The 115343-nt window shown below is 51.8% G+C and carries 102 protein-coding genes (1 of these 102 running past the window's edge); 84 read left to right on the top strand and 18 right to left on the bottom strand.

From position 1 onward, the window contains the following. Positions 1-343: 343 nt before the first annotated feature. Together msrB and PRIO_RS23375 are read right to left on the bottom strand one after the other, a co-directional pair. Positions 344-1330 carry a peptide-methionine (R)-S-oxide reductase MsrB gene (gene msrB / locus PRIO_RS23380; protein WP_020429145.1) on the bottom strand — a complete coding sequence of 329 codons (987 nt, stop codon included), beginning with the start codon at positions 1328-1330 and terminating at the stop codon, positions 344-346. 101 nt (positions 1331-1431) lie between these two features. Next, the gene (locus PRIO_RS23375; protein WP_020429146.1) at positions 1432-2046 is read right to left on the bottom strand and encodes a TVP38/TMEM64 family protein; all 615 of its coding nucleotides are present in this window, start codon (positions 2044-2046) and stop codon (positions 1432-1434) included. Positions 2047-2194: 148 nt separating this feature from the next. Between PRIO_RS23375 and PRIO_RS23370 the strand changes: the two genes are divergently transcribed. The 4 genes from PRIO_RS23370 to PRIO_RS23355 all read left to right on the top strand — a co-directional run bounded on the left by PRIO_RS23370 (position 2195) and on the right by PRIO_RS23355 (position 4935). Next, positions 2195-3130 (top strand): Gfo/Idh/MocA family protein, encoded by a 936-nt coding sequence (locus PRIO_RS23370; protein ID WP_020429147.1) that lies wholly within the window; start codon positions 2195-2197, stop codon positions 3128-3130. A gap of 26 nt (positions 3131-3156) precedes the next feature. Continuing rightward, positions 3157-3480: a hypothetical protein gene (locus PRIO_RS23365; RefSeq protein WP_020429148.1), complete on the top strand. Its 324-nt coding sequence runs from the start codon at positions 3157-3159 to the stop codon at positions 3478-3480. 95 nt (positions 3481-3575) lie between these two features. Beyond that, the gene (locus tag PRIO_RS23360) at positions 3576-3893 is read left to right on the top strand and encodes a winged helix-turn-helix transcriptional regulator (RefSeq protein WP_020429149.1); all 318 of its coding nucleotides are present in this window, start codon (positions 3576-3578) and stop codon (positions 3891-3893) included. Positions 3894-4212: 319 nt separating this feature from the next. Next, entirely contained in the window at positions 4213-4935 is a 723-nt protein-coding gene (locus tag PRIO_RS23355) for a hypothetical protein (RefSeq protein WP_020429150.1), read from the top strand. A gap of 203 nt (positions 4936-5138) precedes the next feature. Here the strand turns inward: PRIO_RS23355 and PRIO_RS23350 are convergent, their stop codons facing one another. Both PRIO_RS23350 and PRIO_RS23345 read right to left on the bottom strand, forming a co-directional pair. Further along, positions 5139-5582: a DUF6773 family protein gene (locus tag PRIO_RS23350; protein WP_020429151.1), complete on the bottom strand. Its 444-nt coding sequence runs from the start codon at positions 5580-5582 to the stop codon at positions 5139-5141. Continuing rightward, on the bottom strand, positions 5569-5784 hold the full coding sequence (locus PRIO_RS23345) for a helix-turn-helix transcriptional regulator (RefSeq protein WP_020429152.1): 216 nt from the start codon (positions 5782-5784) through the stop codon (positions 5569-5571). Before PRIO_RS23345 ends, PRIO_RS23350 begins: the two co-directional genes overlap by 14 nt. A 250-nt stretch (positions 5785-6034) precedes the next feature. On the opposite strand from PRIO_RS23345, the gene ric reads away from it, so the two are divergent. The 5 genes from ric (at position 6035) to PRIO_RS23320 (ending at position 11476) form a co-directional block, all read left to right on the top strand. Further along, entirely contained in the window at positions 6035-6751 is a 717-nt protein-coding gene (gene ric, locus PRIO_RS23340) for an iron-sulfur cluster repair di-iron protein (protein WP_039788817.1), read from the top strand. 170 nt (positions 6752-6921) lie between these two features. Then, on the top strand, positions 6922-7623 hold the full coding sequence (locus PRIO_RS23335) for a hypothetical protein (RefSeq protein WP_020429154.1): 702 nt from the start codon (positions 6922-6924) through the stop codon (positions 7621-7623). Positions 7624-7837: 214 nt separating this feature from the next. Further along, positions 7838-10264 carry a nitrite reductase large subunit NirB gene (nirB, locus tag PRIO_RS23330; protein WP_020429155.1) on the top strand — a complete coding sequence of 809 codons (2427 nt, stop codon included), beginning with the start codon at positions 7838-7840 and terminating at the stop codon, positions 10262-10264. A gap of 30 nt (positions 10265-10294) precedes the next feature. Continuing rightward, on the top strand, positions 10295-10615 hold the full coding sequence (nirD, locus tag PRIO_RS23325) for a nitrite reductase small subunit NirD (RefSeq protein WP_020429156.1): 321 nt from the start codon (positions 10295-10297) through the stop codon (positions 10613-10615). 42 nt (positions 10616-10657) lie between these two features. Beyond that, positions 10658-11476, top strand: coding sequence for a formate/nitrite transporter family protein (locus PRIO_RS23320; protein ID WP_020429157.1), 819 nt, complete (start codon positions 10658-10660; stop codon positions 11474-11476). A 222-nt stretch (positions 11477-11698) separates the two neighbouring features. Here PRIO_RS23320 and PRIO_RS23315 read toward each other — a convergent pair whose 3' ends face one another. Continuing rightward, on the bottom strand, positions 11699-12418 hold the full coding sequence (locus PRIO_RS23315) for a Crp/Fnr family transcriptional regulator (protein ID WP_269847273.1): 720 nt from the start codon (positions 12416-12418) through the stop codon (positions 11699-11701). Positions 12419-12771: 353 nt separating this feature from the next. Here PRIO_RS23315 and PRIO_RS23310 point away from each other — a divergent pair, with 353 nt between their 5' ends. The 29 genes from PRIO_RS23310 to PRIO_RS23165 all read left to right on the top strand — a co-directional run bounded on the left by PRIO_RS23310 (position 12772) and on the right by PRIO_RS23165 (position 54194). Next, positions 12772-15075 (top strand): glycoside hydrolase family 65 protein, encoded by a 2304-nt coding sequence (locus PRIO_RS23310; protein WP_046504920.1) that lies wholly within the window; start codon positions 12772-12774, stop codon positions 15073-15075. Then, positions 15072-17369 carry a glycosyl hydrolase family 65 domain-containing protein gene (locus PRIO_RS23305; protein ID WP_231869740.1) on the top strand — a complete coding sequence of 766 codons (2298 nt, stop codon included), beginning with the start codon at positions 15072-15074 and terminating at the stop codon, positions 17367-17369. The genes PRIO_RS23310 and PRIO_RS23305 overlap by 4 nt, the downstream gene beginning before the upstream one ends. A gap of 43 nt (positions 17370-17412) precedes the next feature. Further along, positions 17413-18042: a beta-phosphoglucomutase gene (pgmB, locus tag PRIO_RS23300; protein WP_020429161.1), complete on the top strand. Its 630-nt coding sequence runs from the start codon at positions 17413-17415 to the stop codon at positions 18040-18042. Positions 18043-18128: 86 nt separating this feature from the next. After that, positions 18129-18926, top strand: a complete 798-nt coding sequence (locus tag PRIO_RS23295) for an alpha/beta hydrolase (protein ID WP_039788828.1) — start codon at positions 18129-18131, stop codon at positions 18924-18926. 309 nt (positions 18927-19235) lie between these two features. Beyond that, the gene (locus PRIO_RS23290; RefSeq protein ID WP_046504917.1) at positions 19236-21029 is read left to right on the top strand and encodes a cache domain-containing sensor histidine kinase; all 1794 of its coding nucleotides are present in this window, start codon (positions 19236-19238) and stop codon (positions 21027-21029) included. Between the two features lie 16 nt (positions 21030-21045). Then, positions 21046-22374 carry a response regulator gene (locus tag PRIO_RS23285; protein ID WP_020429165.1) on the top strand — a complete coding sequence of 443 codons (1329 nt, stop codon included), beginning with the start codon at positions 21046-21048 and terminating at the stop codon, positions 22372-22374. 145 nt (positions 22375-22519) lie between these two features. Then, positions 22520-23413 carry a carbohydrate ABC transporter permease gene (locus PRIO_RS23280; protein WP_231869739.1) on the top strand — a complete coding sequence of 298 codons (894 nt, stop codon included), beginning with the start codon at positions 22520-22522 and terminating at the stop codon, positions 23411-23413. A gap of 1 nt (position 23414) precedes the next feature. Then, positions 23415-24287: a carbohydrate ABC transporter permease gene (locus tag PRIO_RS23275; RefSeq protein WP_020429167.1), complete on the top strand. Its 873-nt coding sequence runs from the start codon at positions 23415-23417 to the stop codon at positions 24285-24287. Positions 24288-24418: 131 nt separating this feature from the next. Then, positions 24419-25882: an ABC transporter substrate-binding protein gene (locus PRIO_RS23270; RefSeq protein ID WP_046504912.1), complete on the top strand. Its 1464-nt coding sequence runs from the start codon at positions 24419-24421 to the stop codon at positions 25880-25882. Positions 25883-26253: 371 nt separating this feature from the next. Next, a complete protein-coding gene (gene adhE, locus PRIO_RS23260; protein ID WP_020429170.1) occupies positions 26254-28875 on the top strand; it encodes a bifunctional acetaldehyde-CoA/alcohol dehydrogenase in 2622 nt (873 codons plus the stop codon). 263 nt (positions 28876-29138) lie between these two features. Then, positions 29139-31400, top strand: a complete 2262-nt coding sequence (gene pflB / locus PRIO_RS23255) for a formate C-acetyltransferase (protein ID WP_039788857.1) — start codon at positions 29139-29141, stop codon at positions 31398-31400. Positions 31401-31531: 131 nt separating this feature from the next. Then, positions 31532-32269: a pyruvate formate-lyase-activating protein gene (pflA, locus tag PRIO_RS23250; protein WP_020429172.1), complete on the top strand. Its 738-nt coding sequence runs from the start codon at positions 31532-31534 to the stop codon at positions 32267-32269. A gap of 230 nt (positions 32270-32499) precedes the next feature. Further along, positions 32500-33909 (top strand): extracellular solute-binding protein, encoded by a 1410-nt coding sequence (locus PRIO_RS23245; RefSeq protein WP_020429173.1) that lies wholly within the window; start codon positions 32500-32502, stop codon positions 33907-33909. A gap of 96 nt (positions 33910-34005) precedes the next feature. Then, a complete protein-coding gene (locus PRIO_RS23240) occupies positions 34006-34890 on the top strand; it encodes a carbohydrate ABC transporter permease (RefSeq protein ID WP_020429174.1) in 885 nt (294 codons plus the stop codon). After that, positions 34890-35720 carry a carbohydrate ABC transporter permease gene (locus tag PRIO_RS23235; RefSeq protein ID WP_020429175.1) on the top strand — a complete coding sequence of 277 codons (831 nt, stop codon included), beginning with the start codon at positions 34890-34892 and terminating at the stop codon, positions 35718-35720. The genes PRIO_RS23240 and PRIO_RS23235 overlap by 1 nt, the downstream gene beginning before the upstream one ends. Positions 35721-35748: 28 nt before the next feature. Further along, positions 35749-37611, top strand: coding sequence for a cache domain-containing sensor histidine kinase (locus PRIO_RS23230; RefSeq protein WP_020429176.1), 1863 nt, complete (start codon positions 35749-35751; stop codon positions 37609-37611). Next, positions 37589-38380, top strand: a complete 792-nt coding sequence (locus PRIO_RS23225; protein ID WP_020429177.1) for a response regulator transcription factor — start codon at positions 37589-37591, stop codon at positions 38378-38380. Before PRIO_RS23230 ends, PRIO_RS23225 begins: the two co-directional genes overlap by 23 nt. Positions 38381-38551: 171 nt before the next feature. Then, positions 38552-39550, top strand: coding sequence for a substrate-binding domain-containing protein (locus PRIO_RS23220; protein ID WP_020429178.1), 999 nt, complete (start codon positions 38552-38554; stop codon positions 39548-39550). Further along, a complete protein-coding gene (locus PRIO_RS23215; protein ID WP_020429179.1) occupies positions 39547-40962 on the top strand; it encodes a sensor histidine kinase in 1416 nt (471 codons plus the stop codon). Before PRIO_RS23220 ends, PRIO_RS23215 begins: the two co-directional genes overlap by 4 nt. A 5-nt stretch (positions 40963-40967) precedes the next feature. Continuing rightward, positions 40968-42296 (top strand): response regulator, encoded by a 1329-nt coding sequence (locus PRIO_RS23210; RefSeq protein WP_046504905.1) that lies wholly within the window; start codon positions 40968-40970, stop codon positions 42294-42296. A gap of 237 nt (positions 42297-42533) precedes the next feature. Further along, the gene (locus tag PRIO_RS23205) at positions 42534-43952 is read left to right on the top strand and encodes a sugar porter family MFS transporter (RefSeq protein ID WP_046504902.1); all 1419 of its coding nucleotides are present in this window, start codon (positions 42534-42536) and stop codon (positions 43950-43952) included. 395 nt (positions 43953-44347) lie between these two features. Further along, positions 44348-46645 (top strand): stalk domain-containing protein, encoded by a 2298-nt coding sequence (locus tag PRIO_RS23200; RefSeq protein WP_046504899.1) that lies wholly within the window; start codon positions 44348-44350, stop codon positions 46643-46645. Positions 46646-46802: 157 nt separating this feature from the next. Next, a complete protein-coding gene (locus PRIO_RS23195) occupies positions 46803-47264 on the top strand; it encodes a Fur family transcriptional regulator (protein WP_020429184.1) in 462 nt (153 codons plus the stop codon). 1 nt (position 47265) lies between these two features. Beyond that, the gene (yidD, locus tag PRIO_RS23190) at positions 47266-47529 is read left to right on the top strand and encodes a membrane protein insertion efficiency factor YidD (RefSeq protein ID WP_020429185.1); all 264 of its coding nucleotides are present in this window, start codon (positions 47266-47268) and stop codon (positions 47527-47529) included. A 347-nt stretch (positions 47530-47876) separates the two neighbouring features. Next, the gene (gene metG, locus PRIO_RS23185) at positions 47877-49901 is read left to right on the top strand and encodes a methionine--tRNA ligase (RefSeq protein WP_046504895.1); all 2025 of its coding nucleotides are present in this window, start codon (positions 47877-47879) and stop codon (positions 49899-49901) included. 165 nt (positions 49902-50066) lie between these two features. Further along, a complete protein-coding gene (locus PRIO_RS23180) occupies positions 50067-51047 on the top strand; it encodes a metal ABC transporter solute-binding protein, Zn/Mn family (protein WP_020429187.1) in 981 nt (326 codons plus the stop codon). Positions 51048-51092: 45 nt separating this feature from the next. Further along, positions 51093-51842 carry a metal ABC transporter ATP-binding protein gene (locus PRIO_RS23175; protein WP_020429188.1) on the top strand — a complete coding sequence of 250 codons (750 nt, stop codon included), beginning with the start codon at positions 51093-51095 and terminating at the stop codon, positions 51840-51842. 746 nt (positions 51843-52588) lie between these two features. Next, entirely contained in the window at positions 52589-53392 is an 804-nt protein-coding gene (locus tag PRIO_RS23170; RefSeq protein ID WP_020429189.1) for a metal ABC transporter permease, read from the top strand. Positions 53393-53480: 88 nt separating this feature from the next. Beyond that, positions 53481-54194, top strand: a complete 714-nt coding sequence (locus PRIO_RS23165) for a cytochrome c biogenesis CcdA family protein (RefSeq protein WP_020429190.1) — start codon at positions 53481-53483, stop codon at positions 54192-54194. A gap of 27 nt (positions 54195-54221) precedes the next feature. Here PRIO_RS23165 and splB read toward each other — a convergent pair whose 3' ends face one another. Beyond that, positions 54222-55298, bottom strand: a complete 1077-nt coding sequence (splB, locus tag PRIO_RS23160; RefSeq protein WP_020429191.1) for a spore photoproduct lyase — start codon at positions 55296-55298, stop codon at positions 54222-54224. Positions 55299-55490: 192 nt separating this feature from the next. Here splB and mntR point away from each other — a divergent pair, with 192 nt between their 5' ends. From mntR to PRIO_RS23145, 3 genes are all read left to right on the top strand, one after another. Beyond that, positions 55491-55916 carry a transcriptional regulator MntR gene (gene mntR, locus PRIO_RS23155; RefSeq protein ID WP_019909637.1) on the top strand — a complete coding sequence of 142 codons (426 nt, stop codon included), beginning with the start codon at positions 55491-55493 and terminating at the stop codon, positions 55914-55916. A 180-nt stretch (positions 55917-56096) separates the two neighbouring features. After that, positions 56097-57815 carry a family 10 glycosylhydrolase gene (locus PRIO_RS23150; protein WP_046507318.1) on the top strand — a complete coding sequence of 573 codons (1719 nt, stop codon included), beginning with the start codon at positions 56097-56099 and terminating at the stop codon, positions 57813-57815. 57 nt (positions 57816-57872) lie between these two features. Next, entirely contained in the window at positions 57873-58820 is a 948-nt protein-coding gene (locus PRIO_RS23145) for a patatin-like phospholipase family protein (RefSeq protein ID WP_020429193.1), read from the top strand. Between the two features lie 53 nt (positions 58821-58873). On the opposite strand, the gene PRIO_RS23140 is transcribed toward PRIO_RS23145, so the two are convergent. Further along, complete coding sequence (locus PRIO_RS23140) at positions 58874-59215, bottom strand: hypothetical protein (protein ID WP_020429194.1); 342 nt, start codon at positions 59213-59215, stop codon at positions 58874-58876. A gap of 7 nt (positions 59216-59222) precedes the next feature. Beyond that, positions 59223-60170 (bottom strand): DUF1385 domain-containing protein, encoded by a 948-nt coding sequence (locus PRIO_RS23135; RefSeq protein ID WP_051010649.1) that lies wholly within the window; start codon positions 60168-60170, stop codon positions 59223-59225. Between the two features lie 207 nt (positions 60171-60377). On the opposite strand from PRIO_RS23135, the gene PRIO_RS23130 reads away from it, so the two are divergent. The 4 genes from PRIO_RS23130 to PRIO_RS23115 all read left to right on the top strand — a co-directional run bounded on the left by PRIO_RS23130 (position 60378) and on the right by PRIO_RS23115 (position 64492). Further along, on the top strand, positions 60378-60869 hold the full coding sequence (locus PRIO_RS23130; RefSeq protein ID WP_020429196.1) for a YqhR family membrane protein: 492 nt from the start codon (positions 60378-60380) through the stop codon (positions 60867-60869). A gap of 74 nt (positions 60870-60943) precedes the next feature. Further along, a complete protein-coding gene (locus PRIO_RS23125) occupies positions 60944-62011 on the top strand; it encodes a M24 family metallopeptidase (protein WP_020429197.1) in 1068 nt (355 codons plus the stop codon). A 50-nt stretch (positions 62012-62061) separates the two neighbouring features. Next, the gene (gene efp / locus PRIO_RS23120) at positions 62062-62619 is read left to right on the top strand and encodes an elongation factor P (protein WP_020429198.1); all 558 of its coding nucleotides are present in this window, start codon (positions 62062-62064) and stop codon (positions 62617-62619) included. A gap of 619 nt (positions 62620-63238) precedes the next feature. Then, positions 63239-64492, top strand: coding sequence for an aspartate kinase (locus PRIO_RS23115; protein WP_020426544.1), 1254 nt, complete (start codon positions 63239-63241; stop codon positions 64490-64492). 364 nt (positions 64493-64856) lie between these two features. Here PRIO_RS23115 and PRIO_RS23110 read toward each other — a convergent pair whose 3' ends face one another. After that, positions 64857-65723, bottom strand: coding sequence for a YitT family protein (locus PRIO_RS23110; RefSeq protein WP_020426545.1), 867 nt, complete (start codon positions 65721-65723; stop codon positions 64857-64859). A 313-nt stretch (positions 65724-66036) separates the two neighbouring features. Here PRIO_RS23110 and PRIO_RS23105 point away from each other — a divergent pair, with 313 nt between their 5' ends. The 26 genes from PRIO_RS23105 to spo0A all read left to right on the top strand — a co-directional run bounded on the left by PRIO_RS23105 (position 66037) and on the right by spo0A (position 88650). Beyond that, the gene (locus tag PRIO_RS23105) at positions 66037-66300 is read left to right on the top strand and encodes a YqhV family protein (protein WP_025705504.1); all 264 of its coding nucleotides are present in this window, start codon (positions 66037-66039) and stop codon (positions 66298-66300) included. A gap of 84 nt (positions 66301-66384) precedes the next feature. Continuing rightward, complete coding sequence (gene spoIIIAA / locus PRIO_RS23100; protein ID WP_020426547.1) at positions 66385-67389, top strand: stage III sporulation protein AA; 1005 nt, start codon at positions 66385-66387, stop codon at positions 67387-67389. After that, positions 67382-67900, top strand: coding sequence for a stage III sporulation protein SpoIIIAB (gene spoIIIAB / locus PRIO_RS23095; RefSeq protein WP_020426548.1), 519 nt, complete (start codon positions 67382-67384; stop codon positions 67898-67900). The genes spoIIIAA and spoIIIAB overlap by 8 nt, the downstream gene beginning before the upstream one ends. Before the next feature lie 13 nt (positions 67901-67913). Further along, positions 67914-68117, top strand: a complete 204-nt coding sequence (spoIIIAC, locus tag PRIO_RS23090; protein WP_020426549.1) for a stage III sporulation protein AC — start codon at positions 67914-67916, stop codon at positions 68115-68117. Positions 68118-68126: 9 nt separating this feature from the next. Further along, positions 68127-68516, top strand: a complete 390-nt coding sequence (gene spoIIIAD / locus PRIO_RS23085; RefSeq protein WP_025703761.1) for a stage III sporulation protein AD — start codon at positions 68127-68129, stop codon at positions 68514-68516. A 48-nt stretch (positions 68517-68564) separates the two neighbouring features. Then, a complete protein-coding gene (gene spoIIIAE, locus PRIO_RS23080; RefSeq protein WP_082118139.1) occupies positions 68565-69821 on the top strand; it encodes a stage III sporulation protein AE in 1257 nt (418 codons plus the stop codon). Between the two features lie 78 nt (positions 69822-69899). Next, complete coding sequence (locus PRIO_RS34050) at positions 69900-70703, top strand: stage III sporulation protein AF (RefSeq protein WP_020426552.1); 804 nt, start codon at positions 69900-69902, stop codon at positions 70701-70703. A gap of 43 nt (positions 70704-70746) precedes the next feature. Beyond that, positions 70747-71391, top strand: a complete 645-nt coding sequence (spoIIIAG, locus tag PRIO_RS23070; RefSeq protein WP_020426553.1) for a stage III sporulation protein AG — start codon at positions 70747-70749, stop codon at positions 71389-71391. 59 nt (positions 71392-71450) lie between these two features. Then, positions 71451-72374 (top strand): SpoIIIAH-like family protein, encoded by a 924-nt coding sequence (locus tag PRIO_RS23065; RefSeq protein ID WP_020426554.1) that lies wholly within the window; start codon positions 71451-71453, stop codon positions 72372-72374. A 178-nt stretch (positions 72375-72552) separates the two neighbouring features. Beyond that, on the top strand, positions 72553-73062 hold the full coding sequence (accB, locus tag PRIO_RS23060; protein WP_020426555.1) for an acetyl-CoA carboxylase biotin carboxyl carrier protein: 510 nt from the start codon (positions 72553-72555) through the stop codon (positions 73060-73062). 61 nt (positions 73063-73123) lie between these two features. Further along, on the top strand, positions 73124-74467 hold the full coding sequence (gene accC / locus PRIO_RS23055) for an acetyl-CoA carboxylase biotin carboxylase subunit (RefSeq protein WP_046504879.1): 1344 nt from the start codon (positions 73124-73126) through the stop codon (positions 74465-74467). Positions 74468-74584: 117 nt separating this feature from the next. Beyond that, positions 74585-75001, top strand: a complete 417-nt coding sequence (locus PRIO_RS23050) for an Asp23/Gls24 family envelope stress response protein (protein ID WP_020426558.1) — start codon at positions 74585-74587, stop codon at positions 74999-75001. A 73-nt stretch (positions 75002-75074) separates the two neighbouring features. Then, complete coding sequence (gene amaP, locus PRIO_RS23045) at positions 75075-75614, top strand: alkaline shock response membrane anchor protein AmaP (protein WP_020426559.1); 540 nt, start codon at positions 75075-75077, stop codon at positions 75612-75614. Between the two features lie 15 nt (positions 75615-75629). After that, positions 75630-75863, top strand: a complete 234-nt coding sequence (locus PRIO_RS23040) for a DUF2273 domain-containing protein (RefSeq protein ID WP_020426560.1) — start codon at positions 75630-75632, stop codon at positions 75861-75863. A gap of 515 nt (positions 75864-76378) precedes the next feature. After that, positions 76379-76828 carry a transcription antitermination factor NusB gene (nusB, locus tag PRIO_RS23035; protein ID WP_020426561.1) on the top strand — a complete coding sequence of 150 codons (450 nt, stop codon included), beginning with the start codon at positions 76379-76381 and terminating at the stop codon, positions 76826-76828. A gap of 90 nt (positions 76829-76918) precedes the next feature. Continuing rightward, positions 76919-77782 carry a bifunctional methylenetetrahydrofolate dehydrogenase/methenyltetrahydrofolate cyclohydrolase FolD gene (folD, locus tag PRIO_RS23030; RefSeq protein ID WP_020426562.1) on the top strand — a complete coding sequence of 288 codons (864 nt, stop codon included), beginning with the start codon at positions 76919-76921 and terminating at the stop codon, positions 77780-77782. 9 nt (positions 77783-77791) lie between these two features. Beyond that, positions 77792-79165: an exodeoxyribonuclease VII large subunit gene (gene xseA / locus PRIO_RS23025; RefSeq protein WP_046504874.1), complete on the top strand. Its 1374-nt coding sequence runs from the start codon at positions 77792-77794 to the stop codon at positions 79163-79165. After that, complete coding sequence (gene xseB, locus PRIO_RS23020; protein ID WP_020428430.1) at positions 79149-79412, top strand: exodeoxyribonuclease VII small subunit; 264 nt, start codon at positions 79149-79151, stop codon at positions 79410-79412. The genes xseA and xseB overlap by 17 nt, the downstream gene beginning before the upstream one ends. Continuing rightward, the gene (locus PRIO_RS23015; RefSeq protein ID WP_046504871.1) at positions 79399-80346 is read left to right on the top strand and encodes a polyprenyl synthetase family protein; all 948 of its coding nucleotides are present in this window, start codon (positions 79399-79401) and stop codon (positions 80344-80346) included. Before xseB ends, PRIO_RS23015 begins: the two co-directional genes overlap by 14 nt. 98 nt (positions 80347-80444) lie before the next feature. Further along, positions 80445-82349, top strand: coding sequence for a 1-deoxy-D-xylulose-5-phosphate synthase (gene dxs, locus PRIO_RS23010; RefSeq protein WP_020428432.1), 1905 nt, complete (start codon positions 80445-80447; stop codon positions 82347-82349). 46 nt (positions 82350-82395) lie between these two features. Further along, positions 82396-83283, top strand: coding sequence for a TlyA family RNA methyltransferase (locus PRIO_RS23005; RefSeq protein WP_020428433.1), 888 nt, complete (start codon positions 82396-82398; stop codon positions 83281-83283). Between the two features lie 379 nt (positions 83284-83662). After that, entirely contained in the window at positions 83663-84133 is a 471-nt protein-coding gene (locus tag PRIO_RS23000) for a hypothetical protein (protein WP_141639095.1), read from the top strand. 32 nt (positions 84134-84165) lie between these two features. Continuing rightward, positions 84166-84615, top strand: coding sequence for a transcriptional regulator AhrC/ArgR (gene ahrC, locus PRIO_RS22995; protein WP_020428435.1), 450 nt, complete (start codon positions 84166-84168; stop codon positions 84613-84615). Between the two features lie 45 nt (positions 84616-84660). Next, positions 84661-86388: a DNA repair protein RecN gene (gene recN / locus PRIO_RS22990; RefSeq protein ID WP_020428436.1), complete on the top strand. Its 1728-nt coding sequence runs from the start codon at positions 84661-84663 to the stop codon at positions 86386-86388. A gap of 138 nt (positions 86389-86526) precedes the next feature. Continuing rightward, on the top strand, positions 86527-87636 hold the full coding sequence (spoIVB, locus tag PRIO_RS22985) for a SpoIVB peptidase (RefSeq protein ID WP_020428437.1): 1110 nt from the start codon (positions 86527-86529) through the stop codon (positions 87634-87636). Between the two features lie 198 nt (positions 87637-87834). Beyond that, positions 87835-88650, top strand: coding sequence for a sporulation transcription factor Spo0A (gene spo0A / locus PRIO_RS22980; protein ID WP_020428438.1), 816 nt, complete (start codon positions 87835-87837; stop codon positions 88648-88650). A 592-nt stretch (positions 88651-89242) separates the two neighbouring features. Here the strand turns inward: spo0A and PRIO_RS37500 are convergent. Next, complete coding sequence (locus PRIO_RS37500) at positions 89243-89332, bottom strand: putative holin-like toxin (protein ID WP_407944469.1); 90 nt, start codon at positions 89330-89332, stop codon at positions 89243-89245. 558 nt (positions 89333-89890) lie between these two features. After that, on the bottom strand, positions 89891-89974 hold the full coding sequence (locus tag PRIO_RS37495; protein ID WP_353953970.1) for a putative holin-like toxin: 84 nt from the start codon (positions 89972-89974) through the stop codon (positions 89891-89893). A gap of 437 nt (positions 89975-90411) precedes the next feature. Here PRIO_RS37495 and PRIO_RS22975 point away from each other — a divergent pair, with 437 nt between their 5' ends. Then, the gene (locus tag PRIO_RS22975) at positions 90412-96852 is read left to right on the top strand and encodes a phosphodiester glycosidase family protein (protein ID WP_167345657.1); all 6441 of its coding nucleotides are present in this window, start codon (positions 90412-90414) and stop codon (positions 96850-96852) included. Positions 96853-96973: 121 nt separating this feature from the next. On the opposite strand, the gene PRIO_RS22970 is transcribed toward PRIO_RS22975, so the two are convergent. After that, positions 96974-97783, bottom strand: a complete 810-nt coding sequence (locus tag PRIO_RS22970) for a FlxA-like family protein (protein WP_020428442.1) — start codon at positions 97781-97783, stop codon at positions 96974-96976. A gap of 364 nt (positions 97784-98147) precedes the next feature. On the opposite strand from PRIO_RS22970, the gene PRIO_RS22965 reads away from it, so the two are divergent. Beyond that, entirely contained in the window at positions 98148-98456 is a 309-nt protein-coding gene (locus PRIO_RS22965) for a hypothetical protein (RefSeq protein WP_020428443.1), read from the top strand. A 39-nt stretch (positions 98457-98495) separates the two neighbouring features. Continuing rightward, the gene (locus tag PRIO_RS22960) at positions 98496-99581 is read left to right on the top strand and encodes a hypothetical protein (protein ID WP_020428444.1); all 1086 of its coding nucleotides are present in this window, start codon (positions 98496-98498) and stop codon (positions 99579-99581) included. 143 nt (positions 99582-99724) lie between these two features. Here PRIO_RS22960 and sda read toward each other — a convergent pair whose 3' ends face one another. The 4 genes from sda to PRIO_RS22935 form a co-directional block, all read right to left on the bottom strand. Continuing rightward, a complete protein-coding gene (sda, locus tag PRIO_RS22955) occupies positions 99725-99904 on the bottom strand; it encodes a sporulation histidine kinase inhibitor Sda (RefSeq protein ID WP_020428445.1) in 180 nt (59 codons plus the stop codon). Positions 99905-100125: 221 nt separating this feature from the next. Beyond that, positions 100126-100461 carry a LytTR family DNA-binding domain-containing protein gene (locus tag PRIO_RS22950; RefSeq protein ID WP_020428446.1) on the bottom strand — a complete coding sequence of 112 codons (336 nt, stop codon included), beginning with the start codon at positions 100459-100461 and terminating at the stop codon, positions 100126-100128. 134 nt (positions 100462-100595) lie between these two features. Further along, on the bottom strand, positions 100596-101120 hold the full coding sequence (locus tag PRIO_RS35025; RefSeq protein WP_082118138.1) for an accessory gene regulator B family protein: 525 nt from the start codon (positions 101118-101120) through the stop codon (positions 100596-100598). After that, entirely contained in the window at positions 101101-101766 is a 666-nt protein-coding gene (locus PRIO_RS22935) for a hypothetical protein (protein ID WP_046504858.1), read from the bottom strand. Before PRIO_RS22935 ends, PRIO_RS35025 begins: the two co-directional genes overlap by 20 nt. A gap of 134 nt (positions 101767-101900) precedes the next feature. Between PRIO_RS22935 and PRIO_RS22930 the strand changes: the two genes are divergently transcribed. After that, positions 101901-102419 (top strand): DinB family protein, encoded by a 519-nt coding sequence (locus tag PRIO_RS22930; protein WP_020426436.1) that lies wholly within the window; start codon positions 101901-101903, stop codon positions 102417-102419. Between the two features lie 56 nt (positions 102420-102475). After that, positions 102476-102730: a hypothetical protein gene (locus PRIO_RS22925; RefSeq protein ID WP_020426437.1), complete on the top strand. Its 255-nt coding sequence runs from the start codon at positions 102476-102478 to the stop codon at positions 102728-102730. A 146-nt stretch (positions 102731-102876) separates the two neighbouring features. On the opposite strand, the gene PRIO_RS22920 is transcribed toward PRIO_RS22925, so the two are convergent. Next, the gene (locus tag PRIO_RS22920) at positions 102877-103446 is read right to left on the bottom strand and encodes a thymidine kinase (RefSeq protein WP_020426438.1); all 570 of its coding nucleotides are present in this window, start codon (positions 103444-103446) and stop codon (positions 102877-102879) included. 197 nt (positions 103447-103643) lie between these two features. Between PRIO_RS22920 and PRIO_RS22915 the strand changes: the two genes are divergently transcribed. The 3 genes from PRIO_RS22915 to PRIO_RS22905 are packed head-to-tail and all read left to right on the top strand — an operon-like array spanning position 103644 to position 107427. Further along, positions 103644-103835 (top strand): hypothetical protein, encoded by a 192-nt coding sequence (locus tag PRIO_RS22915; protein WP_167345656.1) that lies wholly within the window; start codon positions 103644-103646, stop codon positions 103833-103835. 18 nt (positions 103836-103853) lie between these two features. Further along, positions 103854-105599: an ABC transporter ATP-binding protein gene (locus tag PRIO_RS22910; RefSeq protein WP_020426440.1), complete on the top strand. Its 1746-nt coding sequence runs from the start codon at positions 103854-103856 to the stop codon at positions 105597-105599. After that, a complete protein-coding gene (locus PRIO_RS22905; protein WP_020426441.1) occupies positions 105580-107427 on the top strand; it encodes an ABC transporter ATP-binding protein in 1848 nt (615 codons plus the stop codon). Before PRIO_RS22910 ends, PRIO_RS22905 begins: the two co-directional genes overlap by 20 nt. Positions 107428-108128: 701 nt before the next feature. Here PRIO_RS22905 and PRIO_RS22900 read toward each other — a convergent pair. Further along, the gene (locus PRIO_RS22900) at positions 108129-108434 is read right to left on the bottom strand and encodes a DUF2627 domain-containing protein (protein ID WP_020429632.1); all 306 of its coding nucleotides are present in this window, start codon (positions 108432-108434) and stop codon (positions 108129-108131) included. Positions 108435-108600: 166 nt separating this feature from the next. Between PRIO_RS22900 and lpdA the strand changes: the two genes are divergently transcribed. From lpdA to lipB, 5 genes are all read left to right on the top strand, one after another. Then, positions 108601-110022: a dihydrolipoyl dehydrogenase gene (gene lpdA / locus PRIO_RS22895; protein WP_046504852.1), complete on the top strand. Its 1422-nt coding sequence runs from the start codon at positions 108601-108603 to the stop codon at positions 110020-110022. Between the two features lie 316 nt (positions 110023-110338). Then, a complete protein-coding gene (locus PRIO_RS22890) occupies positions 110339-111370 on the top strand; it encodes a thiamine pyrophosphate-dependent dehydrogenase E1 component subunit alpha (RefSeq protein WP_020429635.1) in 1032 nt (343 codons plus the stop codon). Between the two features lie 3 nt (positions 111371-111373). Continuing rightward, positions 111374-112360 carry an alpha-ketoacid dehydrogenase subunit beta gene (locus PRIO_RS22885; protein WP_025706662.1) on the top strand — a complete coding sequence of 329 codons (987 nt, stop codon included), beginning with the start codon at positions 111374-111376 and terminating at the stop codon, positions 112358-112360. A 963-nt stretch (positions 112361-113323) separates the two neighbouring features. Next, entirely contained in the window at positions 113324-114811 is a 1488-nt protein-coding gene (locus PRIO_RS22880; RefSeq protein ID WP_046504847.1) for a dihydrolipoamide acetyltransferase family protein, read from the top strand. A 53-nt stretch (positions 114812-114864) separates the two neighbouring features. Continuing rightward, positions 114865-115343, top strand: the 5' portion of a protein-coding gene (gene lipB / locus PRIO_RS22875) for a lipoyl(octanoyl) transferase LipB (protein ID WP_020429639.1). The gene runs 244 nt beyond the window's last position; only the first 479 of its 723 coding nucleotides appear in the window; the start codon lies at positions 114865-114867; its stop codon lies off the right edge, out of view.

The raw sequence follows: 115343 nt of genomic DNA, 5'->3' as shown, positions 1-115343 counted from the left end.
GGGGGGCGGGCGGCCTTGGGGGCACCGGGAAGAGGCTAATCTTAAAATCAAAACCGGCTGCACTGTCCACTTTTGGACGGCGTAGCCGGTTTGTTCTTGAATAGGAAATTTTGAGTTTTCCTGTTGTGGATAAGGGGTGTAAAAGAGATGGGGCTTTTAGTTTGGTTCGTCTAAAGAACAAATGTGGGCCTGAACATCGTTTTGCCCCGAAACAACGGCAAAAATGCCGTTGTTAAAGCACCGCGAAGGCTGGTTTGCCCGGAAACAAAAGCAAAAATGCCGTTGTTAAAGCACCGAAGGCTGGTTTGCCCGGAAACAACGGCATTTCTCCCAGCCACTCCGGTTAAGCATGCTGGAACAGCGCGCGGTACTCGCCGTATCCTTCCTTTTCCAGATCTTCCTTTGGTACAAAACGCAATGCCGCTGAATTAATGCAGTAACGCAGGCCGTTCGGGCCGGGACCGTCGTTGAAGACATGCCCGAGATGGGAATCGGCTGTTTTGCTGCGGACTTCGGTGCGGATCATCAGATGGCTGAGATCCGTTTTTTCTTTGACCGAATAGTCGCGGATCGGGCGGGTGAAGCTGGGCCAGCCGCAGCCGGAATCGAATTTGTCCTGTGAGCTGAACAGAGGCTCTCCGGATACAATATCCACATAGATGCCTTCCCCGTGATGATCCCAGAATTCGTTGCGGAAAGGGGATTCGGTCGCATTGTTTTGCGTGACTTCATATTGCAGCGGCGTCAGGCGCTCCTTCAGACTTGCTTTATCCTCTTTGTGCTTCCAGTGACTCTCAATAAATGCGTCCCGGCCGGAGCCTTGGCGGTAGCGTTTATAGTGGCCGGGATTCTTGTGATGGTAACCCTGGTGGTACTCTTCCGCACGGTAAAACGGCTTGGCCGGCAGAATAGGCGTCACAATCGGAGCGGAGAAACGTCCGCTGGCCTGCAGCGCCGCCTTAGAGGCTTCCGCCTGCTGCCGCTGCTCTTCGGAGTGGGTAAAGATAGCGGTGCCGTATGAAGTTCCGCGGTCATAGAATTGCCCGCCGGCGTCGGTAGGGTCAATCTGCTGCCAGAACAGCTCCAGCAGCTTGGTATATGGGAAAATATCGGGTTGAAAGGTGATCTGCACCGCTTCCACATGACCCGTAGTTTCTGAGCAGACTTCCTCATAGGTCGGGTTAACGGTATGTCCGCCGGTATACCCGGATACAACCTCCACAATCCCCGGCAGTTCTTCAAAAGGAGATACCATGCACCAGAAGCAGCCCCCGGCAAATGTGGCTTTTTCTGTTTTACCGCTTATATTGTCAGCTTGAATATCACTCATGAATATCCCTCCATTCATAGATTGCAATTAAATAGATCACAATGTAATTATAAAACAAAAAGGCACAGCCTGCCAGCGGACCGCCATTCCTGCCTGCTCAGTCATTCCTTGGTCCAAAGCGACCGCGGGCGGAGCGCCAATACAGCCAGAGCGAGCACAACCACATAGACCAGGACCGCTATCAGCCCGTTCCGTGGATGGTCGAAGAGCTGGCCTCCAAGAAAAGCATATAAGGCGATGCCGGGGATTTTGCCGAGTCCGGATGCGGCGAGATAGCTCCAAAAGGGTAAACCGGCAGCCCCCGCGTAGATGTTAACCCCCATCTGCGGGATGACAGGAACCAGCCGGGCCAGCACCACGGCGGCAAACGGCCTCCGCTGCACGGCGGAAGTGAATTTGCCCAGGGCAGACACAGAAGTCAGATACTTCCCGGCTTTTTCCTTGAACATGTATTTAACAACAGCATAGATAACCGCCCCGGCCAGGGTGGAGGCACTCCAGCAGATCAGCGCAGCGGTCAGACTTCCATAGGCATAACCGTATATCCCGATGATCAGCTTGTAAGGAACCACAGGGAACAGCGCCAGTAGAGCGGCGGCACTGAGACCCAGAAACGCATTGTGGTCCTGGCGCAGCCAGGCCAGGATGTCATACCTGTAGATAAACGCGAGGAAAATCCCCGAAACATACAGCAGTACCGTCAGCCATTTTCTCATTCTACTATGCCCTTTCTATCCCTCATTCATCTCATCATACTGAAAAAAAAGCTTTTAATGAAGCAAAGATCATTTGTTGCCGCGACTTGTCACGGTATAATACGTCTAAAAGGAAAAGGAACTGCACACAGTCAAGGGAGATATGCTAATGAAAATTACCGGACGCACAAAGGTGGCGATAGTCGGCCTAGGCGACATTGCCCGCAAAGTTTATCTGCCGCTCCTTTCCCGCCATGATCAGGTAGAGGTGGTGGGGGTGCTCAGCCATTCGCCATCCACTGTGCAGGGGGTTGTCCATTCTTACCGTTTTCCCAGAGGCACTACAGATCTGAAGGAGCTGCTGTCCTGGGGGCCGGATGCAGTATTTGTGCATAGCCCAACCCCCACACATTATGATATTGTTATGAAATGTCTAAATCATGGAATACCGGTATATGTGGATAAGCCGCTGTCCTATGATCTGGAAGAATCCCGCCGGATGGCCGGCTTTGCTGAAGAGAAGGGGCTGCTGCTGGGTGTGGGCTTCAACCGCCGCTTCGCGCCCATGTATACGGCTGCCAAAGCCTGGCTGGACACAACAGGCGGCATCAGCGCCTGCCAGGCGTTCAAGCACCGGACCAGGCTGCAATCCGGCAGCAGCCGTGAGACTGTCCATGACGACCTGATCCATATCCTGGATCTGCTGCTCTGGTTATGCGGGGAAGATGCCGAGCTGCTGCACAGCAGTCTGAAAGCTGACGATGCAGGCCGGATGCTGCAATCTTCCGGGATGCTGGGCTGGAGCCAGGGGGCGACCGGTATGTACAGCATGGTACGGGATGCGGGTGCGGACCTGGAGAAGCTGGAGCTGCACGGCAATGGCAGGTCTGCAGAGGTTGCGGATATGGAACAGGCAACGCTGTACGAGACAGGTTCACTGCCGCGCATACAGCATTTCGGGAGCTGGGATACCGTGCTTGAACGCAGGGGCTTCAGCGGCGCGGTGAATCATTTTTTGAACAGTATAGACACACCTTTACAGTGCGGCATATCCGCTTCAGCCGTCCTGTCCAGCCATGAGCTGGCGGCGAAATTAGCCGATTGATGAAGGAGCAGAAAGGAGGAAACAACATGGATGATTACCGCAAATCAACGGAAGAACAAATTATCGAGAGCTACAAGCGGGATGAGGAAATGATGATCCTGGTTTTTGCCCAGTGGTGTGTGAACAACAAGCTGGACCCGCATGCGCTGTATCTTGAGGCCTATCCGCAGCAGGAAGGAAATGCGGCGCTGAGCCATGCGCTGTCACTGACTGTCCCTATTGATGAAGCGGGGTTTATTTCCGACGATACCGTGCTTGGGGTATTGTCCCTGTACAGCAATGATGACCTCGCATACGTTGTGTCTGAGGCAATAGCGGGGAGGAAAACGCGGCAAGACTCAGAGGGTTGAACTTTTTTTTGCCAAACGATGTTCATTGTGTTATAAATGTGTTAAAATTATATATACTAACTTATAGTAAGTTTCGAAAGTGAGAGGTGAGAATAATGGAAGAACATCAATTGACGATGTGCCCTCGATTCGAATCGGCCTTCTCCTTCTTAGGTAAACGTTGGAATGGACTTATTATTCAGACATTGATGAGCGGACCCAAACGGTTTAAGGATATTTCGGGTCTAATCCCGTCGATGAGCGATAAGATGTTGTCCGAACGAATGAAGGACCTGGAGTGTGAAGGAATTCTGGTACGCCATGTGTACCCGGAAACCCCCGTACGCATCGAGTATGAACTGACAGCCAAAGGCCGTGCGCTTGAGCCGGTTATGCAGCAGATTCAGTCTTGGGCGGAGAGCTGGGTCGAATAGCACCCGCTTAAATGTCCTGTGGATAGCCCCCTTTCCGGATGGAAAGCGGGGCTTTTTGCAAACAGCCGTAAAATAAAAATGCACATAACATGTCAGAATATAATATAATAGAAAAAAGTTGCTGCCTAACTCTGTCGTATGGCACATAGCCGTGTGATAATGGGGTATAGGTTTAATATGGCAACACCAACAGAAAAAGTATATGTTTACTGGGCGAAGTGAATTTAGCCAACAAAACTAAGCATATACTTTCGAAAATAGTTTTGTACGAAGCTAAATCAGGGAGTAATGCCAACCAAACTTTTAGGAGGCGAGGAAGATGACAACCACCTTGTTTTCCCGGGAAATAACCTATGGAAAAAAAGACGTTGCCGAACTGGAGAGTGCTTCAATCAGGGTGCAGCTAATTTATGACAAAGTGCTGTTCATGCTTCACAGCCACCTTCCTGATTCCTTGTGGAACGACTGGATCGGGGTACCTTATGAGATTATCTCTTCCTTATATAAAGGCGATAACGATAGCGGCAGTGTTTTTCAAAAATGGATTCAGAGCGAGGCGGGCTGGAAATGCATCGGTTGTGAGCGCCATTGCCTGGAGCCTTCGGCAGGTCCGGCGTTTCCATCCTCCAGACAGCAGCGCAGATTCACCTATCATAATGGCATCCGGCAGAGCATGGTGCTGCAGGCAGTGATTTGGTCGATGTATGAAAATACAGTGCTTTTCCAGCCCTATTTGGGTGAGGAAGCTTTTCTGAATGAAGCCGATCTGGACACGATTTCCACATATTTCGTACCTACCTACCTGAGCAAACAGCGTCTGACTGAAAACGGCAAGCGCTGCAAAGAATATCAGGAATCGAACATCCGGGTATATCAGGAGTGGATCGCTGCTCCCGATCTGGTGCTGCAGTGGAACGGAGGCCTGACCGAAGGCCGCTGGATGACTGGCGTCTATGTCGACCACTCGCGTTTTGCCGGGCTGGGACCATATTTGAAGGATGCACAGGGCAAGCGGACGTATATGCGGGCAAATGTGAAATAGTGTCATGAATAAGGGGATATCGTAATAAAAACACCTCGATTAAGGGGTGTTTTTTTGAAAATATAAGAATTTATATTTTTCACGCTATAAATTATCATTCTATTTCTCGCTGAACCCCCCCGTCCTTTAAAAGGACGGCGTAGCCGTTTCCACTTGTATGCATCTCGTGTGTATTTGTTGTGTTTAGGAACACAATCGTAAAACTATGCTTCATCCCGGTTGTTTCTTCTTCTGATCCAGAACACCGTACCCAGGATGATCAGTCCGACAGCTGTGGAAATCATCAGAATGGCCGGTCCGGTACCGGTGCCATGAGAGGATTTTCCGGTTGAGCCCATCCAGGCGGCGGTGATGACGCATAACGCGACAAGAATGGCCAGAACTGCACCCAATATGCTTCGGCCATTAGCCGTCAGATTCCCGCTGCCCGGCCCTGCATAGGAACCGTTCCAGATAATCCGTACCAGGTAAGAACCCACACCGATAAGAAAAATAACGTAGTTGCTCATGGGATATTCAAGCCAGTGAATTCCGTAATTTTGCAGACCCATATCCGCGAGCAGCAGGAAGGCCAGCAGGATAAACGCCTGATTCCCCGCCTTGTGCTTGTTTTGCAATTGTCTTTCGTCCAGATTAGTTCTCCCCATGCTTATCACCCTCCCAAAAAAGTTCATCCAGCGTCTTCCCTAAGGTCAAGCAAATCTCAATACACAACCTGATCGTGGGATTGTAATCACCGTTCTCGATGGCGATAATCGTCTGTCTGGTCACTCCCACAGCGTCTGCCAGCTGCTTCTGCGACATATCTTTTGCCGCTCTGGAGGCCTTCAGCCTTAAATTTTTCCCCATTCCATCACCTCGTCTAAAATGTAATATATATCATTCTTAATGTCAAATATATTTTACATATGCAGAGTTAGAGAGGGTCATCGTTGAACTTATCTTCCTAAACTATGTTTGAGATCCTGACGTTCATTAAAATTTTTTATATTTAGTGCGTACAATCACAAGCCGCCACACCTGCCCGCGTTAAGGTAAGAGGGTAAAAGAAAACCTAAACCAACAACGTAAGGGAGGGGCCAGCATGACGGCCAAACAATTGAACAATACAGTGACGGAAGGTTCCGTCCATTTTTCCGGTGAAGCGATGGTAAGGGATATCGTCCTTCAATTCCCCAAAGCGGCGGATTATTTCAAGGCACAGCGGATTGATTTCTGCTGCGGAGGCGCAAAACCTCTGGTAGAGGCTGCAGCAGAAAAAGGGCTTGATACAGGAGCAGTGCTCCAGGATCTGAACAAGCTGCTGGCCGAGCATCCGGTGCTGGAAGAAGATTCGGCTTGGAACGAAGCTTCATCAGAAGAGCTGGCCGACTACATTATCAATAAGCATCACAGATATTTGCGCGAGGAGCTGCCGCTGATTGCCCAGAATGTGACCAAGGTCTTCCGGGTACACGGCGAGGACTCCCCGCATTTGGCGGAAGTGTACCGGCTGTTCCATACGCTGCGGGAGGAATTGCTGGAGCATACGGCCAAGGAAGAAGAAAGCGAGTTTCCCAAAATGCTTGCTTATGAAAAAAATCCTACAGAGGACGGCTTGACCGAGCTGCGCGGACTTCTGCGTACGCTGGAAGCGGAGCATGACGGGGCGGGCGATATTTTGCGCGAGCTGCGGAGAGTTACCAATGATTACACACCGCCGGAGCACGCCTGCACAACCTACCGTCTCACCTATGCCCGGCTTGAAGAGCTGGAGGGAATGACCTTTGAGCATGTCCATCTGGAGAATAATATCCTGTTCCTGCGTTACCAATAGAAGCTTGAGCAGTTTCACGAGTCCCTTCGGGGACTTTTTTTTAGCAATGGGGCAGGAAGAATTGAGAATGGCATCCGATTACGTTATTCTTAAAAAGACTATGTATTTCATCAAGACATGCCTGAGCAGCAGCGGAGACTGAGAGCGGGCGGAAGAAGGCGGTGCCGGAAATGTCCGCGAAATGGGTGTGGCGCATTTGGCTGGGAATATTAATAATCGCAGTAACGGGCGGCTGCTCTTCGGTGCTTGACGCCCAGAACGAAGGGAACAACGGCGGAGCCGGGAATGCAGGACCTGCGTTTTCGGTGCGTGTCGGTGACAGCGAGCTGGCCGGAAGCTCGGGGGGACAGATAAGCGAGGCTTATAAGGATGGCATGCCGCTGATTGAACTGCTCAAGAGGAGTGGGGTAGCCACATTGGCGGAAGATGGGAACAGCCTCTTGACAGTCAACAAAGTATCTCTGAGTCCCGAGTGGATTTGGGGAATACAATTGAACGGCAAAAAAATATTGGATTGGAACAGCAGCGTTGACCGCAGCGACAGCATCCTTATTGCGGCAGAACCCAAGGCAGCCGGGGCCGAGCAGCAGCCGGTCATTTTTACTGTGAATGGCGGAAGCGAGCAGCCGGAAATGACTCATTCGTATGTGCTGCCGTATTCTGAGGATCTGTCCGTCCGGGGTGTGCTGAAGAGCAGCGGTATGGTTCTATTGGCCGAAGACAATAAGACAGTGATCAGCATAATGGATTATAAGCCGCTCAGCAATGAGGCATGGACACTGAAGGTCAACGGCAAGCAGCTGCTGGACAGTGGAATCGATATGAAGCTTAGGCCCCAGGATACCTTGGAGGTAGCACTTGTGCTGCGTTAGTGGAAGAGTATAACACCAGATTTCTTTTGCTTATATGCTCGGGAATCTGGTATTTTTTTGTCCAAAAAGGCAAATGGTTAACTCACTGAAATTATGTGAAAATCTTCACATTTAATGTGATTGCAATCACAAAGCCTGTTCGAAAATCACCAGTATAATTTCACTATCAGATGTATTGTGATGAAATGCAGATGGTTTGAGGAGGGGCACAACAATGACAGTGGAGAGAGAAAAGCTAGTACTCATTGGTAACGGTATGGCAGGTGTCGGGACGGTAGAGCAGATTTTGAAGCTTGGCGGCGCTTATGATATTACTGTATTCGGCAGCGAGCCGCATCCCAATTACAATCGGATAATGCTGTCCTACGTGCTTGAAGGAAGTAAAACCATAGAAGAAATCGTGCTGAATGACCGCCAGTGGTATGCGGATCACAATATTACGCTGCACACAGGAACGACCGTGGTCCGAATCGATGAAGCGGCACGGCAGATTATCACAGATAACGGGATGTCGGTTCCTTTTGACAAGGCCATCATTGCTACAGGGTCCAATTCGTTCATTCTGCCTGTACCGGGCAGCGACAAGGAAGGGGTAGTGGGCTTCCGCGATATTGCCGATTGCGATGCAATGATTGCCGCAGCCAAGACGTACCGCACGGCGGCAGTGATCGGCGGCGGACTGCTCGGACTGGAAGCAGCCAAAGGGCTTGTGAACCTCGGCATGGATGTTACAGTCGTACATCTGCTGGAGGATCTGATGGAACGGCAGCTGGATCACAATGCTTCAGCTATGCTTCAGGCGGAGCTTGCGCGCCAGGGCGTGAAATTTGCCATGGGCAAACAGACGGTTGAACTGACCGGGGACGAACGTGTCAACGGACTGCGTTTCAGTGACGGAACGGAGCTGGCAGCGGATTTTGTCGTTATGGCTGTTGGGATTAAGCCGAATACGCAGCTGGCCAGAGAGAGCGGCATTACGGTTAACCGCGGGATTGTCGTTGATGATTATCTGCAAACCTCGATCCCGGGTGTATATTCCGTCGGCGAATGTACAGAACACAGAGGAACCTGCTACGGTCTGGTAGCACCGCTGTTCGAGCAGGGAAGTGTGCTTGCGAAGCACCTCTGCGGCGTACCGACTCAGCCTTATGAAGGATCGGTTGTAGCCACCAAGCTGAAAATCTCCGGAGTGGATGTTTTCTCTGCCGGTGAATTCACGGAAACCGCTGAGCATACGGTCATTTCGGCCAAGGATGAATGGAAGCGGACCTACAAGAAGATTTTGCTCAAAAATAACATTATCGTCGGTGCAGTGCTGTTCGGTGATGTTACGGAATCGGCAAATCTGCAAAAGCTGGTGAAGCAGGGTGCAGAGATGACCGACGAGATTTACAGCGAGGTTATGGGCACCGGCTGCTGCGGCGGAGGCGGAGCCAAGAAGGGCTTGTCGGTAGAGACGATGGCGGATGAAGAGATTGTCTGCGGCTGCAACGGCGTGACCAAAAAGGCCATTGTAGATGCCGTTACGGAGAATGGCTTCACGACTGTGGATGAGATCAAGGCCTGCACCGGAGCTACCCGTTCCTGCGGCGGCTGCAAGCCGGTCGTTGAGCAGATCCTGCAGTTTGTCCTTGGGGACAGCTTCCAGCAGGGCGCCAAGCAGGGAATCTGCGGCTGCACCACCTTGAGCCGGGATGAAATTGTGGCCGAAATCACCGCGAAAGGCCTGAAAACGACCAAAGAAGTCATGAATGTGCTGGGCTGGAAGCAAGCTGAGGGCTGCTCGAAATGCCGTCCGGCTGTGAACTATTATCTGGGTATGCTTTACCCGGATACGCATGAGGATGAGAAGGAATCGCGCTTTGTCAATGAACGGATGAGTGCGAATATTCAGAAGGATGGCACCTTTACGGTTGTGCCGCGCATGTACGGCGGGGTTACCACACCGGAGGATTTGAAGCGGATTGCCGATGTCTCCTTGAAATATGATGTAAAAGTGGTGAAGGTAACCGGCGGACAGCGCCTGGACCTGATTGGGGTCAAAAAAGAGGATGTGCCTAAAGTATGGGAAGAGCTTGATATGCCATCGGGTTATGCCTATGCGAAATCGCTCCGTACCGTAAAAACCTGTGTAGGTTCCCAGTTCTGCCGGTTCGGCACTCAGGATTCTATGGGTATGGGGGCATTGCTTGAGCGCAAATACGAGCGTCTTGATTTTCCGGCCAAGTTCAAGATGGCGGTTAACGGCTGCCCGCGCAACTGTGCGGAATCCTGCACCAAGGATATCGGCATCGTCGGCAACGATGGCGGCTGGGAGATTTTTATTGGCGGTAACGGCGGAATCAAGCCGCGGATCGCTGACTCCTTCTGCAAAGTGAAAACCGATGAAGAGCTGATTGAGGTCTGCTCCGCAGTCATGCAGTATTACCGGGAGACCGGCAATTATCTGGAGCGGACCTCCGAGTGGGTGGAACGCATCGGGCTTGAGCAGATCCAGCGGGTGATTCTGGACAACGAAGACAACCGCAAGGAGCTGGCGGCCCGGATTGATTTTGCCCTGGCACAGGTTTCAGATCCGTGGAAAAAAATGCTGGATGACCAAGAGACGCGTACCGCATTGTTTGAACAGACCAGAGTCTGACCTATACCGACTTGAGGAGGAGAGAGCACGATGAAAACTGCGACACAAGAATATGCTGTAGGCAAGACGCAGGACTTCCTGCTGCAGATTGGGCGGGTTGTCGTTGCAGGCGGGGTGGAGCTGGCAATATTCCGCACCTCTGACGGAGAGATTCATGCCATAGAGAACCGCAGTCCGCATCCAAAAGGCGGTCCGCTGGCTGAGGGTATCGTCTCCGGCAGCTATCTGTATGATCCGCTGTATGACTGGAAGATCGATCTGCGCAGCGGCGAAGTGCAGGCCCCGGATCACGGCAAGGTGAAGGTATACCCGGTAGAGCTGGACGGAGATCGTGTAAAGGTCTGCTTGTAGGCTGGCATCAACTATTTTAATGAGGAATGGCGGGGTGGACGGGTGTTTACGCAAAGTGTGGAAAATATCGTAGAGACGGCAGCAGCCAAACGTGACAAAATGAATGAAAGTCTGCCGAAATATTTTCTTGCCGCATTGTTGGCCGGAGCATATGTAGGTATTGGTATTATTCTGATTTTTTCGCTGGGAGCACCGCTGGCGGCGGTCAAATCGCCTTTTCAGCCGCTGATTATGGGGACGTCCTTCGGGATTGCCCTGACGCTGGTGGTCTTCGCCGGCTCGGAGCTGTTCACCGGGAACAATATGTTTTTCACCGTAAGCACCCTTGCCGGCCGGACCAGCGTGTGGGATACAGTGAAGAACTGGATCATCGTCTTTATCGGGAATGTAGCCGGTGCTGTGGTTCTGGCTCTGCTGATCCGGGGCACAGGATTGTTCAGCGCTGCTCCGGCAGAACATCTGATCTTCACCGCAGCCGCCAAAAAAATGAGTCTGCCCTTCTCTGAGCTGTTCTTCCGCGGTATTCTCTGTAACTGGCTGGTCTGCCTGGCACTATGGATGGCCTCGCGCGCCAAAAGTGAAACCGCTAAGCTGGTGCTGATCTGGTGGTGTCTGTTCGCCTTCATCGCGAGCGGCTATGAGCACAGTGTGGCCAATATGACGCTGCTGAGCGTAGCGGTGCTGCTGCCTAACCACCCGGAAACGGTCAGCCTGGCCGGATGGTTTCATAATATGATTCCTGTGACCTTAGGCAATATTGTTGGCGGCGGCGTATTTGTCGGCATGGCCTATTGGCTGATTTCCCCGGTGCGGGCCGCACGGCCAGGCGTTGTCAGCGGGACCAAAAAACAAGTAAGCTAGCACTTTAGCAGAGCCCTGTGGTCGAATGACCGCAGGGCTTTTTTGGTATGAGCGCTGTTGAAAACTTGTCCAGTCACTGAATGAAGGACAGGGGCAGCTCCGTGGTAATTACATAAAAAAAGACGCCGGACAAGGCGCCTTTGACCACTCTATTAGTTTATGCAATAATTCCGGGTCATATATGATTCATTGAGGAGAATAGAGGGTATTAGTATTAGGAAATTAAATGCGGCAAATTTCGTTCGGACATAATTCACAGTGGCAGATGTCCTGAAGCATCGAAAGATCCTTGATGACGATCATGCCGTTCTCATATTCCACAGCATCTTTTTTACGCAGATCGCTCAGCATCCGGTTGACGCTCTCACGGGTAGCACCGATCATGTTGGAGAGATCCGTATGCGTAATTTTTTTGTTGATCAGAATGCTGTCCCCGGACTTCTCCCCATAGGTATTGCCCAGCCGGATCAGCGTGGAGCAGAGTGCGCCTGGCTTGCCGTACATCATCAGATCACGGAATTTGGTCTGGGTGAGACGGTGATGGATACCCATCCATTTCATAAAGTCTATCGCAAAATCACAATGCTGGCAGATCAGAATCTCCAGATCCTTCTGCTCGATAACGCCAACTTCACTTTCCTCAATCACTTCGGCGGTAAAGCTGTGCTTGGTGCTGAAGAACGGGTCTGCCTGACCTACCATGTCGCCTGCCTGATACATATACAGAATGAGTTCCTTGCCTTCGTCGGTAGATTTGGTTAATTTCACACGTCCACGTTTGATATAAAACAATTTATCCGAGTAGTCGCCCTCCCAAAACAGGTGAGAGCCCTCCGGCACCATACGCTCTTTCATTGTGACCAGAAGCCGGTTAAAGTTCTGTTCGGAGAAACAGTTTGTATTTCCGTGGGCTTCGATAACATTATAATGTTCCTTTATCATAATCGACATCCCCTTTATTCCCTCAGTTTTTCAGTAAATTTTAAATTAATTATACATTGAAATTCCTCTTTATGGGTGAATATTTTCCCGAAAAAGTGTCGAATTTTTAACATTGTGATAATTTTCACTTCAAAGGTGTGAGATTTAATATGATTTTGGCCTTAATCGGGGACAAAGTCTTTTCTAGCATAACGCAATCTGTTGATTTCTTTCAACTCCGTAAAAATGCACATAACTCTGTTATCGGCTGACATTGGCCTTCTTTCTTCTGAGAGCTACGCTGGAAGTGAGCGTCCTACGGTTTCTAATTCATGAAGCCGGAGGACACAACTCGGGAGAAGGAGCGTTCATTCATGGCAAAAGTAGCAGACAAATATCTGAAGGTTGATCCCTGGGCGGTTATCGAGGAAGGCTTCGATCCATTGCGGAACCGGACCTCGGAGTCGATTTTTTCGGTAGGCAACGAGTATATGGGAGTGCGCGGCTATGCCGAGGAGGGCTACAGCGGTGATTCCCTGCCGGGCAGCTACTTCAATGGCCTTCATGAGCAGTTGGAGATCGGCAATCATTACAAGGGAATGATCCGTTCGCTGCGCTACATGGTAAATGCGGTGGACTGGCTGCATACGCGCCTTACGGTAGAGGGGGAGCAGCTGGATCTGGCCCACAGCCGGATATCGGATTACAGCCGCAGGCTGGATTTCCGCACAGGCACCTATAGCCGCCAATTCATTTGGCTGCTGGGGAGCGGCAAGAAGCTGAAGCTCACGTTTACACGGCTGGTCAGCATGACGGATTCCCATCTGGGCCTGCAGCAGGTTGTGTTCGAGCCGCTGAATTTCTCAGGAGCTGTGGAGGTATGCACCGGACTTGATTTTGGCAGCATCCATGAGGAACGCGGACAGAGCATGTGGAGAAGTCTGCGCAGCGGCGTACAAGGCGGTGTTACCGCCATTATGGCGAGCACCTTGAACACAGGCAATAAGCTGTTTTCCGGTTTTGTTCTGCAATCCTCCCAGGAGCTGCAGCCCGCAAAGGTAGAACGCGACCGTTTTATCGGGCAGGCCTTTAGGCTGCAATTAACCCAAGGCACAAAAGATTCTTATACAAAGCTTGCTGTCCATTGCCGGGATCATGAGGCTCCCCTTCATGAGGATGCGCTCTGGACTAAAGGGCTGGAGCTGGCGGCAGCTGCCTCCAAACGCAATGATGCTGAGGTGTTCGCGGATCAATCCGCCTATTGGAGCGGAATATGGGAGACGAGCGACATCCGTATTGAAGGTGATCCCGAGAATCAGCAGGGCATCCGTTTCTGTATTTTTCAGCTCTATCAGACATATCATGGCGATCATCCCGGCTATAATATCGGAGCCAAAGGGCTGACAGGTGAAGCCTACCGGGGGCTGGCTTTCTGGGACACGGAATCATATTGTCTGCCGTTCTATATGTTCAACAACCCCAAAGCGGCTAAAAACCTGCTGGAATTCCGCTACAAAACGCTGCCGGAGGCGGTGGACCGCGCGAAGGAGGTGGACTGCGAGGGGGCTTGCTACCCGATTGCCACGATAGACGGAACCGAAAGCTGCGACCTGTGGCAGCACTCCAACCTCCAGCTTCATGTCGGCACGGCGGTCTCCTACGGCATCTGGCACTATGTGAAGAACACAGGCGACAGGGATTTCCTGTACAGCAAAGGTGCTGAGATGCTGATTCAGATCAGCCGTTTCTACGCCACCCGCGGACAGTGGGGGCAGCGCAGCGGGGAATATGGTTATTTTGGCGTGATGGGTCCTGACGAATTCCAGCTGATGGTGAATAATAACTGCTACATTAATTTTATGGCGAAGAAGATGTTCGAGTTTACGCTGGAGACGCTTGCCGGGATGGAGGTACAGGTGCCGGATGCCTACGCTGAACTTATCAGGAAGACAGGGCTCCGGGCAGAAGAATTAACCGATTGGAGCAGCAAGGCGGAGCATATGCGGATACCGCTTGACCCGGACAGCGGGGTGTACGAGGAGCATGACGGTTATTTTGAGCTGCCGCACATCGATATTCATTCCATACCTGTGACGGATTTCCCGCTGTATTCCAACTGGTCCTACGACCGGCTGTACCGCTATGACATGATCAAGCAGCCCGATGTGCTGATGTTTATGTTCTTATATAATGGAGAATTCTCCAGGGAAGCCAAACGGGCCAATTACGAATATTACGAGCCGAGATGCATTCATGAATCCTCGCTTTCACCGTCGATCCACTCTATTCTGGCCTGTGAGATCGGCAAAGAAGAGGAGGCTTATCAATTTTTCGAGTTCGCGACCCGGCTTGATCTGGACAATTACAACCGGAACACCCGCGAAGGCCTGCATACCACATCGATTGCTGCGGCCTGGATGAATATTGTGTACGGCTTCGGAGGCATGCGTTCAGACGGCGAACGTCTCTCCTTCCGTCCGACGCTGCCGCAGCGCTGGACCTCTTACAGCTTCCAGGTGATGTATGAAGGGGTGCTGCTGGGCATTACAGTGGACAGTGAGCGTGTAAGGTTCAAAGCTCTACGAGGCGGAACAGCCAGCATTCTGGTATATGGACAGCAGATTATGGTGGATGCCGCAGGCACAGTGCTTCCGCTGGGCGAAGGGATGCTGGCATGATGAGCTGGACCGTTCGCGATTCAAGTTTTGACAAGGCCCGGATCATAACCAACGGCAACAAATACATGACGGGAAATGGCTATATGGGCTATCGCGGCACCCTGGAGGAGTTCGGCAGGAATCAACTGGCTGCGGTGACGCTCGCGGGGGTGTACGATCAGGCCGGAGAGCGGTGGCGGGAGCCGGTTAATGCTCCTAACGGGTTGTACACGGCATTGGTCTGCAACGGGCAGCGCCTCAGTGTTCTGGAGACTGAACCACTGGATCACAAGCAGGAGCTTGATATTCGCAGTGCGGTTCACCGGAGAGAGACGGTTTACCGCATCCCGGAGGGCGGCGAGCTGATCTACACGGCTGAACGTTTTGCCAGTATGGCTGAGCTGCATGTGCTGGCCAGCAGGCAGACTGTGAAGTGTACAGCGGACTGCCGGATCACGATTGAGACGGGCATCGACAGTGAAGTGTGGGATATTAACGGCCCCCATCTGCAGGATAAGCAGGAAATATTCAAGAATGGGGTGCTGCTGACTTCTGCGGTCACGGGGGAGCTGCAGCTCCCGGTTGCTGTAGCTGAACTGTCAGTGTTCGGATTTGGCGGGCTGAAGCTCTCCAAGGCGGGAGCCCTGCGGAAGGTTACTTTTGATGCCAAGGCTGGAGAGATCTATGAATGGTTCAAATATGCAGCTGTATATACCGGTCTGGACATGGAAGGTGCTCCAGAGGAATTGGCAGAGCAAGCGGTTCAGGCAGCGGCAGAGAAAGGATACCGGGAACTGCTGCAGGCTCACCGCAGAGTGTGGGAGGAACGCTGGTCCCGCTGCGATTGCCTCATTGAAGGTGACGCTGCCGCACAGTTAGCGCTCAGATACAGCATGTATCAGCTGATGATTATCGCGCCTACGGCGTCGGAGAAGGTATCCATCCCGGCACGGGGCTTATCCGGCCAGGTCTACAAAGGCGCGGTATTCTGGGATACAGAAATGTTCATGCTGCCTTTTTTTCTGCACAGCGATCCCGGAGTTGCCCGCAATCTGATGATGTACCGGATTCACACGCTGGATGGCGCGCGGCGCAAAGCGGCTGAATACGGATATCTTGGGGCGTTCTATGCCTGGGAGAGTCAGGATTCGGGCGATGATGCCTGCACTCTTTTCAATGTGAATGATGTCTTTACGGGCCGCCCTATGCGGACGTATTTCCGTGATAAGCAGGTCCATATCAGTGCGGATGTGGTGCATGGAATTTGGCAGTACATTCAGTTTACAGGTGACGACAGCCTGCTGCTGGACGGCGGGGCCGAGGTTATTTGGGAATGTGCGCGGTTCTTCTATTCCTATGCCTATTATAATCCGGTAAAAGAGCGCTATGAGATTCTGGATGTTACCGGTCCGGATGAATATCACGAGCGCGTGAACAATAACGCTTTTACCAATGCCTTGGTGAAAGAAACCCTGGAAATTGCCCTGCGCAGTGCAGAATTGCTGGAGAGCAGGTACCCGGAAGCTTACCGCGAATTGCATAGGGAATTTACAGGTGGCCCGTTCCTGACAGAATTCCAGACGCTGCTGGAGGGGCTGTATCTTCCCCGGCCGGACCCGGATACGCTCCTGATTGAACAATTTGACCGTTATTTCCAGCTCGAAGAGGTCACTTTGCCGGAGCTGAGGTCACGGGTGATTAACAAAAACGAATATTGGGGCGGCGGCAACGGGCTCGCCACCACCACCAGAATCCTGAAGCAGGCGGATGTTGTGCTGATGCTGAACCTGTTCAAATCAGCTTTTACTAAGGAAGTGAAGCAGGCGAACTGGGAGTTCTATGAACCGCGCACCGAGCATGGCTCCAGCCTTAGCCCATGCATCTACGCGCTGGTGGCGGCTGAGATCGGCTCGCCGGATTGGGGTTATCCATATTTTATGCGGACGGCTACAGTTGATCTTACCGGTGAATCGAAGCAATATGTGGGGGATCTCTATATCGGAGGCACGCATCCGGCAGCGAATGGCGGGGCGTGGATGGCCGCGGTGCTTGGCTTCGCGGGGGTGCAGTTCGACGGAGCTGCCGTCTGCCTGAAGCCGGCGCTGCCCAAGCATTGGCAGTCGGTCGAACTGCCGATTACGCTGCGCGGAGGTCAGTACAGGCTGCGTGTCACTCGTGATGAAATCGTGATTACAGCGGCAGCGGGCAACCGTGAGGCTTTGGCTTTTGCCGGATTCGGCGGCCCGGCTGAGCTGTGCGGACCGGGTGCAGAGCTGCGGCTGCGCATGGCGGAGTCGGCAGCGGCAGAAAATTGATAAAAGCCAGAAAGTTTATCTAAATGGAGAGGACAGAATATACATGCTGGAGCATATGAAGGGTGCAATCTTTGATTTGGACGGTGTGATTGTAGACACGGCCAAATATCATTATCTGGCCTGGCGCTCGCTTGCCGCAGACCTTGGGTTCGAATTCACGGAGGCGCATAACGAAAGGCTGAAAGGGGTCAGCCGTATGCGATCACTTGATATTCTGCTGGAGATCGGCGGCCTGGAATTCGATGAAGCGGAGAAGGCGGCAATGGCCGAACGTAAGAATCGGCGATATGTAGACTATATCTCGCGCTTGGATGATTCGGAGCTGCTGCCGGGTGTCCGCGAATATCTCGGCAGGCTTAAGGAGCGGGGGATAGGCATTGCTCTGGGCTCTGCCAGCAAAAACGCCGTATTCATCCTGGATAAGCTGAAGATAACCGGGCTGTTCGATGCGGTTGTTGACGGCAACACCGTATCCCGCGCCAAACCGGACCCCGAGGTCTTTCAGACCGCCTGCCGCAGACTCGGGCTGCAGCCAACGGATTGTGTGGTTTTTGAGGATGCGGAAGCGGGGGTTACCGCCGCCAAAGCGGCAGGGATGCGGGTGGTTGGCATCGGCAAGCGGGAAAAGCTGGCGGCAGCCGACGTCGTCATAACCGGATTGCATGAATTGTAGGACCTTGGTAGACTTATTGCAGGGAAAGAAAGCGATTTCCTGTATGAAATAATTCTATCCAATGGAAGAAAGCTTGAGGGATGAACATGAAGACAATGTTGTTATGGCCGGAAGGGGCGCCTGGCGCACTGGGAACAAGCGATGAGGATTGCCCGGCGATTACGCCTTATCTGGTGGAAGGTGACAAGAACGCCGCTGTGCTTGTCTGTCCGGGCGGCGGGTATGGCATGCGTGCAGACCACGAAGGAGGACCGGTGGCTGAATGGCTGAATACACTGGGAATCTCGGCTTTTGTGCTGCGATACCGCGTAGCGCCTTATGGATACCCCCATGCGCTGCGGGATGCTCAGCGTGCGCTCCGCACGATCCGTTACCGCGCTGAAGAGTATGGGATAGATCCTGACAGACTGGGAATCCTGGGATTTTCGGCAGGCGGACATTTAGCTTCTGCTGCCGGTGTTCTGTTCGATGCGGGTGATGAAGAAGCTTCAGAGCCTTTGGAACGGAAGTCCTCACGTCCGGATTTGTTGATTCTATGTTATCCGGTAATATCCATGGCTGAAGGAGTGACCCATCAGGGTTCCAAGGAGAATCAGCTGGGGACAGACCCCGATCCGGAGCTGGTGAAGCGTCTCAGCAGCGAGCTTCAGGTTACGGCAGCTACCCCGCCTGCCTTCCTGTGGCATACTTCGGATGACGGAGCGGTGCCTGTGGAGAACAGCCTGCAATTTGCTGCTGCGTTAAGCCGTCACCGCATTCCGTTTGATCTTCACGTGTATGCTCATGGCCAGCATGGGCTTGGCCTGGCCGACGGGGAGCCGCACACCCGGAGCTGGACTGAGGCCTGCGCTTCCTGGCTGGCGTTGAACGGCTACACGAAGTAGGTAAAAGTCTTTTCTAAAGAATATTCGAAACATCATCGTTCCTAGATGATCATGCAAAGGAACTGTCTAATGACAGTTCCTTTTTTTGTCAGTGGAATTTAATAGTTTTTTTCCAAGTAGCGCCTGTTGAAGAAGTAGCTGAGCAGTGCTATATAAAGCGGACTTGAAATAGCAACTAGTGACTCCCCCTTGCCTCTCCAATCCGCTGCTAACTGAAAAATACATATAATTGAACATCATTTCCATTAAAATAAACCTATGTAAGCGCTTATCCGTTTGCTATATTATTAAAACTGGAGGTGTATCCAGATGTTGTCTGCTTTTATCAAGCCCATCGTCAGACTGAGCGTCAAGCAGCAGCTGATTCTGCTGTTTCTGATAATGATCTCGCCCATACTGATCCTGAACAGCTATGGCAACTACAAAGCGGAGGAAATTCTGAAGCGCCATGTCACCAATGCCTATGTGGAGTTGAACAAGCAGAACTTTGCGATTATCAATCGAGACATTGATACAGTGAACAAGATTACCACCACCGTGATTCAGAATCCGGTTCTGCAGCAGCTGCATGTCAGCGGCAGCGAGCCTGTGATGGAGCGGGTGGAACGTTATGAAACCATAGAAAAACTGCTGGGCAGCTACTCGCAGGGTGCCGGACGGGGCGACGGGATTTATTACTCGCTGTATGTGTACGACCCGGACAATTATTATTTTTTTGCTCCCAATTTTCCGCAGGTGAAGAAGGCGGGCGTGTATTTTTTCTCCACAGGTGAGAAGCCCTACTGGTTTGACCAGGTCGTGCAGCAGAAGGGGAGGGGATATTTAATGTTCGCAGAGAAGCTTAGCCCGCAGGCCGAGAATCTCAAGACACTGACTTACGTCCGGGCGGTCAACAGCATTTACAGGGGGGCAGGAACCATCGGCGTGCTGGTGGTCACCAAGATGGAGTCCAAAATCGGCGAGTCGCTGAAATCCATTTCCCTGCCGGAAGGCGAGATCTATTTGACCGATATGAACAACCAGGTGCTGGCTTCGACCACCAATGCGACTGGAGAGGTTATTGAACTGCCGGAGGGGGCTGAGACCGGTGATCCCGAAGGAACCGAGGACATTATCACGGATGACTTCATCTATGTTGTGAACAACAACCATGCGTTTGCCCAGAAGCTGGTCTACAAGGTCCCGGTCAAAGCGCTGCTCCAGCAGCAGAAGGAAATGAAGCGGGTGATTCAATACATAACGGTTGCTTACGCGCTCTTCGGGCTGATTATTATTACTTATTTCTGGCGTTCGCTCATGACTCCACTGCAGAAGCTGGCTTTTTTTGTGCGCAAATATGAGCCGGGCAACCGTGTTCCCGAGACCCCGCAGAGAGGGACCAATGATGAAGTCAGTGTACTGATCGCTTCTACTTACGATATGGCCCGCAGGCTGAATAGTCTTATCATGTATAAATACCAGATGGAGCTGAAGCAGAAGGAATCCCAGCTGCAGCTGCTTTATCAGCAGATCAATCCGCATCTGCTCTATAACACGCTGGAGAGCATTTATTGGAAAAGCTCGCTGGAAGGCAATGTCGAATCCGCGGAAATGATCAAGGAACTATCGAAGCTGATGAAGATCAGCTTAAGCCGGGGCCGGGAGCTGATTACGCTGGAGGAGGAGCTGGAGCATGCCAGTGCCTATATCAAGCTGCAGCAGCACCGGTATGACTACGTATTCACGGTCATCTGGAACATTGCCCCGGAGACCAAAACGAATCTCATTCCCAAGATCACCCTCCAGCCCCTGATCGAAAATGCCATCATCCATGGTGTCAAAAATATGGCTGAGGACGGGGAAATCCTGATCACTTCGGTTCTTCAGGAGGACACAATTCTGATTACCATAGCGGATAACGGCTACAAGCCGGTGGATTGCAGGGCCATTGAGCAGATCTTAAATGATGAGAGCACGAGTCCGGCCGGCGGCTACGGCATCCGCAATATCAATCAGCGGGTCCACTTGCATTTTGGCTCCCAATATGGAATCAGCTACGCACCCCGCCAGGGTGGAGGGACAGTCGTCACGGTTAAACTTCCCAAGTCGGAGAATCAACAATAGAAAGGTGGCCTCTTAGATGTTTAATGTACTGGTTGTAGACGATGAGCCGCTGATTTGCAAAGGGCTGGGCAGCCTGCTGGCTTCCTCGGGACTGGAGATCGGCCATATTTATACCGCAAACAGCGGCTTTGAAGCCTTGGATGTTATCCGCATGGAGGAGGTTGATCTGCTGGTGACGGATATCCAGATGGGGGCCATGAGCGGCATTGAGCTGATGCAGCACGCCAAGCTGGCCAAACCATGGGTGCAGACCATTATCATCTCCGCTCATGAGACGTTCCAATATGCCCAGATGGCCGTCCGGCTGGGGGCGAAGGATTATCTGATCAAGCCGCTGAACAGCGAGCATTTTCTCGATTCGGTACGGAATGTGCTGCTCAAAATGGACAAACCCTCCCCGGAGCTGGCCACCTTCATGGCCGGGATTGGCGAGAGCTTCCGCCTGGAGGAGCCGCTGCCCGAATACAGCAGGCTGCTGAACGCGCTCATTGAAGAGCCTGCCTCTGTGCTGGGCGATGAGCAGAAGCTGCGGAAGCTGGATGAGCTGAAGCTGCAGGGGCCTTTTTTCTCCGTAATCAAGATCAAACTGCCGCTGCCGGAAGAAGACGGGGAGAAAAAATACACCTTCCGCGACCGGGAGCTGCTGCGTTATGCCGCGCTTAACATTGCCAAAGAGCTGCTGGACCAGGAGTGGAGTACGGTGGCTTTTTATTCTCCGGAGGAGGAGATCACCGTTGTGATCCAGTGGGATGAGAAGACCTATGAGGAATCGGCTGCGGGTCAGATCAACCGGCTGGATGTGCTGGGCCGCACTCTGCATTTAAATATCCATAAGTACCTGCATTTGAATGCCGTAATTGGCATCAGCCAGATCCTTAAGGGCTTGTCCTTTATGGATGTGCTGAACCGCCAAGCCTCAAAGGCCATTCAGTGGAACAAGGAGCACTCCGATTACTATGTGTTCTACTACGGTGATTTCAACTGGAGCAGCTATGCCGCCGATCCTTCAGCCGAGGAGCTGCATACGCACAGCAACCTGATTGTGCAGAAGGCCAAGGAGTATATCGACGAGAACTATGCCCAGAAGGGCTTGACGATCCATGAGGTGGCCAAAAAAAATCACGTCAGCCCCAACTACCTGAGCTATCTGTTCAAAAAAAATACAGGCCACAACCTGTGGGAATATGTCATCAAGCTGCGGATGGAGGACAGCCGCGAGATGCTTCTGCATACTGACCTGCGCCGTTACGAGATTGCGGAGCGGGTGGGCTATGAGTCCCCGGAGCATTTCAGCAAGATTTTCAAAAAATATTACGGCATCAGCCCCAGCGAACTGAAGAAGTAAGAACGCTTACGATTGCGGTAGATATAGACATGTTCAGGCTTCGGCTCCTTTTCTACAATTAATGCAGGCAGCGCTTGGTGCAAGTGCTGAAAGACAAAAGGAATGAGGGAGCCAGATGAACCAAACCGCTTCAATCCACGAGACAATGCCGGCGAAGCTTGAGCGCAAACCGCACAAACAGAACCGCTGGAAAAAAAACTTTTGGGGATATATGTTTCTCTTACCCGCCATTATTATTTTTGTATTGTTTATGTGGGTTCCAATTTTTAAAGGGTTTATGTACAGCTTCTATACCGTGGACTTCGTAAAGGGCAATACCTTTGCCGGCCTCGATAATTATGCCAGAGCGCTTACGGACCCGGATGTATTGATTGCTGTAAAAAATACCCTGTATTACATGGTGCTCTGCCTGGTGATCGGCTTCTGGGTGCCGATTGCCTTTGCCATCGCCATTTCCGAGCTGCGGAAATTCGGCGGCTTTGTCCGTGTGGCGGCTTATCTGCCGTTTGTACTGCCGGCTGTCGTGCTGTATGGCTTGTGGAGATGGCTGTACGATCCGGTCGGACCCATCAATGCGCTGCTCGGGACAATGGGGGCGGATCAAATCTCTTTTCTGACGGACAGCAGGTGGTCGATGATCTCGTTAGTTTTTATGGAAACCTGGCAGCAGTTTGGCTCGGGGATGCTCATTTATCTGGCGGCTGTGCTCAGTATTCCCCGCGATTGGTACGAAGCTGCTGAAATTGACGGTGCCGGGGTGTGGGCCCGTATCCGCCATATCACACTGCCCTCTTTGCGCAATCTGATTGTCCTGATGCTGATTCTGCAGATTATTGCCACCTCCCAGGGTTACCAGTCACAGCTTGCTTTGCTGGATGGAGGCCCGAATAATACCACGCTGACCTACGCGCTGCTGATTGTAAAGTATGCTTTTACCCGGCTGGATTACGGAACGGCGACGGCGCTTGGCATGCTGATGTTCATTGTTCTCGGCGGTTTGGGCATTGTGCAGTTCAAGCTGAACAAGGAGGACAACTAACATGAAGAGCGCAGACAGAGGCATTCTTTCCGAACATGATCTGAAAAAAACAAGCAACAAAATCGTTTACGGGATTATGGTGTTTTTCATCCTGGTCATGGTCTTTACCATGCTCTATCCGATCCTGATGACGATGTTCAACGGTCTCAAATCCAACACGGAGGTCAATTCCTTTCCGCCGCATTTTTTTCCGCAGGAGTGGCATTTCGGCAATTTGAAGGATGCGCTGAACTATATCGATCTGCTGGTGTTCCTCAGAAACACACTCTATATTTTCGTGGGGAATATGGCTGTGACTCTTATTGTACTTGGCCTTGCTTCCTTCAGCATTTCCCGGATGAACGTGCCTTACCGCAAGGTGTTTTATTTTTTCTTCCTGATGACTTTGTTTATCCCGGCGACCAGTTATATGATTCCGAACTTCGTCAATCTGAAGGAGCTTGGACTGCTGAACCAGTATGCGGCATTCTGGCTGCCGGCGGGAGCGAATACGTTTTACTTCCTGCTTTTGAAGAACTTTTTTGACGGAATCCATCCGGAGATTTTTGAAGCCGCACGGATTGACGGGGCCTCGGAGCCGCGCAGTTTTTTCTCGATAGCTGTGCCGCTGTCCATTCCCATTTTTGCCACACTGGCGATCTTTATTTTCTCAACTGCCTGGAATGACTGGTTCTGGCCGTCCCTTGTTATGCACAGTGAGGATAAATACACTCTCGCCACAGCGATCTATAAATATGTAATCGCCGTTAAGGCGCTCAACACCAATATCAAATTTGCCATTCTCTTTCTGGTTTCTCTGCCGCCGATTCTGGTGTTCCTGCTGTTCCAGAAATTTATTATGCGCGGTGTGGCTTTGTCGGCAGTGAAGGGGTAACACGGGGTGTGCGTTTGAACCACAGACCGTAAACCTGCACATGAAAGGAATATAAATGCACCTCGTGCGGACACGGGTTCTCTCTTAAGATAAATCTGTAAGCTAACTATGAATGGAAAAGGGGAGTTTCAATGCGTAAATTTTCCAGCGTCCTAGCCTGTCTCCTGGTGACAGGATCGTTGTTATCCGCGTGCAGCGGCAACAATAACAACAATAGCGCCAAGGGAACAGAGGGGGGAGAAGCATCACCGGCCGCCACGGACAAAGCGGCAGACAACAGTGCAGCCACCAATGCGCCGGCAGATGATATTAAAGACCGCAAGGTCACCATTAAGATCCATTATCCTACACCGGACCTGACGGAAGTGCGGGCGCAGGAAGATGATAAGATCAAGCGTTTCCAGGCAGAGTACCCGAATGTGGAGATTGTCAAAGACGACTGGCAGTACAACGTTAGTGAAATCGGTGTGAAAATGGCTGCCAATGAAGCCCCGACCTTCTTCAATACGTATGCCACGGAAGCGAAATTCCTCGTCGAAAAGGGCTGGGTGGCGGACATCACCGGTCTGTGGAACAAATATGAGTACAAGGACCAGATCAATCCCGTCCTGCAAAACCAGTTCATCATTGACGGCAAGGTGTATGGCATCACCCAAAAAGGTTATGTCACCACAACGATGCTTAATAAAAAAATGCTGGATGACAAAGGTGTAGCTGTTCCGCCCATGGACTGGACCTGGGAGGATATGCTGAACACCGCCAAAGGAGCGGCTGACGCCAAAAAAGGCATCTCCGGTATCGCCCCGATGGGCAAAGGCAATGAAGCGGGCTGGAACTGGACCAACTTCCTGTTCGAAGCCGGCGGGGAGATCCAGAAGGTTGACGGCGGCAAAGTGGTAGCAACCTTTAACTCCGAGGCAGGTGTGAAGGCGCTGGATTTCTATAAGAAGCTGAGATGGGAAGCCAATGCCATTCCTCAGGACTGGGCACTGGGCTGGGGCGACGCTGTAGGCGCGTTCCAGCAAGGACGCACAGCGATGGTCATGGCCGGTTCCGACGGTGTGATCGAGCAAGCCCTGAACCAGGGCGGCTTGAAACCGGAGGATGTGCTCACTTATCCAATGCCCGCTGCGGAAAAGGGCGGCAAGCACACGGGCGTACTCGGCGGCGACTATCTGGTCATCAACCCGAATGCCACCCCGGACGAGCAGGAGATGGCTTTCCGCTATATCACTTTTGACTACTTCTCCGACAAAGGGCTGGAAGCATTGGATGCGATTCTGCAGCAGCGCAAAGCGGACGGCAAATACTTCATCCCGCCGCTTCTGGACTACTATGCCGCCGATTCTGATTTTGGCAAGAAAACCAAAGCTATTTATGACAAGTACGATATTGTCTATCAATACAACCCGGATATTATGGGGCTGCTGGATGGCAAGCCGGAGGCGCAATACAACACACAGGATTACTATGCAACGATGTCCAATGTGATTCAGGAGCTTTTCTCCAAAAAAGGCACGGACTCCAAAGCCCAGCTTGACGCCGCAGCTAAAACCGTACAGGAAAAGTTCTTTGATACGATTAAGGTTGAGTAGTGCGGAGAAAGAGCAGTCCGTGAAGATAACCAAATAGTTGAGAAGAAGGCCGGGGAAATTTCCGGTCTTTTTCCATTTTAGACAGGGATTCGGGGACATCGCAGTGGGCGTGTATTCAAAGACGAAAAAGCTATTTGAAGGGGAAATATGTCAAGTGAAAAAATTCACGTTTGCAAAAAAGACAAAAATAACGGAGAAAACATACATAAAATGGAACATAATCCTGATTAAGAGCGAATGAAAGCGCTTTGAAAACAAATCAAAAAAAACTTTATACTTTGTGAAAGATTTCACTATACAACCCTGATGCGATGTGATAAGATGAATGTGTAGAGAAAAACAACCTAAAAATTGACAGGAGGACGAGGGAGATGGCAGTTAAGAACGAAGTCGCCGCCCAAGTGAAACAAACCACTGCTGAAGAGTATATTCAGACTTTGGTGGATAAAGCAAAGAAAGCTCAAGAAGCTTACATGCAGCTGGATCAAGAGCAGGTTAACACAATCGTTCATGCAATGGCTCTGGCAGGACTCGACAAGCACATGTACCTGGCAAAGCTCGCCGTAGAAGAAACAGGCCGCGGCGTTTATGAAGACAAAATCACGAAGAACATCTTCGCAACAGAATATATCTGGCACGGCATTAAGTATGACAAGACAGTAGGCGTAGTAGAAGACAATCAATATGACAGTTTCCAAAAAATTGCCGAACCGGTCGGAATCGTAATGGGTATCACACCGGTAACCAATCCAACATCCACCACGATGTTTAAGGCACTGATCGCCGCTAAGACACGTAATCCTATTATATTCGGTTTCCATCCATCTGCGCAAGAGTGTAGTGCCGCAGCAGCCAAAATTCTCCATGACGCAGCCGTAAAAGCCGGCGCTCCTGAGAACTGCATCCAGTGGATCGAGCTGCCTACGATGGACAAAACAAACGCGCTTATGAACAACCCGGACGTTGCGCTGATCCTGGCAACAGGCGGTTCGGCAATGGTTAAGGCAGCTTACAGCTGCGGTAAACCGGCTCTTGGCGTAGGCCCTGGTAACGTGCCTGCCTTCATTGAGAAGAGCGCCGATATCGATCAGGCCGTAACGGACATCATCCTTTCCAAAACATTCGACAATGGTATGATCTGCGCTTCCGAGCAGGCAGTTATCATTGAAGAAGCGATCTTCGACCAAGTGAAGAAGAAAATGATTGCCAACGGCTGCTACTTTGTAAATAAAGAAGAAGCTGCCAAACTGACAAGCGGCGCAATGAACGTGGAAAAATGCGCAGTAAACCCTGCAATTGTAGGTCAATCCGCAGTGAAAATCGCTGAAATGTGCGGAATTCAGGTTCCTGCCGGCACTAAGATTCTGGTAGCAGAGCTTGAAGGCGTAGGCACCAAATATCCGCTGTCCGCAGAAAAATTGAGCCCGGTTCTGGCTTGCTACAAAGTTAAAAATGCTGACCAGGGTATCGAACGTGCGGCACAGGTTGTTGAATTTGGCGGTATGGGCCACAGCTCGGCCATCCACTCCCATAACGAAGAAGTGATCATGAAGTTCTCGAACCGTCTGCAGACCGGACGTATTCTCGTCAACTCGCCTTCCACACATGGCGCAATCGGCGATATCTACAATACGAATATCCCTTCACTGACTCTGGGCTGCGGATCTTACGGCCGCAACTCTGTATCGCAGAACGTAACTGCTGTCAATCTGATCAACGTGAAAAGGGTGAACCGTCGTACCGTGAATATGCAATGGTTTAAAGTACCTGACAAGATCTACTTCGAAAAAGGTGCCACTCAGTACCTGGCCAAAATGCCTGATATCACACGCGTAGCTATTATCACTGACCCAATGATGGTTAAACTGGGTTATGTAGAAAGAGTTGAGCACTACCTGCGTCAACGCCAGACTCCAGTAGCGATCGAAGTGTTCTCGGAAGTTGAACCGGACCCGTCGACCACAACTGTAGAAAAAGGTACAGCTATGATGAACAGATTCCAGCCGGACTGCATCATCGCACTCGGCGGCGGTTCCCCAATGGATGCTGCCAAAGGCATGTGGCTGTTCTACGAACATCCGGACGCTGACTTTAACGGTCTGAAACAGAAGTTCATGGATATCCGCAAACGTGTATACAAATTCCCTAAGCTTGGAAACAAAGCGAAATTCGTAGCGATTCCAACTACTTCGGGTACCGGTTCTGAAGTAACATCTTTCGCGGTTATTACTGATAAAACTACTGCCAACAATACGAAATACCCATTGGCTGACTACGAGCTGACTCCAGACGTAGCGATCATCGATCCTGAGTTTGTATACAGCCTGCCAAAAACAGCTGTTGCCGATACAGGTATGGACGTTCTGACACATGCCATCGAAGCTTACGTTTCGGTTATGGCAAGCGACTATACGGATGGTCTGGCTATCAAAGCTATCCAACTGGTATTCCAATACCTTGAAAAATCGGCACTGCAAGGCGACAAGCTTGCCCGCGAAAAAATGCACAACGCATCTACGCTGGCTGGTATGGCTTTTGCCAACGCATTCCTGGGCATCAACCACAGCTTGGCGCACAAATGGGGCGGACAGTACCACACTGCCCATGGCCGTACCAATGCCATTCTGATGCCGCATGTCATCCGCTACAACGCTAAGAAACCTACGAAGTTCGCTTCGTTCCCTAAATATTCGCACTTTGTAGCTGACGAACGTTATGCCGAAATCGCCCGCATTCTGGGATTGCCTGCCCGCACCACTGAAGAAGGCGTAACAAGCCTGATCAACGCTATCCGCGACATGAACAAAAAACTCGGCATCGAAGAGTCGTTCCAGGCACTTGGTTTCGATCCTAAGGATTTCGAATCCCGTGTAGATTATCTGGCTGACCGTGCATTTGAAGACCAATGTACAACTGCCAACCCTAAACTCCCGCTGGTTTCCGAACTTGCTGATGTATACCGCAATGCTTTCTACGGCAGATTCGACAACTAATTAACGGTTGTATGGGAAAAAGTATGGTTAAAGGTTAATATGGGACTGGATGGAAGTGACAAATATCACCGAAATAGTGATATTTGTCACAGTTCTTTTTCAGAAAATAAACTAAAATGTTTATATAAACAACGGTCCCGGATTTGAAGATATAATTGTGAATTTTATAACAATGAGATCTTTTATGGGATCACGAGACACGGGATTAACCTTCAAGCCCGCGATCTCTACAAATATAATAAATATAAATGGAGGGATTTAGCATGTCGGTGATTGAAAAAGATGTACAAGAAGTTAAGGCTGGATGGCGCGGTTTTGTAAAAGGAAAATGGTCCAGAAAAGTAAATGTGAATGATTTTATCGAAAAGAACATCAAACCTTATCTTGGCAAGGAAGACTTCCTTGCAGGTCCTACTAAAAACACTACTGAACTTTGGAAGATTATTTCCGAAATGACCAAGCAGGAAATTGCTAATGGCGGTGTACTGGATGTGGATGTTAACACAGTATCCACGATCGTATCCCACCAACCTGGCTACATTGACAAAGACAAGGAACAAATTGTCGGCGTTCAGACTGATGCGCCTTTCAAACGTTCCATTCAACCGTTTGGCGGAATCAAGATGATGATCGATGCCACTAAAGCTTATGGCTTCGAACTTCCGCAAGGCATTGTTGACATGTTCACGAACATCCGCAAAACGCATAACCAAGGCGTATTTGATGCATATACTTCTGAAATGAGAGCTGTCCGTAAAGCCGGTATCATCACAGGTCTTCCAGATGCTTATGGCCGCGGCCGTATCATCGGTGACTACCGTCGCGTAGCTCTTTACGGCGTTGACTTCCTGATCCAAGAAAAGAAACAAGATCTTGCGAATCTTGAAGTGGATTCCATGACCGATAGCGTTATCCGTCTTCGTGAAGAACTTTCCGAACAGATTCGTGCACTCGGCGAACTGAAACAAATGGCTCAAATGCATGGAATGGATATCTCCAAGCCTGCTAACAACGCTAAGGAAGCTTTCCAGTGGGTATACTTCGGTTACCTCGCAGCTATTAAGGAACAGAACGGTGCGGCAATGTCCCTTGGACGTGTATCCTCTTTCCTTGATATCTATGTAGAACGTGACCTTGCAGAAGGTACTTTGACTGAAGAACAAGCACAAGAACTGGCTGACCACTTCATCATGAAACTGCGTATCGTCAAGTTCCTGCGTACTCCTGACTATAACGAATTGTTCAGTGGAGACCCTACATGGGTTACTGAATCCATCGGCGGTATGTCTGTAGACGGAACAACACGCGTTACCAAGAACAGCTTCCGTTTCCTTCACACCCTGTACAATCTGGGACCAGCTCCAGAGCCAAACCTGACTGTACTGTGGTCGGAAAAATTGCCTGAAGGCTTCAAAAAATACTGTGCTAAGGTTTCCATCGAAACCAGCTCGATTCAATATGAAAATGACGATTTGATGCGTCCGATCTACGGTGACGACTATGGTATTGCATGCTGCGTATCCGCAATGCGCATCGGTAAACAAATGCAATTCTTCGGAGCACGCGCCAACCTGGCCAAAGCTCTGCTGTATGCAATCAACGGCGGTGTGGATGAAAAATCCGGCGTGCAGGTAGGTCCTGAGTATCCGGCCATCACTTCCGAATATCTCGACTATGATGAAGTAATGAAACGCTTCAAACCGATGATGGAGTGGCTGGCTAAGACTTACATGAACACGCTGAATGTTATCCACTACATGCACGATAAATATTCTTACGAACGTATCGAAATGGCTCTGCATGACCGCGATATTCTGCGGACTATGGCTTGCGGTATTGCCGGTCTGTCTGTGGCAGCTGACTCCCTGAGCGCCATCAAACACGCTAAGGTAAAAGTAATCCGCAACGAACAAGGCATCGCGGTAGACTTCGAAACTGAAGGCGAATTCCCTTGCTATGGTAACAATGACGATGCTGTCGACAGCATTGCAGTAGAACTGGTTGAATCGTTCATGACGATGATCCGCAAGCACCACGCTTACCGTGATGCGCTGCCGACTCAATCGATCCTGACCATTACTTCCAACGTAGTATATGGTAAGAAAACTGGTACTACTCCTGATGGACGTAAAAAAGGCGAACCATTCGCTCCAGGTGCGAACCCAATGCACGGACGCGACAAGAAAGGCGCTTTGGCTTCCCTGAGCTCCGTTGCCAAACTGCCGTACGAAGATAGCTTGGATGGTATCTCCAACACCTTCTCCATCGTGCCAAAAGCTCTGGGTAAAGAAGAAGAAGGACGTAAATCTAACCTGGTATCGATGCTTGACGGATACTTCGCTAGCAAAGGTCACCACCTGAATGTTAACGTATTTGCCCGCGAACAATTGCTGGATGCTATGGAACACCCAGAGAACTATCCACAATTGACCATCCGCGTTTCCGGTTATGCTGTTAACTTCATCAAGCTGACTCGTGAACAACAAATGGATGTTATCAACCGTACATTCCACGGTGCAATGTAATACACAAGCGGTAGCTTGGGTTCTAGGTATACAGTGAAATAGCTGCAAGGTGATACCGCCCTTGAGTCAAGGGCGGTAATATCTTGTTTAAAATTGATTAAAATTTTAAGTTTCCGAAAGGATGACCTCATATGGCTAACGGACATATACATTCCTTAGAAACCTTTGGAACCGTTGACGGACCAGGTATTCGTTTTGTTTTGTTCATGCAGGGCTGCCTCTTGAAATGCCAATACTGCCATAATCCCGATACCTGGGGGTTGAATGAAGGCAGAGAAATGAGTATTGAAGATGTCCTTGCTGAAATTGAGCCGTATCTGAATTATTACCGTACGTCCGGTGGCGGTCTGACGGTTTCAGGCGGTGAACCAACCCTACAGGCGCATTTTGTAAAACAGCTGTTTACCGAAGTGAAGAAACGCTGGAACCTGCATACTACACTTGACACCAATGGTTATAATGAAGGCGATAAAATCAATGATCTGCTTGAACTGACAGATCTGGTGCTGCTTGATCTGAAGCACATTGATGATGAAGCGCATATCAAGCTTACCGGTAAATCCAATGAGCGTACGCTGAAGCTGGCCCGGTGGCTGTCTGATCATAACCGCAAGATGTGGATTCGCCATGTATATGTGCCCGGCATTCATAACCGTGAAGAGGACCTGCTGAACCTGGGACGCTTCATTGGCACACTGAATGGCGTGGAAAAGTTCGAAATCCTTCCTTATCATCAAATGGGTATCTATAAATGGGAAGTGCTCGGAAGACCTTATGAACTTGAGGGTGTCCCTTCCCCAACCGAAGAAGAAGTGCAGCGCGCCTACCGGCTGATTGAAGAAGGCCGCAAGCAAACTGCATTGGTCTAAGCTGCTTGCCTTATCCAAGCCGTTCCAATAGTGAAACAACTGTTGGGACGGTTTTTTGCAGTAATAAGGAGTTAGGTTATATAACATGGGGAGATAGACAATCTATATGGTGCCGCTTACATTAGAGGTTTTTATCCCTGCTGTGGATGAATCTTAACCTTACGGTAACAAACCTTGTTTTCTATAATAAGAGATGTAAGGGAAATCAACATATAGGGAGGGTCACCCCAATGAAGAAAAGTGTAACATTGCTCTTGTCCCTGCTGTTCGTAAGCTCTGCAGTTTTGGCTGGCTGCGGCGGCAGCAATTCCAAAGACAATAACGGTGAGGCAGCCGCAACGAAGGGGGCTAACGCCGGGAATGCTACGAATGCACCTGCTACGGAGGAGCCGGCCAGCAGCGAGCCTTTTGAAATGACCATCCGTCATACGCAGGTGGGGGCCGACAAACAGAAGCGGCTCGCGATCCTGGAGGATGTTGTAGGGAAAGTGCAGGCCGAAGTCCCTGGACTCACTTTTAAGCTGGACGGTGTGGACTCGGATGTCAACCGTAAGGAGAAGCTGCGCGGTGAAATGGCGGCCGGCAACCCTCCGGAGATTTTTGACCTCTTCGGCAGCCCTGACTCCAAAATATACGCCAAGGAAGGCAAATTGCTTGATCTGACACCGATTCTGGAGGAACTGGGCATCAAAGACAAGTTCTCTAATCTTGATCCGTTTACGTACGAAGGTAAGATCTACGGACTGCCGATCGGCGGCTCCGGTGAGGGTTTCTTCTATAATAAAGAATACTACACCAGCAAAGGCTGGAAGGCACCTACAACCTTTGCGGAATTAGAAAAGCAGCTTGCAGATATCAAAGCTGACGGCAAAGTGCCGCTGGCCGGAGCCTCCAAAGCAGGCTGGGTGCCTTTGATGCTGGCTAACCATCTCTGGTCGCGTTATGCCGGACCGGATGTGACGGCAAAATTCGCCACCGGAGAAGCCAAATGGAGTGACCCGAATGTGGTGAAAGGTTTTGCCAAGTATAAGGAATGGGAAGACAAAGGCTACTTCAAAAAAGGCGAGCTTGGCTTCGAATATGCTGAGTACACTACCCAGTTCACCAGCGGCGAAGCGATTCTAATGTATGACGGCACCTGGAAGTCCTCCGTATTCAAGGCAGGCCAATCCGGCGAAGGCCTGATCGGCAAGGTTGGCTTCTTCAACATCCCGCCGGTGGACGGAGGGGTTGGCGATCAGACAGCCTTGATGCGCGACGTGAACAATGGATATGGCTTCTCGGCTTCTGCAGGTGAGGATGAACGCCAGCTTGCGGCAGTGAAGTCTTTCATTAAGAATATGTACAATGAGGAAATGCAGATTCGCGGATTGGTTGAAGATGGCGTGCTGCCGGCCATGAAGATTGATCAGGCTGTACTGAATAAAAATATTACCGACGATTTGATGAGTGAAATTGTGGCTGTGCTGAACAACTCCGAATCTTCATTCCCGGCCTTCGACTCGCTGGTACAGGCGGATGTGACTACTGAAATCAGCAATATCCAGATTCAGAAGCTGATCGGCGGACAGACGACCCCTGAAAAAATGGGCGAGGCTCTGCAAAAAGTCCAAGAAGAAGCCAACGCGGCAGTGGAATAAGGAACGGTACACGGAATGTACCCTGGTGCTTGCTCCAGGGTACATTTTTATCAGATCTAACCAGCACCCTGATTCTCAAGCAATCGGAGGAAAGACATGAACAAATCACTCAGAAATCCACTGGTGTTCACTTTGTTTATATTGCCTGCATTACTCCTGTTTTTAATATTTTTTATTTATCCGATTTTCAGCTCGCTTTACTACAGCCTGACCAGCTGGAACGGTGTATCAGACACCGTTAAATTTACAGGGCTGAGCAACTTTGAAAAAGCCTTTGGCGATGACCGTTTCTGGGTTTCAGTCAAAAATAACGGCTGGTTTATTTTATTCTCTGTATTCATTCAGGTTCCCCTGATTGTGCTGTTCTCGCTGCTGATTGCGAATGTCAAAAAGCTGAAGGGACTCTATAAAACAGCAGTGTTCATGCCTTCCATTATGTCTACAGCGGTTATTGGCATTCTGTGGGGATTCATCTATGAGCCCAATATCGGATTGTTCAATAAAGTGCTGGGGATCGTGGGAATCGAACCGGTATATTGGCTGTCAGATGAAAGGTTCGCTATGCTGTCCATTCTGATCACCAATGCGTGGCAGTGGACCGGATTCTATATTGTAATGGTGCTGGCAGCGATTCTGTCCATCCCCGGAGAACTGGATGAGGCTGCAGCGATTGACGGCGCTTCGCGCTTCCAGCGGGCTACACGCATCACTTTGCCGCTCATCGTACCGATCATTTCCGTTGTGATTATGCTGTCCATCGCCGGTGCCATGAAGGCCGCGGATATCGTGATTGTTATGACGAAAGGCGGACCGGCAGGCTCAACAGAGGTAATGGCCACCTATATGATTAAATACGCAATTACCAACTTCAAATACGGATACGGGAACGCCATAGCCGTTCTGATCTTTATATTCACGCTTGTGGTCACGGTGCTGTACCAGCTGCTGTTCGCCCGGCGTAATGAAAGGATTGAATACTAATGGTGCGCTCATTGAAAAAAGGCATTCCTCATGCCGCATTGCTGGGTTATCTCGTAGTTGTGCTGTTTCCGTTCCTGTTTGTTTTATTCTCTTCCGTTAAGAAGGACAATAATGCGATTGCGCTGAACCCGTTCGGCATCCCAAAGGAATTTGTGTTTAACAATTATGTTGAAGCCTGGGTAAATGCCAAGATCAGCACGTACTTTTTTAACAGCTTATACATTTCAATATTATCTTCGGTGGTATCCATTCTGCTGGCTTCGATGTTTGCCTTTGCAGTTACGCGGATGCGTCAGGGCAAATGGAATAAAATTCTTTTTTCGCTGGTTCTGATAGGAATGCTGATCCCGAACAATGCGTTGATGCTTCCGATTTATACGATTGTGCGCAAGCTGCATATCCTGAATACGCACTGGGCGCTGATCATCCCTTATATTGCCAATGCCATTCCGTTTACGATCATTATTTTGGCGGCGTTTATGCGTTCTTTGCCCAGTGAAATTGAGGAAGCGGCGGTTGTGGATGGCTTGAAGGCACCGGGTATCTTTGCTAGAATTATTGTACCTTTGACGGTTCCCGCCATGGTTACAGTATTCATTGTTAATTTCCTGGGAAATTGGAATGAGTTTTTGCTGGCCAATTATTTTCTTTCGAATGACGAGCTGCGCACGCTTCCGGTGGGAATGGTCCAATTCCGTGATCAGTATCAGATGAATTATGCGCAGATGTCCGCAGGCATTGTCTACAGTGTGCTTCCGGTCGTGATTATTTACGCCATTTTGCAGGAGAAGATTATTGAAGGGGTTACAGCGGGCAGCGTAAAAGGATAATCCTATTCACAGTCAGGGGCATTAGCCGATGAATTTGCGCTACAAGTTGTTTACGGCGTTTCTGGGCCTCATTATCATTCCTCTGTTTATTCTTGGCATGATTATGTTTTTTGTGACTTATAATTCTATTGAAAAGAAGTACAGCCAGCAATCCGAATATTCGCTGAAAGCGATCAGCTACAGCATTTCCAGCGTCTTCAAGGACATGGACAATGTCACAGACAACGGAATTGCCACCTCTGTGTTTCATATGGCCCTTAGCGCAGAGGACCCGTCCAAACAGGATTTAACGGATGCCGAGCAGCTCAGCCTGAACGCCAGCCAGCGCAATTTCCGCAGTTTGCTGTACAATCATCCTTCGATCAGCTACGCTTTTCTCTACAATTTCAATGGAAAAGGCAGCTCGGAGATCGTCTCGGTGTTCAATAAGGAGAATTTCCGGACGCTGCCCTATGACAAATTCAAGGGAAGTGAGCTGTACCAAGAGGTTATGGAGCTTAATGGTGTGCCCAAATGGCTCGCACCGCATGAATATCCCGAACTGACGGGAACGGAGCCTGTATTTACACAGATCCGTCTGGTGAAGGAGCTCAGTTTTTTTCAGAATATCGGCATTCTGGTGGTGCAGATCAAGAACTGGGAGTTCGAATCGATCTTCCGCAATCTGAAAATCGGGGACAGCGGCCAGAAGGTTTCCTTTATGCTGGTCAATGATGACGGAATGATTCTGTTCGACCCTGACCGCAAGCTGGACGGACAGGACTTCCGTTCATTTACGAATAAGAAGTTCGCCTTTCAAAAAGGATTCCAAAGCTTCAAAACCGAATTCGCCGGGGAGAAGAGCATTCTGTCGGTCTATCATCTTAAGGACTATCCCTGGAGCCTGGTCTCTGTGACTTCGTGGGATTCGTTGTCCCGTGAGGTGACTGTGTTTGCCCGCTGGTTCGTGGTGGTGATTTTCCTGTGCCTGCTGGGCGCAGTGATTTTTAACCTGTTTTTTATGAACCGGATTACAGGCGGCATTGCTGTGATTGTCCGGTTTATGCGCCGGGTTGAGGATGGAGATCTCACTACGCGCGTGGAAGAGAAGGGCAGCGACGAAATGACCCTGCTTGCCAAAGGCTTCAATGATCTGATGGACAAAATCAACAGTTTGTTCAATCGGGTCCATGTGGAGCAGCGGCGCAAAAATCAGGCTGAAATGCGGGTGCTGCAGGCGCAGATCAAACCGCATTTTCTGTTCAACACGTTAGAGTCGATCAATGTGCTCGCGGTGCAGAATGAAGGGCGCAAGGTTAGTGAGATGGTCTACAGATTAGCCAGTATTCTGCGGATCAGCATTCAGGACAGGGATGAAATTACGCTGGAAGAGGAAGTCACACATCTGCGCAATTATCTGGATATCCAGAAATTCCGCTTCGAGGATGTATTCGATTATGAAATTGAGATTCCCCAGGAGCTGATGGGCTGCGGAATCCTTAAGCTGACTCTCCAGCCGCTCGTCGAGAACAGTATCCAGCATGGTTTTGAAGGCATTGACTACAAGGGTCTGGTTCGGGTAAAAGGCTGGGAGAACCGCGGAAATCTGATTCTGCAAATCCAGGATAATGGAATCGGGATGACTTCAGCCCAGCTCGGGATGTTCCAGTACATGGTGGGTGAATCCGGGGAGTCAGCCGAACGGAACTCCGGGGATATAACAGGGCACGGCATTCATCTGGAACGGCGCGGGCTCGGCGTCCGCAGCGTAGCTGACCGTATCCGGATTGAATATGGCGACAGATATGGGATTTTTATCTGCGCAAGTCCAGGGGAAGGCACTATCATCCAATGCGTCATCCCTAAATACGGGCAGGGGGAAGATCATTATGCTAAAAGTATTATTGGTTGACGATGAAGCCCCGATTCTGGGCAATCTGCGGCGCGTGCTGCCATGGCAGGAAATGGGGATGGAGATATACGGCATGGCCCGCAGCGGCATGGAGGCACTGCGCATTGCCGAGGAACAGGCCCCGGACCTTGTGCTGTGCGATATCCGCATGCCTGTCATGGACGGGTTAACCTTCGTCGGCAAGCTGCGCGAGATGGGGCTGGACAGCGAGGTTCTGCTGCTCAGCGGCTATCAGGAATTCGATTACGCGCGGGAAGCCATCCGGCTGGGTGTGAAGGAATATATCTGCAAACCGATTCATTATGAGGAGCTGGGCAACAAGGTGCGGGAAATCGGCACACGCATCCGCAGCAAACAGTATAAGGATAAGCTCTATAACAGTATTCCCCTGTTTCAGGAACTTACCCCGGCAGAGGACTCAGCCAAAAAAACGCCGGATCAGCTGATGAACCAGGCGGCCCAATATATTTCGGAGCGGCTGAGTTTTGATCTCGGGATTGAGGAAGTGGCACATAAGATCGGGATCAGCAGCAGTTATTTTTGCCTGCTGTTCAAGAACCGGTTTGCCATGACCTTTGTGGAGTATGTAACCCTCCAGCGGATGGAGGCAGCGAAGTTCATGCTGGCCAGCAGCGACAAGAGCATAGCGGCAATCAGCACGGGTGTGGGTTATCAGGAGCGCCGGTATTTTACAAAAGTGTTCCAGAAGCAGACGGGAATGACTCCCAAAGAATACAGGGATCTTCATAAGGTACCGGAAATACGGTGAGTATGACGCAGTGCGACACGTATATAACTAAACAAGCCATCACTTATAAGGGCATAGCTCCTTTGAGGTGGTGGCTTCTTCTTGCGCCCCTATGATTCGTTAACCAATGGATATCTTCGTGTATAATGAGTTATACCAATCTTATAATAACCGGATAAAAGGAGCGCAGGCATGTCAAACCGTAAATGGATCTTTGCTCTTATCCCACTCTTTCTGCTGTTCGCCTGGCTGCTGGCTCAATTCACCCTGTCCTTTCTCCAGATTCATCGATTGGTCGAGCCGCTGAAGGCGGCTTCGCCGAGTGCCGCAGGATCCGGTCCAAAGGTTGTGCTGATTTCCCAGGAGCTGGACAATTATTTCTGGCGGTCTATTGAACAGGGCGCCCGCAAAGCTGCCGCCTCCTACGCCATGCGGCTGGATTATATCGGCCCGGACCGCATCAATCCGGCCGAGCAGATCAAGCTGTTGGACAAGACAATTGCAAGCAAACCCGACGCCATTCTGATTCAGGGCCTTAACAATCCGGATTACCGCCGGCTGATCGACAAGGCGACGGGTCTTGGCATCCCTGTCATCACGGTGGATACGGATGAACCGGAATCCGAAAGAGTGGCTTACGTCGGAACGGATAACGAGCGGGCCGGGAGACAAATGGGAGAGCTTGTGGTGCAGGCCTCCGGTGAGCGGGGCGACATCGGAGTGCTGATCAGCAATGAGCAGGCCGAGAACCAGCGGCTTAGACTAGCCGGATTCCGCTCTGTTATCGGACGCTATCCCGGACTTCAAATCGTGGAAATCAGATCTTCAGACATTTCGCGGCTTCAGGCTGCGCAGCAGGCGCAGAAGATGCTTATCCAGAGTCCGAATATCCGTTTCATGGTCGGGTTCAGTTCCATGGACGGCCTGGGATTCCTGGAGGCCAAAGAGCGGCTTGGTGCAACCGGACTGCATATTTTTGCATTTGACGATATGGAAGAAACGGTGGATGCCATCCGCCAATCGAAGATCGAATCAGCTGTTGTGCAGCAGCCCGTTGAGATGGGGGAGCAGGCCATTGAACAGCTCCATGATTATTTCAGCGGAAGCCCCCCTCCCACCTTGATGTATACCAAAACCTATGTAATCACAAAGGAGTCTCTGAACCCGGATGATGGAGGAGGTACGGAATGACGATTCGAGCCAAGCTGCTGATTGGTATCCCCCTCCTTGTGGTACTGGCCAACACCATTGCATTTTTTGTGTTCCAAAGTGGAAAGGTTGTTCAGCGGAGTTACGATGAAATGCTGGGCCGGATTCTTCTTATCGAGCAGAGCACCGAATGGGCGGATACTAATCTAAAGCTTCTGTATGCCTTTCTGCTTGATCCGCGAATAGATCAAGCGGAGATGAAATCTGCAGGTGGCCAGTTGGAGCGGTTGAGTGGCGAAATCAAACAGGAAGGCGGGCAGACTGACGTTTCGTTCACAATGGAGGATTACATCAGTATGACCGCCAGCTTTCTTGAACAGAAGCAGGCTGCCATCCAAGCTTCCGCCTCGGAAGACCCTCAGATCGCCTTTGAGCATTATGTGGAAGCTGAGAAGATCGTCGGTTATATCCGTGAGGAAGGTCAGCAGCTGGTCGATGCAGAGCTGGCGTTTTACCGACCGATCATCCAGAATATCCGGGAGGAGAACGATCGGATGAACCGGCTGGGTGCGGCGTTATTCGGGATGAATGCGCTTATGGGGGTGCTGCTCGCGGTCTGGGCCTCGCGCAGCATTACGGGGCCTGTCGGCAGATTGGTCGGTCTGGCCAAGCGAATCGCTACAGGAAATCTGGACATCGGCCCCCAGCCAAGCAGGGATGACGAACTCGGCATCCTCTCGAATGCTATCCAGCAAATGTCGGCTGACCTTAGCGTTCTCATTGAACGGGACAAAAAGAGCCTGGAAATGCAGCGTCTTGTGAAGGAACTGGAGCTTCAGGCTCTCCAGAGCCAAATCAATCCCCATTTTTTGTTCAACACTCTTAATGTTCTTTCCAGACTGGCACTGCTGGAAGGAGCCGATAGGACAAGCGATTTGATCGTCTCAATGTCGAATCTGCTCAGATACAGCCTGCAGAAGCTGGACAAGCCTGTTACGCTGCAGGACGAAATTGCCCATATCCAGGAATATGCCGCGATCCAGCAGGCGCGCTTTCGGGAACGCATCCGGTTTGAAATGGATTTCGATCCGTCTGTATTGCAGGAGGAGATACCGGCTCTGACGCTTCAGCCAATTGTCGAGAATGCTTTTCTGCACGGTGTAGCCAATATGGAGAGTGGAGCTGTTATCAGCCTGGTGCTTCGGAGAACCGGCGGCGAGGTGTGGATAGAGATTTCGGACAACGGGGTCGGGATGCCTGAAGAGACTTTGCAGTCCATCTTGCGGCTGGAAGCCGGAGCTGAGAGCGGCAAGTCCACCGGACTCGGTACGCGGAATGTATTGAAACGGCTTCAACTGTTCTTTGGAGAGGAGGATTTGGTCCGAATCCACAGCAGGCTTGGTCAAGGAACAACGATAACCATTAGAATTCCTGCAGGAAAGGGAGGTGAGTAACATTTATGTACAGGCTTCTGATCGCGGATGATGAGCCCTTGGAAAGAGAGGGGCTGGAATTAACCGTGGAGCGGTCCATGCCGGGGATATTCCGCTTCATTCATGCCGGCAACGGACGCAAGGCAATCGAATGCGCGGAGGAGCATCGTCCCCACATCGTCATTCTGGACATCAATATGCCTGGAATCGGCGGACTGGAGGCGCTTCGCGAGCTGAAGGAGCGGCTGCCGGATACCCGGTTCGTGCTTGTTACCGCCTATGATTATTTTGCTTATGCCCAGGAGGCGCTCTCTCTGGGGGCGAAGGAATATATTTTGAAGCCTGCCAAACGTGAACAGATTATCGGCACGCTGAAAAGATTGATCTCCGAGATCGAGCGGGAGAAGCAGCTGCGTGCTGAGGAGCTGGAGCTCCGCCACAAAATGTCCCAATTGCTGCCTCTCGTTGAAAATGAACTGGCATTGATATTAATGGTTGACCAGACGGCGGATTCCACCGCATCCCAGCTGTCGGAGTGGCTCGATTTCCCGCTTGATCAGGGAAGCGCCATCGTTGTGGCCTTCGAGGGGCACCCCTCCTTGCAGGAGAAGAAGAAGATTTACGACCATTTCCGCAGCTTTGTCAAAATCCATAGCTCTGCCAGTATTGTAAGCTCCTTGATCGACCATCACCTCGTCATTTTTGTACGGAAGCCTCTCTCCATGGGTGAGAACGACTGGCGTGAAAGGAATAAAGAGATTGCCAGGCAGCTTTTCGAGCTTGCCTCCCAGCAGACGGGAATTCAGGCTGCCGTCGGGATTGGATCGCTGCGAAGAGGAGAGGAGGGGTTCCGCGAGTCATATTTCGAAGCGGTATTTGCTTCAACGCTGCAGGAACACGGAGAAGCTTATAGTCACTTTGAAGAGCTGAAGCGGATAGGCTCACCGCATGACCCTGGGCCTATAAGCACCGCTCCCCAGCAGTCCTACGTCATTTCGGCACTTCATCGGATTCGCGAGCAGCGGGAGGAGCAGACTTTGACGGTGCTGGGCAGGGCCAAAAAATATATCGGGGAGCGTTACACGGACGATCTTTCGCTGGAGGAGGTCGCCGATTACGTCCATTTGAATCCCCACTACTTCAGTAAAATATTTAAACAGGAGTACGGAGAAACGTTCATAGATTTCGTAACCCGGCTGCGGATTGACAAAGCCATCTCGCTTATTGGCGAAGGCCGGCTGAGCCTGAAGGAGGTCAGCTTTGAAGCGGGTTACAAGGACCCCAATTATTTTAGCCGCGTCTTCAAAAAGATAACCGGCGTTTCGCCCACCGAGTTCCGGGGGAAGCAGCAATAGTCCTTTGAAGTTCCATGCCGGATCCCCGGCATGGATTTTTTTGAGGTATACAGTCAAAAAAATGCTAGTCTCCTCACAGCCCTCTTCCGTTCCCGGCTCAAGGTCAAGATAGTGCTTATAATCGCCCATTTAGTGAAGACGATAGCCGGCTTCCGCAGGCAAAACGCGTGCTATACTTCTTCACAGGAACTATCTTGAAGGGTTAGAGATAGATACATGGAAGGGAGACTAACGGAAATGGCTATTGTTATTAATAAAGAGATATCTCAGACGAAAGCGCTTAAAAATGAGAAGCCCAATATGCTTTTTGTTACGCTGGTATCGATTGTTGCGGCGCTAGGAGGCATCTTGTTTGGCTTTGATATTGCGGTCGTCTCGGGGGCGGTCGGTCTGCTGCAGCAGCATTTTGCACTCAGCGAATTTCAAGTGGGATGGGCGGTATCCAGCTTGATTGTGGGAAGTGTAACAGGTGCTGCGCTCTCAGGGTATATGAGTGAACGATTTGGAAGAAAGAAGGTGCTGTTAGCCGCAGCCATTCTGTTCATTGTCGGTTCGGTGGGCTCGGCGCTACAGGATACTTTTACAGGGTATATTATCGCCCGCATGATCGGCGGCATCGGCATTGGGATTACTTCCACCATCTGCCCTGTCTATAATGCGGAAATCGCCCCTGCCAAATACCGGGGACGTCTGGTTGCTCTGAACCAGTTGGCTATCGTCTCGGGCATATTCCTGGTTTACTTTTTGAATCTGTGGATTGTCGGCATGGGAGACGAAGCTTGGGATGCTTCTACCGCTTGGCGCTGGATGTTCGGAGTGGGGGCCGTTCCGGGGCTGCTGTTCATGATCCTGATGCTGTTCATACCTGAGAGTCCCAGATGGCTCATCAAACGGAACCGGCCCTATGAAGCGCTGCCGATTCTGGTGAAAATCCATGGGGAAGAAGCCGCTAAGCAGGAAGTTCTCGATATCAAGGAGTCGTTCAATAATGAAAACGATTCGTTCAAGCAATTGTTCACTCCCGGCATCCGGAGTGCACTCTTCATCGGTGTCATGCTCGCCGTAATGCAGCATATTACCGGCATCAACGCCATTTTGTACTATGCCCCCGAAATATTCAAAGGAATGGGACTTGGTACGGATGCTTCTCTGACACAGACCATCTGGATTGGACTGATCAATGTGCTGTTCACCATTATTTCAGTATGGCTCATTGACAAGGTGGGCAGGAAAGCGCTGCTTCTGACCGGAACCTCATTAATGACCCTCTGTCTGGCGATTATCGGAGCTGCTTTTCAAATGGACTTGACTACGGGGCCGCTCGTGTTGATCGTGATTCTGATTTATGTCGCCTCTTTCGCCATATCGCTTGGGCCGGTTGTATGGGTGATGCTGTCGGAGATTTTTCCGAACCGCATCCGGGGCAAAGCGGTCGCAATCGCTTCGATGGCCCTATGGGCCGGCGATTATCTGGTATCCCAGCTTTTCCCGCCATTGCTGAGTTCGGCGGGTCCTGCTAATACCTTCTGGATTTTCGGGATTGCCTCTTTGTTCTCTCTTCTGTTTATTTGGCGGGCCGTTCCTGAAACGAAGGGCAGATCGCTTGAGCAAATGGAGGCTATGTGGACGGGGAAAGGGTCTGAAGTCCATAACTAATCGCCATATAAGCTATGCAAATATACAGGAAATGCACGAAAAGAGGCGCTTACCTTGTTCCTAATGGTAAGCGTCTCTTTTGTATGGAGAAAAAAAGAAAACCGTGAGAATGAAATAGGCAATCCGGCGATAATAAGCAGCAGAGCTCAAAAGTGAACGTATGGGAAGGAAGCCCGGGGAATGTTAAAAAAGGGGCTGTGATTTTGATCTTTTCTTAATATTTAATGAAACTTTTTGGGGTGTCATGCGTCTAATACTATGTTTTGTAAAATGAACGTGGCAAAAACCGCAGCGGCTGATCCGTTTGGATGCTGTGTTTTTGCGGGAATATAAGGCGTGCACAGAAAGTCTTTATTTCCTTATATAATACAAATGGGAGCAGAAGGAGTTATACCATGAATTTGAAAAAACTATCTTTAGTTGCAATCCTGGCTGTATCGCAGGTTGCAGCGGCAGTGCCGGCTTTTGCCGCCCCTGTAAGCACTACAACTATAACAGGTACAGTAGTTCAAGCGGCTGAGGCTACCCCGACGCCTGCGGCGACCCTAATGCCTGAATCAACTGATCCGTTGCCCCCGCTGGTGTCACCGGGCAGTGCAACGCCTACGCCTACTCCGGTACCAACATCTATACCAACAACGGCACCGGTAACTACTTCTTTACCTAATGCGACACCGGTGCCGACTAGTTCTGCACTGCCGGCTGCAACCCCGGATCCGGCAATGACTCCGCTCCCAGGAGCGTCAGCGCTGCCTACTGAAGCTCCTGGCCTGGTTGCACCGCTTGCCACCGGAGGACAGAATATCCCTGCAGCAGGAGCAAACCAGCTCATCCTCATGATGAACAGCAACAAAATGTACATGAACGGCAAAGAGTATTTGGCCAACCAGCCAATGGCCGTCAAAAATGGGGTGTCCTATGTTTCGATCCGTGCCATGGTGGATATGGTTAAGGTGAAATATACCTATGATTACAAAACAAAGGAAGTTATTGTAACCAAGGGCGACAGCATCATGCGCTTTAAGACGGACAGCAAGATTTATACGGTAAATGGCAGCAAGGAGACCATGAAAGGGCCTGCATACCAGTTCAAGGGCACGTTCATGATTCCTTTGACCTCGATTACCAAAGCATTATCCTTAAAATATTCTGTAGATAATGTGGGGAAACGTGTCATTCTTGAGCTGAACACGAAGCCAACGGCTTCCTTTACGGTACAGCCTGCAGAAATCTACGCCGGAGTAACACCGGTGACTTTTGTAACCCAAAGCTCATCGCCAAACGGCACTGCCATTGTACAAGAGCTTTGGAATGAAAATAAAAAAGACATGTACGATCAGCCGGGCTTTTATACAATTACTTATTCGGTCCAGGATGCAGCCGGACTATGGAGTGATCCGTATTCCGCGACCATTCAAGTGCTGCAGCCGAACCAGCCGCCAGTGGCGAATTTCTCAACGGATAAAGATGAATACAAAATGGGTGAGCCGGTTACCCTTACCGACCTTAGTACGGACCCTGAAGGAGAAGAGCTGACGGTTGAATGGACGAACCGCGCACTGGCTTATTTTAATCCGGGACCTGTTTCGATTCAGCTCAAAGTGACAGACAAACACGGACTGAGCAGTACGTTCGAAAAAACCATCAATATTACAAGTGAACAATTGTATACCCAGGATGAGGTAGCGAAGCTGTTCACTGTTCCGGGAGACATTATCTCTATGGACGGCGGAATGATTCCGGGACTGCCTAACCTGTCATATAATTTATCTTCCGAGCCTTATATGCTGATTCGCAGCAACAGTCCGGAAACGGTCAACGCCGAGGGCGTGCTGTACCGCGAAACTGCACTTGGCTCCACCCGTTTTCTGGTCCATCACATGAACAATATGTCTACCAGACAGAAGCTGTATGTTATTGCAACGAACCGCAATCTGTATCCAACGACAATTACAACCCAGTATGTGGGGATTGCCGGTCCGGCCGTATCGCCGGAATATACAGGCAAAATTTCGATCCAGAAGTATTTTAATTCCATGCTCACCAACTCCAGCTATGGAACCATTACGCTTCAGCCGGGACAAAGTATTCCTATTATGACTGACGTGAGCAAAATCGCTATGAAGCCCGGTGAAGTGCTCTCGCTGAGCGCGGATCTGTTCAGTGATTTAGCTGTGCAGTATGATGTAGTGATGGTTGAGCAGAGTAAAGATCCGGTAGCGCTGCTGCCAACGCTTCCACTGCTGGACCGGGATGGAGTGCACAACCGGGGAACTTACCCGGATTCGACCCGCATCATCAGTGTGTTCGATCAGGTTGGGGCCACACAATCCAAGCTGGTGCTTGGCGACAACGACAAAGACAAGAATCTGGTTGGTACTGATCCGATGAGCGGAACAGAAGCTTCGAACGCTGGTAACTTCGGTGTGCTCTACAAAATCAGACTGGAGAGTGTCGCTAAGAATACGCTGATTACGTTCAATCCGCGAGGAGGCAATTATTTGGGCTCGCTCATGGTGAACGGTACGATTGTCAACCTGCCGAACAAAGGAAACTTGGCCAGCTCCGATATGAATGCAGTGGTCTACCGCTCGGGGAACTACGAAGGTCCGGTGGATATCGTATTCTCGGTTGCTTCCGGCAGCAATCTTCCGGTGAACCTTGTCTTTACACCGATTCCGGCTCCTAAATAAGCCGGCGGCTTCACTAGCAGGCCCGTCAGCACTTCCTATAAGGGAATGGCTGGCGGGCCTTTTGCTGCCCGAAAGCGCGGCTTCATTGACGGGGCTTTGGTTTTGGGGCATTATAAAGAGAGTGCAACACAAAGACCATGTTATGGGAGATGAGCGAATGCTGTCGACAGATCAAATACTGGAAGCCATGTCGGGGCAGGGACTGCGAATCACCGATCAGCGCAAAACGCTTGCCAAGCTATTCGGCGAGAATACGGGATATTTATCCGCCAAGGATGTATATGAGCATATGGGCCGCAAATACAGCGGACTCAGCTTCGATACCGTATACCGCAATCTGCGGGTGATGGAGGAGCTGGGGGTTTTGGAGCAGGTGGTGTTTGAGGACGGGGTGAAGTTCAAAGGCAGCTGTAATCAGGATCATCACCATCACCATATGATTTGTCTTCAATGCATGAAGACTTACCCGATTCATTTCTGCCCGATGAATCTGACGGATACGCCCGATCAGTTCCGGGTGGTTAAGCATAAATTCGAGGTGTTCGGCTACTGCAAGGAATGTGAACAGCACCGTGAAGAAGAGACAGCTATGGCCGCACACGGCAGAGAAGGCCACTGACATGAGTGCGGGACGCAGAGCCATTCAGGCGCCAATCCGTGTATACCGCAAGTATATCTCTCCCATCAAACCGGCAACCTGCCGCTTCTATCCCACGTGCTCAGCTTATGCTCTGGAGGCGATCGAGGTCCATGGTCCGGTGAAGGGCTCGTGGCTTGCCGCCAAGCGGATCGCCAGATGCCATCCCTTCCATCCCGGAGGGCTTGATCCGGTGCCGCCGCGGGATGAACGGTTATCCGGGGATAAATCAGTCAAGCCAACTTGACATGAAGCCTGCACATGGGTATATTTTGAATAATACGATGATTTCCAAAGAACGGATAAGTAGATCAGGACGACCATTACAGAGAGCCGGAAGTGCTGGGAACCGGTATGGTACGCAGGTCGAATATGGTCCGGGAGGAACTGTAGGCGAGCGGCAGGCCGTGTAAGGGCGGATGCGTAAGGCTACGGCGTGATCCAGCGTTAATGGACAGTTCCCAGGCGGGAACTGGCGAAGCCTGTGCTCTGTGAGGAGCCGGGGAATTTTGGGTGGTATCGCGTGAGTAATCTCTCGCCCCATATCGGGGCGGGAGTTTTTTGTGTTTGCCAAGACGAAAGGATGACCAGGAAATGAGCGACAAGAAAACATTTTATCTGACAACCCCGATCTATTATCCGAGCGACAAGCTGCATATCGGCCATGCCTACTCGACGGTGGCCGGAGATGCTATGGCCCGCTACAAGCGGCTGCGCGGCTATGAAGTCCGTTATCTGACCGGTACCGATGAGCATGGGCAGAAGATTGAGGAAAAGGCAGCAAAGGCCGGCAAGACGCCGCAGGCGTTCGTCGATGACATCGTGGTGGGAATCAAGGAGCTGTGGCGTAAGCTGGACATCTCTAATGACGATTTCATCCGTACCACGGAGGAACGCCATAAACAGGTGGTGGCGGATATTTTTGACCGGCTGCTGAAGCAAGGGGATATCTACAAAGGGGAATATGAAGGCTGGTACTGTATCTCGGATGAAACCTTTTATACAGAAACTCAATTGGTGGATATCGAGCGTGATGCGGACGGTAAAGTGATCGGGGGCAAAAGTCCGGATAGCGGTCATCCCGTCCAGCTGGTGAAGGAGGAAAGCTATTTCTTCCGGATGAGCAAATATGTGGACAGGCTGCTGGCGTATTATGAGGAGAACCCGGAATTTATTCAACCGGAATCGCGCAAAAATGAAATGATCAACAATTTCATCAAGCCGGGGCTGGAGGATCTGGCCGTCTCCCGGACAATGTTTGATTGGGGCGTCAAGGTCAAAGGCGATGACAAGCATGTGGTCTATGTATGGATCGATGCCCTGACCAACTATATCACAGCTCTGGGCTATGGCTCCGGGGACCGCAGCCTGTACGATAAATTCTGGCCTGCGGATGTTCATATTATGAGTAAGGAAATTGTCCGTTTCCATACGATTTATTGGCCGATCATTCTGATGGCGCTTGGCGAACCGCTGCCGAAGAAGGTATTTGCGCATGGCTGGCTGCTGATGAAGGATGGTAAAATGTCCAAATCCAAGGGCAATGTGGTTGACCCGGTAACTCTGATCGACCGCTATGGCCTGGATGCGCTGCGCTACTATCTCCTGCGTGAGGTTCCGTTCGGCTCGGATGGCACTTTCACCCCGGAGAGCTTTGTCGACCGTGTCAACTATGACCTCGCAAATGACCTTGGAAACCTGCTGAACCGCACGGGGGCTATGGTGGAAAAGTATTTCGCTGGTGTGCTTCCGGCCTACGCGGGCAATGTGACTGCTTTTGACGGTGAGCTTGAGGCAGCGGCTAAGAGCACATATGCCAAAGTGGAAGAAGCTATGGAAAAAATGGAGTTCTCTGTAGCGCTCACAGCGATTGGCGCGTTCATCAGCCGGACGAATAAATATATCGATGAAACCCAGCCTTGGGTGCTCGCGAAGGACGAGAGCCGTAATGGTGAGCTGGCATCTGTGATGAGGCATCTCGTGGAAGGGCTGCGCACCGCATCCATTCTGCTGCAGCCGTTCCTGACCGAGGCACCGGCCAAAATCTGGCAGCAGCTCGGCATTGAGCCGGGTGAGCTGACCACCTGGGACAGCGGCAAGTCCTTCGGCCTGATTCCGGCCGGCACGAAGCTTGCGAAGGGCGATCCGCTCTTCCCGCGCCTGGATGTGGCGCAGGAGGTGGCCTACATCGCCGAAGCGATGGGCGCCGGCAAACCGGCGGCAGCGGAGGCGGAGCCGGCTCCTGAAGCCGGGGCCGCACAAGCCGCAGCAGCCGGGCCGGAGGAGGAGCACAAGGAAGAAATCGGCATCGACGATTTCGCCAAAGCGGAGCTGCGGGTGGCTCAGGTCATCGCGGCCGAACCGGTGAAGAAGGCGGATAAGCTGCTGAAGCTGCAGCTGGATCTGGGCTATGAGCAGCGCCAGGTGGTCTCCGGCATTGCCAAGTTTTACACACCGGAGGAGCTGGTGGGACGCAAGGTGATCTGCATTGTGAACCTGAAGCCGGTGAAGCTGCGCGGCGAGCTGTCGCAGGGCATGATCCTGGCCGCCTCCAAAGGCGACCAGCTGACCATTGCCACCGTGCCGGACAGCATGCCGAACGGCGCGATTGTAAAGTAGGCCGGGCTGATCCGGCCTTGGCTTAGAGAAAGGGACAACCTGCGGGATATGGCGCAGTTGTCCCTTTTTTTATGGATAGGTTGTAGTGGGCTTGTTGACTTATCGTAACTATTACTATTATAATTCAAATAGTAAAATTTACGATTTGAGGAGTCGATCAATCCAATGTTAACCAAGAGCCTGCACAGGGGCGTGCTGCTTACGCTGACTTTGCTGGTATTTTTGCTGCTTGCAGCCTGTGGTCCGAAGAGCAGCGGAAGTATCGTGGAAGGTAAAATCAACGTAATTACTACTTTTTATCCTATATATGAATTTGCCAGCGAGATTGGCGGGGAGGATATCCATGCCATCAATCTGCTGCCGGTAGGTGTAGAGCCGCATGATTGGACACCGCGCAGCCAGGATATTATCAATACCTCCAAAGCTCAGCTGTTCCTGTACAATGGAGCGGGGCTGGAAGGCTGGGTGCCGAATTTCCTGAAGAGCCTGGATGCGGACAGTGAAGCCAAAGCGGTGGAGGTCAGCAAAGGCGTTGATTATATCATGACTGACGAGGAAGACGGGCATGATCATGGTGGAGAAGGGGAAGCAGAGGCAGAAGCAGAAGGCCACACAGACACTCTGCATACCGACCCCCACACGTGGGTAAGCCCCAGATCAGCGCTTATTATGGCGGAGAATATAAAAGAAAGCCTGCAGTCTGTTGACCCTGCGCATAAGGATGGCTACGAAGAGCGTTACAACAAGCTTGCGGAGCGTCTGAAGGCGCTGGACAGTAAATTTGCAACAGAACTTGCCAAGCTGCCTAATCATGAGATTGTGGTATCCCACCAGGCTTTTGCTTATTTGGCCCGTGATTACGGATTGACCCAGCATGCCATTATGGGACTGTCCGCCGATGCGGAACCGCGCAGCCAGGACCTGCTGAAGCTTGCTGATCTGGTGAAGAAGGAAGGCATCCGCTATATTTTCTTCGAAGAGCTGGTGTCGGACAAGCTGGCCAAAACTCTTGCGGCTGAAGCCGGGGTATCCACCATGGTGCTTAATCCGGTAGAAGGGCTGACGGAAGCACAGGAGAAGAATGGGGACAATTATTTCACCCTGATGGAGAAAAATTTGCAAAATCTGATTCTGGCCTTACAATAATAAAGAAAGTATAAGTAGAAAGTATAAGTGAAAGGCGGTACTTACATGCAACCGGTATCCCTGGACTGCCATCAGCATATAATCGAAATACAGGACCTATCCTTCTCCTACGGCGAACAGAAGGTAATAACGGACCTCAGCTATACGGTGAAGGAACGGGATTTCCTCGGCATTATCGGCTCCAACGGGGCCGGCAAAACCACTCTTCTGAAAATGATCGTCGGTTTGCTCCCCGCAACCAGCGGCGAAATCAAGCTGTTCGGACAATCGGTCAAAAAGTTCAAGGACTGGGAGCGGATCGGCTATGTGCCGCAGAAAAACGCTTTTAACCCATTGTTTCCGGCAACTGTGCGCGAGGTCGTGATGTCCGGATTATACAATAACAAAAATCTGATCCGCAGAGTATCCAAAGCACAGCAGCAGAAATGCGACGATGCGCTGGAAGTGATGCGGATACAGGATATAGCGGATAAAAGAGTCGGCCAGCTGTCCGGCGGCCAGCAGCAGCGCGTTTTTCTGGCCCGGGCGCTGATCAATCATCCCGATCTGCTGATTTTGGACGAACCTACGGTCGGCATTGATGCCGAGACGCAGGCAGGGTTCTTCGAATTGATTATGCATATGCATGCGCATCACCACATGACGTTCCTGATGGTGTCGCATGACATTGACATGATCAAGAACTATCTGGGCGAGGAGCCGGTGCAAAAGAACGGCAAAATCAATTTTTACTGCCGCCATTCCCATGACGCCCAGGATTGCGCCGTAGATAACCTGCAGCATACAATCTCATAATCTGACTCTGTATAAGCTGAACTTAAGAATCAGGTATGCGCCCCGAGGAATCCCTGTGTTGACAGGGGCGTCACTTAAGTTCACTCTATATAGTTAATTTGCGCAGGGGATTAATAATTGCATGCTAAGGTTAGTTTAGTTGTACTTTGTGCAGTTAAAAACTAACTTTTTCGTGCGCATAAGGAGCTAATTGCACTTCGTACACTTATATATGCGGAATGTTGATCAAACGCCGGGTTAGCCCGCTTCTAAGTGTACGAAGTACATTTAAAACCTCCAAACAACATTTTATATATCAAATAGTTGCAGCAAATACAGTTATAACATTTGATGCGAAAAGATGTTTACGCAAAAACGTAATGTTTAAAAGACGTAAATACGAGTTGTGATTGGTCATACGATAAAGACAGGGGTTCTTAAGTATCAGTACCTAAATCCCACATCCGTTAAGGCGTATGGTGGGCTGGTCAGAGCCCGGTTTGGGTTTGTGATATCAGTATCTAGATCCCGCATCCGTTAAGCGTGTCCCGAAGGGACGGAAAGCGATCCTTCATCCCCGTCTCTAAGCACCATCTACCGATTCTCTCACGCAAGTTGCCCTTGCCGGGTGTCCAGAGGGCGGAGCCCTAGGGGCCCTCCCTTGGAAGGGAGGGTTTGGGAGGGATCGAAAAGGTTTTGGAAAAGATTTTTGAAATTCGCTTTTTGAAGTTTCGCTAAGTATTTGATACTCAGAGGAGATTGAAATTTTGGAAATTCTATTCAGTGATTTTTTTCAGCGGGCGCTTGCGGGCGGACTGATGATCGGGATTACTGCGCCGCTCATCGGCGTGTTTCTGGTCCTGCGCCGCCTGTCCATGATCGGCGATACGCTGGCGCATGTGACGATTGCCGGGGTAGCGCTCGGCTTTTTGACCGGCTTTTATCCGCTGGGAGCGGGGCTGATCTTTGCGGTCGTGGCGTCCTTCGCGATCGAGAAGCTGCGCAAGGCATACAAAAGCTATGCCGAGCTGTCGATCGCCATCATTATGTCGGGCGGCGTGGCGCTGGCCTCGCTTTTTTTTACCTTGGGCAAAGGGTATAATGCGGATGTGATGAGCTACTTGTTCGGCAGCATTTATACGCTCGACAACACGGATCTCATCGTCGTGGGGATCGTCACCCTGGCGGTGGTGGTCGTGGTAACTCTGTTTTTCAAAGAATTTTTTCTGCTCAGCTTTGAGGAGGATGCAGCCAGCGTGAGCGGGCTGCCCGTGAAGCTGCTGAATATGCTGATAACGGTGCTGACGGCGCTTGTGATCAGCACGGCGATCAAGATCGTCGGCTCGCTGCTGGTGTCGGCGCTGCTGACTATTCCCGTGGCAATCAGTCTGCTGCTGTCGCGCAGCTTCAAGTCTTCGGTGATGCTGTCCGTCATCATTGCAGAGATTGCGGTGGTCGGCGGGCTGGTGGTGGCAGGAATATGGAATCTGGCCCCTGGCGCCACAATTGTTCTGCTGCTGATTGCGCTGCTGGCCTTAACCCTGATTGGCAAAAAAGGGCTGCCAGCGTAAAGTGAACGGAAGAGTGGAAGGTTGAATTAAAAGTAATGTAATCCATTCATACGAAGTGACCCTTAAGCCCGGAAGGAGAGAAGCCACTTTGTCTAACCTGAATGCAGGAATTGCTTTTGCTGCCGGTGTGGCGTCTTTCATATCGCCCTGCTGTCTGCCGCTGTACCCTTCCTATCTGAGCTATATCACCGGTCTGTCCGTTCAGGAATTAAAGGCCGGAAGCACTACCCGAAAGGCCCGGTTCCGGACCATCAGCCATACGCTGGCCTTTATTCTTGGATTGTCGGCAGTGTTCTATACCATCGGCTTCGGAGCCGGGCTGTTTGGAGAAGTATTTCAGGAGCAGCGGGATTTAATCCGGAAATTATCAGCCATTCTTGTGATGGCGATGGGGCTGTTCCTGCTGGGGATTTTTCAGCCCAAGTTCCTGCTCCGTGAACGCAAACTCAATCTGAAATGGAAGCCGGCGGGTTATCTGGGCTCATTCATTCTGGGCATCGGCTTCTCGGCAGGCTGGTCTCCATGCATTGGCCCGATCCTCACTCCAATCATTGCGCTGTCGGCCAGCGACCAAGGGGCCTGGTTTACGCTGATTACGGCTTATTGCATCGGCTTTGCGCTGCCCTTCATTGTGCTGGCCTTCTTCCTCGGCGGAGCCCGGCGCATCCTCAAATACTCCAATCTGCTGATGAAGGTGGGCGGGGGACTGATGATTTTTATGGGACTTCTGCTGTTTACGGATCAGATGTTCCGTATCACCATATGGCTGCAGGGAATTACGCCGGATTGGCTGAAGTTCTAACTGCTGATCCCAATAACCGTCCTCCAATCAGGTAAAATAATCAATTCCCGCTTCCGGGAAATGTTCAAAAATCCGCTCTGTGATGAATTCCCGCAGGGCGGTTTGCTGTTCATCGGGATAGACGTATTTGTGCTGGCCCCAGCGGCCCCATTTCTTTTTGCGCTTCTCGATGTCCATTTCCAGTTTGGATTTCGGATAACGTTTCTCGATAACGGTTTTGGCCGTCTTGGTGAACCGGTGCTGAATCATTTCAAAAGTAAGGCCTTTGCCCGCCTCCGGCGGCAGCGCCTGGGCCAGCTTCGCCAGCAGCCCGGCGTACCCTTCCTGCCAGCCCTCATGCCAGATGATCGGGGCGATGATGAAGCCAAGCGGATACCCGGCCCGGGCGATTTGTCCGGCAGCTTCAATCCGTTCCTCGAAGCGTGCCGTCGCCGGCTCGAAATTCCGGATCACGTAATCGGCGTTCACACTGAACCGGATCCGGGTGTGGCCGTTATGTTTCAGGTGGAGCAGCGGCTCAACATGCTGGTATTTGGTGACAAAACGCAGCCGCCCCAGTGGCTCGTCCGCAATGAAGGTAATCAGCTCGGCCAGAGAACCGGTGATATGCTCCAATCCCAGCGGATCGGAGGTGCACGCCGCTTCAAAGGAAGTGATCTCCGGTGCGCGCTCTTCAATATATTTTTTGGCCGCATCAATCACATCGCCTGTATTGACATACACACGGATATACGGTTTGGCGCCAAGAGTTGTCTGCAGGTAGCAGTAATGGCAGTGGCCCATGCAGCCGGTGGCAATCGGAATGGCATAGTCAGCAGAGGGCTTGGACTGGTCAAAGGTCAAGGTTTTGCGGATGCCCACCACAAGGGTCCGTTTGGCAATCTTGTACTGTTCCAGTTCCGTTTCTCCCGGCAGATTGGTAATCCGGTTGTGTGAAGTAGTCATGCGGTAAGGGATATTCTGCGCTTTGACCCATTCCATGATCCGCTCACCTTTGGGATACTTCAGCGCTTCCGGCTCAAAAAAAACAAGTTCAGGCATAAACAGGCTGGTGGGCTTGCGGTGTTTTTTGGCGGAGGGGCGTTCGGTTACTGCCGTGGTCATGAATTCACGCTCCTTATGAATGAGGATAAGGCTATTGTGCCGAGATCGGGCCGGTGAAAACCATGGAAAACATCGCTAAGCGCTGCGGGAACTGTGCCGCAGGACTTGCCAAGGAGCGGCAGAAACATGTATCATTGTTAAAGCAAGGTCCGCCCCGGCGCCACGCTCATTATAGAAAAGAGGTAAAGTTGAATGCCAACACCCAGCATGGAGGATTATTTGGAGCGCATATACAAGCTCATCGACGAGAAGGGTTATGCGCGGGTCTCGGATATTGCCGAGGGACTGGAAGTCCACCCCTCCTCTGTGACCAAGATGATCCAAAAACTGGATAAGGACGAATATCTCATCTATGAGAAATATCGTGGGCTTGTCCTAACAAGCAAAGGGAAAAAAGTGGGAAAACGTCTCGTTGACCGCCACCAGCTGCTGGAGGAATTCCTCGGCCTGATCGGAGTCCAGCAGGAGCATATTTATAAGGATGTGGAAGGAATCGAGCATCATTTGAGCTGGGACTCCATTACGCGCATTGAGACGCTGGTGGAGTATTTTCGCCGTGATGAAGCGCGTCTGCAGACCTTATACGATATTCATCTTGAACTGGTCAGCGACTCATAAATGATGTTGTTTTTGTGTGATTACCGCAACCTTTCCAGTTTTTTTACGTCATAACGGTATCGTTCTTTTTTGTTTCAGGACTCCGTTTGGCAAGAGAAACGGCCGTCTCCCTTTTGATAAGGACGAGAAGGCCGTTTTTTGGTGTCTGCGCAAAATTTTACTGTATACCGGGGAGGAATTATGAATTACCGTAAATGGATGTTAGGGTTATTAGTGCTGCTGTTATGTCTCCCGCTCGGTATGACCGGCGTTCAGGCGGCGGCCGTACCGATAACCATTGAGCTGGATGGTGTGACCTTGAACAGTGAAGTACCGCCGTTTATTACCGCTTCAGGCGTGACTATGGTGCCTGTAGGTGTCATCAGCAAAGGGCTGGGTGCAGCGGTCGAGTGGAATCAAAGCAATAAGACTGCGACGATCAGCAAAGGGGAGAATGTGCTGAAGCTTACCAGCGGCAAAAAGACAGCCGATGTAGGGGGAACACCGGTAGCCTTGGATACCTCTGTGCAGATTGTGCAGGGCCGGGTGACAGTACCGTTGCGTTTTGTAAGTGAACAGCTAGGGCTGCAGGTCGTCTGGAATCAGGCAACCAAACACATTGCGCTGTATTCAAATACGGAGATTGTCGGACCGTCCGCGCCGGCGGTGTCTGCACCGACAAGCGTGCCGACACCAACCCCTGTGCCAACACCTAACGTGCCAACACCTAACGTGCCAACACCTAACGTGCCAACGCCGAACGTGCCGACACCAACAGTACCTGTACCGACGGTTCCATCGGTTCCTGGAGCGAAGGCCCCGAAAGAAATGAAGGGCGCCTGGATCTCAACCGTGTTCAATCTGGACTGGCCTTCTACTTCCTCAGCGGGCAATGAGGCCAAGCAGAAACAGGAATTCAACACATTGCTCGACAAGCTGCAAAAAACCGGCTTCAATGCCGTATTCGTGCAGGTCAGACCCTCCGGGGACAGCCTGTATCCCTCGGTGCTTGTTCCCTGGTCCAAGGTATTGACCGGCTCGCAGGGCAAGAATCCGGGTTATGATCCGCTGGAATTTATGATCAGTGCCGCTCACAGCCGGGGCATGCAGTTCCATGCCTGGTTCAATCCGTTCCGCGCGACAACAGATGCCAACACGGCCAATCTGGCGGGCAATCATGTGGCAAAAGCCCATCCGGAATGGATCGTCAAAGCGGACAGCAAGCTCTATATTAATCCGGGCATTCCGGAAGCCCGCCAGCACATCATCGATACCGTAATGGAAGTAGTGAAGGGCTATGACATTGACGGGGTCCATCTGGATGATTATTTCTATCCATCCGGATCTTTTGCCGATGATGAGGCATTCAAGACCTATAATTCCAAGTCCATCAGCTCCAAGGGGGATTGGCGGCGGGACAATATCAATGATTTCATCAGCCGGCTCGGCCAATCCATTCATGGCGTGAAATCGGATGTCTCCTTCGGTGTCAGCCCGTTTGGCGTCTGGCGCAACAAGAAGGCGGACAGCACGGGTTCCGATACCACGGCAGGGGTATCTGCCTATGACGACATGTACGCTGATACGCGGACCTGGATACGCAGCGGCTGGATCGACTATATTGCCCCGCAGATTTATTGGAGCCTCTCCTTTAATGCGGCCCGGTACGACAAGCTCGTGGACTGGTGGGTGAACGAGGTGAAGGGTTCCGGGGTCAAGCTCTACATAGGACAGGCCACCTACAAAGTAGGAACCGACAAAAGCGCTGAGTGGCAAAGCAGCGAACAGATTATCAACCAGTTAAAATATAATGAGAAATACAATGAAGTAGCCGGCAGCATTATGTTCAGAGCGAACGATATTGTAAGCCGCGATCCGTTTGGACTCAACAGCCTGCTGACCTTTTATTTCAAGTCATGAAACTTCCCCCGTGCTCATAGATAAGCATTAGGTCTATGGAACGGGGGATGACTGTCTATGGAGATCAATGCCGTATTCGAAGGCGGGGGTGTAAAGGGGATCTCGCTCGCGGGCGCGGTTCAGGCATCAGAGCAGGCGGGGGCGGTGTTTAAGCGGGTGGCCGGAACCTCTTCGGGCTCCATTATCGCCTCGCTGCTTGCGGTGGGGTATGACGGTGAAGCAATGAGCAGGATCATCCGGACAACCGCTTTTACCTCTTTTCTAAAAAGGGGCTTTCTCTACAATACGGCTTATGTGGGACCGGCTTTTCGGGTGCTGATCAAAAAAGGGCTGTATTCCGGGGAGGCGCTGGAGTCGTGGATACGCGGGATTTTGAAGGAAAAGGGGCTTGTCACCTTTGGAGATCTGCCTCGTGGCAAGCTGTCCATTATCGCCTCCGATATTACGAACGGCCGTCTGGTTGTGCTGCCTGACGACTTGAAGCAGTATGGGATTTCCCCGGACGGCTTCGAGGTAGCCAAAGCGGTGCGGATGAGCTGCAGCATCCCGTATTTTTTTGATCCGGTAATGCTGCGGCTGAGCAATGAGGCGGCTAAAGGAAAGTCTTTTGCTGAGCAGTTTGTCTATATGGTCGATGGCGGCTTGTTAAGCAATTTTCCGTTGTGGCTGTTCGACGAGAAGGAGGAGGGTTTCAAAAGCCCGGGCCGCAGAATCCCCACGGTCGGGTATCAGATGATCGGCAAAACCGAACCGCAGCCGCACAGGATCACCGGTCCCTTCAGCATGCTGCAGGCTATGGTGGGCACCATGCTGTCTGCCCATGATGAACGGTATATTGAAACGGAGAAATTTATCCGGACCGTTAAGATTCCCACCTTGGGCATCGCGATGACGGAGTTCAATCTCGCGCCGGAGAGAAGTGACGAGCTGTATGCGGCCGGATATAAGGCGGGGGAGGCGTTTTTCAAAAATTGGCGGCCGCTTCCGAAGCCTACGATTTTCTAAGTCCATTTGCATAAAAAAGCCTTCCCGCGTATTGCAGTGCGGGAAGGCTTTTTTTAATGATATTTGGGCAGCTGCTCATCGTTTTTGCCTTTGCTGCCTTCGATCACCTGAAACGGATAGGTTTTGCGTTTGCCGGGAGCTGCCGGCTGCGTTTTACGCAGGCCAGCGACTTTGGCCATGGTTTTTTGGGAAGGAATGACTTTCGTTTGGGATCTGCCGGAACCCCGGCCATAGCCGGCCTTGAAAGACCGGTTCGCATAAAACACAATTCCTAAAAGCAAAAGCGGAATAATCAAAGACGTCAGCGCCCCGAAGCCCACCAGCATAAACCGTGTAACCAAACCCAGTACCGCCAGCGCTACACTTATCCAAAAAATCAAAGCATGCTTGATCATAGACCACTCATCCTTTCGCAGGATCCAATATTCCGCCTGACACACTTGCTTCAGTATATGCCCCTGCTTCGATTGCGGCATCCAGCTCCCGCATCCGGTTAAATGAGGCGATGGAGACTTCGACCATTTCATCTTTGGGTTCCTTGGTTGTCAGCAGCTGCAGCCACAGTCCGGGGTAGCCCAGGTACTTCAGTCCCGGAATGTCTCTTACGGCATTGGTTCCTTTCAGAACCTCAAAGGAGATGCCGATTACGACCGGCAGCAGCACAATCCGCTGCACTACACGTTCAACCAGGTTATCCCAAGGGAACACCGAATAGATAATGACGCCAAGGATAATCGTCAGCATCATGAAGCTGCTTCCGCAGCGGTAATGCAGACGGCTATACTTCTGCACGTTCGCTACTGTCAGCTCTTCACCGGCTTCAAATGCGCTGATGACCTTGTGCTCGGCGCCATGGTACTGGAACAGCCGCTTCACTACAGGGGTCTGAGAGATGGCCCACAGATAGACGAGCAACAGAACCAGTTTGATTCCGCCTTCTACGAGGTTGTGCAGAATGTAGTTATCAAATGCATTTTTGAACAGAAAATTTTCAACAAAGACGGGGACAAGGGTAAAGATGAGCTTGCCGACAAGGAAAGATAAAATCCCCATGATCGCTACGCCAAAAATCATCCCCAGGCTCCAGCCCTCTTCCTTTTTCTTGGCTTTCTCCTGCTGCTTAGCCTGATCTTCCGGCTCCGTCTCATCCTCGGCATAGGATTCCGCCGAATAATTCAGGTGCTTCGAGCCTTTGGCGCTGGAATCTATAATACTGACAAGGCCGCGAAGAAGCGGTATCCTGCGCAGTTTTACGACCCAGCTCTTATCGCTTCTCGGCACCTCCAAAAATGTAATTTCCCCGTTCTTCCTTCTTACGGCAGTTACGTTGATGTGCTTGCCGCCGAACATAACGCCTTCAATGACGGCTTGGCCGCCGTAACTTGGAGTTTCTTGGGACAACCAATTCACCTTCCCGTGTTTTAATGTGATTTATATAATACATTGTAACTAATTTATGGCGACATTGCTAGTTGGATTGCCTTTTACTGTACATACTAGGAACTGGGAGGAGAGAGCCGGAAGGCAATTCCAATCCATGGAAAGAGAGGCAGCAAAATGAGCAAATCCCTTAAGCAAAAATCGGAACATACCAACCCCTTTGTTTTCAGCATAGAGCTGGGCTTTTTCGCCGGATTCATCTGGGGTGGGGTACGCTGGCTGATCTATGTCCTGCATTTTACCAAGGTAATCCCCGGATTTCTGGCCGAGCCCTTTTTTAAGCATGAGTTCCTGATGACACCGGCGGGTCATCTGTTAGGTTATTTATGTTTTATTGTTTTTTCGGTGGTAGCGTCCGTGCTGTATGTGCTGATCTTGCGCAAGCTGAAGGGGCCGTGGCCGGGGATGATCTTCGGGGTGCTGTGCTGGTCGGCGATCTTCCTTGCCGGATCCTGGCAATTCCTGCAGCAGAAGATGTTCAGGCTGCCGTGGAACTCTGTGGTCAGTGAATTTTGCATCTTTTTGCTCTGGGGATTATTCATCGGATATACGGCGGCAATGGAATACACAGATGAACGGAAACGCGAACAGCAGACAAAGCTCGCCTGACAGCCCGAAAAAACTTCTCAAGGGCATGACCCTATGTTAAAATACAATGTGGCTATTTCGAGAGGAGAATGAAAATGGGCAACAAGCGTGTCTCCAAGCTGCGCAAGGTTTTGCAGGAACAGGGATTGGATGCGATCTTAATAACCAGCGGCATTAACCGCCGCTATTTAAGCGGATTCACCGGTTCTTCCGGTTATGTGCTGGTCACCGGCGATGACAGCTATCTGCTGACTGACTTCAGGTATATGACACAGGCGGCGGAACAGGTTACAGGCCTGAAGGTGGTACAGCATGGTCCGAAATTTATTGAGACGGTCCGCGAGCTGCTGCAGGGCGCGAATGTCCGCATCGGCTTCGAACAGGATGATGTGACTTTCAGTGCCTACAGTACATATGCGGCTGCGCTGCAGCCTGCGGTGCTGGTGCCGGTCTCCAAGGCTGTTGAGAATCTGCGGGCGTTCAAGGATGAAGGCGAACTTGCAGTGATGCAGCGTGCTGCGGATCTGGCGGATGCCACGTTCAGCCACATCCTGAATGTGATCAAGCCCGGCATGACCGAACGTGACGTGGATCTGGAAATGGAATTCTACATGCGCACCCACGGCGCAACCTCTTCTTCGTTCGATACGATTGTGGCTTCCGGTGAACGGTCAGCGATGCCGCATGGCGTGGCAAGCAGCAAGGTCATTCAGAACAATGAATTCGTGACCTTTGATTTCGGCGCGCTGCTGGATGGCTACTGCTCGGATGTAACACGTACGATCGCTTTGGGCTCTCCGGACCCCAAGCTCAAAGAAATTTACGATATTGTGCTTGAAGCGCAGCTCCACACGCTGGCCAATATCAAGCCGGGCATGACCGGAAGGGAATGCGACGCTCTGGCGCGCGACATCATCACCCGTTACGGTTACGGTGAACATTTCGGACACAGTACAGGACACGGTTTGGGTATGGAGGTTCATGAAAACCCGCGGTTGTCCAAGCTGGCGGATGAAATTATGGAACCGGGTATGGTTGTAACGGTGGAGCCAGGCATTTATTTGCCGGGTCTGGGCGGTGTGCGGATCGAAGATGATATCGTGATCACCGAAAGCGGCATGAAGCTGCTGACCCATTCTTCAAAGGATTATTTAGTATTGTAAGGTGTTAATAATCAGGTAAACAGGTAAATTGATTCCAGGAGGGATTTTTAGTGATTTCAGTTAACGATTTCAAAACAGGCTTGACCGTAGAGGTGGATGGGGATATTTTTACCGTCCTCGATTTCCAGCATGTTAAGCCGGGTAAAGGTGCCGCATTCGTGCGCTCCAAGCTGAAGAACCTGCGCAACGGCAACACTGTTGAGCGCACCTTCCGTGCCGGTGAAACGATCGGCCGCGCCATCATCGAAAACCGTGGTGTACAATATTTGTATGCAAGCGGATCGGACCATGTATTCATGGACAACGAAACCTACGATCAGTTCGAGCTGTCCGCCAAGCAATTGGAATGGGAGCTTAACTTCCTGAAAGAGAACATGACCGTGAATATCGTCAGCTACCAGGGTGAAATCCTCGGGATCAACCTGCCGACCAGCGTAGAGCTGAAGGTTACGGAAACCGAGCCGGGCGTTAAAGGCAACACGGCTCAGGGCGCAACCAAAGCGGCAACGCTGGAAACAGGCCTCACGGTACAAGTTCCGCTCTTCATCAACGAGAACGACGTTCTGCTGATCGATACCCGCGAAGGCAAATACATCTCCCGCGCGTAGATTGTCAGACGAAGTGATATTTTCAGCCTCCCCGCGTTTGCGGCGGGGGTTTTTTTAGTTGTGTAGGAAATTATGTAGTATTCTGTTGCACAAAGTACAGTCATACAAAAAAATCCACTATGGTTATCCCCCATGAAGACTACGGATTTCAAGTCCAGTCTATATAGTTGGAAAAAGGGAACCTAATCCTCCTCAAATGACAGTAATCGTAAGATTTAAGTGGAAAAAGTAAACTTAATTGGGCGAAATTACTCCATCAGGGGCTGAATGTGCTGAATTAGTTGTCCTTTTTCCACCTATTCTGTGAAGCACATGGTACGAGAGCGGATTAGTTGTCCTTTTTCCACCTATTCTGTGGAGCACATGGTACGAGAACGGATTAGTTGTACTTTTTCCACCTATCCTGTGGGGCACATGGGCTTATGCGATTTTGTTAACCTTTTCCACTTGCTCAGGATTCATGGCGGGTTCTGGACAGGGAAAAATTGGTGTTCAGAAAATAAGCGGATTTTTTTGTGAAACTATTAACGCATGAGGTGTTTTTCGTATTATACTGGTTTAAAGCACGAAACCAAATTATAAGCTGTTACATAGACCGAAATAGGGAGTGAAATGGACTTTGTCACTTTATGTCATGAAATTCGGAGGCAGCTCCGTCGGCGACATTGAACGAATGAAACGTGTTGCGGGGCGCATCGCAGATAAGCAGGATGAGGGTCACCGCTGTGTTGTGGTTGTATCCGCCATGGGAGATACCACGGATGAATTGATCGATCAGGCCAAACAGTTGAACGGGCAGCCGCCTGCACGCGAAATGGATATGCTGATGACAACCGGGGAGCAGATCTCCGTTGCGCTTCTGTCCATCGCCCTGAGTGGGATTGGCCGCAGCGCTGTATCTTATACCGGCTGGCAGGCCGGATTCCGGACCGATGAGACGCATGGCCGGGCACGAATCAATGAAATCGATCCCCGCCGGGTTCTGGAGTCGCTGGAGCGCGGGCAGATTGTGATCGTAGCCGGTTTTCAGGGGATGACCGTGGACGGGGAGATCACCACACTGGGCCGCGGCGGCTCGGACACTACAGCCGTAGCACTGGCAGCAGCCATCCAAGCGGATGTCTGCGAAATCTATACGGACGTGGACGGCATATATTCCACGGACCCGCGTATCGTGAAGACAGCGCGCAAGCTGAATGAAATCTCCTATGATGAAATGCTGGAGCTGGCTAATCTCGGGGCAGCTGTGCTGCATCCGCGGGCTGTGGAATACGCCAAACGCTATCAGGTGAAGCTGGTCGTCAGATCAAGCTTTAATCATAATGAAGGTACTGTTGTGAAGGAGGAAGCAAGCATGGAGCAGGGTGTGGTAGTTAGCGGAATTGCATATGACAAAAACGTGGCGCGGATCAGTATTCTCGGGGTGCCGGATGTGCCGGGCGTTCTCGCCCAGGTATTCGGCAAGCTGGCCGAGGAGGGTGTGGACGTTGATATCATCGTGCAGAGCGGTGTGCAGAACGAGAAGGCCGACTTCTCCTTCACCGTTGCACTGAGCGAGCTGGCGCATGCCAAAAAGGTTATCGAGGGGCTTCACAGCGAGCTTCCTTACCGTGAAGTCACTTCCGAGGATAATCTGGTCAAGGTGTCGATTGTCGGCGCGGGTATGGTCAGCCATCCCGGGGTAGCGGCGCAAATGTTCGATGTGATCTCCAAGGAAGGCGTGAGCATCAAGATGGTCAGTACTTCCGAGATCAAAGTATCATGCGTAATTGAGTCCGGCAATCTGCAAAAGATTATCCAGGCGCTTCACACCGCCTACAATCTGGATACAGAAGAGCAGGCGTTTGTCGGAGGTCCGAAGGACCGCCGCTAAAAGCCTGCCTTAGATGAAATGTCCCGTTGCCTATATGGCGGCGGGGCATTTTTTTGTAGCTGGGGAATGCAGGCTGTGGCGGTAGCTTATGAACGGTCAATTAACATGAAATAACAAAACAGTCCCATCCCCGCAGAAAGGCGGTAGATGGGACTGTTTTGTTATAAGCTGTGACTCGTTGCTTTGTTCTGGATGGGTCCAGTTCACCCGATTGGCCCGGAAAGTCCAGCAACAACGGCAGAAATGCCGTTAAATTAGCAGTCTCGCCACGTCCGGCTCAGCCAGGCTCACCTGAGCAATGTTGCGGCGGACGTGACGGCTCTGCTCTCGGCTGCAAGGCACTTCTTTTAGTCAAAAAAAGATTCTACCCCAGCCGTCTGAACCGGCCGACAATTTCTACTGTCTCCAGCACGTTGACGAACGACTTGGGGTCGGTTTCGAGGATCGTTTTGCGCAGCTCGGCCAGCTCGTAACGGGTGGTTACGGTCATGAGCATGGTGTTCCCTTCGTGGCTGTACCCGCCTTCCGCATTAACCACAGTGATGCCGTGGGGCAGGCAGGTGAGGCGGTTCAGCATCTTTTCCCGCTCCTTGGTGATAATGAAGCAGGTCAGCTTGATGTGGCGGATATGGATCATATCGACCACACGGCTTTTGACGAAGATACAGAGCATCGCGTAGAGGGCGGAGTCCCAGCTTTTGAAGAAGCCCAGGCTCAGAATGACCAGCCCATCCAGCACAAACAGAACGGTGCCCATCGGAATGTCGCGCTTGCGCGTAATGATGGAGCCCAGGATATCAAATCCCCCGGAGGAGCCTCCGGCCCGAAGAGAGAAGCCCACCCCGCCGGCGATGATGACTCCCCCGAAAATACTGGCCAGAATCGGGTCCTTGGTCAGCTTGATCAGCGGAATAACGGTCAGGAACCAGGTGGTGGCTACGACCGACAACAGGCTATAGAAGATGTATTTTTTGCCCACGGCCACAAAACCCCAGATCAGGATAGGCAGATTAATAGCAAAATAATACAGCGAAATGTACTTCGGATTGGTCAGGTAGCCGATGACGGATGCCGCTCCCGCAACCCCGCCGCTGAGCAGCTGGTGCGGAATGAGGAACAGGCGCAGCCCGCTCGCGACCAGAAAGGCCGAGAAAATAATGATGGCGACTTCTTTCACTTGCTTGGCAACCGGCCCTGAAACGAGCGGCATTACAACATTACGAACTTGCATGACATAAATCCCCTCTTCTTCGGATGTCTGTATCTGCATTCTAGGATGGTGCCTGAAAAGATAAGGAGCCCATAGTTTAACCAAGAGCCTGCACTTATATTTTCCAGATCAATCTGTTCAAAATGCGCAAAATATATTTTATCATACCGATGATATTTTTTTATAGAGGGGTTCACTATGATTTCTTTCACACTCCTATTGGTATATTCGCTTATTTCTTCTGTCTAAAGTGGGCCCGTCCCGCATATCCATGGATAACAGCAAGAAAATTACGGGATTTCCGGCAATAGATTTGTAAAAGGAGTGAAGCGGATTGGACAAGTATGTGAGCTGGATGGCGGCGCTGCGGCTGCTGTCGGGGAGTGTGGAAATAGCGGCGGCGCTGATTATGCTGAAGCTGAACCAGGTGGATAAGGCGCTGGCAGTCAATTCCGGATTGGCTCTTGTCGGGCCGACGATTCTGATTCTGACCACAGCGGTGGGGCTGACGGGGATGGCACAGGATCTGTCGTGGGGCAAGCTGGGCTGGATTGGCTGCGGGGTGGCTTTTCTCTTAATCGGGATTCTAAAAAAATGATAGATGATAGTCATAATGTACGCGTACAAGCATAAATATGGATTAAAGCTATTTTAAGTAGAGGACAGCTTGGGGGTACTCTGTATGGCTAATGACTGGATGCTGTTGTTTCCTGAACGAATAAGAGCACTGCTGGGAGGCTTGCCCGCTCCCCTGCTCGACAAGGTGGAAGAGATCCGTATCCGCGAAGGCCGCCCGCTGGAGATTAATTATTCCGGAGGCAAATACCATTTTCTCGGTGTTGGCGGCAGCCTGACGCTGAGTCCAGAAGAAGCGTACAAGCCTGAACGGGAGGATACGCACCGGCTGCTGGACCTGATCAGCAATCATTCGCTCTATACGATGGAAGAAGAGCTTCGCAAGGGGTTCATTACGATCCCCGGCGGGCACAGGATTGGCCTTGCGGGCCGGACCGTGCTGAGCGGCGGGGGCGTGGAGCATCTGCGCGACATCACCGGCTTCAATGTGCGGATCGCCCGTGAGCTGCCGGGCATCGCCGACGGTGTGCTGCCGTACCTGCTCGACAAGGGGCGGCAGCGGATTATGCATACGCTGGTGCTCTCGCCTCCGCAGCACGGTAAAACCACCCTGCTGCGCGATCTTGCCCGGCAGATCTCGGCGGGCACAAGAGGCGGGCGCGAGGGCAGCCGTCCGGGCCTGAAGGTCGGCATTGTCGATGAGCGCTCCGAAATCGCCGGCAGCCGCCGGGGGATTCCTGCTTTTGATGTCGGCCCGCGGACAGACATCCTCGACGGATGTCCCAAAGCGGAGGGCCTCATGATGATGATCCGCTCGCTCTCGCCCGATGTGCTGATCGCCGATGAGATCGGCCGGCCGGAGGATGCTGAAGCGGTGACCGAAGCGCTGCACGCCGGCATTACGGTTGTAGCTTCGGCGCACGGCAAGGAGGTGTCCGAGCTGGCCCGGCGGCCCGGACTCGGCGGACTGCTGGAGCACCGGATGTTTGAGCGCTATGTGATCCTCCACCGGACGGAGGCGGGGCTGTCCTTCCGCATATTGGACGGGCAGAGGCGCAGCCTGCTGCTGGTCGCTCCTGAAGGCCGGCAGGGCGGTGAACGCCATGCTTAAGCTCTTCGGAGCGGTGCTGATCGTCCTGGCAGGCACGCTGGCCGGGTTCAAGCGGGCCGCCCAGTATGCTGACAGGCCCAGGCACATCAGAGGCCTGATCGCCGCCCTGCAGCGGCTGGAGACGGAGATCCAGTACGGCTACACCCCGCTGCCGGAAGCGCTGCGCCGGATCGGGATGCAGTCGAAGGATCCGCTGAAGGCTTTTTTCACCACAGCGGCCGATGAGATGAGCCCGCCGCTGGACCGCAGCGCCGAAGCTGCCATTTCGAAGGCCATGGAAGAGCACTGGAAGACGGCTTCCCTGAAAGGGACGGAGAAGGAAATACTCCGGCAGCTCAGCTGCACGCTGGGTACCAGCGACCGTTCGAATCAGAGCACTCACATCGCGCTGGCTTTGCAGCAGTTGAAGCAGGAGGAGACAGCGGCCAGAGAAGATCAGGGCAAATATGAAAAAATGAACAAAAGCCTGGGTCTGCTGCTTGGAGCATTGATCGTCATATTGATCTTTTAGCGAGGTGCCAGGAATGAATATTGAAGTCAACGCGATCTTCCAGATTGCCGGCATCGGCATTATTATCGCCATGATCCACACGGTGCTTAAACAGATGGGCAAGGAAGACATCGCCCACTGGGTAACGATTGTCGGCTTTATCATCGTGCTGTTTATGGTCATCCGCATGCTGGACGGCCTGCTCCAGGAAATCAAAACGATTTTTCTTTTTCAATAGGCCAAGGCTATGGAAATCATTCAAGTGGTGGGAATTGGGCTCTTGTCGACGGTCCTCATACTCGTACTGAAGGAACAAAAGCCGATGTTCGCCTTCCTGCTGACCACGGCCGCAGGCATTCTGATCTTCCTGTTCCTGATCGGCAAGATCGGAACGATTCTGGGGACGCTGGAGCGGGTGGCCGAGTCCTCGGGCATGGAAATGATCTATATCAAAACGGTGTTCAAAATTATCGGAATTTCCTATATCGCAGAGTTCGGGGCGCAGATCGTGCGCGATGCCGGACAGGAATCGATTGCTTCCAAAATCGAGCTGGCCGGCAAGGTGCTGATCATGGTGCTGGCCGTGCCGATTATCAGCATTATTATCGAGACGGTGATGAAGCTGCTGCCAACCTGACAAGTATAGGGGCATAAGCAAAGTTAGAAGCGGGGCGGGGGAAAGGGTATGCGGACGCGCGGTGTTTTTCGGCCACCAAAATTAAAAATCATTCTGCTGCTCCTGCCCGCCCTGCTGCTGCTGTGGTGTTCAGGAACCGCCTTCGCCGCCGGGGCAGTGCCCTCTCCATCGCCGCCGCCGCAGTCCGCTCCCCAGGGAGGTTCATCTTCCGCAGTAGACCATTGGGTGAAGGGGCAGGTGCAGAACCTGCCTACAGGCGAAGTGGAATCGTACTGGAATAAGCTGATGAAGGACTATGGCGGATTTTTTCCCGAAGGCAAAACCCCGTCGCTGATGGATATGCTGCTGCCGGGCGAGGATGGCCTCAGCTTCAAAAGTGTGTTGAAGGGACTCACTTCTTTTATGTGGCATGAGGTGATGTTCAACGGCAAGCTGCTGGTAACGATTGTGATGATCAGTGTGCTCAGCATGATTCTGGAGACGCTGCAGACCGCTTTTGAACGGAAATCCGTCAGTAAAATCGCCTATATGCTCTGCTACATGGTCGTACTGGTCATTGCCGTCAACAGTTTCAATGTAGCCATTGGTTATGCCAAGGATGCCATCGACCGCATGACCGACTTCATGATGGCGATGATTCCGCTGCTGTTCGCCTTGCTGGCTTCCATGGGGAACATTGTGACGGTCTCCGTCACCCATCCGCTGATTGTGTTCATGATCCATACGGTGAGCACGCTCATTCATACGGTGGTTTTCCCGCTGTTCTTCTTCTCGGCGGTGCTGCACCTGGTGAGCGCCATGTCGGATAAATACAAGCTGACCCAACTGGCCAATCTGCTGCGGAATGTGGGTGCCGGACTGCTGGGCGTGCTGCTGACTGTGTTCCTTGGCGTGATCTCTGTCAGGGGAATAACCAGCTCAGTAACGGACGGAGTGACTCTCCGCGCTGCCAAATACATTACAGGAAACTTCGTGCCGGTGATCGGGAAAATGTTCGCGGATGCCACGGATACGGTGATTTCGGCATCGCTTCTGGTGAAGAACGCCATCGGGCTTTCGGGTGTCATTATCATCTTGTTCCTCTGCGCGTTTCCGGCGATAAAAATACTCGTGCTTGCCCTGATCTACAACGTGGCTGCCGCCGTCATGCAGCCCCTGGGCGAGACACCGATTGTAGTCTGTCTGCAGACGATCGGCAAAAGCATGATCTACGTGTTCGCGGCCCTGGCCGCCGTATCGCTGATGTTCTTCCTGGCCGTCACAATCATGCTGACCGCCGGTAACGTTACCGTCATGATGAGGTAAGGCGCTTATGCTTCCGGTGCGATTTTGTACGAAGACGATGCAGGAAGCGGTGCAATACAAACTTTTAGGAGGCAAGCGATGACCTGGTTGGGGGATTGGCTGCGGGAGCTCATTCTGGTGGTGCTGCTTGCCGCTTTTGTAGAGATGCTGCTGCCGAGCAAATCCATGGAGCGGTATGCCCGGCTGGTGCTCAGCCTGCTGGTCCTGCTGACCCTGCTAAGCCCGATCGTATCTATGCTGAAGGGCGACGCGACCGGTGCGCTTAGCCTGGCTATGAATCAGCAGGAGCAGCAGGGCGGCATGCTGACAGGAGCAGGCAAAGGGGCCGGTTCTCTGGAGAAGATTCTGGCAGACGGCCGGATGCTGGCCGCCGGGGCGCAGGAGCAGAGCCTGAAGCTCGCTGCCGAAGAGGTGGCCGGACAGATGCGTGACCAGATTGCCGGAAGTACCGGTCTGCAGGGAACCAAGGTTACTGTGAAGCTGGGTATGGGCAGTGCCTCCGGCAGCCCTGGGGACGAGACAGTGCCTGTGATTACCTCGGTGACGGTTGCCCTCCCGGCAGCTGTCCCGGCTGCTGGAGCAGGCAGCAGCGGGGGCAGCCCGGCGGCGGGGACAGCCGCCGGCCCGGCTTCGGAGCCGATTGTAATTACACCTGTGGAACCGGTGCAGGTTAGCCTGGGTACCGGCAAGGAAGAGGCTGCGGCAGCAGCCGGAACAGCGGCAGCTCCGCCCGAAACCTCCGGTGGCAGCAGGTCCGCTTCCGGAGAAGGAGCAAACCAAGAGGATGTTGAGTCGGTCATTAAGCTGCTGGAGCAGAACTGGAATCTGACCCGGGACGTCATTCAGGTACAGAGCAGCGGTGCCGGAGCAGAGAAATTATAGAAATACAGAAGGAAACCAATACAAACGGCAGGAGGGATAAGAGATGGGCAACTGGCTGAAAAAGCTGGAGCAATGGGCGGGGGGAGGAGGTTCGGGCAGTCCGAAGCGGGGTCATACCTTCCGCTGGCTGATCATACTCGGGCTGCTTGGTGCAGCGATCATGCTGTTCAACTCCTTTGTGAATGTGAAGAAGCTGGACAGCGAGAATACGGGGCGTGAGCCGCCGCCGACCGAAAGCTCGCAGGCGGCCCTGCAGCAGGGAAATGAAGCAGCCCCCAATTCTTTTGCCGGCATTGAGCAGGCGCTGGAAGACCGGACCAAAGAGATTCTGGAGAAAATCGTCGGTGTCGGCACGGTGGATATCATGGTCACGGTGGATTCTACAGAGGAAATCGTTGTGCAGCGCAATATGAACGACTCCCAACAGCAGAGCGAAGAAACCGATGCCAGCGGCGGCAAGCGTCATACCACACAGTACACAAGGGATGGCGAAATCGTCACCTACAGCCAGTCGGGCGATGAAACCCCGATTATCACCAAGCGGATCAAACCGCAGGTGCGCGGCGTGCTGGTTGTCGCCAAAGGGGCGGAGAACAAAGTCGTCCGGGGGCTGATTGAGGAAGCGGTCGAAAAAGGCCTGAACGTGCCGGACTACCGCATATCCGTCGTTCCGCGCAAGCAGGAATAGCCGATTCAGATTCATTTTTTAACGAAGGATATGTATTAAAACTTTAGGAGGAATTCAGAATGAAGGGCAAAAGACAAACGATTTGGTTGGTTTCCATGCTCAGCTTGATGGTGGTCCTTTCCGCTTACTATTTGTTTACGGAAGACTCCGGAGCGTCCATTCCCAAGGAAACAGCGGGCAGCGTTCAGGTGGACAATATGAAAAGCGGAGCCGACGGGGCGCAATCCCCTGCTCTGGACAGCGGACTTGTCATTAACGAAGTATCTGCACAAGACATTGCCAAGGACTCCGGCAAAGCCGCTGTGAATGAGGACAGCAGCTCAGCTGCCCTTACAGCTGACAACGACAATGGCAAGGCAGGAACGGACGATAAAAAAGCCGCAACAGAAGACAAGTCTGCCGCTGCGGGTACAGACGGAGGCACCTCTGCCGCTGGTACCGGCGATACCGGAGCCAATGCGGTTACAGCAGAAACCGGCAGCGGTGCAGACCAAACTGCAGATGCGTCCAAACCAGGCAAAGACAACACGAAGGCGGATAAAGACACCGCAGCAGCCAACACAGAGAAAACGCCGGCCAAAGACGACGCCGCCATTCTGGATGAAGTCGCATCACAGAGTGTATCGGCCAGCAGCCTGTTCACCAACTATCTCTATGAACGTGAGCAGAAGAACCTGAAAGACCAGAATGATCTGCTCGCATTAATCAATGACATGGATAAGACTCCTGCCGAGAATGCAACAGCCAAAGAGCAGCTGAGCAAGCTGGAGGAAAAGGAATCCAAAATCACAGGCATCGAAGAAAAGCTGCAGCAAAAGTACGGTGAAGCAATTGTGAAAGAGGAAGCCGGCGAAAATTATACCGTTGTTGTCCTCAGCAATAAGCTGGATGTGAAGCAGGCGGTTGGCATTGTGGACCTCGTTATGAAGGAACTCAGCGTTACTCAGAATAAGATCAGAGTCCAATATGTTTCCGAGCAATAATATTCCCGTCAAAAAAATAGCAGAAATTGCCGAAAGAGCTCGGGTTTCCCCGGGCTCTTTCTATTTTTAGCGTTTATGATATAATACATAAAGTTATCTGGGATACGCTTCCTGAGAAGAACGGAGAAGCCTTTTTTGCTTGTGGCTTCGAGAGAAAGCTGAAGGAGTGAACTATTAAATGTTCAAGTTAAGCGAGATTAAGGAATTGATTAAATTGCTGGACCAAACCTCCTCCGTACATGAACTGGAGATTGAAAGCGAAGGAATGAAGCTGGCGATCCGCAAACCGGATCGCGCCGAGGCTGACGGTATGGCAATCCAGGCGACTCCTTATGCCTATCCCTTTACGCCAGCCCCGCAGCCGCAAACCCCGCAGCCTCATGCTGCACCGGCGGTTGTTACCGAAATTCCGGCAGCTCCGCAGCAGCCGGCGTCCCCTGAAGGCGCATTGCATAAAATTGTTTCTCCCATGGTTGGGACCTTCTATAGTGCCGCTTCTCCGGAAACCCCTTCCTTTGTCAATGTAGGGGACCGGGTCAGCGAGAAGTCAACGGTCTGCATCATTGAAGCGATGAAGCTGATGAACGAGCTGGAAGCGGAAGTGAGAGGCGAAATCGTCTCCGTCCTTGCAGAGAATGGACAGCTGGTGGAGTACGGCCAGCCGCTGTTTCTGGTGAAACCGGAATAACAGCCCTGAGAATCATGAGATGAGGAGCTAGCAAGCTTCGTAAAACTTTGGGAGGAAACGCATGAACATTCAAAAAGTGTTGATTGCCAACCGCGGCGAAATTGCAGTCCGCATTATCAGAGCCTGCCGTGAACTGGGTATATCCACCGTTGCGGTATACTCGGAGCCTGACCGGGATTCACTGCATGTCCGGCTGGCTGATGAAGCGTATTGCATCGGCCCGATGCCGTCCAAGGACAGCTATCTGAACTTTACCAATATTATGAGCGTGGCCACTTTGACCGAATGCGATGCCGTGCATCCCGGCTACGGATTTCTGGCTGAGAATGCGGATTTCGCGGAGATCTGCGAATCCTGCAACATTACCTTTATCGGCCCTTCGCCGGAGGCCATCACCCGGATGGGCGACAAGGCTGTGGCTAAGGAAACGATGAAGAGGGCCGGCGTCCCGATCATTCCAGGCTCTGACGGGCTTGTGGGCGATGTGGAGGAGGCTGTCATGCTGGGCCGCGATATCGGCTACCCGATCATCGTCAAGGCTACCGCAGGCGGCGGAGGCAAGGGAATCCGCATTGCCGAGGATGAGGAATCCCTGGTGAAGCAGATTACCGCTGCCCAGCAGGAGGCGCAAAAAGCCTTCGGCAATGCCGGGGTTTACCTGGAGAAATTCCTGACCGGCATGAAGCATGTGGAGATCCAGATTATTGCCGACAATCACGGCAATGTGGTTCATCTGGGGGAACGGGACTGCTCTGTGCAGCGCCGCCGCCAGAAGCTTATTGAAGAAGCACCCTGCTCCGTGCTGACCCCGGAAATCCGCGAAGCCATGGGCCAGGCTGCCGTCCGCGCTGCGCAGGCTGTGAACTATTCCGGCGCAGGGACGCTTGAATTTTTGCTGGGACCGGACGGTCAATTCTATTTCATGGAAATGAATACCCGGATTCAGGTCGAGCATCCGGTAACGGAGATGGTCACCGGCGTTGACCTGATCAAAGAAATGATTTCCGTGGCGGAGGGCAATCCGTTGTCGTTTACCCAGGAAGACATCAAGATCAACGGCTGGTCCATGGAATGCCGTATCAATGCGGAGGATCCGGAGCGGAATTTCATGCCTTCACCGGGCAAAATCGGCTTTTATCTGCCGCCGGGAGGACTCGGGGTGCGGGTGGACAGTGCGGCATATCCGGGGTACACGATCTCTCCTTTTTATGACTCCATGATTGCCAAGCTGATTGTATGGGCTCCTACCCGCCGGGAAGCTATCGCCAAGATGAAGCGGGCGCTCTCCGAATTTGCTGTGGAAGGCATACATACCACGATTTCATTCCACCAGAAATTGCTGGAGCATCCGGTGTTTTTAGATGGCAATTTTGACATCAAATTCCTGGAAGAGTATGAAATTTAGGACGGCTTTGCTTTGTTTGTCATAAAGTTCGCCAAATGATATAGTATGTTTAATAAGAGACGTGCTTTGCGCTTGGATTATTGAACAACTTTTTCTTTGAAAGGTGTGAGGACCACAATGAGTACATTGCCGACAGAATATGAACGTACGGAAATCGGTGAAATCCAGATCGCTCCTGAAGTGATTGAGGTTATCGCAGGTTTGGCAACCGTGGAGGTTAAGGGTGTGGCAGGCATGAGCGGCGGTTTCGCCGGCGGCATCGTTGAGCTTCTTGGCCGCAAGAACCTGTCCAAAGGCGTTAAGGTAGAGGTTGGACAACGCGAGGCAGCGGTGGATGTGTCTGTGATCATCGAATACGGCAACCGTCTCCCGGAAGTGGCGGCTGAAATTCAGCGCAACGTGAAGCGTTCCATCGAAACGATGACAGGCTTGACCGTTGTTGAAGTGAATGTGCATATCCATGATGTGCAGTTCCGCAGCAACAATACTGCAGAGAAGACCGAAGAGACGGATGCGGTTCTCCGCGTGAAATAAGGAAGCAGTTCATCCATAAACCCCCGACAGCACCGTCGAGGGTTTACTCTAATTTAAGGAGGTTATGTGACTCGTGGCCAAAATTTTGGACAGGCTTTTGCTGTTCCTCTACAGCTTATGCATCGGAATATTATCTGTAATTGCCATCCTCCTGTTAAGCGGTGCCATTCCAGACTCTTATGAAGCGCTGGACAGACCAGAGGCATATATAGCTGCAATCGCTGTGGCCGTTATTCTGTTCCTGCTCAGCATCCGTTTCTTCTACATTTCGCTGCGCCGTGACCGCGCTTCCCTGCCTTCGGTCGATCAGCGGACAGAATATGGAGATATTCAAATCTCCATGGAAACGATTGAGAATCTGAGCCTGAAGGCTGCCGGCAAAGTCAAAGGCATCCGGGATCTCAAGTCGCGCATCCGCGTCTCCCAGGCGGGCCTGGAGATTATGATCCGCGCCGTTGTCGACGGGGAGCATTCCCTGCCGCTGCTGACAACCGAGGTTCAGCGCCAGGTGCATGAATTTGTGCAGGAAACGACCGGAATTCCTGTAGCGGACGTGTCTGTATACATTGCTAACCTCACACAGTCTCCAAGCTTCAAAAGTCGAGTGGAATAGAGGTGAGTTTCCCTTATGTTCTGGAAAGCAGTATGGGAAAGTCACGGAGGTAGGATTGCCGGAGTCACCTTCGGTGTCGTTCTCGGGTTGATTTATCTGATTAGCGGTTTTTGGGATATGCTGTTCTTTGCACTGGTTGTGTTCATAGGATATACGCTTGGCCACAGGAAGGATACCGCCCAGCCGCCGCTGTTTCAGTGGCAGGAGCTGGTGCAGCGGCTGTCCGGGCGCTGGCGTCCCTTCAAATGAACCGCGATAGCTTTTCTCCCGGAGCCTGAAGCCCATACGTATGAGTTTCCTGATGCCGGAAGAAGGGCTGCGCGGTTTTTTTCGCTGCTGTCCGCTATGTTGTACGGGTTTCTGAAACCTTCACTTCTGAGTGAACAAACCTGAATTGCGGGTTCTCCACGCTGCCAAAATGCGATAGACCCCCTGCTTTGCTGAGCAAACGTTCAGTAAATGCAGTGCGAAGTGCGGTAAAGCCTCTTGCATTATGGAGCAAGTGTGTTGCAGTTTGTGCAATTAAAAACCTGTTATAATGCTTCGATGCTGGTTTAACTGTATTTCGTACAATTAAAATTAGCCACTAACGTAAAAATAAACTTTTTTCTGATTTTTAAATGTACGGAATACAATTGGGGATAGAATTTGCTCCTTTAAGCTGAAAATAATTGCATGAAATACAATTAGCCGCTTCTGCCTGATTATAAGAAACAATGAAACATCTAATAAAGTATACGAGATAAGATTGTAGGAGGAAATATATGAAAAGACGTTTAGCAAGAGAAATTATTGTCCAAAGCCTGTATCAGATGGAAATGAATGATGTAGAAAGCGCGGATGCGGTGGAGATGCTGATTGCCGAAGCGGCAGAAGAGAATGAATCTGAACATGTGATTACAGATGAAGTCGAGCTGAAGGCTTATGTAGTCGAGCATGTCAACGGCGTGTGGGAGCATAAGATGGCGATTGACGATATGCTGGAGCATTACCTGAAGGGCTGGCAGATGAGCCGTCTTTCCCGGGTGGACCGCCAGATTCTTCGTCTGGCCACCTTTGAGATGGTTTTTGCGAATGACGTGCCTGCCAAGGTTGCTGTCAATGAAGCCATCGATCTGGCCAAACATTTCGGCACTGAAGATTCCGGCAAATTCGTTAACGGTGTGCTGGGCAAGATGATTCAGGAGATCGATACGCTTAAGACCGAACTGTAGCAGCTGTTGACGTTTGTTTTTTTGCCTGACCCAGACATGATGTGCCAACTTCAGTCCAACTTTCAAAACAGATAAAGGGGAGAGAATTACATGACAGCAGCAATCATCAGCGGTAAACAAGTATCTGACGAAATTCGTACGGGCATTGCCCGGGAAGTTGCCCAACTGGCAGAACGGGGCGTAAAGCCCGGGCTTGCTGTTGTGCTGGTCGGTGAAGATCCGGCTTCCCAGGTCTATGTGCGCAACAAAGAGAAGTCCAGTACTGAGCTTGGGTTCCATTCGGAAGTACACAGACTGGATGCGGCAACTAGCCAGGAGGATTTGCTGGCGCTGGTGGCTGAGCTGAACCGCCGGGATGAGATTGATGGAATACTGGTTCAGCTTCCACTTCCGAAGCACATTGACGAGAAGGCTGTCATTAATGCCATTGCTGTAGAAAAAGATGTGGACGGCTTCCATCCGATCAATGTGGGGAATCTGGTCATCGGGGATGACAGTCTTCTCCCCTGCACGCCTGCAGGTGTGATCGAGCTGATCAAACGCACAGGCACCGGAATGTCCGGCAAGCACGCGGTCGTTATCGGACGCAGCAACATTGTCGGCAAACCGGTATCCCTGCTGCTCCAGCGCGAGAATGCAACAGTGACTATGTGCCATTCACGCACCGCAAATATCGCCGAGCTTAGCCGCCAGGCGGATATTCTCGTGGTGGCGATCGGCCGGGCCAACTTTATTGACGGCTCTTTTGTGAAGCCGGGCGCCGTGGTGATCGATGTCGGGATGAACCGCCTGGATAACGGCAAGCTTGCCGGAGACGTGGATTATGAAAGTGCGAAGGAAGTTGCCGGCTATATCACCCCGGTACCGGGCGGCGTCGGACCAATGACCATAACCATGCTGATGGCCAACACGCTGACTGCGGCTAAGCGCCGCCGCGGCCTGGATCAGGAATAGGCCGCATTCATGGCACCGGAACGGCAGGTCTACTCGATAAAGGAGCTTAACCGTTATATCCGCATGAAGCTGGATTCCGATGTGGTGCTCTCCGATGTATGGGTCCGCGGGGAAATCTCGAATTTCACCCATCATGGCAGCGGTCATATGTATTTCACGCTGAAGGATGAGAGCAGCCGGATCAAGTCAATCATGTTCGCATCGCATAACCAGCGGCTGCCTTTTGTTCCGAAGGAAGGGACGAAGGTTATCGCGAGAGGCAATGTGACTGTCTACGAGCGGGACGGGCAGTATCAGTTCTATGCTACGCATATGCAGCCTGACGGGATTGGCAGCCTATACCTGGCATATGAACAGCTGAAGAACAAGCTGGAGCTGGAAGGGCTGTTCGCGGCGGCACGCAAGCGGCCGCTTCCGCGGTTCCCGCGCTGCATCGGGGTCGTAACCTCCCCGACCGGCGCAGCTGTGCGGGACATTATCATCACGCTGCAGCGGCGGTTTCCGCAGGTGGCGGTGGTGCTCTATCCTGTCCTCGTGCAAGGCAAGGGGGCAGGGCCGTCTATTGTGAAGGCCATTCAGAATCTGAACGCGATGGGCGAAGCCGATGTGCTCATCGTCGGCCGCGGGGGCGGCTCCCTGGAGGAGCTGTGGGCCTTCAACGAGGAGGCCGTCGCCCGGGCGATCGCGGCCTCCGGCATCCCGGTCATCTCGGCCGTGGGCCACGAGACCGACTTCACGATCGCCGACTTCGCCGCCGATCTTCGGGCGGCGACCCCGACGGCGGCGGCCGAGCTGGCGGTGCCGCACGCCGCCGAGCTGGCGGCGCAGCTCCGCACGGCGCAGCAGCGCCTGCGCCAAGGGCTGCTGCGCCGCTCGCAGCGCAGCGGCGAGCGCCTCGCCTCGCTGCAGCGCTCGCTGGCGCTGGTCGGCCCGCGCCGCCAGCTGGCCCAGCACGCGCAGCGGCTGGACATGCTGCGCGCCGGGCTGCTCCGCGCAGCGAGGGACCGGCACGGCCGCGCGCGCGAGCAGCGGGCCGTGCTGCACCACAGCCTGCAGCGCTTCCACCCGCAGGCGAGTGTCAGCGCTGCGCGGCGGCGCACCGAGAGCCTCACCCGCGAACTCGCGGGTGCCATGCAGGTGCGCCTGCAGGAGAAGCGCTCGCGCTTCGCCGCCGAGCTGCGCCATCTCGATGCGCTCAGCCCGCTGAAGGTGATGTCGCGGGGCTACAGCCTTGTCTACGATGAGAAGGAAGAGCATTTAATCAAATCGCTGAAGGAAGTTGAGCTTGGCGATGTGGTCAACATCAAGCTGAATGACGGACAGCTAAGCTGCCAGGTGTGGGGAATGAGGGAGGATGGCATAACGAATGGCGAAGGAAGCTGAATTGGAACTGGATTTTGAGGGAGCGATGGAGCGGCTGGAAGAAATTGTGCGGGAACTGGAGCACGGCGACGTTCCTCTGGAAAAGGCAATCGATTTGTTTCAGCAGGGCATGAAGCTCTCGCAGCTGTGCGGGAACAAGCTGGAGCAGGTGGAACGCAAAATCGAAATGATCACCGAGATGGACGGCGAGCTGCGCAAGAAACCGTTCGGTGCCCGGCTGGAAGGTGACAGTGATGAGCCCGTTTGAGCCGAAGCAGGAAGCGGAGCCCGCCGGGACATCCTTGCGGCAGCCGCTGAAGGAATATATAGCCGAGATCAGCAGCCTGGTGATGAGCGAGCTGGAGGCGGCCTTGCCTGAAGAATGGAGCGTACCCGGCAATCTTAAGGACGCGATGAACTACTCGCTGCAGGCGGGCGGCAAACGTCTGCGCCCGCTGCTCGTCATCGCCGCCTGCGAGGCGCTGGGCGGCAGCCGCCAGGCCGCGCTGCCGGTAGCCGCTGCCATTGAGATGGTACATACCTACTCGCTGATCCATGACGATCTGCCCGCTATGGACAATGATGATTACCGGCGCGGCAAACTTACCAATCACAAGGTGTACGGCGAGGCTACGGCCATACTGGCCGGAGATGCGCTGCTCACCCATGCGTTCTACAGTGTTGTGCAGGCTTCGCGGAAGCATGGCGTGCCCGCAGAACACGCGCTTTCCGTTGTGGAGGACCTGGCGGAAATGGCAGGCCCGAGAGGAATGGTCGGCGGGCAGATCGCCGATATGGAAGGCGAGCAGGGCCTTACCAGCCTGGAGCAGCTTCAATACATCCACCGCCACAAGACGGGGGATCTGATTGTCTTTTCCCTGACGGCCGGGGGACGCATTGCCGGGGCGGACAGCAGGCAGCTGGAAGCGCTGCGCGATTTCGGCACGCATATCGGCCTGGCCTTTCAGATTCAGGATGATATCCTGGATCTGGTCGGGGACGAGGGCAAGCTCGGCAAAAAAACAGGCAGCGACCTCAAACAGCAGAAGGTCACCTACCCGTATTTTATCGGCCTGGACGCTTCCCGCGATGAGGTGAAGCGGCTGACGGAAGCCGCCCGCAGCGCTGTCCTTGAAGGCGGTTTTCAGGACAATACACGTCTCCTGGACATTGCAGACTACCTTATGAAGCGCGATCATTAGAGCAAATTCCGGAGCGGCTGTGTTTCGACAGCCGTTTCGTTTGTGTTATAATGGGGTTTATATATATTTTACAACATCTAGGAAAGCGGGGAATACTCGTGCTGCTTCCACAAATAAATGATCCTCAGCAACTTAAAGCTTTGTCAGTTGAGGAGCTGGCTACCCTTGCGGAGGAAATCCGCCGGTTTCTGATCGAGAAGCTTACAGCGACCGGCGGGCACCTCGGCTCGAATCTGGGGGTAGTGGAGCTCACGCTGGCCCTGCACTACTGTTATGACAGTCCCCGGGACAAAATGATATACGACGTAGGGCATCAGGCATATGTCCATAAGATCCTTACCGGCCGCCAGGACCGTTTTGACACGCTGCGCAAGAAAGACGGGTTGTGCGGTTTTGTGAAGCGGGCGGAGAGCGAGCATGATGTCTGGGAAGCCGGACACAGCAGCACCTCCCTGTCTGCGGCTATGGGAATGGCGATGGCCCGTGATCTGAAGGGCGAAGACAACAAGGTTATCGCTGTAATCGGGGACGGGGCGCTTACCGGCGGGATGGCGTTTGAAGCGCTTAACCATATCGGCCATGAACGCCGCAAGCTGATGGTTATCCTGAATGACAACGAAATGTCCATCGCTCCGAACGTAGGGGCAATGCATAACTATCTGAGCAAAATCCGTTCGGACCGCCATTATCTGCGCGCCAAGGATGAAGTGGAAGGACTCCTCAAGAAAATTCCGGCCATCGGCGGAAGACTTGCCAAGACAGCCCAGAATGTAAAGGACAGCCTCAAATACATGATGGTGCCCGGCGTGCTGTTCGAAGAGCTTGGCTTTACTTATCTGGGGCCGGTTGACGGCCATGACGTAGAGAAGCTGATCGATACCTTCCATCAGGCGGACAACGTATCCGGCCCTGTATTGGTGCATGTTCTGACTACCAAGGGCAAGGGGTATAAACCGGCGGAAACCGATTTTTATAAGTCACACGCCATTTCACCATACAAAATTGAGTCCGGCCAGTCTCTGAAGGCTGTCGGCAATCCGATGTACACCGAAGTGTTCGGGGAGACGCTGATTGAGCTGGGCCGTGAGGACAAACGGCTGATCGCCGTTACACCGGCAATGCCGGGCGGATCGGGCTTGTTCCCGTTCGCCAAGGAGTTTCCCGACCGGATGATTGATGTCGGCATTGCCGAGCAGCATGCGGCAACGCTCTGCGCAGCGCTGGCCATGGAGGGGATGAAGCCGGTTTATGCCGTCTATTCCACCTTTATGCAGCGGGCATACGATCAGATTGTGCATGACATTTGCCGCCACAACGCCAATGTCATGTTCGCCATCGACCGTGCAGGCTTTGTGGGGGCTGATGGTGAAACGCATCAAGGGGTATACGATATCGCCTTTATGCGCCACATTCCGAATATGGTGATGATGATGCCCAAGGATGAGAATGAGCTGCGCCACATGATGAAGACGGCGCTTGAATATAATGACGGTCCGATTGCCTACCGGTATCCGCGTATTGACGGCACTGGCGTGGCGCTGGACGCCGAGCTGAAGCCGCTGCCGATAGGCACCTGGGAGCGGCTGCGTCCAGGCGATGACTACGCGGTGCTGGCCTGCGGGCCGATGGTACAGGTGGCGGAGGAAGCGGCGGAGCTGCTGAGACGTGAAGGCATTCAGCTGGGGGTTGTCAACGCCCGGTTCCTGAAGCCGCTGGACAGCTCCATGCTGCTGGACCTGGCCCATGCGGGAACAGGGATGATTGTGCTGGAGGAAGCCTGTGAGGCGGGAAGTTTGGGCAGCGCTGTGCTTGAATTTTATGCGGAGCATGAAATTTATGATGCCCGGGTCCATTTGATGGGCGTGCCGGATATCTTTGTGGAGCATGGCTCGATCAAAGAGCAGCGCCAGCAAACCGGGCTGACCGTTGAAGCGGTAATCAGCCGTGTCAAAGCGATGAAGGCATCGAGCGCTTTTGCCTACAAGACGACTTCAACCTCCTGAACAGGATAGTCGAAGCAGTAACCCTAAGAATAACCGGGAGATGACCATGGAACACCCTAAGGAACGGATTGATGTGCTGTTAGTGGAACAAGGTTTTTTTGCGAGCCGTGAGAAGGCCAAGGCCGCCATTATGGCCGGACTGGTGCTTGCGGATGAGGAACGGATTGAGAAGGCAGGCATGAAGGTACCGCGCAGCGCGGTTTTGAGGGTAAAAGGAGCTGTGCACCCTTATGTCAGCCGGGGCGGCCTGAAGCTGGAGAAGGCGCTGCGGCAGTTCGGCATTGATCTGAACGGGCGCGTGATGCTTGATATCGGCTCTTCTACAGGAGGCTTCACCGATTGCGCCCTCCAGAACGGGGCGAGCCATGTCTATGCGATTGATGTCGGCTACAACCAGCTGGACTGGAGACTGCGCAATGATGAGCGGGTAAGCGTAATGGAACAGACGAATTTCCGTTATATGACCCCGCCGGACCTGCAAGGTCCGGTTCCCGATTTTGCCAGCATTGATGTGTCTTTTATTTCATTGAAGATTATTTTGCCGCCGCTGATCGCGCTGCTTGAACGTCCCGCCGATATCGCTGCCCTGATCAAGCCGCAGTTCGAAGCCGGGCGGGAAAAGGTAGGGAAATCCGGTGTGGTCCGTGAGCCTGCTGTCCACAAAGAGGTGCTGATGGGTGTGCTTGGCATGGCTTCCGGGCTGGGCTACCGGCTGGAAGGCTTAACCTTTTCCCCGATTACGGGGGGTGAAGGGAACATCGAGTTTTTGGCGCACTGGAAGCTGCTTCCTGACGCTACGGAGACTGGTGCATCCCGGACAGAGCTATCCTCAGATCAGAATACGCCCGAAGATTTCGCGGCGCTCGCCGATACCGTGATTCAGGAAGCGGCAGCGACCTTTAAAGTCACCCCTGGAAACTCATCGAAACGATGAGTTTCTTTTTGACTGGAAATATTGAACTTGAAATATTCCAATGAAGGGAGAAGTGGCGGAGGAGAAGTTTGGAACTGGAGGAGCGGTAGCGTCCGCCTTTGTCTGCGGATTTCCACCGTTAATAACGGTATATAATCAAGAAATCTGCAGATGGGCAGCGGCCGGAAGTCCAAACATTCTCTGGAGTCACGACCCATCCCAAATAGAAAATCACAAGTTCAATTTTTATAGGCACTTTTTTGCAAAATCACAAGGAATAAGTTAGTCTATCCTTAACTTCCTCCAGAGGCCGTCTGTAACTGTCAGATTTGGCTGGATTTCGGCGGCAGAAGCAGGATTTCAAGGGGCCTCGCGCGAATTATTCACCGAGGTGATGGAATTGGCGAGCTCTGATAAGGCCGTTATGGCGTTAATTGGACTGGCAGTCGCAATATTTGTCATTTACCGGATTTACATATGGCTGCAAAGCTCCCCGCGTTCGTTCATTAAGGACAAGCTGCCGCTCAATAAAGATATTTTGCCTCATCCCTCCATCGATTTGCTGGAAGAGGCAGGTTATGAGGTGATCGGCGGCAAGCTGAAGATTCCGTTGTCTTTTACAGTCAATGGGGCTTCCATGTACAGCAGGCTGTTCATCGATTATGTTGCGAGCAAGGAAGAGGACTCGTTCTATCTGGTAATTCTCTCCCGCCCGCGCAAAACGCTGGAATTCACCGGCAGCAGCCTCCGGGATTCACTTTTGCCCTATTTGCTGATCTATCCGGAATGCAGCGGAGTGCTGTATGTCAACACCGTCACGTCTGCCATTCATGAGATCCGGCTGGGCAAGGACGACGGGGAATCTACTTAAGCATTATATACTTATACATTTGGGAGGCAACAATGAAAGGTCACAGGCACATTAAGATACGTGAAATCATTACACAGCAGGAAATTGAGACACAGGATGATTTGGTTGAGGCGCTGCGCGAGGCTGGTTTTCAGGTCACCCAGGCCACCGTGTCGCGGGATATTAAAGAGCTTTTACTAATAAAAGTCCCTATGGACGATGGCAGATATAAATATTCCCTTCCGACAGATCAGCGTTACAATCCGACCCAGAAGCTGAAGCGTGTGCTGGTGGACAATTTTGTGCATATCGATTCCTCCGGCAACCTCGTGGTCATGAAATGTCTCCCGGGGACTGCCAACTCTGTAGCCGCGCTGATCGACAATATTGATTGGCCGCAGATTATGGGCACCATTTCCGGTGACGATACGATCCTGATTATCTGCCGGCAGCCGGAAGACAGCCATGACGTCATTTCGCAAATTATGGGATATATATCCTAGAGCCATAGATTTCTAAGCAATCATCTTTTCGGGGGTGCTGTATCCGTGTTAGAAACGTTATCGATCCGCAATCTTGCCGTGGTTGAAGCGGTGGAGGTGCATTTTTATCCGGGTTTTCATGTGCTTACAGGGGAAACCGGTGCAGGTAAATCGATTATTATAGATGCTCTTGGGCTGGTTGTCGGAGGCCGGGGCTCAGCAGATTCCATCCGCTACGGTACGGACAAAGCCGAGATGGAAGCGCTGTTCAGCCTGCCGGCCGCACATCCCGTATGGGAAACGCTGGAGCGTCTGGGCATTACGGCGCAGCCGGAGGAGCATCTGATTATCCGCCGTGAGATCACCTCCCAGGGCAAAAGCACATCGCGCGTCAATGGGCAAATGGTCAATCTCAGCATGCTGCGGGAAATCGGCGAGCAGCTGGTCAATATTCATGGTCAGCATGAGCATCAGAATCTGCTGAAGGCTGAGCGTCATCTGGGCCTGCTGGATACGTACGGCGAAGCTGTGATTGGTCCGCTCAAGGCCGATTATCAAGAGAAATATACCGCCTTTGCCAAGGTGGAAAAAGAGCTCCGCGAGCTGCAGGAAACCAGCCAGAAGGCTTATCAGATGCTGGATTTATACCGCTTTCAGCTGGAGGAAATTTCTTCCGCAGGACTAAAACCGGGCGAAGATGAATTACTTGCCGAAGAAAGGGTCAAACTATCCCACAGCGAGAAAATGATGGATTCGGTATCCGGCGCCTATGAGCTGCTGTATGACAGACAGGGGCTGGAATCCATCGGCAATGTGATTTCCCGGCTGGAGGATGCGGTACGATATGACGAAAAGGGTCTCAAAGGCGTGCTCGACCAGCTTCAGTCCTCTTATTACCAGCTGGAGGATGCCGCCTTTCAGCTTCGCGATTATCGCGAGGAGATCGAATTCAACCCGGCCAGGCTGGAGGATATTGAGAACCGTCTGGACCTGATCTCCGGGCTCCGGCGTAAATACGGCGACAGTGTAGAGCAGATTCTTGCCTATTATGAACAAATCAGCCATGAGACGGACTTGCTGGAGAATAAGGATGAATATATTGAGAAGCTGACGGTGAAACGCGATGGTCTGCTTAACATTCTTATGGAAGCGGCAGAAGCGCTGAGCCAGGCCCGGCGGCGGTGTGCGGCTGATCTGGCCGCTCAGGTAGAGGGTGAGCTGAAGGACCTGCAGATGGAACGGACCTCGCTTCAGGTCAAGATGGACATCCTGGAGGACCCGCGCGGCGTTGAATACCAGGACCGCCGGTACCGGCTGACCCGGCAGGGAATCGACAGTGCGGAGTTCATGATCTCCCCCAATCCCGGTGAGCCGCTGCGACCTTTAAGCAAAATCGCCTCCGGCGGCGAGCTGGCGCGGATTATGCTGGCGATGAAGAGCATTTTTGCCCGCCATGACGCAATCCCTGTTCTGATCTTTGATGAGGTGGATACCGGTGTCAGCGGACGGGCCGCCCAGTCGATTGCAGACAAGCTGTACAAGCTGTCGTCGACCTGTCAGGTGTTCTCCATTACCCATCTGCCGCAGGTGGCCTGCATGGCTGATCACCAGTACCTTATCCGTAAAAAGGTTGAAGACGGGAGAACGATGACCGAAGTGGAGTCACTGACAGCCGAAGGCCGGGTGATGGAGCTGGCCCGGATGCTGGGCGGTGTGGAAATAACCGAAAAAACCTTGCACCACGCACAGGAGATGCTCGGTCTGGCCGAGGCCAGCAAGGCGGCTGCAGGGTAAGCGGAACAATGATTAACAGTAATAAAAGCCTGGGGGCAAGGTTATCTTATAGGTACGCAATTGGCGACCACCTTTTTCGTCAAGCGAAAGAAGCAAAAGGGAGCGTGACAGCCATTGAAGCCGAACCTCAGGAAGTTAATGCCCGGCCTTTTATTCGCCTTTTTTCTCAGCTTATCAGGCATAACGGGACCTTCCCAGAGCTATGCCTCGCCTCAGGATAACCCGCTTGACCATGCCGTTCAGGGAGAAAACCGGGACCTTAGGGTAATACCGGGGGGACAGACAATTGGTGTAAAAGTGAAGTCCGCAGGCGTACTTGTTGTTGGCCATCATCTGATTGAAGTATCACAGCAGTCCAAACTTTCACCCGGAGAGAACAGCGGACTTCTGCCTGGGGATTTGATGATCTCCATCGATGGAGTGAAGCTGGACGAGGTCTCCAAGGTGGCGAAGCTGGTGGAGCGTGCAGGCCGGGCCCGCGAACCGCTGACCATTGTGTTCAAACGCGGCGGCAAAGAGCATATAGCCAAGCTGACGCCGGCCTACGACCGCAATGACAAAGTATGGCGGTTAGGGCTGTATATCCGCGATTCTGCGGCGGGTGTAGGCACCTTAACCTTTTATGCGCCGAAGCAGGGTGTATATGGTGCGCTTGGTCATGTGATCACAGACATGAACACCGGTACACCCATAGTTGTCGGCAGTGGACACATCGTACAATCCAGCGTAACCTCCATTTCCAAAAGCCAGGATGGCGATCCCGGCGAGAAGCGGGCAACCTTTTATAAAGAGAGCCAGGTTCTGGGGAATGTGGAGAGCAACACGGATTTCGGGATCTTCGGCAAAATGACCCGCAACCCGGATCACAGCCTGTACCAGGAACCGATTCCGGTTGCCATGAGCAATGAAGTGAAGGAAGGGCCGGCGCAAATACTGACGGTCGTCGATGGGCAGCGGGTAGAACGTTTCAATGTAGACATTATTCATGTAGCGCATCAGGAGACGCCGGCGACCAAAGGGATGGTGCTGCGTATTACGGACCCCCGTCTGATTGATAAGACCGGCGGCATTGTCCAAGGCATGAGCGGCAGTCCGATTGTTCAGAACGGCCGTTTGATCGGTGCGGTAACCCATGTATTCGTTAATGATCCGAAGTCCGGGTATGGCTGTTTTATCGAATGGATGCTAAAGGATTCCGGTGTAGTGCAGCTGGAGAATACTCTTCCCTATAATCTTAAGGCGGTTTAGCCTTAAGATTTTTTGTCGAAGCATAACGATAAATATCGAACCTTGAAACAAAACAATTAATTATAATCCAACACCGAAAAAAAATAAAGAAAAATAATTTTCGACAGAAGGATATTGAACAGGCATGTCGAAACTGTAAGGGAGCGAAGATAAATGATTATTTTCGAATAGCAGATATAAATAAGGAGGAAGCAGCCAGTGCAGAATATTGAAGTGTTGTTGGCCGATGACAACAGGGAGTTTACGAATTTGCTTGCCGAGTACATTACGGAACAAGAAGATATGACAGTAACGGGCATCGCCTACAATGGGGAAGAAGTGCTTCAAATGCTGAGCGAAGCCCGCAAAATTCCCGATGTACTTATTCTTGATATCATAATGCCGCACCTGGACGGTTTGGGTGTCCTGGAGCGACTCCGCGATATGGATCTGAAGCCTGAACCCAAGATCATCATGCTGACCGCCTTTGGTCAGGAGAACATCACTCAGCGTGCTGTACAGCTTGGCGCCTCTTATTATATTTTGAAACCGTTCGATATGGAGGTACTTGCCAACCGCGTGCGTCAGCTCGTCGGAACACAGGGCAGTATGAGCACTTCATCAAGCATGTCCAATTATACGGGGTCCAGATCAAACAATGTGGTGCCGCTGTCCAAGGGCAAAAACCTCGATGCCAACATCACGTCCATCATTCATGAAATCGGTGTACCTGCACATATCAAGGGCTATCAGTATCTGCGTGAAGCCATTACCATGGTGTACAACAATATCGAGATCCTGGGCGCCATCACCAAGACCCTGTACCCGGCCATCGCCGAGAAATTCAAGACAACGCCATCTCGTGTAGAGCGGGCTATCCGCCACGCTATCGAAGTCGCCTGGACCCGTGGCAATATCGACAGCATCAGCCACCTGTTCGGCTATACGATTAATATCTCCAAATCCAAGCCAACCAACTCCGAATTTATTGCCATGGTCGCCGACAAGCTGCGGATTGAGCACAAGGTGTCTTGAAGGGGTAAGGATCAGGATACGTAGATGGAACTAATAAATTTCTTGATTTTACATGAGAATTTTTGGGTCAGAGCCAACTATTAAATTGTGAAGATAAGTATAGATCCGCCACTTGATTGGTCGAGTAATTTGGCAAATCAGGAGGTGGATTTTTTTGTCATTTGAGATAAAAGAGGAGCTAATGATGATCAAACGGAGCAAGAAAGCTCCAGAGAGAAGAGGATTAAAAACCAGAAGAGGTTGTATTTTAGGAGCTAACAGAGAATACATTATATGATGATCATGTTAGCATCAAAATGACTTATGGTTCAGTCGGGATAAAATATATAAAAATATATGAATAAGAAAGGATATGCTAAGGATGCAGCCAGGATGTTAAGTAAAAATGATGAGGCTGAAGATGATGACTTGGAGCTATAAAAGTAAAAATAGTAATGAAAGAGGTTTTAAAGCACGTTTAATTGCTGTATACTATAAGTCAAAGGAGCCGTGCTGTGAACACGACTCCCCGAGCAATAGCCGCTTTTAAGGGCGACAGGCGTAATGATTAAGAAATTGGCAAATAAGACCGCATCCTTTTGGCAGGGCGGCCTTATTTGCGTTTATTGCTATTTATGACAAGGACAACTAATGTTGCGAACGCAATCATGAGTACCAGTGTTTCATAAACGCTCACGCGCATCACCTCCCTTCCGAGAGGCTCAGCCGACCGCCCTTGCAAGCCTATTCTATTGCTTCAGCAATTATATCATATTTTGTAGATGAGTGGCATTTTTTTCCGCTCTTATTTGCGTTGTTTTTATAAAAGGAAATTGTAAATGGTACAATGTCGGAGAGCTTACCCCGTTTATTCAGCAGCGATATTTTATTAACGAATCGGGTAAATATAATCTTATTTTAAAGCCACGCCAGTTAGGTTTTACTACAGCAAGCCTAGCCTACTGTTTGTGGATGGCTGTCAACAATAACCTATTTAACATTGATGATACCAAGGATTATGATCGGGCGATTTGCTTCATCACAAAATTAAGATAAAGGATGAACTGGAGAGGATAGTTTGTTTAAGGATAAAAAATATAAACTGCGATTTGAAAATTAAGCTATATGCTGTATACTATAGATACCAAAGGAGTCGTACATACGGCACGACTCCTCGAGCAATAGCCGCTTTTAAGGGCGGTAGGCTGCGACAGAATAATAATGGACAGAAAGTAGACCATGTACCTTTGCCGAGGGTGGTCTACTTTTTGTTGTGGAATGAAAGTATAAGAACAACCAAAGTCGCGAATGAGATCATTAGCGTCAGTGTGTCTTTAACTGTCATATAGGCAACCCTCCCTTCTATCGAGAGGTAGCCGACCGACCCTTTTAAGCCTATTCTATTGCTTGTTCGATTATATCATATTCTGATAGATGAATGGCAGATTATGCTGCTCTTTTTTGTGTTGCTTAAGAGAGAGGAGATGGATTATTTGTATTGAAATGGTGAGAGTAGGTAGTTAGAAAAACCATAAATCCCTTTCGGCCCGAGGGGCAACATGGACAGCATCAGCCGCCAGAACCCTGAGGATACGTATCCGGCTGGAAATCTGTTGTAAATCTGCTGTAAAACCCTTGTTTAACAATAAACCGCACAAGAATTTATCATCCCTTTATGCTTGGCAGATATGATGTACCCTATTGTGTTGTCTATATTTATACAAAAAACGACAATCTTAGGGAGGATTCTGCAAAGTGAAAAGGCATTTTCGACAGAGTACTGTGGCAATCATTTTTCTGTTACTTCTTTCATTGTTTCAGCCTGTGCTTCCCGCAGGAGCGGCGTTCGCCGGTCAGACGGCACCGGAATACGGCAAGGTCATTGATGCGCGCAAGACAGAGCTTGCGCCGGGGGCCGTGTACACATGGATGGATTTACAGAATGAACGGGGGCCGCAAAAGATACATACTGTGGAATTCAATCCGGCCAATGCCAATTTGAAGCTGCGGGCGGGAACGAAGAGCGGCAAGGTGTACGGTATGAAAGCCGTGACCGAAATGGCGGCTTATGCTGATGCGCCAGGAAGCCGCGTTATTGCCGGCATCAACGGCGATTTCTATGAAATCTCCGGCTTTGCCACCGGTGTGCCTAACGGCATGTTTATGGACAACGGTGTTATTTTGAATAGCGGATCGACCTATTCTTTCGGTGTAAAGGCGGACGGCAGCTCCCTCTACGGCACACCGAAGCTGACCAAAACCGTTACGATCGGCGGGAAAACCAGCAATTTGACCAGCATCAACCGCTACCGGAATAGTGATCAGCTTGTGCTGTACACGGAGAATTACAATACCAGCACGAAATCGGCCAACGATGGCGACGAGGTCGTATTGGATGTCATTTCCGGTGAAGTGAAAAGCGGCCAGACACTGAAGCTCAAGGTGTCCGAAATCCGCAGCAATCAGGGTGATACGCCGCTGGCTCCAGGCACAGTGGTGCTGTCTGCAAGCGGTGCATCGCGGCCGCTTCTGGCAGGACTTGCGCCCGGAGATGAGGTAACGGCTTCCTTTGCCCTGGACGGTGAATGGAGCGAGGCTGCCCTTATTATCGGCGGCACAGGACCACTGGTGAAGGATGGTGTGGTGCAGACCGGTGTCGGACCTGAAGGGGTTCATCCCCGCACAGCCGTTGGAACGAAGGCGGATGGAAGCATCGTGCTGTTCGAAATCGACGGCAGAGCGCCGGGGTTCAGTGAAGGTGTCGAGACGGAAGAATTGGCCGCAATCCTCAAGGATCTTGGCGTAGTCAACGCCATGAACCTGGATGGCGGCGGTTCCTCTACTTTCGTGGCCAGAATGCCCGGAACCAATGGTGTAAAAATGCTGAATCAGGGCTCTGACGGATATGAACGCAAGACCGGCAACGGCCTGCTGCTGGTCAATGCGGCGCCCGAGCTGAACACGGCGTCCAAACTGGCTGTTCAGCCAAGTGCCGAGCGGATTTTGCAAGGCTCCAGCTTCACCTTTACGGCGGCGGGAATGGATGCTAACGGGCACCCGGCTCCAATTCCGGGAGCGCTGAATTGGCAGATTGATCCGGGCCTCGGGAGCATCGACGAGAAAGGGGTTTTTACGGCCGGTACGGCTGCAGCCTCCGGCAAGATCAGCGCAGCAGCCGGGGCTGTCCAAGGCAGCAGCGATATTGAAGTAGTAGACGAGCTGACCGGGCTGAAATTCCCTGACCTTATCAAGACCTACACCTCCGGCGCGACAGCAAAGCTGACGGTGAAGGCATTGCGGAACGGGCAGGTCATCCAGGCGGATAACCACAGCTTTAAATGGAGTGTGGAAGGCAATATCGGAACGGTGGATGAGAACGGCGTATTCAAGGCAACCAGCGAGAATGGCCAAAACGGCAAAATCATCGTCCAATACGGCACCGTTGAGGCTTCCTTCGAAGTGAATGTAGGCCTGCCTCCGGTTGTGCTGGAGGATTTTGAAGCGGGAATCGGCAAATATGCTGCCTCCAGCGCAAAAGCCAACAGCGTGGCTATCTCGGAAGTAACGGATCAGGATTATATCCGGGGTGGTGATAAGGCGCTCAAGCTGGAATATGATTTTGTTAACACTACAGGTACTTCCGGAGCATACGCCGGGGCAAGCTCGATTGCGAACCGCATTCAAGTTCCCGGCTATCCGGAGAAAATAGGCATGTGGATCTACGGGGACGGGCAAAAGCACTGGCTCCGCGGACAGATGCGTGATGCCGACAACAAAGCGTTTGCAGTCGATTTTACCGATCAGGTGCAAGGGGTGGACTGGAAGGGTTGGAAATACGTTGAAGCCTCTGTTCCGAAGGGGAAAATGACACCGCTGACCATGGACCTGCCAGTCCGCTATATGGAGACTAGCAACCTGAATAAAACCGCCGGCGCCATTTATGTAGACGACATCCGTGCGGTATATGGCCCATTAAATGAGGATATGGCTCCTCCTGTAATTAAAAATGAGTACCCTGCGGCCGGGGAGATCGTGAAAACGGCAGCGCCGACCCTTTCCATGAACGGTGAGGACGAAGGCTATGATCCGGTCGCCCATCCCGGCACTACGCTGATTGATCCGGGTAAAACCCGGCTGTACGTGGACGATCAGCTGGTCGAGCATGGATTCTACCCGCCCAAAGGGCAAATTACGTACAAACCGAAGACGGCTCTTGCGGAAGGACGGCACAAGGTAAAGCTGGCTATCCGCGATATGAGCGGCAACCAGACGATTAAGGAATGGTATTTCATGGTGAACCTGGGTTCGCCGTATTATGTGTACCAGGCCCCGGACGTTTTGTTTGCAGGCGGAACCTATACGCTGGACATCAAGGCCGAGAATGCGGATAAGCTGAAGGAGGGACATATCGAGTTTGCTTTTGATCCTGCGGCTGTAACGGATTTGCAGGTCATCCGGGGCAGCAAGCTGTCAGAGGAACAGATTAATCCGGTTATTGATGCGGGGCGGGGCACCGTGCGCCTGAATCTGAACCGCATGAACGAGGCCAGGCTGGACGCTTCCGACCTGATCGGGCAGATCCGCTATACCGTAAGAGGGGACTATGTCGGCCCGTACACCCTGGAGCAGACGGTGAATGAAGTTTCAAAGGCGCTGGTCATTGAAAATACGTCCGGCTCTGTCATCTCGACGGAAGGCAGCGGCCAGCCGATCAGCTTTATCGGGGCACCTGTTGCCGCATCCGTCAAAACCAGTCTAAAGCTGAACTGGAACCATTATAATATCGCCAAAGGGTATGAAGCGGCTTTTACTGTAAATGAAGCTGAGTCCGGTGCCGCCGTGCAGGGGGCCAGTCTGCTGATTAACGGAACCGCCGCAGAGGCTGTTTCGGATGGCAGCGGTACGCTGATTACAGGAGCGGCAACCATGACGGAAGGAACCTTTAGGGTACAGGCGGTAAAAGACGGTCTTTACAGTCCAGTAATGACCTTTAAGGTGGCTCCATATGACGGAACTGCTGCACCGCGCAACGTGAATGTTACGATGGGCGCGGACACCGCGACCTCCCGCCAGTTCACCTGGCAGACAGATCCGAATACCACGGACAGCGTCGTTGAACTGATCAAGCAGGCGGAATTCACAGGTTTTGAAGAGGGCAAGGGACTGCGGATCGAAGGCAGCAGCTACATTTACAACACCAACAATGACGGGACTATGCGCGTCCATAAAGCAGAGGCCACCGGCCTTGCGCCAGGAACGAAGTATGTTTACCGTGTTGGTGACGGAAAAGGCAATGCTAGCAGCCAAGGCACTTTTACAACGGATGGCGGCGGGCGTGAGTCTACCAAGTTCCTGTTCATCGGTGACTCCCAGGCGGATAGCAAAGCGGGCTTTGGGCTGTGGGGCACCACCCTCCAGAAAGCGTTCGAATATATGCCGGATGCCGAGATGCTCGTCCATGCCGGTGATATGGTGGACAAAGGCTTTGAGCAGGAGCAGTGGAACTGGTGGTTTGAAGCCGCGCAGCCGCAACTGCTGAACACGACGCTGGTGCCCATTATCGGGAACCATGAAGTGATGGGCACGAACGGCGACGGCGACTATCTGGCCCAGTTCAACAATCCGCAGAATGGGGCGGACAGCGTTAAGGGCAGCAATTATTCCTTTGATCTCCAAGATACGCATTTTGTCGTGATGAATACCGAGCACGGAGCAGCCGAAATGACCGAGCAGGCGGAGTGGCTGGACCGCGATTTGACGGCCAGTGACAAAAAATGGACCGTTGTCTTTTTCCACCAGGGGCCTTATGGCAGCATCTATTCTAATGAACGCGTGCAGGCAACCTGGGTGCCTGTCTTTGACAAGCACAAGGTGGACCTTGTGATGAACGGGCATGACCATATTTATTTGCGGACCTTCCCGATGAAAGACGGCAAGCAGGTGTCCGATGGCCAGGGAACCCGTTATGTCATCGGCGGCTCTTCCGGGCCGAAGTTCTATGCGTTGACCGAGCGTTTCTGGCAGGAAAAAATCTATGATGAAGATGAGCAGATTTTTACTGCAGTTGAGATTAAGGACCGTGAGCTGACTGTTGTCGCCAGAACAGTGGCCGGGGCCGAAATCGACCGTCTGGTCATTGCCAAAGCGCCTCCGGAATCCGTGACACTGGACCGTACAGCGGTGGATATGGAGCCTGGGCAAAGTATACAGCTTCAGGCCGAGGTGCACCCCGATGACGCCAGTACCAAGAAGGTGAACTGGTCCGTTGTTTCAGCAACACCGCAAAATTCCGTAACGGTTGACACGTACGGGCTGGTCACTGCGGTGCAGGCGGGAACAGCCAAAGTAAGAGCGACAGTGGACGGATATCCGGCAATTTATGCGGAAAGTACAATCACGGTAGATCAATTGCAGTCCCTCGCTTTACAGGGCAAGGGCGTGCTTCAGGCAGGCCAAAGCGACCGGACTGTGACAGAAGCGGTGTATGCTTCAGGCAAACGGTCATTCATTACGGAAGGTCTGCGGTATTCCAGTCTGAATCCGGCCGTTGCGTCCATCGACGATCAAGGGACGGTGCAGGCGTTAAGCCAAGGCGCAACGGTTATTTCGGTAACCTACCGCGACTTGACCGCGCATTATGATCTGACTGTAACGCAGGGCGGTGAAGCCGTCATGACAGGCATTGCTATCAAGGGGCCGGATATACTCCGGCCGGGAAGCAGCGGAACGGCTGTGGTCCATGCCGTTTACAGTGACAGCAGCACGGCGGAATTGACCGAAGGTGTTGTTTATAGCACTTCGAATCAGACGGTGGCCGTAATTGACGAGAGCGGTGAAATTCACGCTATGAGCGAAGGAACGGCAACGATTCGCGCAGAGTACGGCGCTATGGGCGCGGAGTATGTGCTGAAGGTAACAGCAGGCGAGCCGGGCCCTACTACGGAGCCGACGCCACAGCCGACAACGAGTCCAGGGCCGACAGCGAGTCCAGCTCCGACGCCGGAGCCAACCTCCCCGCCATCGGGAGGGCAGCCTGTAGGGACGGCAGCGCCGACGGCGCAAGCTACGACAGCGGCAACGCCGGCAGCATCGTCGGCGCCGGGCGTTGTAAGCCTGACGGCGGCCCAGTTAACCGGCAGCCAGAACGCAAGCAGCGGGATTGCCATTACCGTTGACGGGGAGCTGGAAGAGCTCCAGCTTCCAGGGAATGCAGCGGAGCTGCTGGGGCAGGCATCGTTAACAGTAAATGCCGCTAATGTGAGCATCACCATTCCGTCTGCTGTATTGGCGGAGCTACGCGGCAAAGCCGGTGACGGGGCTTTTGCAGGCAGCAAAATTTCACTGAAAGCGACAGCTGTTCCAGGAGCAGCCGCCAGCAGCCTGCTGGCCCGTGCCGGTAGCCTGGCGGGAGCCGAGCTTCAGGCCGTTGGTGTTGTGCGGGAATGGTCGCTCAGCATCGTAACAGAACAAGGCCGGTCATTCGGGCTTGGGCAATTCTCACAGCCGGTCACGATTGCTTACGAAGTAAATGCAAATGTCGACAGAAGCCTGCTGGGTCTGTATTATCTCAGCGATGACGGCAGGCTGGAATATGCCGGCGGGCAATGGGTGGACGGCAAATGGGCTGCAGCCGTCAGCCATTTCAGCAAATATGCCGTATTGCAATATGACAAGACCTTTGCCGACCTCCCGGCAAGCCATTGGGCGGTAAAAGCCGTGAAGCAGTTGGCTGCCAAACAACTGGTGCAGGGAACTTCGGCCGGGCGGTATGAGCCAAGCCGGGCCATTACCCGCGCCGAGTTCACCGCGATGCTGGTCCGGGCGCTGGGGCTGAGCGGCAAGGCATCCTCCGCATTCGCGGATGTCCGCGCCGACAAGTGGTATGCCGGTCCGGTCGGCCTGGCTGTCCAGGCAGGGATTGCCACCGGCCAGTCGGCGGCGAAGTTCGCGCCGGATGAAGCCATCTCGCGCCAGGAGATGGCGGCGATGCTGGTACGCGCTTACGGCTACGCGGCGCGCAGCGGGGCGGCGGCAGATGCTCAGGCTGCCGCCTTCACCGACATCAGTCAAGCGCCGCAGTGGGCCCGCCAAGCGATTGGCGAAGCGAGCGCCCTAGGACTTATGCAAGGGCGCGGCCAAGAGCAGTTTGCGCCGCAAGAGCAGGGCACCCGCGCTGAAAGCGCGCAGATGCTGCTGAACCTTTTGGACAAATTGCAGAAATGATTCTCCTGCTCCACCGTATAAGCTTGTAACGCAAGCAGACCGCCGGGCTTCACTGTCCGGCGGTCTGTTTTTTGTGATAGTGTTGCTCGTATGTACCTGTTCTCAGTTCTTGAACTTCTATTTACACCCTCACATCAATCGATGGTGGAACGGTGCCTGCGCCGGTTATCGAGTTTGTTTTTACATTGGAGGCTTGAACCTCTGTCGTATCGCTTTTATTTTTACTCTTGGATGACTTATCTTTAACACCTGTATCCTCAGAGTCTGGAGAGGCAGGCGCGTTCTTAACTTGTGGTGAAGTATCCTTATTGTCATTCAGATCGGATACCAATTCATCAATTTTGTTATCGATTCCCCGGACGGTGGCTTTGATATCTTGAATTTGCTCACGTTTCGATTTTAGGACAGTCTGTTCTGCGTTCTCCAGCATTAAGGATCTGCCGCTATCTTGATGTGGATTATCTGAGAGCCAATTCTCTTCTTTTTTAATTTCAGTATCCAATAGCTTTATGGAGCCTTCCATGTGCTTGCTAAGACCAACGAGTTTCCCTAGACGGTCATAGGTTGTATGGTTTTTTACTACAGCATTCATGGAATCGGCGGTGTTATTCGTTTCGGTAGCTGCTTCATGTTTTTGGGTTTCTGATGGTTTGGACTGGCTGGTATTTATTTTTTCCTGCATTTCCTCGATTTGGATCTGAGCGATTTGCGCATCGATTTCCTGTATTGAGGTTCTAAGGGCCTGAATACGTTCCTGCTTTATCTTTTGATCGAGCTTTTCATTGGAGTTTACAGCTTCAATTTGTTCACTCAGCTTAGCTTTCTGGTTGTTCAGGCTTTGAACTTCTTTGTCCCTGGATTTGGCAGGATTTTGATTGCCGTTAGTTTGGATGGGGCCGGGGCTTTTGGAAATTGAAGAGATGGCTGACACGAGAATTCCTCCTAATTTTAAGGATTTATTTCCATATAACAGCTATATCGGCAATATAGAGAGGAAAAATAAGTAATTAGGGTTCCCCTGACAAACTGTTCGAGGGAATAATTGTTATTACGAAACACAAATGGTTATGTTGTGTTATGATGTAACAGGACTACATCTACGGGACGGGATTCAGCAAGCAGATGGCGTTCCGGGCAGGAATGGTAATAGAAAAAATTGAGAAATATAACCTTAGCGATGTACGGAACGATACATTTGAAGGCAAAGAATAATGTTGCCCTTTTTTACAGCCATCTATTCATCTTGATCCATATACGAACAACAAAATGGTATGACAGAAAAGGGGAAATCTACAATGAGAGTGAACATCAAATTTACCGCCAAAGGCAAAGCCGCAATTGAGAATTTCAACAACGAAGAACTTCTGGAAATTTTCGCTAGATATATTAAAACATTGACCAAGAAATACGACATTGAAGTGGATATCCCGCTTGAAGTGAACCAGAATATCGTGAATGACGGAACCCTTGTTGCGATGGCGCAGAATGTGAATTGTGATGCGGATACTTTTTTTAAGGAACTGAGCCGGGACATCAAGATTCCCCTCAAAAAAAGACTGGGCGGCAAACTGGAGAATGTTTTCAAGACGGAGTTCATCGAGTAGTCCTTCATTGTCCTGTTTCCGGTGAAGAAGGAGAAAAGGATGCGTACACTCAAAGCTTTGACGTTGTTATCATTGTTAACTCTGATCCTGTCATCAGCAGTTTCCTCAGCAGCAGCGACTGATGTAAATCTTCCTTACACAGTACTGGACACGGATGGCATCAGTATTGTGCCTGCTGGTGAAGGCAGGGTAGTACTGAACGGCACGCTGTTTAATACCCGAACGAAGCAAGCCGTAAATCTGGGCATTGGTGCAAAAGAGCAAATTCTTGACGTGAAGACCTTAAGTAACCCGGATAAAATAATTGTGCTGACCCGTTCCAAAGGGCAGAAGATTCTGAAGTACAGCTTCAGGATGGACGGGAAATTGCAGCAAAAAAGCTTCATCAATATTCGGCTAGGCGATCAAGGAAAAGCCCAGTGGACACCTGGAGCTGCAGGAACGCCAGAAAAGGTGTGGGTGCAGAGAGATAAGCTGTTCTCCGTCTATAAGGCACCTTGGAACCAAGCCGAAGCGTCATTTGACTCTACGTACAGGGATACCGCTTATGAGTATTCAAATGTTATAGATTGGAGGGCTTCTTCCTCCCCGTATCTTGTGCTGGAGTACGATGGTTCCGTGATTATGGGCAGCCAGCGTTATATAGCCATTGTAAATATGAATGACAAGTCACAGCAGATCCTTGAGGTTGACCAGAACCCTTATCTGGATCTGCAGATTACGGGCAACAAGCTTGCAGTGACAACTAACTGGCTGTATCAGGCATTTCCTGCCAACGTAGAGCATCCGGACTCCACCAGGGCGCAGCCGCTGCTTAGCCTGATTGATTTACCCGCCGCGGCTTCTAAAGTAATACTGAATGGAAAGTTTGAAGAAAAATACGACACAGCTTCGGGCTGGGAAAGTGAGCTTTTTGGTTCACAGCTCTATGTTAAGGATGTGTCTGCCCATTCCTGGTCGCTCTATGATTTGACTGGAAAAAGCATTCTGTCTAACCAGCAGGCACCGCCAGCCTCCGGACATGAGGCACATTTCATCGGGTGGGATACAGCTACGCGGGAGGCTTCGTTTGCAATCTTTTCTTCCAGCAGCCAAATTTCCGTAATTACTCTTCCCGTGAAATAAGCAGCGGGCAACACGCTAATCAACAATGAACAAAAATAAGAAGCCCAACCTCCCTGGGGTGGAGGTGGCTTCTTTATTTTTGTTGCGGATGAAACATTGCAAAAGAAAAGGTTATATGTTGAAGTGTGGGAATAATAACGAGATCAATCCTCAGAATGGTTAGGACTGTTTATGTTTCTCTCGGTCAGAACGGATTGAATAATCTCAATGAAATCGGGTGAAGCTTTAGCCTCCACCGCCAGATCGTAGATGTTCAACAATTGTTCGTCAGACAATAGTTCTAAGGATGAGGGGCGCGGAGAAGGATGAAAGTAATAATCCATTAGATTCCTCCATCGGTTATTTAGTAGGTGTAATTATACTACAAATCTATTTAAATGGTACCATTTGGAAGGTAACCCGTCTCCTGTCATTCGCCGGGTGAAATATTCTTTACAAGAAAGGCAACATATGGGATAATACTTATTTACTATATAATGGATTAAAATAAAAACAACCACCCGTTAGCCGTAAGGCTTGGGATGGTTGTTTTTTTGGCTAAAAGTTAGGATTCGGAGGTGTCTTTTCTTGAAGCTAAATATCTTCTGAGCCTGGTTTCATTAGGTTCTGATACTGTAGCGAATTGTTCTCCCTCGTGAAACGTAACAATTTTACGTTCGGAATCATAACTTTCAACTTGGTTGAGACTGACTACATTGCTGCGGTCCAGGCGTTCGAAGTTTTTGCACTTATAAGCAGCAAAGAGATCGGAAAGCGTGGTAGGGAGAACAAACTCGCCTTCTTTGGTATGGACGAATATTGTATTCTTATAACTGGAGAAATACAATATATCTTCTTCCCCAATATCCCGGGAGGAACCGTCGTTTAGCAAGACTCGCATGTTCTCCCCATCCTTTAATTACTTACGCAATTCTTTTGGTGCTTCTGGGCTGTGGGCCCATGGTTTTAGTACCGCTGAGAATAGACGAGCGGATGAAGTCAAAGCCTTTGAAGTAATACGGGCAATGTTCTTTTTCATAAGGAGTTCCTCCCTTGCTTTGGAATTACTGTTAAGGATTGAGCTAAAAATGCTAATCCAAGGACAGACGAGTGAATAAAAAAATTAAGAGCTACTAAGGTCACAGAAATGGCTTTCATCCAAGGATACCAGCGTATTGAAACTTGTGCATTGACATCTGGATTAGGTGCGAACAACAACATTATAACTATGCATAATCCATTAATGATCAGAAGATGATCTTTGATCAGAAAGGATAGATGCGGAATGGATGAGCATAACAGAATGGAAAAGATATTGCATGCTGTCGCAGTTTTTAGGTGCTTGCCACCAGAGAAAAATCTTAGAATTGCAAAGCTGAATAACGAGACAGCAGTATCTGCCAAACTCAAGGTCAACCAGCCAATTAATAAGGAAGTTATGATAATCAACAGACTGTTAAGTATAATATTCAAGGCATATTGCATAATCTCAATAGAGCTAGTCTCTTGAGGATTGGATTGCTTAATCCTAGATGCGATTTTATAACTTAATATATTCATGTCCGCTCCTATCCTTTGAATAGGCTAAATATATGTAACAAAATAATAGAAAAGCGTATATTAGCGGTGCAGCTAAAAAGTAATTGGAGTTAAAAACATGCATGATGAAGATTATAAGCCCAGCAGTAGGCAGGTTAAGAACAAAGAGGAATTTCTCACGTTTTGTTGTCTTAATCAAGCCATCGGGTTTGTCTGGAACAAAATCGAAACCTTTGCGTCTACGTCCACTGTAGTAACCAATACCTAAGGCAGTAGTAGAAGATAGGATTTGTAGCAGATTAGTGTCGATGTCTATTCCGTAAAAAGCTTGGGTAGAGAATAAGCCGGCTTTATCCAGGATAACAATGTACATCAGTTGAATGAACGTGTAAGCTTGGTAAGTCATTCCTGTAAGAATAGCTGCGTAGAAAAAGTGAATTCGGAAAAGCATCCAAAAGAAACAGAAAATTAAGAGATACTGAACGATAATGTCTATTTCCACCAGATGATATTCCACACGTATGACATATGAGAAAAAGCCCATAATACAACCTGCAAACATCATCTCTTTGTGGTAAAAATCAATCTTGAACACCTTGAAAGCCAAATAAAACATGGCATAGGTCTCCAGTACCGAAAACACCATAAACAGCACAAATTCCAGCATACTTACACTCCCGATGCTCAGGATCATTCAACTTGTATTCTTGCAAATATTATACATAATGTACTAAAATACAACAACAGCATTTTACACTATTCGGCAATTTTTTGAAAAAATAGTTTGAGAGGGGCAGTCTTATGAACCAGCGTCCACAACCAGGAGAGTACAGTGAATTTCCGGCCCGTTACATTTCTTTGGTCCCCCCTGAAGGGGAGCTTGCGGCTGTGCTTAGGGAACAATCCAATCTGATGTATGATCTGTTGGACGGGCTGAGCGAGGAGCAGGGCAGTTACCGCTATGCAAAAGGCAAATGGAGCATCAAGCAGATGCTCGGACACCTGACTGATAATGACCGCATTATGTCCTACCGGTTGCTCGCAATTGCCAGAGGGGAGAAAGCTCCGCTGCCCGGATATGAGGAAAATGACTATGCGGCGGCAGGAGAGTTCGAGCGGTTTACGCTCAGTGAAATGGTGCAGCATTATAAGCTGGTACGCCAATCTACAATTGCGCTGCTGGAAAGTCTGCCCGAGGAGGCATGGACCCGGATGGGGGCGGCCAGCGGTAATCCGATTTCTGTCAGAGCTGTAGCCTGTGTAATTATTGGACATGAGCTGCATCATCTGGGTGTCCTGAAGGAGCGGTATTTGAAGTAGCTTTTTGCCGTGCTTCGCGATTATGGGGGACTTTTGGTAATGAGGGAGGTCTGCTGATGGGCTTGTTGAAGGGTATACTGCATTTCTTCATTCCTAGAGAACGCACACTGGTGTACACGACTTTTGATCAGACCCAGTATTTCAAAATAAAGGGCCGCCTAAGTGCCGCAGGGATTCCTCACCGTTCCAAAATCAACGGAGGCATGAAAGCCCTGGGCCAACGTGCCCAATATGGCGGAAAAGCTACTGTTCAGCATGATCTCTTCGTGCGCAAGGAAGATGAGCACCGTGCAGCGCAGGCGATTCATTAGAGGAACACGTTTCTTTTTTACAAGAAAAAGCACACATTAACGCGCAATCTACGATTCCGCAATGTGTGCTTTTTTTTGTGACCGAATCCGTTGTTGGCTGTGCAGAAACCGTGGAATTGCTTCAGCCGGGTACTGCGGCCTCTCTTTTAGAGCGGCGGATTCTTATGGCATTTGCGGCATACCGGGTAGTAGGCTTCATTGCCGCCAATCTGGATTTGCTTGCCGCTGTAGACGGGCTTGCCGTTCTCTACGCGGAGCGCCATGGTGGCTTTCCGTTCGCAGAACCAGCAGATCGTTTTCATTTCTTCAATTTTGTCTGCGTAGATCAGCATATATTTGCTGCCTTCAAACAGATTGTTCTGGAAATCGTTTTTGAGCCCGAAGGCCATAACCGGAATGTTCAGCTCGTCGACGATCCTCACCAGCTGGAGGATGCAGTCCTTGCTTAAGAATTGGCATTCATCAATCAGCACGCAGTGGGGCTTCGGCAGGTTGCTGCTGACAATGCTGTATATATCCGTATTCTCGTCAATAGGGATGGCCTGCTTGCGCAGCCCGATACGGGAGGAGATGTAGCCCACTTCGTCCCGGTTGTCAATGGAAGGAGTAAAAATAAGCACGGACTTGCCCTGCTCCTCGTAATTATGCGCAACCTTGAGTATCTCAATGGATTTGCCGCTGTTCATTGCCCCGTATTTGAAAAACAACTGTGCCACGTCCATCTATCCTTTCGTTAATCAGCCTGATGAGTTCTTTTCCGAAAAATGCGACTTTATTAGAGTAGCATAATCTCAGTAAAAGTAGCCAGTGAAAACATTTCGGGTAAGAGATAAAGAATGTTATAATTAACGCGGTAATGTGTATTTATACAGAAGAACGTTTACAGAAAGAAGGCTTACAGTTGACGGACAAGATGGAAGATTACACAGAAAAAATTGCGGCGCTGCAGGAAAAGGGGGAGCTGACTGCGGAAACGTTGAGCCTGCTGATGGAAATGCTGGACGAAATGGCGGAGCTGAACCGCAGCAACAAGGCGCTGCGCCGGGTAATTTTGAAGGGACAATCCACGATGTCAACCCGCTTGCGGGATGCGCTCTACGAATAGACAAATGGGGTAACGCTGATGAACATCATTTTTTCCTATCTCAAAACCTATAGGGCCGCAGCAATCGCTGCACTTCTGATGATGGTGATCGAACTGGCGGTGGAGCTGTCCCAACCCCTGCTGATTTCCAGGATTATTGATGACGGAATCAGGGCACAAGACAATCGGATCGTCTGGCTGTGGGGCGGTGTGCTGGTGGTAAGCGCGGTTCTGGCGTTTATTGCGGGCGTGCTAAGCTCTTTTTTTGCGTCCCATGCGAGCCAGGGGTTTGCATTTGATCTGCGGGACCAGTTGTATGAAAAGGTCCAGTCCTTCACCTATGCCGTGTTCAGCCGCTTTACGACCTCTTCCTTAATCACCCGCCTTACCGCGGATGTGTCGCAGCTGCAGGATACGATCTTCATGGGGCTCCGTTTTATGACCCGTGTGCCGCTTGTTGTAGCGGGGAGCGTGGTTATGGCGCTGGTTGTACAGGTGAAGCTGGGGCTGCTGCTGGCGCTGACCCTTCCGGTACTTATTGCCTTTCTGCTCTGGGTGATGAAAAAGGCATCGGTGTTATTCCGCAGTGTGCAGAACCGGCTGGACGGAGTCAACAGTGTGATTCAGGAGAATCTCACCGGCATCCGGCTGATCCGGGTGTTTGTGCGCATGAACCATGAGATTGCCCGGTTCGCCGCATTCAGCGGGGAGCTGATGAAGTCCACGGTCGCAGCCTTGAGGCTCACAGAAACCTCGGCCCCGCTCATTATGCTGATTGTAAATGCCGGAATTATGCTGGTGCTGTGGTTTGGGCGTATCGAAATTTCAACCGGGGAGGCCACTCTGGGGCAGACGGTCGCCGTCATTAATTATTCCCTGCGTACGATTGGCGCTTTGTCGGCGTTGTCCTGGATTATGGCGACCTTTTCCCGGGCCAGGGCTTCCTCGCAGCGGATTCAGGAAGTGATGTCGGCAGATGAACTGGAAGCCAAGGAAATGGCAGCGGTTACTGCAAGGGAGATTGCTCCAATCCGGGGTAAGGTTGAATTTCGGCAGGTCAGCTTCCGTTATCCGCAGAGTGATATTGCCGTGCTGGAGGACATTACTTTTAAGGTACAACCCGGAGATCGGGTAGCGATTATGGGGGCAACCGGTTCAGGCAAATCCTCGCTGGTGGGACTAATTCCCCGTCTATATGAGCAGAGCAGCGGTGATATCCTGGTCGATGGAATACCGGGTGCGGAAATGGAAATATCCAGGCTGCGCGGAGCTATTGGTTATGTGCCTCAAGAGGTTCTGCTGTTTACCGGCTCTGTGCGGGAGAACATTGCCTGGGGCCATCCGCAGGCGACTCAGGATGAGATTGAACAGGCGGCCATGGCCGCACAAATTCATGAGACGGTTCAAGAGCTGCCGAATGGCTACGATACTATGCTGGGACAGCGGGGAGTCAATCTGTCCGGTGGACAGAAGCAGCGGCTGACGATAGCCAGAGCGCTGGTAAGAAAGCCTGCTGTTCTGATTCTGGACGACAGTACCAGCGCGCTGGATGCGGTTACCGAAAGCCGGCTGCTGGCCGAGCTGAAGGGGATGTCCTGCACTACTTTTCTAATCACGCAAAAAATCAGTTCGACCGTATCCGCCGACCTTATCCTGCTGCTGGACGAGGGCAGACTGATTGCACAGGGCACACATGAAGAGCTTATGGAACGTTCGGAGCTGTACCGGAAAATCAATGAATCTCAGCACAGGGAGGGGGTGCAGCATGTTCAAAGCATTACTTGAGCCTTTTCGCCATCCGAGGCTGAATGTAGGGCTTGGAGACGCGGCAAGCTTCGGGTCGCCGGGAGGACGCAAGCCGAAGGCTAAGGCCAAGGACTGGTCCGCCACGCTCCGCAGAATCTGGAGTTATCTGGCGAAACGCAAGGCGAAGCTGGTTCTGGTGCTGGTCATGGTGCTTCTCAGTTCCGGGCTTGCGCTGCTTGGACCTTATCTGATCAGCAGGGCAGTGGACCATTATCTGGAGGGGGACGGGGGCAGGACCTGGGGAATCTTCCTGATTACGCTTGCTGTTGTCTATTTGCTGAATTCGCTGACTTCCTGGCTGCAGAACATCTGGATGATTGAAATTGCCCAGGAGACGGTATACCGGATGCGTACGGACCTGTTTGCGCACCTTCACCGGCTGCCGATTTCGTTCTTCAACCGCAGGCAGCAAGGTGAAATTATGAGCCGTCTGACCAATGATATTGAGAATATCAGTTCAACGCTGAACAGCTCGGCGATCCAGATTTTCTCCAGTGTGCTGACTCTGCTTGGCACCGTGGGGGTGATGCTGTGGCTCAGCCCGCTGCTGACGCTGCTGACCTTCATTGTGGTCCCGCTGATGATCCTCGGCATGCGCTGGATTACGCGGCGGACGGGCCCGCTGTTCAAGGAGCGCCAGCGCAACATGGGTGAACTGAACGGCTTCATTGAGGAGACATTGTCCGGCCAGCGGATCATTAAGGCTTTTTCACAAGAGGAACGGGTAATCAGCGGCTTCCGGGAGCGTAATGCGCGGATCATGCTGTCGGGCTACTGGGCCCAGGCCATCTCCGGCTTCATCCCGAAGCTGATGAACGGCCTGAACAATCTCAGCTTTGCGATTGTTGCCGGTGTCGGCGGTCTGCTGGCCATCCGGGGATTGGTCACGGTAGGTGTCATTATCGCATTCGTAGAATATACGCGCCAGTTCACACGGCCGCTGAATGATCTCGCGAACCAGTGGAACACGCTGCTGTCAGCGATTGCCGGTGCGGAGCGGGTGTTCGAGGTGCTGGATGAGGAAGCGGAGGCGAAGGATGAAGGGGCGGCCGTATCGCTAGACCATGTGGAAGGCACGGTGAAGTTCTCCGGGGTATCCTTCTCCTATGACGGCGGGGCGGATACGCTGCAGGATATCAGCTTTGAGGCTAAGCCGGGCGAGATGATCGCGCTGGTCGGGCCTACCGGGGCAGGCAAAACCACCCTGATCGGGCTGCTGTCCCGCTTCTATGATCCTGACAAAGGCAGCATTACGCTGGATGGCAGGGAGCTGTCTTCGATCCGCCGGGAAAGCCTGCGCAGCCATATGGCCTTTGTGCTGCAGGATTCGTTTCTGTTCAAGGGAACGATCCGCGACAATATCCGCTACGGCAGGCTGGATGCCAGCGACGAGGAAGTGGAGGCGGCGGCGAAGCTGGCCAACGCCCATTCTTTTATTATGCGGATGAAAGGCGGGTACGAGCGGATGCTGTCGGTTGACGGCAGCGGCATCAGCCAGGGGCAGAAGCAGCTGCTGGCCATCGCGCGGGCGATTCTCGCCAATCCGTCCATGCTGGTGCTGGATGAAGCGACCAGCAGCATAGATACCGTGACAGAGATCAAGATTCAGGAGGGGCTGCAGACGCTGATGAAAGGCCGGACCAGCTTCGTAATCGCCCACCGGCTGGGCACCATCCGCGCGGCAGACCGCATTCTGGTGCTCCAGGGCGGACGGCTGCTGCAGCAGGGATCACATGAAGAGCTGCTGCAGGAGGGCGGATTGTACAGTGAACTGGTGCGGGGTTCATCGGATTCAGCGGCAGGATAGAATTAGTAAAGGCAGCCCCGAATGTCCTCGAGGTTGCCTTTTTAGACATAAGCCGGTGAGGGCAGCTATATAGAGTGAACTTGAAAAACGAACAAAAGGGAAAAGGGATGGAGGGGAAGTTTGGATACTTACGGAGCGAATGCGTCCGCCTGAAAGCTTTCCGTAGGAAAGCTCGCTATCTTCAGCATAGGCAGTCTGCGGATTTCCACCGCGAACAGCGGTACAAATCAAGAAATCTGCAGATGGGCAGCGGCCGGAAGTCCAAACATTCTCCGTAGTCCCGACGAAGTCCCTAATGTAACTATCTTAAGCTCACTCTATATAGTTGGAAAAAGGGAGCTTATTTTTCCCGAAATCAGCAAATTGTGAGATTGGAGTGGAAAAAGGAAACTTAATAGGGCCATATTCCCTCGGTAGGAGTGAAATGGCCTGAATTAGTTTCCCTTTTTCCACCTCGCATGAGGTGAATAGTGGGAATGCGGCAAATTAGTTATCCTTTTTCCACTTCACATGAGGTAAATGGGGTGAAGGAGGGGAATTAGTTATCCTTTCCACTTGAAATGGCCGAAGGATTCGGAAATAGTTCTCGAAGTGACACGACACTGAAATCCAAAACGGCTACGTTGCCCGGGGAAGGACTGCGCAGCCGTTTCTGGTTGAAAGGTGGAGTGATTAAGACCCTCCCGCCGGAGTTTATCGGATTAGCTGGTGGCATCCGGAGAGGGGGGCTGCTGCGTCTTTTGCTTCTCCCTGAATCTGGGGCCCACATAATTGCGCTTCCGGTCACGGGTCAGAATCCAGCCGCCAAGAAAACTCATACCGGCCAGGAACAGGAGCAGCCCTCCGCCAAAGTGCAGCCAAGCAAAAACAGGGGTTGCCGTTTCGTCCCCATGCATGGAAATATAGTTGAAGATATCATCTTTCATCATCAGGAAGCCTTTCATCGCCAGGAGGCCGGGCACAACCAGAATCAGGATGGCAATAAAGCGTGTGGTCAACAGTTTCATGAGTGTCCCCCTTATCCATCATCCCTTTGAATTCACCCCTATGATAACGCTTCAACGGGGAAAAGTCCATGGATATATGACGTTTGTAAGTTTTGTAATGCACATAAAAGAGAGTACAATGTAATAGGTTAATTCAGAACTAGAGTCACGACTGGAGGATACATATATGACGATTTCATGCGACGTAGCCATACTTGGCGGAGGGACCGGAGGTTATGTGGCGGCGATCCGCGCTGCCCAGCTCGGGAAGTCTGTTGTTGTCATTGAAATGGACAAACTGGGCGGAACCTGTCTGCACCGCGGCTGCATTCCCAGCAAATCGCTGCTGCGCAGTGCCGAGGTATACGCTGAAATACAAGAGAGTGAGAGTTACGGCATTGAAACTGCAGGTGTACAGCTGGTGTTCCCGAAGGTGCAGGCCCGCAAGGAGGCTGTAGTCGAGCAGCTGCATCAGGGTGTGCAATTTCTGATGCGCAAGAATAAAATTCAGGTGCTGAAGGGAAAAGGACGGATTATTGGTCCTTCGATTTTCTCTCCGCGCAGCGGCGCGGTGGCTGTGGAGCTGGAGAACGGCGAGATGGAGACTGTCGTTTCCGGCAATCTCATCGTAGCAACCGGCTCGCGTCCGCGTGTGCTGCCCGGCCTCAAGCCGGATGGCAAGGTGATTCTGAGCAGCGAGGAAGCATTGACACTGGAAGAGCTGCCCGCTTCCATTATTATTGTCGGCGGCGGAGTCATTGGTGTGGAATGGGCTTCGATGCTGGCGGATTTCGGCGTACAGGTCACTGTGGTGGAAGCCGCTGGCCAGCTGCTGCCGCTTGAGGATGAGGAGATCGCCCGCGAGCTGCTGCGGCTGCTGAAGAAACGCGGCGTCAAAGTCCTGACAGGGACCACTGTTGATGCCGGAACCTGTGTGATTACGGAATCGGAAGTCACCATTGAAGCCCGCAAGGGCGAACAGACTCAGAGCCTGTCTGCCGAAAAACTGCTGGTATCCGTAGGCAGAGTAGCCAACATAGAGAACATCGGGCTGGAGAATACCGATATTCATTTTGGCAAAGGTGTCATTGAAGTCAATGACAATATGCAGACCAACGAGCCGCATATCTACGCAATTGGCGATTGCATCGGCGGGCTGCAGCTGGCCCATGCCGCAAGCCACGAAGGCATCCGGGCGGTGGACCATCTGGCAGGGGAGACGCTCCATCCGTACCACCCGCATCTGGTGCCGCGCTGTGTGTATACCCGGCCGGAGGTGGCGAGTGTAGGCTACACCGAAAAAGAGGCCAGAGCGCTTGGCGCGGATGTGGTCACAGGCAAATTTCCTTTTTCAGCCATTGGCAAAGCGATTGTCTACGGGATGAAAGACGGGTTCGTCAAGGTCGTTGCCGACCGCAGCAGCGGCGATATTCTCGGTGTGCAGATGATCGGCCCCCATGTTACGGATCTGATCGGGGAAGCGGCGCTGGCACAATTGCTGGATGCCACCCCTTGGGAGATCGGGGAAGCGGTTCATGCCCATCCGACGCTTTCCGAGATCATCGGCGAAGCGATGCTCGCTGTGGATGGAAGAGCAATCGGATTCTAGTTCACGATGAAAGCCTCCACGGGAATGCCGGACGGAGCTGAAGGCGCCGTAGGCGTCAAAACAGCTGCATAACGGATTTTCGTGGCTTTTCTTTTTCACGGGAAAGGGATTATAATAGACTGGAACCAAATTTAGTACCTGGTTATAGGATCAGGGCATAGGTTAGACTTAATGTATGTTTTTCAGTGCAAGGTGCCGGAGTTTATCCAGGAAGCATTGCTTTTTAAGTCAACACAAGAATATGCTTCCGAAGCAAGTTTTGTATGAAGTGGATCAAGGAAGCGTATGCTGACAAAACTTTTAGGAGGTACCTCATATGGAATCGCAAGGTACTGTAGAAACCATCAACAGACACAAGCCGCTTGGACTTAGTGACGGCCAGGTCATCGATATGTACAGAACCATGCAGCTGGGGCGGAAATACGATGAGCGCAGCCTGCTGCTGCAGCGGGCCGGGAAGATCAATTTCCATGTCTCCGGCATCGGGCAGGAGGCAGCCCAGGTGGCCGCTGCATTTGCGCTGGACCGGGAGAACGATTATTTTTTGCCATACTACCGCGACTATGCGTTTGTGCTGTCCGTGGGCATGACTACGCGTGAGCTGATGCTCTCGGTATTCGCCAAGGCGGAGGACCCCAACAGCGGCGGGCGGCAGATGCCGGGCCATTTCGGCAGCAAACGCCTGCGGATTGTGACCGGGTCCAGTCCGGTGACGACACAGGTGCCGCATGCGGTGGGTTTTGCCCTGGCAGCCAAAATGCAAAAGAAAAAATTTGTTTCCTTCGTCACCTTCGGGGAAGGCTCCAGCAACCAGGGGGATTTCCATGAAGCGTGCAATTTCGCCGGTGTGAATAAGCTGCCGGTCATCATTTTTTGCCAGAACAACCAATACGCGATTTCTGTACCTGCCCACAAACAGCTTGGCGGTAAAGTCAGTGACCGTGCGTTGGGCTATGGCTTCCCGGGGGTCCGGGTGGACGGCAATGATCCGCTGGAGGTATACCGCGTGGTGAAGGAAGCGCGTGAGCGTGCGCTTGCCGGAGAAGGGCCGACCCTGATTGAAGCGATGATGTACCGCCTGTCCCCGCATTCTACGTCGGACAATGATCTGGCGTACCGGACGAAGGAAGAAGTGGATGCCAACTGGGCAAAAGACGGCATCGCCGCCTTCCGCAGCTATCTGACTGAACTCGGACTGTGGAGCGATGAGCAGGAGAGCGATCTGGCTGCAGAATACAATTTGGAGCTCAAGGCTGCGATTGAATACGCTGAAAATGCGCCGTTTCCGAAACCGGAAGATACGCTGCTGCATGTGTACAGCGAATCTGACCTTAAGGGAGGAGCCTAACCCATGGCGATTATGGAATATATCGATGCCATCCGGCTGGCAATGAAGGAAGAGATGGAGCGCGATGAATCGGTGTTCGTGCTGGGCGAGGACGTTGGTGTCAAGGGCGGTGTCTTCACCACCACCAAAGGGCTGCAGGAGCAATTCGGGGAGGAGCGCGTAATGGATACGCCGCTGGCGGAGTCCGCGATTGCCGGAGTGGCTATCGGTGCAGCCATGTACGGCATGAAGCCGATTGCTGAAATGCAGTATTCCGATTTTATGCTTCCGGCGACCAACCAGATCATCAGCGAAGCCGCCAAAATCCGCTACCGCTCCAATAACGACTGGAGCTGTCCGGTAGTGATCCGCGCGCCGATCGGCGGTGGGATTTTCGGCGGGCTGTACCACTCCCAGTGCCCGGAATCGATTTTCTTTGGCACACCGGGACTGAAGATTGTAGCTCCGTATTCCGCCTATGACGCCAAAGGGCTGCTGAAGGCGGCCGTGCGCGACCCTGATCCGGTCCTGTTCTTCGAGAACAAGAAGTGCTATAAGCTGATCAAGGAGGATGTGCCGGAAGGAGATTACACGGTTCCTATCGGTGAAGCGAACCTGCTGCGGGAAGGCAGCGATATTACCGTGATCGGGTACAGTCTGCCGCTGCATTTTGCGATGCAGGCGGCGGAGGAGCTGGAGCGCGAGGAAGGCATTACCGCGCATATTCTTGATCTGCGCACCCTGCAGCCGCTGGACCGCGAAGCCATCATTGCCGCCGCCCGCCAGACCGGCAAGGTGCTGATTGTCCACGAGGACAACAAGACCGGGGGCATCGGCGGTGAAGTGGCGGCGATCATCGCCGAACATTGCCTGTTCGAGCTGGATGCGCCGATCTTCCGCCTCTGTGGACCCGATGTGCCGGCGATGCCGATCAGCCCGCCGATGGAGAAGTTTTTTATGCTGAGCAAGGATAAAGTGAAAGCGGAAATGCTGCGCCTGGCGCAGTATTGATCTTTCGTTCCAGATAGATTGAATTTGAGAAATTGAAGGGCAGTCCTTCGTTATAAGGAAAGTTTACCGTCATATGGATAGTTACCGTTAGAAGGATAGTTCATAATTATATGGACAGTTTCATCGTTAGAAGGACGGTTTATCGTTAGAAGGACGGTTTATCGTTATAAGGTCGCTCATTGTTGTATAGTTTGAACTTGAAGCTCTGTAATCTTTATTGTGGTAAGTAGGTTTTTGGTATGATTGCACTTCGTGCAATAGAATGCTGGCTGTTCTGCGTCAAACCGCATTCTGCTGTATTTCGTGCAACAGATTTCTGGATTTGAAGTCAAAAACCGCTTTTTCAGGGAATTCTAGTGTACAAAGTGCAATAGATTGAGCTTTTTGGCCGATTTAAGGGTCATCTGCTGCATAAAGTGCAATAGAACCTTCATGCCGCCGCGCGGCACCCTAGAGGATGCAAATATTAGTGTGAAAATGAATGTGCAGGATAGAATACGGGTTGACCTACTTGGGAGAGGTTTTGGAAAGAGTGTCGCATCGGATGGGTGGGCGTACTTGCTCCCCTTCGTATTTGTTACGTTCAAGTTTGTTAAGTTCTAATTATATAGTGGAAAAAGTACCACTAATCGGGCTCATTCGGCTTATGGAGAAGCCTATGTGGGAAAAAGTATCACTAATCCGGCTGAAAGAGGCCATTTGAGATGAAAATGCCTGAATTAGGTGTACAAAATCCCACTAAAGCCTTCTGTCGCCAGGATTTCAGCGAAATTAGTTTTACTTTTTCCACCTAGCTTCATGTTCCTGATGAGCTACAGTGCATTTCGCAAGGGTGAAAGTTCTCCAGTTCAACTTATATAGATAGTAAGCATCGCTTACAAAATTTAAGTGAAGCTTTCGAAGCGAGTTTTGTACGAAGTCATATCTGTAAGCATCGCTTACAAAACTTTAAGGAGTGACATTATGTCTGACAACACAAAGCTGACTGATGTGATCATGCCGCAGCTGGCAGAGTCGCTGGTGTCGGCAACGATCGGGAAATGGCTGAAGCAGCCCGGAGATGCCATCGAGCAGTACGAACCGCTCTGTGATCTGATAACGGATAAAGTCAATGCGGAGCTGCCGGCCACGGTGGACGGCACACTGGTAGAGCTGCTGGCCGAAGAAGGCCAGACCGTCAGCGTGGGCGAAGTGATCGCCCGCATTGCGGTAGCAGCTCCTGCCGCGCCAAGCGCTCCGGCAGCTACGGCCGCAGGCGCACCTGCAGCGGCTCCTGCGCCTACGGCGCAGGCCTCGTCCCGCCCGGCTGCTTCCCGCCCGGCGGCGCTAAGCCCGGCTCCGGCAGCGGGCAGACCGGCGGCGCCTGCCGCTGCTTTTGACGCATCGGCACCGATGCGCTCGCGGTATTCCCCGGCGGTGCAGTCGCTTGCCGCGGAGCATGGCATCGAGCTCACGGCTGTGCCGGGGACCGGTCTGGGCGGCCGCATCACACGCAAGGACGTGCTGACGTTCCTGGATAACGGCGGCGCAGCAGCAGCGGTGGCTACCGCTGCACCTGTTCCTGCAGCCGGGACCGCCGCTGTACCGGCGGCATCTGCCGGACAGCAGGCGCCGGAAGCTTTGCAGCAGCCTGCTTTCCAGGTGATTCAGGAAGAAGTGCAGGAAGCGCTGGAGCCGGTTCGCCATTCCGGCCTGCACCTCAGCGAAACGCCGCGTATCCCTACAATAGAAGTAGAGGGCGGACGGGGCAGCAGCTCGGAATATCTGATTGACGTTACGCCAATCCGCAACACCATTGCGACAAGAATGCGCCAGAGTGTCTCGGAGATTCCGCATGCCTGGACGATGATTGAAGTCGATGTGACCAATCTGGTTATCCTGCGCAACAAGCTGAAGGATGAGTTCAAGCGCAAGGAAGGCATTAACCTGACTTATCTGGCTTTTCTGATGAAGGCTGTCGTCAGTGCCATTAAGGATTATCCGATTATGAACTCCGTCTGGGCCGTGGACAAAATCATCGTCAAACGCGACATTAACATCTCGCTTGCCGTCGGCACCGAGGATTCCGTTATGACGCCGGTCATCAAAAAAGCTGACCAAAAGAATGTCGCGGGGCTTGCCCGCGAAATCGATGAGCTGGCGATGAAGACCCGCGAAGGCAAGCTGCGCCTGGAGGATATGCAGGGCGGAACCTTTACAGTCAATAACACCGGTTCTTTTGGCTCAATTCTGTCCTACCCGATTATCAACTATCCGCAGGCAGCCATTCTGACCTTTGAATCCATCGTCAAAAAGCCTGTAGTCATCAACGATATGATCGCCGTGCGTTCCATGGCCAATATCTGCCTGTCGCTGGACCACCGGATTCTGGACGGCGTGATTTGCGGCCGCTTTTTGCAGCGCATCAAGGATAATGTGGAAGGCTATACGCCGGACACGAAGCTGTATTAAGGAATGGTATCACCCTGTAACAGGAGACTGTAATCCAAAGGGGACCTGAGAGCATGAGCAGCACAGAATTAAGCTTATTGGAAATTTCATATCTCCCTCTCATTGAATATGGAGCAGCCTGGGAGCTGCAAAAGGCTGCGGTTCAGGCGATTGATGCCGGAACAGGGCCGGAGCGGCTGATTCTTTTGCAGCATCCTCCGACCTATACCATCGGCTCACAGCATCATCCCGAACATCTGCTTCTCAGCGCTGAGCAGCTTAAGGAAAAAGGCATCGCACTGTTTGAAATTGACCGGGGAGGAGATATTACATATCATGGGCCCGGTCAATTGGTTGGCTACCCGCTGCTGAAGCTGGGGATGGACGGCAAGGTGGATTTGCATGGCTATCTGCGGCGGCTGGAAGCTGTCATTATTGATTTTTTGGCAAGCTATGGCATTGAGGGGAGCCGGAAGCCGGAGTATACCGGAGTATGGGTCGGGGATCAGAAAATCTGCGCGATCGGGGTCAAATTCAACAAGAGCAAACACCG

Source organism: Paenibacillus riograndensis SBR5 (assembly GCF_000981585.1).
In the GTDB taxonomy this organism is placed as follows: Bacteria; Bacillota; Bacilli; order Paenibacillales; family Paenibacillaceae; genus Paenibacillus_AQ; species Paenibacillus_AQ riograndensis.
Note: the sequence above shows the minus strand (reverse complement) of the source record. Positions and strands in the feature narration are given on the sequence as shown.

Excerpts from the sequence above, each read along its gene's own strand:
- msrB (WP_020429145.1), bottom strand. The coding sequence starts at position 1,330 with ATGAGTGATATTCAAGCTGACAATATAAGCGGTAAAACAGAAAAAGCC.
- PRIO_RS23375 (WP_020429146.1), bottom strand. The coding sequence starts at position 2,046 with ATGAGAAAATGGCTGACGGTACTGCTGTATGTTTCGGGGATTTTCCTC.
- PRIO_RS23370 (WP_020429147.1), top strand. The coding sequence starts at position 2,195 with ATGAAAATTACCGGACGCACAAAGGTGGCGATAGTCGGCCTAGGCGAC.
- PRIO_RS23365 (WP_020429148.1), top strand. The coding sequence starts at position 3,157 with ATGGATGATTACCGCAAATCAACGGAAGAACAAATTATCGAGAGCTAC.
- PRIO_RS23360 (WP_020429149.1), top strand. The coding sequence starts at position 3,576 with ATGGAAGAACATCAATTGACGATGTGCCCTCGATTCGAATCGGCCTTC.
- PRIO_RS23355 (WP_020429150.1), top strand. The coding sequence starts at position 4,213 with ATGACAACCACCTTGTTTTCCCGGGAAATAACCTATGGAAAAAAAGAC.
- PRIO_RS23350 (WP_020429151.1), bottom strand. The coding sequence starts at position 5,582 with ATGGGGAGAACTAATCTGGACGAAAGACAATTGCAAAACAAGCACAAG.
- PRIO_RS23345 (WP_020429152.1), bottom strand. The coding sequence starts at position 5,784 with ATGGGGAAAAATTTAAGGCTGAAGGCCTCCAGAGCGGCAAAAGATATG.
- PRIO_RS23335 (WP_020429154.1), top strand. The coding sequence starts at position 6,922 with ATGTCCGCGAAATGGGTGTGGCGCATTTGGCTGGGAATATTAATAATC.
- nirB (WP_020429155.1), top strand. The coding sequence starts at position 7,838 with ATGACAGTGGAGAGAGAAAAGCTAGTACTCATTGGTAACGGTATGGCA.
- nirD (WP_020429156.1), top strand. The coding sequence starts at position 10,295 with ATGAAAACTGCGACACAAGAATATGCTGTAGGCAAGACGCAGGACTTC.
- PRIO_RS23315 (WP_269847273.1), bottom strand. The coding sequence starts at position 12,418 with ATGATAAAGGAACATTATAATGTTATCGAAGCCCACGGAAATACAAAC.
- PRIO_RS23310 (WP_046504920.1), top strand. The coding sequence starts at position 12,772 with ATGGCAAAAGTAGCAGACAAATATCTGAAGGTTGATCCCTGGGCGGTT.
- PRIO_RS23305 (WP_231869740.1), top strand. The coding sequence starts at position 15,072 with ATGATGAGCTGGACCGTTCGCGATTCAAGTTTTGACAAGGCCCGGATC.
- pgmB (WP_020429161.1), top strand. The coding sequence starts at position 17,413 with ATGCTGGAGCATATGAAGGGTGCAATCTTTGATTTGGACGGTGTGATT.
- PRIO_RS23295 (WP_039788828.1), top strand. The coding sequence starts at position 18,129 with ATGAAGACAATGTTGTTATGGCCGGAAGGGGCGCCTGGCGCACTGGGA.
- PRIO_RS23290 (WP_046504917.1), top strand. The coding sequence starts at position 19,236 with ATGTTGTCTGCTTTTATCAAGCCCATCGTCAGACTGAGCGTCAAGCAG.
- PRIO_RS23285 (WP_020429165.1), top strand. The coding sequence starts at position 21,046 with ATGTTTAATGTACTGGTTGTAGACGATGAGCCGCTGATTTGCAAAGGG.
- PRIO_RS23280 (WP_231869739.1), top strand. The coding sequence starts at position 22,520 with ATGCCGGCGAAGCTTGAGCGCAAACCGCACAAACAGAACCGCTGGAAA.
- PRIO_RS23275 (WP_020429167.1), top strand. The coding sequence starts at position 23,415 with ATGAAGAGCGCAGACAGAGGCATTCTTTCCGAACATGATCTGAAAAAA.
- PRIO_RS23270 (WP_046504912.1), top strand. The coding sequence starts at position 24,419 with ATGCGTAAATTTTCCAGCGTCCTAGCCTGTCTCCTGGTGACAGGATCG.
- adhE (WP_020429170.1), top strand. The coding sequence starts at position 26,254 with ATGGCAGTTAAGAACGAAGTCGCCGCCCAAGTGAAACAAACCACTGCT.
- pflB (WP_039788857.1), top strand. The coding sequence starts at position 29,139 with ATGTCGGTGATTGAAAAAGATGTACAAGAAGTTAAGGCTGGATGGCGC.
- pflA (WP_020429172.1), top strand. The coding sequence starts at position 31,532 with ATGGCTAACGGACATATACATTCCTTAGAAACCTTTGGAACCGTTGAC.
- PRIO_RS23245 (WP_020429173.1), top strand. The coding sequence starts at position 32,500 with ATGAAGAAAAGTGTAACATTGCTCTTGTCCCTGCTGTTCGTAAGCTCT.
- PRIO_RS23240 (WP_020429174.1), top strand. The coding sequence starts at position 34,006 with ATGAACAAATCACTCAGAAATCCACTGGTGTTCACTTTGTTTATATTG.
- PRIO_RS23235 (WP_020429175.1), top strand. The coding sequence starts at position 34,890 with ATGGTGCGCTCATTGAAAAAAGGCATTCCTCATGCCGCATTGCTGGGT.
- PRIO_RS23230 (WP_020429176.1), top strand. The coding sequence starts at position 35,749 with ATGAATTTGCGCTACAAGTTGTTTACGGCGTTTCTGGGCCTCATTATC.
- PRIO_RS23225 (WP_020429177.1), top strand. The coding sequence starts at position 37,589 with ATGCTAAAAGTATTATTGGTTGACGATGAAGCCCCGATTCTGGGCAAT.
- PRIO_RS23220 (WP_020429178.1), top strand. The coding sequence starts at position 38,552 with ATGTCAAACCGTAAATGGATCTTTGCTCTTATCCCACTCTTTCTGCTG.
- PRIO_RS23215 (WP_020429179.1), top strand. The coding sequence starts at position 39,547 with ATGACGATTCGAGCCAAGCTGCTGATTGGTATCCCCCTCCTTGTGGTA.
- PRIO_RS23210 (WP_046504905.1), top strand. The coding sequence starts at position 40,968 with ATGTACAGGCTTCTGATCGCGGATGATGAGCCCTTGGAAAGAGAGGGG.
- PRIO_RS23205 (WP_046504902.1), top strand. The coding sequence starts at position 42,534 with ATGGCTATTGTTATTAATAAAGAGATATCTCAGACGAAAGCGCTTAAA.
- PRIO_RS23200 (WP_046504899.1), top strand. The coding sequence starts at position 44,348 with ATGAATTTGAAAAAACTATCTTTAGTTGCAATCCTGGCTGTATCGCAG.
- PRIO_RS23195 (WP_020429184.1), top strand. The coding sequence starts at position 46,803 with ATGCTGTCGACAGATCAAATACTGGAAGCCATGTCGGGGCAGGGACTG.
- yidD (WP_020429185.1), top strand. The coding sequence starts at position 47,266 with ATGAGTGCGGGACGCAGAGCCATTCAGGCGCCAATCCGTGTATACCGC.
- metG (WP_046504895.1), top strand. The coding sequence starts at position 47,877 with ATGAGCGACAAGAAAACATTTTATCTGACAACCCCGATCTATTATCCG.
- PRIO_RS23180 (WP_020429187.1), top strand. The coding sequence starts at position 50,067 with ATGTTAACCAAGAGCCTGCACAGGGGCGTGCTGCTTACGCTGACTTTG.
- PRIO_RS23175 (WP_020429188.1), top strand. The coding sequence starts at position 51,093 with ATGCAACCGGTATCCCTGGACTGCCATCAGCATATAATCGAAATACAG.
- splB (WP_020429191.1), bottom strand. The coding sequence starts at position 55,298 with ATGACCACGGCAGTAACCGAACGCCCCTCCGCCAAAAAACACCGCAAG.
- mntR (WP_019909637.1), top strand. The coding sequence starts at position 55,491 with ATGCCAACACCCAGCATGGAGGATTATTTGGAGCGCATATACAAGCTC.
- PRIO_RS23150 (WP_046507318.1), top strand. The coding sequence starts at position 56,097 with ATGAATTACCGTAAATGGATGTTAGGGTTATTAGTGCTGCTGTTATGT.
- PRIO_RS23145 (WP_020429193.1), top strand. The coding sequence starts at position 57,873 with ATGGAGATCAATGCCGTATTCGAAGGCGGGGGTGTAAAGGGGATCTCG.
- PRIO_RS23140 (WP_020429194.1), bottom strand. The coding sequence starts at position 59,215 with ATGATCAAGCATGCTTTGATTTTTTGGATAAGTGTAGCGCTGGCGGTA.
- PRIO_RS23135 (WP_051010649.1), bottom strand. The coding sequence starts at position 60,170 with ATGTTCGGCGGCAAGCACATCAACGTAACTGCCGTAAGAAGGAAGAAC.
- PRIO_RS23130 (WP_020429196.1), top strand. The coding sequence starts at position 60,378 with ATGAGCAAATCCCTTAAGCAAAAATCGGAACATACCAACCCCTTTGTT.
- PRIO_RS23125 (WP_020429197.1), top strand. The coding sequence starts at position 60,944 with ATGGGCAACAAGCGTGTCTCCAAGCTGCGCAAGGTTTTGCAGGAACAG.
- PRIO_RS23110 (WP_020426545.1), bottom strand. The coding sequence starts at position 65,723 with ATGCAAGTTCGTAATGTTGTAATGCCGCTCGTTTCAGGGCCGGTTGCC.
- spoIIIAA (WP_020426547.1), top strand. The coding sequence starts at position 66,385 with ATGGCTAATGACTGGATGCTGTTGTTTCCTGAACGAATAAGAGCACTG.
- spoIIIAB (WP_020426548.1), top strand. The coding sequence starts at position 67,382 with ATGCTTAAGCTCTTCGGAGCGGTGCTGATCGTCCTGGCAGGCACGCTG.
- spoIIIAC (WP_020426549.1), top strand. The coding sequence starts at position 67,914 with ATGAATATTGAAGTCAACGCGATCTTCCAGATTGCCGGCATCGGCATT.
- spoIIIAD (WP_025703761.1), top strand. The coding sequence starts at position 68,127 with ATGGAAATCATTCAAGTGGTGGGAATTGGGCTCTTGTCGACGGTCCTC.
- spoIIIAE (WP_082118139.1), top strand. The coding sequence starts at position 68,565 with ATGCGGACGCGCGGTGTTTTTCGGCCACCAAAATTAAAAATCATTCTG.
- PRIO_RS34050 (WP_020426552.1), top strand. The coding sequence starts at position 69,900 with ATGACCTGGTTGGGGGATTGGCTGCGGGAGCTCATTCTGGTGGTGCTG.
- spoIIIAG (WP_020426553.1), top strand. The coding sequence starts at position 70,747 with ATGGGCAACTGGCTGAAAAAGCTGGAGCAATGGGCGGGGGGAGGAGGT.
- PRIO_RS23065 (WP_020426554.1), top strand. The coding sequence starts at position 71,451 with ATGAAGGGCAAAAGACAAACGATTTGGTTGGTTTCCATGCTCAGCTTG.
- accB (WP_020426555.1), top strand. The coding sequence starts at position 72,553 with ATGTTCAAGTTAAGCGAGATTAAGGAATTGATTAAATTGCTGGACCAA.
- accC (WP_046504879.1), top strand. The coding sequence starts at position 73,124 with ATGAACATTCAAAAAGTGTTGATTGCCAACCGCGGCGAAATTGCAGTC.
- PRIO_RS23050 (WP_020426558.1), top strand. The coding sequence starts at position 74,585 with ATGAGTACATTGCCGACAGAATATGAACGTACGGAAATCGGTGAAATC.
- PRIO_RS23040 (WP_020426560.1), top strand. The coding sequence starts at position 75,630 with ATGTTCTGGAAAGCAGTATGGGAAAGTCACGGAGGTAGGATTGCCGGA.
- nusB (WP_020426561.1), top strand. The coding sequence starts at position 76,379 with ATGAAAAGACGTTTAGCAAGAGAAATTATTGTCCAAAGCCTGTATCAG.
- folD (WP_020426562.1), top strand. The coding sequence starts at position 76,919 with ATGACAGCAGCAATCATCAGCGGTAAACAAGTATCTGACGAAATTCGT.
- xseA (WP_046504874.1), top strand. The coding sequence starts at position 77,792 with ATGGCACCGGAACGGCAGGTCTACTCGATAAAGGAGCTTAACCGTTAT.
- xseB (WP_020428430.1), top strand. The coding sequence starts at position 79,149 with ATGGCGAAGGAAGCTGAATTGGAACTGGATTTTGAGGGAGCGATGGAG.
- PRIO_RS23015 (WP_046504871.1), top strand. The coding sequence starts at position 79,399 with ATGAGCCCGTTTGAGCCGAAGCAGGAAGCGGAGCCCGCCGGGACATCC.
- PRIO_RS23005 (WP_020428433.1), top strand. The coding sequence starts at position 82,396 with ATGGAACACCCTAAGGAACGGATTGATGTGCTGTTAGTGGAACAAGGT.
- ahrC (WP_020428435.1), top strand. The coding sequence starts at position 84,166 with ATGAAAGGTCACAGGCACATTAAGATACGTGAAATCATTACACAGCAG.
- spoIVB (WP_020428437.1), top strand. The coding sequence starts at position 86,527 with ATGCCCGGCCTTTTATTCGCCTTTTTTCTCAGCTTATCAGGCATAACG.
- PRIO_RS37500 (WP_407944469.1), bottom strand. The coding sequence starts at position 89,332 with ATGCGCGTGAGCGTTTATGAAACACTGGTACTCATGATTGCGTTCGCA.
- PRIO_RS37495 (WP_353953970.1), bottom strand. The coding sequence starts at position 89,974 with ATGACAGTTAAAGACACACTGACGCTAATGATCTCATTCGCGACTTTG.
- PRIO_RS22965 (WP_020428443.1), top strand. The coding sequence starts at position 98,148 with ATGAGAGTGAACATCAAATTTACCGCCAAAGGCAAAGCCGCAATTGAG.
- PRIO_RS22960 (WP_020428444.1), top strand. The coding sequence starts at position 98,496 with ATGCGTACACTCAAAGCTTTGACGTTGTTATCATTGTTAACTCTGATC.
- sda (WP_020428445.1), bottom strand. The coding sequence starts at position 99,904 with ATGGATTATTACTTTCATCCTTCTCCGCGCCCCTCATCCTTAGAACTA.
- PRIO_RS22950 (WP_020428446.1), bottom strand. The coding sequence starts at position 100,461 with ATGCGAGTCTTGCTAAACGACGGTTCCTCCCGGGATATTGGGGAAGAA.
- PRIO_RS35025 (WP_082118138.1), bottom strand. The coding sequence starts at position 101,120 with ATGAATATATTAAGTTATAAAATCGCATCTAGGATTAAGCAATCCAAT.
- PRIO_RS22935 (WP_046504858.1), bottom strand. The coding sequence starts at position 101,766 with ATGCTGGAATTTGTGCTGTTTATGGTGTTTTCGGTACTGGAGACCTAT.
- PRIO_RS22930 (WP_020426436.1), top strand. The coding sequence starts at position 101,901 with ATGAACCAGCGTCCACAACCAGGAGAGTACAGTGAATTTCCGGCCCGT.
- PRIO_RS22925 (WP_020426437.1), top strand. The coding sequence starts at position 102,476 with ATGGGCTTGTTGAAGGGTATACTGCATTTCTTCATTCCTAGAGAACGC.
- PRIO_RS22915 (WP_167345656.1), top strand. The coding sequence starts at position 103,644 with ATGGAAGATTACACAGAAAAAATTGCGGCGCTGCAGGAAAAGGGGGAG.
- PRIO_RS22910 (WP_020426440.1), top strand. The coding sequence starts at position 103,854 with ATGAACATCATTTTTTCCTATCTCAAAACCTATAGGGCCGCAGCAATC.
- PRIO_RS22905 (WP_020426441.1), top strand. The coding sequence starts at position 105,580 with ATGTTCAAAGCATTACTTGAGCCTTTTCGCCATCCGAGGCTGAATGTA.
- PRIO_RS22900 (WP_020429632.1), bottom strand. The coding sequence starts at position 108,434 with ATGAAACTGTTGACCACACGCTTTATTGCCATCCTGATTCTGGTTGTG.
- lpdA (WP_046504852.1), top strand. The coding sequence starts at position 108,601 with ATGACGATTTCATGCGACGTAGCCATACTTGGCGGAGGGACCGGAGGT.
- PRIO_RS22890 (WP_020429635.1), top strand. The coding sequence starts at position 110,339 with ATGGAATCGCAAGGTACTGTAGAAACCATCAACAGACACAAGCCGCTT.
- PRIO_RS22885 (WP_025706662.1), top strand. The coding sequence starts at position 111,374 with ATGGCGATTATGGAATATATCGATGCCATCCGGCTGGCAATGAAGGAA.
- PRIO_RS22880 (WP_046504847.1), top strand. The coding sequence starts at position 113,324 with ATGTCTGACAACACAAAGCTGACTGATGTGATCATGCCGCAGCTGGCA.